At 46.4% G+C, this 115,343-nt stretch carries 95 protein-coding genes and 1 riboswitch (2 of these 96 cut by a window edge); of the genes, 54 read left to right on the forward strand and 41 right to left on the reverse strand.

What is annotated here, in order from left to right; genetic code table 11:
* On the forward strand, positions 1-990 hold the 3' portion of the coding sequence (locus tag IEW88_RS00260) for a serine hydrolase domain-containing protein (RefSeq protein ID WP_147905443.1). The gene continues 177 nt to the left of window position 1, outside the view; the window shows 990 of its 1,167 coding nt (coding positions 178-1,167); its start codon lies beyond the left edge, outside the window; its stop codon occupies positions 988-990.
* On the opposite strand, the gene IEW88_RS00265 is transcribed toward IEW88_RS00260, so the two are convergent.
* Positions 987-2,951: a putative bifunctional diguanylate cyclase/phosphodiesterase gene (locus IEW88_RS00265; protein ID WP_221411465.1), complete on the reverse strand. Its 1,965-nt coding sequence runs from the start codon at positions 2,949-2,951 to the stop codon at positions 987-989. The genes IEW88_RS00260 and IEW88_RS00265 overlap by 4 nt on opposite strands.
* 454 nt (positions 2,952-3,405) lie before the next feature.
* Here IEW88_RS00265 and IEW88_RS00270 point away from each other — a divergent pair, with 454 nt between their 5' ends.
* The 8 genes from IEW88_RS00270 (at position 3,406) to IEW88_RS00305 (ending at position 19,819) form a co-directional block, all read left to right on the forward strand.
* Entirely contained in the window at positions 3,406-4,461 is a 1,056-nt protein-coding gene (locus IEW88_RS00270) for a hypothetical protein (protein ID WP_147905444.1), read from the forward strand.
* A complete protein-coding gene (locus IEW88_RS00275) occupies positions 4,461-5,510 on the forward strand; it encodes a hypothetical protein (RefSeq protein WP_147905445.1) in 1,050 nt (349 codons plus the stop codon). Before IEW88_RS00270 ends, IEW88_RS00275 begins: the two co-directional genes overlap by 1 nt.
* 312 nt (positions 5,511-5,822) lie before the next feature.
* A complete protein-coding gene (locus tag IEW88_RS00280; RefSeq protein ID WP_188713500.1) occupies positions 5,823-15,002 on the forward strand; it encodes a SpvB/TcaC N-terminal domain-containing protein in 9,180 nt (3,059 codons plus the stop codon).
* A gap of 5 nt (positions 15,003-15,007) precedes the next feature.
* Entirely contained in the window at positions 15,008-15,298 is a 291-nt protein-coding gene (locus IEW88_RS00285; RefSeq protein ID WP_147905576.1) for a hypothetical protein, read from the forward strand.
* Between the two features lie 531 nt (positions 15,299-15,829).
* Positions 15,830-16,972 carry an RHS repeat domain-containing protein gene (locus IEW88_RS00290; RefSeq protein ID WP_188713501.1) on the forward strand — a complete coding sequence of 381 codons (1,143 nt, stop codon included), beginning with the start codon at positions 15,830-15,832 and terminating at the stop codon, positions 16,970-16,972.
* On the forward strand, positions 16,965-17,354 hold the full coding sequence (locus IEW88_RS00295) for a hypothetical protein (protein WP_147903186.1): 390 nt from the start codon (positions 16,965-16,967) through the stop codon (positions 17,352-17,354). Before IEW88_RS00290 ends, IEW88_RS00295 begins: the two co-directional genes overlap by 8 nt.
* Before the next feature lie 362 nt (positions 17,355-17,716).
* Complete coding sequence (locus IEW88_RS00300; protein ID WP_147903185.1) at positions 17,717-18,112, forward strand: rhodanese-like domain-containing protein; 396 nt, start codon at positions 17,717-17,719, stop codon at positions 18,110-18,112.
* A 162-nt stretch (positions 18,113-18,274) separates the two neighbouring features.
* Positions 18,275-19,819: a methyl-accepting chemotaxis protein gene (locus tag IEW88_RS00305; RefSeq protein ID WP_147903184.1), complete on the forward strand. Its 1,545-nt coding sequence runs from the start codon at positions 18,275-18,277 to the stop codon at positions 19,817-19,819.
* A gap of 72 nt (positions 19,820-19,891) precedes the next feature.
* On the opposite strand, the gene IEW88_RS00310 is transcribed toward IEW88_RS00305, so the two are convergent.
* Entirely contained in the window at positions 19,892-20,851 is a 960-nt protein-coding gene (locus IEW88_RS00310; protein ID WP_147903183.1) for a GlxA family transcriptional regulator, read from the reverse strand.
* Positions 20,852-21,067: 216 nt separating this feature from the next.
* On the opposite strand from IEW88_RS00310, the gene IEW88_RS00315 reads away from it, so the two are divergent.
* Positions 21,068-21,853, forward strand: coding sequence for an SDR family NAD(P)-dependent oxidoreductase (locus tag IEW88_RS00315; RefSeq protein WP_147903182.1), 786 nt, complete (start codon positions 21,068-21,070; stop codon positions 21,851-21,853).
* A gap of 70 nt (positions 21,854-21,923) precedes the next feature.
* Here IEW88_RS00315 and IEW88_RS00320 read toward each other — a convergent pair whose 3' ends face one another.
* From IEW88_RS00320 to thiC, 6 genes are read right to left on the reverse strand one after another with little or no spacing between them, the layout of a single operon-like run.
* On the reverse strand, positions 21,924-22,670 hold the full coding sequence (locus IEW88_RS00320) for a HesA/MoeB/ThiF family protein (protein ID WP_185148532.1): 747 nt from the start codon (positions 22,668-22,670) through the stop codon (positions 21,924-21,926).
* A complete protein-coding gene (thiE, locus tag IEW88_RS00325) occupies positions 22,655-24,211 on the reverse strand; it encodes a thiamine phosphate synthase (protein WP_147903180.1) in 1,557 nt (518 codons plus the stop codon). The genes IEW88_RS00320 and thiE overlap by 16 nt, the downstream gene beginning before the upstream one ends.
* Positions 24,208-25,002: a thiazole synthase gene (locus IEW88_RS00330; RefSeq protein WP_147903179.1), complete on the reverse strand. Its 795-nt coding sequence runs from the start codon at positions 25,000-25,002 to the stop codon at positions 24,208-24,210. Before IEW88_RS00330 ends, thiE begins: the two co-directional genes overlap by 4 nt.
* Positions 25,003-25,004: 2 nt before the next feature.
* Entirely contained in the window at positions 25,005-25,217 is a 213-nt protein-coding gene (thiS, locus tag IEW88_RS00335; protein WP_147903178.1) for a sulfur carrier protein ThiS, read from the reverse strand.
* A complete protein-coding gene (locus IEW88_RS00340) occupies positions 25,210-26,292 on the reverse strand; it encodes an FAD-dependent oxidoreductase (RefSeq protein WP_147903177.1) in 1,083 nt (360 codons plus the stop codon). The genes thiS and IEW88_RS00340 overlap by 8 nt, the downstream gene beginning before the upstream one ends.
* Positions 26,289-28,226, reverse strand: a complete 1,938-nt coding sequence (gene thiC, locus IEW88_RS00345) for a phosphomethylpyrimidine synthase ThiC (RefSeq protein WP_147903176.1) — start codon at positions 28,224-28,226, stop codon at positions 26,289-26,291. Before thiC ends, IEW88_RS00340 begins: the two co-directional genes overlap by 4 nt.
* A 115-nt stretch (positions 28,227-28,341) precedes the next feature.
* Positions 28,342-28,457: riboswitch (TPP riboswitch) on the reverse strand.
* A gap of 152 nt (positions 28,458-28,609) precedes the next feature.
* On the opposite strand from thiC, the gene IEW88_RS00350 reads away from it, so the two are divergent.
* Together IEW88_RS00350 and IEW88_RS00355 are read left to right on the forward strand one after the other, a co-directional pair.
* Positions 28,610-30,121, forward strand: a complete 1,512-nt coding sequence (locus IEW88_RS00350) for an FAD-binding oxidoreductase (RefSeq protein WP_185148531.1) — start codon at positions 28,610-28,612, stop codon at positions 30,119-30,121.
* A gap of 19 nt (positions 30,122-30,140) precedes the next feature.
* Positions 30,141-30,995, forward strand: coding sequence for an SMP-30/gluconolactonase/LRE family protein (locus IEW88_RS00355; protein ID WP_147903174.1), 855 nt, complete (start codon positions 30,141-30,143; stop codon positions 30,993-30,995).
* Between the two features lie 58 nt (positions 30,996-31,053).
* On the opposite strand, the gene IEW88_RS00360 is transcribed toward IEW88_RS00355, so the two are convergent.
* From IEW88_RS00360 to IEW88_RS00385, 5 genes are all read right to left on the reverse strand, one after another.
* Positions 31,054-31,326 (reverse strand): hypothetical protein, encoded by a 273-nt coding sequence (locus tag IEW88_RS00360; protein ID WP_147903173.1) that lies wholly within the window; start codon positions 31,324-31,326, stop codon positions 31,054-31,056.
* Positions 31,327-31,641: 315 nt separating this feature from the next.
* Positions 31,642-32,202, reverse strand: a complete 561-nt coding sequence (locus IEW88_RS00365; protein WP_053425054.1) for a CBS domain-containing protein — start codon at positions 32,200-32,202, stop codon at positions 31,642-31,644.
* 104 nt (positions 32,203-32,306) lie between these two features.
* The gene (locus IEW88_RS00370) at positions 32,307-32,624 is read right to left on the reverse strand and encodes a hypothetical protein (RefSeq protein WP_147903172.1); all 318 of its coding nucleotides are present in this window, start codon (positions 32,622-32,624) and stop codon (positions 32,307-32,309) included.
* A 303-nt stretch (positions 32,625-32,927) separates the two neighbouring features.
* Positions 32,928-33,971, reverse strand: a complete 1,044-nt coding sequence (gene cydB / locus IEW88_RS00380) for a cytochrome d ubiquinol oxidase subunit II (protein WP_185148530.1) — start codon at positions 33,969-33,971, stop codon at positions 32,928-32,930.
* Entirely contained in the window at positions 33,971-35,395 is a 1,425-nt protein-coding gene (locus IEW88_RS00385) for a cytochrome ubiquinol oxidase subunit I (RefSeq protein WP_147903170.1), read from the reverse strand. The genes cydB and IEW88_RS00385 overlap by 1 nt, the downstream gene beginning before the upstream one ends.
* Before the next feature lie 303 nt (positions 35,396-35,698).
* Between IEW88_RS00385 and IEW88_RS00390 the strand changes: the two genes are divergently transcribed.
* The 4 genes from IEW88_RS00390 to IEW88_RS00405 all read left to right on the forward strand — a co-directional run bounded on the left by IEW88_RS00390 (position 35,699) and on the right by IEW88_RS00405 (position 40,292).
* Positions 35,699-37,579, forward strand: coding sequence for a sensor histidine kinase (locus tag IEW88_RS00390; protein WP_229670205.1), 1,881 nt, complete (start codon positions 35,699-35,701; stop codon positions 37,577-37,579).
* Positions 37,572-38,975 (forward strand): sigma-54-dependent transcriptional regulator, encoded by a 1,404-nt coding sequence (locus IEW88_RS00395; protein WP_147903169.1) that lies wholly within the window; start codon positions 37,572-37,574, stop codon positions 38,973-38,975. The genes IEW88_RS00390 and IEW88_RS00395 overlap by 8 nt, the downstream gene beginning before the upstream one ends.
* Positions 38,976-39,017: 42 nt before the next feature.
* Positions 39,018-39,407 carry a hypothetical protein gene (locus IEW88_RS00400; protein WP_053425058.1) on the forward strand — a complete coding sequence of 130 codons (390 nt, stop codon included), beginning with the start codon at positions 39,018-39,020 and terminating at the stop codon, positions 39,405-39,407.
* A gap of 108 nt (positions 39,408-39,515) precedes the next feature.
* Positions 39,516-40,292, forward strand: coding sequence for a hypothetical protein (locus tag IEW88_RS00405; RefSeq protein WP_147903168.1), 777 nt, complete (start codon positions 39,516-39,518; stop codon positions 40,290-40,292).
* A gap of 24 nt (positions 40,293-40,316) precedes the next feature.
* Here IEW88_RS00405 and IEW88_RS00410 read toward each other — a convergent pair whose 3' ends face one another.
* From IEW88_RS00410 to IEW88_RS00430, 5 genes are all read right to left on the reverse strand, one after another.
* Positions 40,317-41,030, reverse strand: coding sequence for a hypothetical protein (locus tag IEW88_RS00410; protein WP_147903167.1), 714 nt, complete (start codon positions 41,028-41,030; stop codon positions 40,317-40,319).
* A 106-nt stretch (positions 41,031-41,136) separates the two neighbouring features.
* Entirely contained in the window at positions 41,137-41,727 is a 591-nt protein-coding gene (locus IEW88_RS00415) for a YkgJ family cysteine cluster protein (RefSeq protein ID WP_147903166.1), read from the reverse strand.
* Positions 41,728-41,852: 125 nt separating this feature from the next.
* Positions 41,853-44,735 (reverse strand): EAL domain-containing protein, encoded by a 2,883-nt coding sequence (locus tag IEW88_RS00420; protein WP_147903165.1) that lies wholly within the window; start codon positions 44,733-44,735, stop codon positions 41,853-41,855.
* Positions 44,732-45,043: a hypothetical protein gene (locus IEW88_RS00425; RefSeq protein WP_147903164.1), complete on the reverse strand. Its 312-nt coding sequence runs from the start codon at positions 45,041-45,043 to the stop codon at positions 44,732-44,734. The genes IEW88_RS00420 and IEW88_RS00425 overlap by 4 nt, the downstream gene beginning before the upstream one ends.
* A gap of 10 nt (positions 45,044-45,053) precedes the next feature.
* On the reverse strand, positions 45,054-46,502 hold the full coding sequence (locus IEW88_RS00430; protein ID WP_147903163.1) for a protein adenylyltransferase SelO: 1,449 nt from the start codon (positions 46,500-46,502) through the stop codon (positions 45,054-45,056).
* Between the two features lie 201 nt (positions 46,503-46,703).
* On the opposite strand from IEW88_RS00430, the gene IEW88_RS00435 reads away from it, so the two are divergent.
* On the forward strand, positions 46,704-47,000 hold the full coding sequence (locus tag IEW88_RS00435; protein ID WP_229670207.1) for a c-type cytochrome: 297 nt from the start codon (positions 46,704-46,706) through the stop codon (positions 46,998-47,000).
* Here the strand turns inward: IEW88_RS00435 and recQ are convergent.
* A complete protein-coding gene (recQ, locus tag IEW88_RS00440; protein ID WP_147903161.1) occupies positions 46,982-48,793 on the reverse strand; it encodes a DNA helicase RecQ in 1,812 nt (603 codons plus the stop codon). The genes IEW88_RS00435 and recQ overlap by 19 nt on opposite strands.
* A 78-nt stretch (positions 48,794-48,871) precedes the next feature.
* Here recQ and IEW88_RS00445 point away from each other — a divergent pair, with 78 nt between their 5' ends.
* From IEW88_RS00445 to rarD, 4 genes are all read left to right on the forward strand, one after another.
* Positions 48,872-49,360, forward strand: coding sequence for a thioesterase family protein (locus IEW88_RS00445; protein WP_343896690.1), 489 nt, complete (start codon positions 48,872-48,874; stop codon positions 49,358-49,360).
* Between the two features lie 308 nt (positions 49,361-49,668).
* Complete coding sequence (locus tag IEW88_RS00450) at positions 49,669-51,342, forward strand: methyl-accepting chemotaxis protein (protein WP_185148529.1); 1,674 nt, start codon at positions 49,669-49,671, stop codon at positions 51,340-51,342.
* A 62-nt stretch (positions 51,343-51,404) separates the two neighbouring features.
* A complete protein-coding gene (locus tag IEW88_RS00455; protein ID WP_185148528.1) occupies positions 51,405-52,148 on the forward strand; it encodes a carbonic anhydrase in 744 nt (247 codons plus the stop codon).
* 172 nt (positions 52,149-52,320) lie between these two features.
* On the forward strand, positions 52,321-53,229 hold the full coding sequence (gene rarD, locus IEW88_RS00460; RefSeq protein WP_147903159.1) for an EamA family transporter RarD: 909 nt from the start codon (positions 52,321-52,323) through the stop codon (positions 53,227-53,229).
* Here the strand turns inward: rarD and IEW88_RS00465 are convergent.
* The 9 genes from IEW88_RS00465 to IEW88_RS00505 form a co-directional block, all read right to left on the reverse strand.
* On the reverse strand, positions 53,214-53,627 hold the full coding sequence (locus IEW88_RS00465; RefSeq protein WP_053425767.1) for a VOC family protein: 414 nt from the start codon (positions 53,625-53,627) through the stop codon (positions 53,214-53,216). The two genes, rarD and IEW88_RS00465, sit on opposite strands and share 16 nt — an antisense overlap.
* A 38-nt stretch (positions 53,628-53,665) precedes the next feature.
* Positions 53,666-55,747 (reverse strand): ATP-dependent DNA helicase RecG, encoded by a 2,082-nt coding sequence (gene recG / locus IEW88_RS00470; protein WP_147903158.1) that lies wholly within the window; start codon positions 55,745-55,747, stop codon positions 53,666-53,668.
* 86 nt (positions 55,748-55,833) lie between these two features.
* A complete protein-coding gene (locus IEW88_RS00475; RefSeq protein ID WP_082335843.1) occupies positions 55,834-56,643 on the reverse strand; it encodes a substrate-binding periplasmic protein in 810 nt (269 codons plus the stop codon).
* 39 nt (positions 56,644-56,682) lie between these two features.
* Entirely contained in the window at positions 56,683-57,075 is a 393-nt protein-coding gene (gene ridA, locus IEW88_RS00480) for a deaminase RidA (protein WP_053425770.1), read from the reverse strand.
* A gap of 5 nt (positions 57,076-57,080) precedes the next feature.
* On the reverse strand, positions 57,081-59,204 hold the full coding sequence (gene spoT, locus IEW88_RS00485) for a bifunctional GTP diphosphokinase/guanosine-3',5'-bis pyrophosphate 3'-pyrophosphohydrolase (protein ID WP_147903157.1): 2,124 nt from the start codon (positions 59,202-59,204) through the stop codon (positions 57,081-57,083).
* 107 nt (positions 59,205-59,311) lie between these two features.
* Positions 59,312-59,587, reverse strand: a complete 276-nt coding sequence (rpoZ, locus tag IEW88_RS00490; protein ID WP_147903156.1) for a DNA-directed RNA polymerase subunit omega — start codon at positions 59,585-59,587, stop codon at positions 59,312-59,314.
* Between the two features lie 48 nt (positions 59,588-59,635).
* On the reverse strand, positions 59,636-60,268 hold the full coding sequence (gene gmk / locus IEW88_RS00495) for a guanylate kinase (RefSeq protein WP_147903155.1): 633 nt from the start codon (positions 60,266-60,268) through the stop codon (positions 59,636-59,638).
* 72 nt (positions 60,269-60,340) lie between these two features.
* The gene (locus IEW88_RS00500; RefSeq protein WP_147903154.1) at positions 60,341-60,820 is read right to left on the reverse strand and encodes a PaaI family thioesterase; all 480 of its coding nucleotides are present in this window, start codon (positions 60,818-60,820) and stop codon (positions 60,341-60,343) included.
* Positions 60,821-60,856: 36 nt separating this feature from the next.
* Positions 60,857-61,366, reverse strand: a complete 510-nt coding sequence (locus IEW88_RS00505) for a hypothetical protein (RefSeq protein WP_147903153.1) — start codon at positions 61,364-61,366, stop codon at positions 60,857-60,859.
* 282 nt (positions 61,367-61,648) lie between these two features.
* Between IEW88_RS00505 and IEW88_RS00510 the strand changes: the two genes are divergently transcribed.
* The 3 genes from IEW88_RS00510 (at position 61,649) to IEW88_RS00520 (ending at position 68,721) form a co-directional block, all read left to right on the forward strand.
* Complete coding sequence (locus tag IEW88_RS00510; protein WP_147903152.1) at positions 61,649-62,758, forward strand: efflux RND transporter periplasmic adaptor subunit; 1,110 nt, start codon at positions 61,649-61,651, stop codon at positions 62,756-62,758.
* Between the two features lie 2 nt (positions 62,759-62,760).
* On the forward strand, positions 62,761-65,814 hold the full coding sequence (locus IEW88_RS00515; protein WP_147903151.1) for a multidrug efflux RND transporter permease subunit: 3,054 nt from the start codon (positions 62,761-62,763) through the stop codon (positions 65,812-65,814).
* Between the two features lie 444 nt (positions 65,815-66,258).
* Positions 66,259-68,721 carry a TonB-dependent receptor gene (locus IEW88_RS00520; RefSeq protein ID WP_147903150.1) on the forward strand — a complete coding sequence of 821 codons (2,463 nt, stop codon included), beginning with the start codon at positions 66,259-66,261 and terminating at the stop codon, positions 68,719-68,721.
* A 274-nt stretch (positions 68,722-68,995) separates the two neighbouring features.
* On the opposite strand, the gene gntR is transcribed toward IEW88_RS00520, so the two are convergent.
* A complete protein-coding gene (gene gntR, locus IEW88_RS00525) occupies positions 68,996-69,997 on the reverse strand; it encodes an HTH-type transcriptional regulator GntR (protein WP_147903149.1) in 1,002 nt (333 codons plus the stop codon).
* Between the two features lie 125 nt (positions 69,998-70,122).
* Here gntR and IEW88_RS00530 point away from each other — a divergent pair, with 125 nt between their 5' ends.
* The 5 genes from IEW88_RS00530 (at position 70,123) to IEW88_RS00550 (ending at position 76,678) form a co-directional block, all read left to right on the forward strand.
* Positions 70,123-70,674 carry a gluconokinase gene (locus IEW88_RS00530; protein ID WP_147903148.1) on the forward strand — a complete coding sequence of 184 codons (552 nt, stop codon included), beginning with the start codon at positions 70,123-70,125 and terminating at the stop codon, positions 70,672-70,674.
* 77 nt (positions 70,675-70,751) lie between these two features.
* The gene (locus IEW88_RS00535) at positions 70,752-72,149 is read left to right on the forward strand and encodes an MFS transporter (RefSeq protein ID WP_147903147.1); all 1,398 of its coding nucleotides are present in this window, start codon (positions 70,752-70,754) and stop codon (positions 72,147-72,149) included.
* A gap of 2 nt (positions 72,150-72,151) precedes the next feature.
* The gene (locus tag IEW88_RS00540) at positions 72,152-74,548 is read left to right on the forward strand and encodes a GH36-type glycosyl hydrolase domain-containing protein (RefSeq protein ID WP_147903228.1); all 2,397 of its coding nucleotides are present in this window, start codon (positions 72,152-72,154) and stop codon (positions 74,546-74,548) included.
* Positions 74,545-75,549: a Gfo/Idh/MocA family protein gene (locus tag IEW88_RS00545; RefSeq protein WP_147903146.1), complete on the forward strand. Its 1,005-nt coding sequence runs from the start codon at positions 74,545-74,547 to the stop codon at positions 75,547-75,549. The genes IEW88_RS00540 and IEW88_RS00545 overlap by 4 nt, the downstream gene beginning before the upstream one ends.
* 172 nt (positions 75,550-75,721) lie before the next feature.
* A complete protein-coding gene (locus tag IEW88_RS00550) occupies positions 75,722-76,678 on the forward strand; it encodes a tetratricopeptide repeat protein (RefSeq protein ID WP_147903145.1) in 957 nt (318 codons plus the stop codon).
* 181 nt (positions 76,679-76,859) lie between these two features.
* On the opposite strand, the gene IEW88_RS00555 is transcribed toward IEW88_RS00550, so the two are convergent.
* From IEW88_RS00555 to IEW88_RS00565, 3 genes are all read right to left on the reverse strand, one after another.
* Positions 76,860-77,852 carry a nucleotidyl transferase AbiEii/AbiGii toxin family protein gene (locus IEW88_RS00555; RefSeq protein ID WP_147903144.1) on the reverse strand — a complete coding sequence of 331 codons (993 nt, stop codon included), beginning with the start codon at positions 77,850-77,852 and terminating at the stop codon, positions 76,860-76,862.
* Complete coding sequence (locus IEW88_RS00560) at positions 77,833-78,237, reverse strand: DUF6088 family protein (protein ID WP_147903143.1); 405 nt, start codon at positions 78,235-78,237, stop codon at positions 77,833-77,835. Before IEW88_RS00560 ends, IEW88_RS00555 begins: the two co-directional genes overlap by 20 nt.
* A gap of 365 nt (positions 78,238-78,602) precedes the next feature.
* Complete coding sequence (locus tag IEW88_RS00565) at positions 78,603-79,571, reverse strand: hypothetical protein (protein WP_147903142.1); 969 nt, start codon at positions 79,569-79,571, stop codon at positions 78,603-78,605.
* Between the two features lie 368 nt (positions 79,572-79,939).
* Here IEW88_RS00565 and IEW88_RS00570 point away from each other — a divergent pair, with 368 nt between their 5' ends.
* Positions 79,940-80,605, forward strand: a complete 666-nt coding sequence (locus IEW88_RS00570; protein WP_147903141.1) for an inovirus Gp2 family protein — start codon at positions 79,940-79,942, stop codon at positions 80,603-80,605.
* A 268-nt stretch (positions 80,606-80,873) separates the two neighbouring features.
* A complete protein-coding gene (locus IEW88_RS00575; RefSeq protein WP_147903140.1) occupies positions 80,874-81,956 on the forward strand; it encodes a hypothetical protein in 1,083 nt (360 codons plus the stop codon).
* A 57-nt stretch (positions 81,957-82,013) separates the two neighbouring features.
* On the opposite strand, the gene IEW88_RS00580 is transcribed toward IEW88_RS00575, so the two are convergent.
* Complete coding sequence (locus IEW88_RS00580) at positions 82,014-82,574, reverse strand: tyrosine-type recombinase/integrase (RefSeq protein ID WP_147903139.1); 561 nt, start codon at positions 82,572-82,574, stop codon at positions 82,014-82,016.
* A gap of 162 nt (positions 82,575-82,736) precedes the next feature.
* Positions 82,737-83,213 (reverse strand): RadC family protein, encoded by a 477-nt coding sequence (radC, locus tag IEW88_RS00585; protein ID WP_147903138.1) that lies wholly within the window; start codon positions 83,211-83,213, stop codon positions 82,737-82,739.
* Between the two features lie 155 nt (positions 83,214-83,368).
* On the opposite strand from radC (IEW88_RS00585), the gene IEW88_RS00590 reads away from it, so the two are divergent.
* From IEW88_RS00590 to IEW88_RS00655, 14 genes are all read left to right on the forward strand, one after another.
* On the forward strand, positions 83,369-83,563 hold the full coding sequence (locus IEW88_RS00590; RefSeq protein WP_147903137.1) for an AlpA family transcriptional regulator: 195 nt from the start codon (positions 83,369-83,371) through the stop codon (positions 83,561-83,563).
* Between the two features lie 86 nt (positions 83,564-83,649).
* Positions 83,650-84,765: a nucleoid-associated protein gene (locus tag IEW88_RS00595; RefSeq protein ID WP_147903136.1), complete on the forward strand. Its 1,116-nt coding sequence runs from the start codon at positions 83,650-83,652 to the stop codon at positions 84,763-84,765.
* 4 nt (positions 84,766-84,769) lie between these two features.
* Positions 84,770-86,062: a hypothetical protein gene (locus IEW88_RS00600; RefSeq protein ID WP_147903135.1), complete on the forward strand. Its 1,293-nt coding sequence runs from the start codon at positions 84,770-84,772 to the stop codon at positions 86,060-86,062.
* 57 nt (positions 86,063-86,119) lie between these two features.
* On the forward strand, positions 86,120-86,503 hold the full coding sequence (locus IEW88_RS00605; RefSeq protein WP_147903134.1) for a hypothetical protein: 384 nt from the start codon (positions 86,120-86,122) through the stop codon (positions 86,501-86,503).
* A gap of 81 nt (positions 86,504-86,584) precedes the next feature.
* The gene (locus IEW88_RS00610) at positions 86,585-88,732 is read left to right on the forward strand and encodes an HsdM family class I SAM-dependent methyltransferase (protein ID WP_147903133.1); all 2,148 of its coding nucleotides are present in this window, start codon (positions 86,585-86,587) and stop codon (positions 88,730-88,732) included.
* Positions 88,732-90,426: a restriction endonuclease subunit S gene (locus IEW88_RS00615; protein WP_147903132.1), complete on the forward strand. Its 1,695-nt coding sequence runs from the start codon at positions 88,732-88,734 to the stop codon at positions 90,424-90,426. The genes IEW88_RS00610 and IEW88_RS00615 overlap by 1 nt, the downstream gene beginning before the upstream one ends.
* A gap of 2 nt (positions 90,427-90,428) precedes the next feature.
* Entirely contained in the window at positions 90,429-91,748 is a 1,320-nt protein-coding gene (locus IEW88_RS00620) for a hypothetical protein (RefSeq protein ID WP_221411355.1), read from the forward strand.
* A 12-nt stretch (positions 91,749-91,760) separates the two neighbouring features.
* The gene (locus IEW88_RS00625) at positions 91,761-96,047 is read left to right on the forward strand and encodes a hypothetical protein (protein ID WP_147903131.1); all 4,287 of its coding nucleotides are present in this window, start codon (positions 91,761-91,763) and stop codon (positions 96,045-96,047) included.
* 10 nt (positions 96,048-96,057) lie between these two features.
* Entirely contained in the window at positions 96,058-96,906 is an 849-nt protein-coding gene (locus tag IEW88_RS00630; protein ID WP_147903130.1) for a hypothetical protein, read from the forward strand.
* A gap of 2 nt (positions 96,907-96,908) precedes the next feature.
* Complete coding sequence (locus IEW88_RS00635; RefSeq protein ID WP_147903129.1) at positions 96,909-98,069, forward strand: hypothetical protein; 1,161 nt, start codon at positions 96,909-96,911, stop codon at positions 98,067-98,069.
* Positions 98,059-99,744, forward strand: coding sequence for a helicase HerA domain-containing protein (locus IEW88_RS00640; protein WP_147903128.1), 1,686 nt, complete (start codon positions 98,059-98,061; stop codon positions 99,742-99,744). The genes IEW88_RS00635 and IEW88_RS00640 overlap by 11 nt, the downstream gene beginning before the upstream one ends.
* 7 nt (positions 99,745-99,751) lie before the next feature.
* Complete coding sequence (locus IEW88_RS00645) at positions 99,752-100,294, forward strand: hypothetical protein (protein ID WP_221411354.1); 543 nt, start codon at positions 99,752-99,754, stop codon at positions 100,292-100,294.
* Positions 100,291-101,757 (forward strand): serine/threonine-protein kinase, encoded by a 1,467-nt coding sequence (locus IEW88_RS00650; protein ID WP_147903127.1) that lies wholly within the window; start codon positions 100,291-100,293, stop codon positions 101,755-101,757. Before IEW88_RS00645 ends, IEW88_RS00650 begins: the two co-directional genes overlap by 4 nt.
* A gap of 80 nt (positions 101,758-101,837) precedes the next feature.
* The gene (locus IEW88_RS00655) at positions 101,838-102,755 is read left to right on the forward strand and encodes a hypothetical protein (protein ID WP_147903126.1); all 918 of its coding nucleotides are present in this window, start codon (positions 101,838-101,840) and stop codon (positions 102,753-102,755) included.
* A gap of 170 nt (positions 102,756-102,925) precedes the next feature.
* On the opposite strand, the gene IEW88_RS00660 is transcribed toward IEW88_RS00655, so the two are convergent.
* Together IEW88_RS00660 and IEW88_RS00665 are read right to left on the reverse strand one after the other, a co-directional pair.
* Positions 102,926-104,140, reverse strand: a complete 1,215-nt coding sequence (locus IEW88_RS00660; RefSeq protein WP_147903125.1) for a tyrosine-type recombinase/integrase — start codon at positions 104,138-104,140, stop codon at positions 102,926-102,928.
* Positions 104,141-104,339: 199 nt separating this feature from the next.
* Complete coding sequence (locus IEW88_RS00665; protein WP_147903124.1) at positions 104,340-105,200, reverse strand: YicC/YloC family endoribonuclease; 861 nt, start codon at positions 105,198-105,200, stop codon at positions 104,340-104,342.
* A gap of 185 nt (positions 105,201-105,385) precedes the next feature.
* Here IEW88_RS00665 and rph point away from each other — a divergent pair, with 185 nt between their 5' ends.
* The 3 genes from rph to IEW88_RS00680 are packed head-to-tail and all read left to right on the forward strand — an operon-like array spanning position 105,386 to position 107,179.
* A complete protein-coding gene (gene rph, locus IEW88_RS00670; RefSeq protein WP_008899994.1) occupies positions 105,386-106,099 on the forward strand; it encodes a ribonuclease PH in 714 nt (237 codons plus the stop codon).
* 33 nt (positions 106,100-106,132) lie between these two features.
* Positions 106,133-106,777 carry an orotate phosphoribosyltransferase gene (gene pyrE / locus IEW88_RS00675; RefSeq protein ID WP_147903123.1) on the forward strand — a complete coding sequence of 215 codons (645 nt, stop codon included), beginning with the start codon at positions 106,133-106,135 and terminating at the stop codon, positions 106,775-106,777.
* A 30-nt stretch (positions 106,778-106,807) separates the two neighbouring features.
* Positions 106,808-107,179, forward strand: a complete 372-nt coding sequence (locus IEW88_RS00680; RefSeq protein ID WP_147903122.1) for a diacylglycerol kinase — start codon at positions 106,808-106,810, stop codon at positions 107,177-107,179.
* Positions 107,180-107,233: 54 nt separating this feature from the next.
* Here IEW88_RS00680 and slmA read toward each other — a convergent pair whose 3' ends face one another.
* The 3 genes from slmA to coaBC all read right to left on the reverse strand — a co-directional run bounded on the left by slmA (position 107,234) and on the right by coaBC (position 109,746).
* Positions 107,234-107,827, reverse strand: a complete 594-nt coding sequence (gene slmA / locus IEW88_RS00685; RefSeq protein ID WP_147903121.1) for a nucleoid occlusion factor SlmA — start codon at positions 107,825-107,827, stop codon at positions 107,234-107,236.
* Positions 107,828-108,080: 253 nt separating this feature from the next.
* Positions 108,081-108,539 carry a dUTP diphosphatase gene (gene dut, locus IEW88_RS00690; RefSeq protein ID WP_147903120.1) on the reverse strand — a complete coding sequence of 153 codons (459 nt, stop codon included), beginning with the start codon at positions 108,537-108,539 and terminating at the stop codon, positions 108,081-108,083.
* Positions 108,523-109,746 (reverse strand): bifunctional phosphopantothenoylcysteine decarboxylase/phosphopantothenate--cysteine ligase CoaBC, encoded by a 1,224-nt coding sequence (coaBC, locus tag IEW88_RS00695; RefSeq protein ID WP_147903119.1) that lies wholly within the window; start codon positions 109,744-109,746, stop codon positions 108,523-108,525. The genes dut and coaBC overlap by 17 nt, the downstream gene beginning before the upstream one ends.
* Before the next feature lie 82 nt (positions 109,747-109,828).
* Here coaBC and radC (IEW88_RS00700) point away from each other — a divergent pair, with 82 nt between their 5' ends.
* From radC (IEW88_RS00700) to mutM, 6 genes are all read left to right on the forward strand, one after another.
* Entirely contained in the window at positions 109,829-110,503 is a 675-nt protein-coding gene (gene radC, locus IEW88_RS00700; RefSeq protein WP_147903118.1) for a RadC family protein, read from the forward strand.
* Between the two features lie 166 nt (positions 110,504-110,669).
* Entirely contained in the window at positions 110,670-110,906 is a 237-nt protein-coding gene (gene rpmB / locus IEW88_RS00705; RefSeq protein ID WP_008899984.1) for a 50S ribosomal protein L28, read from the forward strand.
* A gap of 11 nt (positions 110,907-110,917) precedes the next feature.
* The gene (rpmG, locus tag IEW88_RS00710; protein WP_008219722.1) at positions 110,918-111,073 is read left to right on the forward strand and encodes a 50S ribosomal protein L33; all 156 of its coding nucleotides are present in this window, start codon (positions 110,918-110,920) and stop codon (positions 111,071-111,073) included.
* 139 nt (positions 111,074-111,212) lie between these two features.
* Entirely contained in the window at positions 111,213-111,386 is a 174-nt protein-coding gene (locus tag IEW88_RS00715; RefSeq protein ID WP_185148527.1) for a hypothetical protein, read from the forward strand.
* Between the two features lie 46 nt (positions 111,387-111,432).
* Entirely contained in the window at positions 111,433-111,903 is a 471-nt protein-coding gene (locus IEW88_RS00720) for a hypothetical protein (protein ID WP_147903117.1), read from the forward strand.
* Between the two features lie 7 nt (positions 111,904-111,910).
* A complete protein-coding gene (gene mutM, locus IEW88_RS00725; protein WP_147903116.1) occupies positions 111,911-112,726 on the forward strand; it encodes a bifunctional DNA-formamidopyrimidine glycosylase/DNA-(apurinic or apyrimidinic site) lyase in 816 nt (271 codons plus the stop codon).
* A gap of 52 nt (positions 112,727-112,778) precedes the next feature.
* Here mutM and IEW88_RS00730 read toward each other — a convergent pair whose 3' ends face one another.
* The gene (locus IEW88_RS00730; RefSeq protein ID WP_185148526.1) at positions 112,779-114,434 is read right to left on the reverse strand and encodes a BamA/TamA family outer membrane protein; all 1,656 of its coding nucleotides are present in this window, start codon (positions 114,432-114,434) and stop codon (positions 112,779-112,781) included.
* Positions 114,435-114,523: 89 nt separating this feature from the next.
* Positions 114,524-115,343 carry the 3' portion of a mechanosensitive ion channel family protein gene (locus IEW88_RS00735; RefSeq protein WP_147903114.1) on the reverse strand. Its footprint extends 38 nt past the window's final position, so 820 of the gene's 858 nt are visible here — the last part of the coding sequence; the start codon falls outside the window, past its right edge — the gene reads right to left on this strand; it ends in the stop codon at positions 114,524-114,526.

Below are 115,343 nucleotides of genomic sequence, written 5' to 3' on the forward strand. Positions count from 1 at the left end.
GGTTTTAAAACCTATTCACCTGCAGCGGCTGTCACTACAACAGACACTGTGTTTGATTTAGCTTCGTTAACTAAGCCCTTAGTGACAACAACCTTAATAATGCAGCTGGTGGAGCAGGGCGAGTTAAGGCTTACCGACCCTGTAGGCAAGTACCTGAAGCAGCTTAACGATGCACAGGTGAAAAACATCACTATTGTGCAATTGCTGACTCATAGCTCAGGTTTAGCCGATGGTTTTGACCGGCGTGAATTCTGGCAGGGCAAAGCGGGTTTAGAGCAGCAACTGGCAAAGCTGAAGTTAAAAACCAGGCCGGATCAGCAGTTTGTTTATTCAGATATAGGTTTTATTTTGTTGGGGCTGGTGGTTGAACAAATCACAAATCAGCCACTGGATTTAGTCGCACAGCAACGCATTTTCCTGCCGTTGCAAATGAAAGACAGTCGTTACTTGCCTTTGGATAAACCTTTGCAAGATGCCGCTTATCTGCAACGTATTGCTCCAACTGAAAACCTGCAGGGGGATACAGATTATCAAAAGCTATTGCCAAACTATGCTCAAACTTATTTGCATGCGGTGGTGCATGACCCAACTGCTCTGCGTTTAAATGGGGTCGCAGGTCATGCCGGAGTTTTTGGCACAGCTAACGATTTAGCCTTGTTTGCCCAAATGTTGTTAAACGGCGGTGAGCATAAAGGCCAAAGCGTATTATCGCCTTTGGCGGTACAACGTGTATTAACTCCTGTAGTGATTGGTAACCAAAGCCGGGCTTTAGGCTGGGATATGCAAACAGCTTATTCAGCACCTAAAGGGGATCTATTACCCGCTGGTTCTTTTGGTCACACGGGGTTTACCGGTACCAGTCTCTGGATCGATCCGGCCAGCCGCACCTATATCATTTTGTTATCAAATCGTGTGCACCCCAACCGCAATACGTCCATCACAGACCTGCGCGCTAAGCTGGCAAATATAGTGGCAGCAGAGATTAATTAATGCGCCATTTGCTCGCGGTTTTTCTGGATAAAACCACTTACCTGATGCAGCTCCAGTGGTCGTTCATACAAATAACCTTGTAAATAGTGTACCCCGGCCTTGGTGAGTTTTTCGGCCTGTTCAGCAGTTTCAACCCCTTCAGCCACCACTTTGTAACCCATATTGGCGGAGATGCTCATCACTGCCGCCACTATCGTCATGCCATTCAAATCCAGTTTATCGATAAAAGACTTATCGATTTTGACAATATTTACATTTAAGTCCTGCATCACCGACAAAGATGAGTAACCAGTGCCGAAATCATCAATAGAGACTTTGATGCCCAGGCTTTGCAGATGTTTGATGGTAAAAAACAGGTTTTCTTTGTCGCCGGAGAAGACGGATTCCGTAATTTCGATATGAAGAAAACGGGCTTCAATACCGTAATAACGGATCATTTCTTCAATGGTGCTGGCAAAACTCAGATCCTGAAACTGCACTACAGACACGTTAACACAGACAGAAATGGAGCCATAAAGCTCAGTGAGCATTCTGATTTCCAAGCAGGATTTTTGTAATACCCAATACCCAATTTGCCGTATTCGCCCTGTTTGCTCTGCCAGACCAATAAATTCATGTGGCGCGATATTTTCACCGTCCAATTGCCAGCGCAACAAAGCCTCAAAAGCCACGACCGCAGTATCAGATGCTCGAACTATAGGGTGAAATACCAGCCGAAACTCTTCGTTTTCCAGGGCTGTATCCAGCCTGTTACGCAGGAAAATCTCTCTTTTCATTCTGCTGGCTAAATGATCATCAAAAAACGACCAGCGTTGGCTGATGCTGCTTTTCTGATGGTACATCGCCATATCTGCCAGCTGTATCAACTCTTGTTCGTCTTTACTGTGCTCAGGATAAAGGGCAATGCCAATAGTGGCACTGATACGTATTCTATGTCCTCTGATCTCCATAGTGCCGGAAATATGTTCAACCAACTGGCAGGATAAGCGCACCAGCACCTCGGTATTATTGCTTGGTACACAGATCAGAAATTCATCGCCGCCCCAGCGGCATAAGGTCATGGCTTCAGTGCAACAGGCTTTAATTCGTTGAGCTGTCAGTATTAATACTTCATCACCAACGCTGTGTCCTATACTGTCATTTACCCGTTTAAAGCCGTCCAGATCGACAAACAAAATAGAAAAGCCTTTCTTGTGCTGAATAGAACTCTGTTTTATTTCCCGTACATGGGACAAAAATGCAGTTCTGTTGAAGAGTCGGGTTAACACATCCAGATTGGATAAGTCGTAGATCTGCTTGGTTCTGGCAACCACCTGATCTTCCATACTTTCTAATAACAAGTTGTTTTGATGCCTCAGCTCAATAGACTTCAGGGTGAAATCAGCTGATTTCAGCGCTGAAACCACCATGACCAGTGAAAAAAACATCCCCAGTCCACCTAACAAATTCTGATAGTACTCAGGGGATAACAGCAACAAGAGAGAGAAAGGCATCAGTAAAATAATGGAGTAGGCGATGGATGTGGTTTTATCGCCGGACAAAATATTCACGGCCCCACCAGCCATGGCCGAAACAATAATAATGCAGGTGGTTAACTCACTTAAATCAAAGCCAGGATAAAAATACAGACAATAGAAGCACCAAAGCAAAGCTGTAGCGATGGCACCTGCTGAAAATCTGAGTAAATCTTTCTGTTGGCCTTTACCACCTTGCCGTACTTTACGGGTCCAGACTATCGCATCTGCCAGTCTGAACAGCAGTAAGGCATTCATCAGCACCCACCAGAATATTTTTTCAGTACGGTTTGCCTGTTGTAAAAAACCAAAAGCCAAAGTACCGGATGCGATCATTGAAATCAGCATTCCAGCATAACTGTTTGAATATAATAAGTTTATCTTGTCGTGCTGATGCAGTTTCTGCAGTTCATCTTCATTACCCATAAAGCGTCCTGTTTTCTTCATAGGGCGGTTGATACCTGTGCCGGGAAACAGCAGACAGGCGCTCCAGATCCTTCGAAACTCCGCCAGTTGAGCCCGAAGCTTAATTCAGTATGGCAGCAATTATTCAGGTCGACTGAGCAAAAGTTATAAGTTTTATTAGCGAAACTTTTTTTGCTGATAGTGCTGAAAAATAATTTGAGTAATCACTTTAAACACCTGACGACAGCTGTACTCTGTAGTGAAGCAGAGTACAAGATGCGCGACTGTGTGGCTTTGACTAATTGTTAACAAAAAAACAGATGTACATTCAAACAGAAGCAATGGAATTCATACTGCACATCATTGGTTTTACGACGAATACTGTATTGCATTGCCATTAAGCTGTTCTATCTTGTACTGGGATTTGTAACTTGGCATCACGGAAATGATGCAAATAAAACAATAAATTCACAAAGACAAGAACAAGGACAAACGAATGAAACTACTGAAAATGGCGGCTGCCGGTTTGGCGCTGCTGAGCTTACCTCTTTCTGCTGCGTTAAATGGTCATACTGTGGTGCTGGTGCATGGTTTTCAGCCTGCGAATTTAGCTGACCGACCAACAGGGGCAGATGTCACCAGCAATGGCGCTGACTATTGGGCTGGTTTTTGGTTAAGCCGCGCTGACGCGCGTATCGACTGGCCTTCGCAAGAACGTATAACAGGTAAAATTGCCACTGATTATGTCTGGCCTAAATTACAACAGCTGTCCCGCTCTGGCTCCTGTAACAATGGTTGTATTTTTGTCAGCCACTCCACTGGCGATTTAGTGACCCGTTATATCATCGACAATCAGGCTTTGTGGCTTAAAAACGCCGGTTTACAACCGCTGAATATCATTGCCAGTTTTGACTTCGCTGGCGCTGGTGGCGGAGTGGAGTTGGCTGATTTAGCCGTCAATGTAGCAGGAGGAGGAAGTTGGACAGATGCGGCTTTACGCGCAGCTTTATCTTTGTGGTTAGGTCAAATACCAACGCCTTCCAATATTGGGGTACTGAACGACTTAAGGGTGAATACAGCGCGTCAGTTGGCCAGTTTCCCCACCAGCCGCGTGCCACGTTTACGTTTTGCCGGTGCAGGTTCTGACTTCTTAAATGCCACAGGGCCATTTTTACCTGGCACAGACGACGGTGTAGTCGCCAGTCATTCCAGCTGCGGTGCTTCCGCTGTTGGTGCTTTTACCAGTTGCAGTGCGAACGTGGCTTTTGACGGCAAGCTGGCCAGTCAGAGCAGTGGCGTGAAAGGCTTTATGCCGTATCACTACCCTATGCTAATGGGCAATGATTACAGCCACAGTGGTCTGATTGAAGATAGTCGCGATGGCGAAGTGACAGCTGCTAACGCCAGAGCGACTTACTTAAATGCAGAGGCTTTGCAGTTCCAAACGTATCAGCAATCAAGAGGTTGGTGGGTTTTTGCTTCAAACTATGTGTTAGTGACAGGCTCAGATCGCCAGAGTATGTCGTCTTTAGTCAGTCAGGCCGCTGATTAATGCAAAAGAAAGTTTTATTTACTCTGCTGCTGGTGCTGCTGGCACTGGCGGCTTTTTGGTTTTGGCCCAAAAACGAAACTGCTACTGTAGCGGTGGATAAACCACAGCCTGAAGCTATGGCTGAGCCGCAACAAACGCCAGTGGTTCCGGCAGTAGCTCCGGTGCCAATTGATCAGTATCAGCAGGAGGAGTTAAAGCAAAGCTTTAGCCTGTTATCGCAAGCTTATGCGGCAGATCTAAGTTACCCATCTTATTCGCGGCCTTTAACTTCGGCTGATCATCAACTGCTGAATCCGAATTACTTCGACACAGTGGCCTTGCCGCTGGAAGGGGGCGCGAGCGCCAGTCTGGTGTTGCCCAAATACCGCTTTACGTATCCCGAACCGGTCGTCTTTAGCCTGGTGATGGAAAGTTTATCGCCACAACAGGTGAAAGCCGAATTACGTGAGCAACAAAGCGGCAAAGTGTTGGCGCAAGCCGATTTAACCGCTACGCCAGACTCCACCGAATGGCCGCATCAGTTTGATGGTAGTGAAAACTGGGATGGCGCTATGGAGTTGGTGGTGCTATTTGAAGCGCAAGGCAAAACTCAGCAATTACAAACAGGGCTGGACTACAGCTATCCGGTGGCCACTATCACGGGCATTGGCAGCAGCAGTTCGCGTGGGTCTGATTTAGTGATCCCAGTAAATCTTGATGTGAAAAAAGCTGGTATGTACCGCTTAAGAGCTAATTTATTTACTGAAAACAAACAGCCTTTGGCGGTGCTGACCGCTGAAGGGAAGCTGACTGAAGGTTCTGCAATTTTGGATCTAAAAGCTTTTAAACAGGTATTACAGCAACAAGCCGGGCCCTATTGGCTCGGAACCTTTGTGCTGGAATTACGCTCCGCCATGCCGGCTGAAGCGACCAGATACGGTGACAGCAAAGAGCCAGGTTTTGTGGTGGAGGCCATTAACTTTGACCAATTGAGTGACGAGCCTTTTGTGCTCAGTGATGAGGAAAAACAGCGCCTTGAGTTTTTAAAGCAGATGGCTGGGGAAAAGTGATGTTGTTCGTCTTACCACTGCTTTGAGTTGTGTATCGTCTATCAGTTATTCTAAGATCCTCAAGTGAACTACAAGAACATAGCTTAAAAACAATGGGTTATTGGTTGCATAACCTGTCTGCAATACTGCAAGGTTGATAAGCAGGTCTTTTTTATCATTGGATAAAAAGTTGCTCTACTATCTGAATAGATTGTCCCTTTTTATAGTTTTTGTGTAATTAATTTAATTCACTTGTGTGATTAGTGTGAATGAATTATAAAATTAATCTCTTCTATTCGAGGCATAGTCTTGGTTAATTTTCAGGGATGAATCATGCTGCGTTGCATATTGGCATTATTGTTTGTTTTTCCGTTGCTCGTTCAGGCCGTTAGTTTTACCCAATATCCGACGACGACCAATACAAGTGGTAGTTTTACATTGGCGTGGCAAAACCCAGGAGCTGTGCAAAGTTTCCAAGTTAGGGAGCTTAAAGGTGGTGTTGCTACACGGGTCGTTGCAAGCAGTGGAACATCTGTGGTTGTCACTGGTCTTAGCAGCGGCACTTATACATATGAATTATGGATCACGGTTCGCTATTACAATAATTTGATTGCTGAGTGGGTGAAGGAAACTACCAAACAGGCAAGTATTAATGTTGTTGTGTCTGTCACTATCCCCCCTCCAGCTAAACCCACAGTGCCATCACTCAGCAATACCGGAAGCTATAGTGTCAGTTGGGATGCTGTTGCAGGGACGACCAGCTACATTCTGGAAGAACAGGCAAACGCGAATGGTTGGCAGCAGGTACAGAACTCTGCAGGGCAGAGTAAAGCTTACGCTGGAAAAGCAGCAGGAAATTACTCGTACAGAGTAAAAGCATGTAATGGAGGTAATTGCTCAGGGTATAGCGCTACCGCAGAGATTCAGGTGGTGTATCCACCAACAGAGGTACCTGTAATAACGTCATCGTCTACCCAAAGTATATTTACTTTCACAGGTGCACTTGGAGTTGGCTGGGGGGCGGTACCTTTAGCGACGCGATATGAGCTGGAGGAATTGGTAGGATCTAACTGGACGAGGAGACTCAATGCAAATCAAACTTCCGTGTCCTTGTCAGGCTACGCATTAGGTAGCTATTCATTCCGGGTCAGAGCGTGTAATGCTGGTGGTTGCAGTGGCTGGTCAGCAACAAGAACACTGACACTGTCACAGATGCCGAATATTACCGGTGCTGCTACATCACGTGGGACTGTCAGCGTAACCTGGGCCCCACCTGGGCATTCAGATTATGTCAATTTGAGAGAAAATGGCGTATTGATCGCCACGTTCAGTCCGATGTTGGACGGAAGGACAGTCACACTGACCCGTGCTGATGGTAACTATACCTATACGATGCAGGGTTGTATTCATATTGATGGAGGCACAGATAACTGTCAGTCCTACGGCCAAGCCTTTGCCGTCCAGGTGCTGAATCCGCCTGGTCAACCCGACTCTATTACTGTCCCCGCAACCTCCAATACAGGGTCTCTGGCGGTATCCTGGGGGATCGCCTCAGGAGCAGTCCATCGTTATCAGTTAATGAAACAGTTAGGCAATGGTGCTTGGCAGGAGGTCTATAGTGGAGCCGAGAGAACTGCGGCCGTTTCGGGTTTAGCCGATGGTAGTTACCTGTTTCAGGTGCGCGCATGTAATACCCTGGCGGGCAATGAAGTGTGCAGTGGGTATCGAACTTCTGGTGTTGTATTGGCTGCTCTTAAGCCTACAGCACCTGCCGGTATTACGGTCCCGCAGAATAGTGCGGCTGGAAGTTTCAGCGTTAGTTGGGGAGGCGCCAGCGGCAATGTTGTTCGCTACGAGCTGGAGCAGCGGCATAACGATGGCAGCTGGGCCCGAGTCTACAGTGGCAATGCTTTGAGCACAAACATTAGCGTAAGCGAAGATGGTCGTTATTATTTCCGGCTCAGAGCTTGTAATGCTGTGCAAAGCTTTACTAGTTGCAGTGATTACAGCTCCTCCGTCAATACTGTGGTTGCTCTTGCTCCCAGTATGCCTGGAGAGTTTTCTGAATTTCCTGCAACAAGTACATCCGGATTATTTAACCTAAGCTGGAAAAAAGCCAGTGGCAATACTGATCGGTATGAGCTGGAGCAGCAAGAAGCTGCGGGAAGTTGGATAGCTGTATATAACGGTATCTCGCCAAGCCATATTGTTTCGATTAATTCGGACGGAAATTACAGGTTCAGGGTAAGGGCATGTAATGACGAGAATGGATTTTCAGGTTGTGGCCCGTATAGTGTTTCCTCAATCACCACAGTGGCCAAAATCCCGGCAACTCCTGATGCGCCGATCCATAGTCCTACTTCTCTTGGTGAGTTGGACATCAGTTGGCAGACGTTGACTGAGTCGGATCATTACTTATTACTGGAAAGTAGTGTCAACAATGGCAGTTGGAATGCAATTGGAGCGAATCACAATGGCAGCGGACCTACATCTTTAACTCTTACAGATGGGCAATGGCAATTCAGAATAAAGGTATGTAACGGTTATACCTGGGCTTGTAGTCAATACTCTCCCGTCAGCAGTGTATCAGTGCGCAATCCACCTCTGGTTCCAACTAATTTGCAAGTACCCGAGTCAAGTGACGGTGCTTTGACGATAAGTTGGCTGGCGGCTGATGATAAGTCTACCTACTTTCAGATATTTAAACGACAGAATGGAGGCGATTGGCGAGTTGCTACGTCAGATGTTGTCGCAGAATATGCGAATATCTCAAATCTTACCGAGGGTAACTGGGAAATAGCTGTCAAAGCCTGCAATGATTTCGCCTGGGCCTGTTCGCCTTATAGCAGCCCGGTGGCACACACTGTATTTGCTGTGCCTGATTGGGTAAAAAGTTCTTTTGAACAGCCAGATCAGACTAATGCCACCAATGATACCTATATGCCCTTACAACCGAATATTGGTGCCATTCAGGCTGAAGTCGGTGTGAGCGGTGGCCAGGCGAGCTATCAGCTTGGTGTACCGCTGCCACCGGGTCGTGCAGGTATGCAGCCTCAGATCAGCATCAACTATCAATCACAGCAGAGCAATGGCGTTGTAGGCGTTGGTTTTAGCCTTGCAGGCTCAGAAGCTATATCTCGCTGCGCAGCGACAGTTGCTCAGGATGGTTTTGTGGCTAACGTCAATTATGAGGCTACAGACCGCTTATGTCTGAATGGCCAGAGGTTGGTTGCAGTGAGCGGTCGCTATGGCGCGACGGGCACTCAATACCGTACCGAAATAGACCAATTCGTTTTAGTGAAACAGTTAGGTGGTAACCTGGAACAGAGCAGTGTCTACTTTGAGGTTAGTTATCCAAATGGTCGTACAGCGTATTTTGGTTCAACATCTGAACAAGCTAAAGTGATCCATGAAGGCCGTAATGAAGCATTCAGTTGGCTGCTTAATTATGTACTGGATGCTACCGGAAAAAATGCGATTCATTACAACTATAATAATCTGAGCAACGGAGAGGTGCTGTTAAGCAGTATTTATTACACGGGCGATTCGGCCACAGTACAGGGGAATCGCTCTGTTAGATTTAGTTATGAAAGCAGACCTGATGTCATTCAGTCGTATCTTTCTGCTGGCCTTTTCATGCAGACTCAGCGTCTGAAATCGATCAGCACTTATGTTGAAACCACTCTTACAAAGCAGTTTTTGCTGACCTATAAAGCGAGCGGAGCATCAAACCGCAGCCTACTTCAATCCATTCAACAATGTGGTAGCTCTTCAGCTGAGTGCTATAAACCAACTGAGTTCAGTTGGCAGGATGCGCCAGTCCAATATGTGTTGGAAAAGCTTGCATTTGACAATCAAGCTGTTTACCAGCAGCACCGTACTATTGATAAGCTTGTGCCGCATGGCGACATTAATGGCGATGGAGTCAGAGATTGGCCCAGCCATTTCGTGTCCGCTGAAGGAACTATAACTGATGGACATAATTTTCAGCTAAACAACTGCCAGAAAAATCCTTTTACACTAAGAATGGAATGTGTAGAAGGTGACTTTGACAACAACGGTCTTACTGATGGTTGGGAGGTGAGCGGTGGTAAGTTACAACTGTTGTTGACCCAGCCGTCAATACAACAAACGATACTTAACACTGATATCAACTTACAAAGTAAGCAAGTTTATGTCCATCAACAGGACCATGTGAGGCATATTGCTGATTTCAATGGTGATGGCTGGCAAGACCTTATCATTTACCGTTATAACAATGGCTATCCGATATTGGAGCTTTACAGGCATTCTGGCAATAACACAATGCCCTACAGCTCTGCTAACAAGATGTTGCTATACACCTATGAAACAGAGTTACGTAATAGTCGGCGTATTGAAACGTCCTCAGTGCAGTTCTTAGGTGATATTGATGGAAATGGTTTGCCGGATCTGGTTGAAGCGCAAACCTATAACTTTAGTGATGGCAACGCAGCTCCCCTGCCTTTAGTCAGAAAATTCCTGCTGAATTATTCTGCATTAAACTCCATACAGTTTAACCCTAAAACTTTTGTGCCTTTTGGCGATGTGCCTATGTCGAGATATTTTAGTTACTTTATCGACATAAACGGTGATGGTCTCCAAGATTGGTTAGGTTGGGCCGATAATAACTTCACTGTGCAGTTAAGACTAAATCAAGGAGACGGAGAGTTTTCAGGATTAATTGACCTGGGCGTGACTGTGGCGACACGGCGATATAACACTAATGATGATGGTGAAGTTTCGACCACTGTGTACCCCAAGTATTTGAGCAGTTTCCGGGTTATGGATATTGACAATGATGGTAAAACTGAACTGTTAATGCCTGGCCAACGTGTTGTCACCGCTTGTACTCAAGTGAGAGAAGCTACCAACAATGGTGTGCGGGACAAAGAAGTATGTGGTGATGAAATGTACCTGCCGGTCAGAATGACGACACAATCATTCAATACATCGCCTTTGCCGACGGATCGGTTCGATGACAGTATATACCGCTATAACGCGCTTCAATTTCATATAGATGATTCTGGGCAGATTAGCGCCACCCAAACGCCTACTGATATATACGGGTCTGCCACAGAGAACTTTGTAACCGACGCCTTGGGGAAAGGTTTAACCGATATGGTGTTTGCATACGGTCCCCGCTTCCCTGAAACCCATATCGACTCTATCAGTGGAGCTATGTCTCAGTTTGGTCATCAGTATGGTGTGTATATTAACCGCAATCGTGGTAGCGCTACAGGTGCAGTTCCTTATGCCCAACCTGATGTATTAAAAAGGGTGCAAGATGGCTTTAATGTGGTACATCAATGGGATTATTTACCACTTTCCACGGCCAAGGCGACACTTAGAAACACTTTGTTAGACCTGAACAGTGCAGATATTTCTGCTGATAATTCCGCATTAGCGTTTTATTTACCTGACCGTAGCTATGTCGAAGACGGGCAACATTTTCACTTTGCTTCCAGTATGTATGCCGTGGCCCAGTTCAGCAAAACTGATGGTGTAGGGGGGGTAAACCGTACCCGGTATGCTTATCGCGGTGCTATGTACCACACTCAGGGCCGAGGGTTCAGAGGGTTCCGCGCCATTGTTGCAGAAGACAATAATACCGGACTTATCAGTCATACCGATTTTAGGCAGAAGTTTCCATTTACTGGTCAGGTGCGTGGTCAGTTTACTTTTAGTGGTGTCGATTACCCTGATGTATATCCGGCTTTTGGCTACGATGGAACAGAAGCTACACAATTATCAAATGCGCTGTCGATACAGATATTTAACTGGCAACAGAACATAGCACACGCCGACGCTATGGGCTCCAGCAACTGTAGCAGCCGATACCAACCTAAAACAGATGAAACAGATCTGGAGTGTCCTGCAGGAACTATTATCAGCTTGTATCTGGCTGGAGCAGATAGCTATCAATATGATTTGCGTACCAAGCAGCAATACAGTCATGAGAGCAGCTTTGTAAGCGATATTGATGCCTTTGGCAATGTACTGCTAACCCGCAAGGTCATAACAGATGACAGCGGAGTCTACGCCTCAGAAACTGAAGCTATTTATATGCCGCAAGTTAGCCCATGGTGGCCGCATCGTTTACAAAGCCAAACTCTGCATAGTATTCCTGTTGATCAAAAAGGTACGATACTGAGCTACAGTGCTACTCTGGATAATGCTAGCTGGGTAAAGACTACGTATAGCGACTGGCATCTGTCCGGTGCCCCACAGAAAGTAGTAATAAGCAGCAGTGACAATAGCCGTAGTCAGAGTTCTGTAACCAGCTTTAATTCGTATGGTCTGCCTGTTACAGTAACCCGTACTGCAGAGATCATGAATGCTGATGGTGTGTGGAGTAACCAGAATCGGACAGAGAAAATCAGCTATAGCAAAAATGGCACCACAGAAGCAGGTGACGGCTACTTCCCATTCAAACTGACGAACCCATTAAACCATGTCAGCTACCTGCACACTGATAGTGCTACAGGTCAGCCAATCAGCGAAATTGATGCGAATAATCTGGCTACTCATACTGCGTACGATACCTTTGGTCGACCAGTTAGTGTACAGCGCCCCGGTCAGGCTAAACAACACATCTGGTACGACAGTGTTACCCATGACAATAATGCGCCCGCAGGTGCACTATGGATGCAGGTAGTTAGTCAGACTGGCGTGCCACAGCAGCGCAGCTATTATGATCAGCTAGGTCGCGTACTGCGCAAAAGTAGCAAAGGTTTTTCCGGCGAGTGGATTAATCAGGATACTAAATATAACAATCGTGGTTTAGTCATATCTCAGAGTGAGCCTTATCAGGTAGGGAGCTCTCGTGGTGAAACCCGGTTCGCCGATTATGATCTGTTAGGACGCGCTGGCACTAAGCAACTGCCCGGAGCTCTGAGTGTTGAATACGACTACAGTGGCCTGACTACAGATATTACCGCTAACAGCAGCCTGCATATGAGCCGAAGTTATAACAGCCTGAATAAGCTGTTGCATACAGAAGATGCCAGAGGGGGTGTAACTTACTACCGTTACAATGGTTTGGGGTTGCCAATCTTACTGCAGGATGCCAACGGTGTGCAGTTGATTGCCAGCTATAACGCATTGGGGCAAAAGTTACAGGTAACAGACCCTAATCAAGGGAGTAGCAGCTACCAGTACAACGGTTTTGGTGAGTTGGAGCAAGAAACCGATGCGAACGGTATTGTCATCCGATTTGATTATGACCAGTTGGGGCGACAGACCGGGCGTATCAGCTATGATGGCAGTAGCGTAAAAGACAGAGCGATTTTTCGCTACGATACCATATTGAAAGGGATGCCTTATCAGGAAATAGCTAATGGCATAACACGCACCTATGACTACAATGGCAGCGGCCAGCTTGTTAGCAATATGCTGGCATTGGATGGTAAGAGCTTTGTAACACGTCACTTTTACGATGACAGTACTGGACAACCAACAGGTCTGCGCTATCCGAATGGATTGACAGTGCAATACAGCTACACTCCAAGCGGTTATTTGCAACAGGTCAGCAATCTGTCCAGTGGCTACATCTATCGCACAATAACCAGTCAGGACGCTTTTGGTAACAGGCTTGGCGCCAGTTTGGGTAATGGCATACACGAAGACAACCAATACAACAGCGAAACAGGCTGGGTGGAGAGATTAATAGCCTCGTCAGGTGGTATGCAGATACATGACGTGGAGTACCAGCGGTATGACGAGTATGGCAATCTTATCCAGGCACAAAACCACGTCACAGGCGCGAGCGAAAGCTACGAATACGATGAGCTGCACCGTTTAACTCATAGTACCTACAGCAATATGGGCTTTACAGTACCCATCAGCTACAGCTATGACGCGGTAGGTAACCTGCAAAGCAAAACAGACTACGCTCATACCTATCACTACGGCAATGCGAACAAAAGCTTAGGGGGCAATGCTGGAGCGAACGCGGTACGTCAGGTGGTGAAGCTGAATAACAGCACGGTGAACTTCAGTTACGATAATCAGGGTAACCTGATAGCAGGAGATGGATTAACGATTAGCTACACCAGCTTTAAACAGCCGAGTCAGATAACCCGAGGGGGCAACAGGTTCAGTTTTAGCTATGGAGCGAAGCTGGAGCGGTTAAAAGAAGTTCGCAACGGCACGACCACCTATGAAATAGACAAGCTGTACGAAGAAGAAAGCAACGGCGAGTGGCGTATCTACCTGCAAGACATCGCTATTATTAAATACGATGCGACCAACCAACACCAGATACGTTATACGCATAAAGACCGCTTAGGCAGTACGTTAACCTATAGCGACCACAACGGGCAGGTGACGGACCGCAGAATGTTTGATGCCTTTGGTAAACCGAGGACAACAGAGGGTAATAGTCTGTTCCCGGCACGACTGCAGAGCGTGAGTTTAAGCCGTAACGGTTTTACTGAGCATCGTCATTTGGATGAAGTAGAGCTTATTCATATGAACGGTCGGGCGTATGATTACAATTTGGGTAGGTTCTTGAGTGTTGACCCGATAATTCAAAGCCCAGGCAACTCACAAAGTCTTAACCCTTATTCATACATTATGAATAATCCGCTGGCTGGGACGGACCCTACGGGGTATTGCGCAGCTGAAACCGGAACACGCATAAAAAGCTGCGTTAAGGTTGATGTAAAAGACAGTGATACCGGAAAGACACTGGGAAGTACCTCCTTAAATAGCCGAAGCAGTCATTTTGCCAGTGACGTGTCCAGCTTTGCAGCCGGTAAGCTGGGCAATGGGGCGCAGATTACGGGCGTTTCTGCCTCATTCTCAAATGGTAGTACTACGGATTTGATGGGGCAAAGCAATGGCAGCGGTGCTGTTGATCAGTTGGGTGCAGCTGAGGGTAAAAAAACTCACGATGGAACTTACTTCTTTGGTGGCGCAGGGATGGATGGTAACTATATCGATGGTATGGTCTCTGCTTTTGGCGAAGCAGGAATATCTGATGTGCATGCTGTAAACCGGGATGAGTGGTCAGGAACAACTGCGGCAGATGCTCTCCTGGGCGTGCTTGCCTTAAATGAAGAGGTTGATGTTAGCGACAAATTGGCGACCATGAGAGAAAAATTCCAAGGACAGGGTGATGGAAAAGGTCAGCTTAATTTGGTTGGTTATTCCTATGGTTCACTGGTCGCTGCCCACGTCGCAATGACTCGGACGTTGCTGGGCGGTACAGTAGATAATCTTGTTCTTATTGGCTCTCCTATCACATCGTCCTTCTTAGCGACGTTACGTGATAACCCTGGAATCAGAAATGTAATTGTGCGGGATCTTGCTGCACAAGGTGACCCCATTCGGGCCGGTATGAGCGGATTTAGGGTTGTAACATCAGCCCCTCAGTTGTTCTATCAGCAGGTCACTGGGACGGGACATTTTTATTACGCCGATGGCGGTGCTGATGGTCAGTCCCGACGAAGGGATCTAGCTAGAGACTTATATAATGCGGGATTGAGGTGAGAAAAATGTGCTTAAAAAATAAGATATCTTTAGCATTATATTGGTTTGCGATTGGCTTTAGTGCTCTGAACTTTTTGGCGATTGTAGTTATTGGTTGGGAGTTCATTGTTACTGGAAAGGGAATTGGTTCGTTTGCTTTTGCGTGGTTCATGGTTTACGGGGGGATATCTATCTCTGCATGGTTAATAGCCTTCTTTATATCTCGAAGAGCGAAGCTAGACCTGTTTTATTGGGTCACTATCGCAATGCCTATAGTTATGTTCTTTGTTTTGCCAGTGAAGTTTGTTATCGAATGAAGCAATTAAGTTAAGTAAAACAAAGCCCGCACTTGCGGGCTTTGTTATGTCTGGACCTAAGCCGCCAACTCGTTGTCGTTGGACTGTTCGGCCTGTTTCGTGGTTTCTGGCTCTGCCTGTTGTTCGGCGATGTACTCACTGGCCATGGCCTCCAAACTGAGCAAAATCACCAGCACGGTGCGCAGTATGGCCCAGTGCGGAAAAACTGTGACAGCTTTTGCTCTTTGCCTACTATTTTAAGTAGCCTAGAAAGCTCATCAGCTACAGTTGTGACGCGGTAGGTAGTATGCAAAGCTTAGCTATGGAGCGACGCTGGAGCGGTTAAAAGAAGTTCGCAACGGCACGACCACCTATGAAATAGACAAGCTGTACGAAGAAGAAAGCAACGGCGAGTGGCGTATCTACCTGCAAGATATCGCTATTATTAAATACGATGCGACCAACCAACACCAGATACGTTATACGCATAAAGACCGCTTAGGCAGTACGTTAACCTATAGCGACCACAACGGGCAGGTGACGGACCGCAGAATGTTTGATGCCTTTGGTAAACCGAGGACAACAGAGGGTAATAGTCTGTTCCCGGCACGACTGCAGAGCGTGAGTTTAAGCCGTAACGGTTTTACTGAGCATCGTCATTTGGATGAAGTAGAGCTTATTCATATGAACGGCCGGGGATATGATTACAACCTCGGCAGGTTCCTCTCTGTTGACCCGATAATTCAAAGTCCAGGTAACTCACAGAGCTTGAACCCTTATTCTTACATTATGAATAACCCGTTGGCGGGGACAGATCCGAGTGGGTATGCCAGTGTAACTGGCAGTAGGATAGACCGCGAAATTAAAAAGTCAGATATTATCGGCGACAACATTACTGGGGTGGGTGGTAATGTCACGTTTAGCGGCTCATTCCAAGGTGGTGGTAATGGTGGTTCGTCTTGTAATGGCGAAGCCCCGCAAGGCCGTGTAGCTAAGCAGAGTTCTCAGGCTGTAGATATCAATAATCAGTCAAATCAGGCTTTTGAGAATGCGCTAGCCAATGGAGCTGCGTCTGACTATTTTAATCAATCATACGGACTTGGAGGTGGTAGTGGTGCAGACTCGTTGGGCTTAGCTGGGCAGTTTGTTGGATGGCATGATTCAATAAATGGCGGTGATATTAGTTATGCTGCCTCATTGGCTGGTGGTGTGCTGGAGTCATCCAAAGGCTTGAACTTGGCGCATGGAAAAGGTGCATTTCTTGCTTTGCAGGCAATGGGGCATACCATGGGAGACTATAAGTTTTCGTTTGCACCAAATGCTAGTTCTATATCCCTAGATTTGTCTTCGGCTGGAAGGGTTTTGTCTCAGGTTGCAGGTTATGGTGGATTTGGTATTTCAGCACTGGCGGCTTATGTTTCTTATGAAAAAAGCTTAATAACAAGTAACGAACTTGTTGGGAAGATTGCTGTAGATCTCACAATGTTAAGGGTTGGTAGTTCGTCATTACCCGGTTTTGTTATGGCTGCAAGCTATGGTGCTGTGGATATTTATTATCCAGCTCCTAAAGGTGTTCCTGGAGCAATATCTTTAAAGCGTGATGTCATCAACGCTCCTCAAGGCTTATCTGAACAATCAAACAAATTTAAAGTAGAAATGATGAACTTTATTGTTACGAGAAGAGAGTATGACTAGTCTATTTAAACTTCCAGGTGAGTTATTCAAGATGTATGTTATAGGTACGGTCCTCCTTGCCGGTGATAAATGGGGGAGGTATTCCGATCATGTGGCAATGTCTCAAATCGGAGTTTTTTTTGGAGTGCTTACGCTTCCCATTTCAATATTTTTGAGTAAAGAATTTATGGGGACAGTGAGTTACATGCCAATATTTATGATTATCTTAAGTTGTGGGCTAACTTTTTTTTCGAGAAAAATTGTTTCTGATGTGTTTCTAATGAAAAAGTCTGGCTTTGTGGGGGTAAATAAAAAAACTGTATTATGGGTATCCCATATCATATATGCATCTGTTTCTATTATCTGTATTCTGGCTTCTGTGGAGATTATGGATTTGTATTGATATAACTGGTTGTTATTTTTAGATAGTAAGAAAGCAGAAATTTTTATGGGATAGGTAATATCCGATGTAATTAGAAACAAAAAGGACACCCATAACCCAGCGTCCTTTTTTCTATCCAAACCGAGCAAAACCACCAGCAGGGTGAGCAGACCAAACCGGTAGAACCAATCAAGGCAAATCGGAAGAGCGGGCAATCTGGGCCGGTGCCTGCACATATATATTCTTTAGTCCTCAGGCTACAAGGCTGCAAAGTGTCTAAGAAATTCTGGTCGATTCATTTCAAATCGTTGTGTTGCGACTGATTCCACCTGCGGCTTCTTTCGGTCTATAGTAAAACCAACTCACTACACAGGATTGCTTTTATGAAAACCGGAGCCCAACTGGTGGCTGAAGCCAAAGCTAAAATTCAGGAACTGACAGTACAGCAACTTGCTGCTTTATTACAAACCAGTCAGGTGCGAATTATTGATGTGCGTGAACCTGCCGAATTTGCCACAGGTCATATTCCGACTGCAGTGAATATGCCCAGGGGCGTGTTGGAAATGCAGTTGCCACAGCATCCAGCTGTTGCTGAGCATAAAGATGCGGTCGTGGCTTTGACCGAATTAGCCGCTCAGCCTTTGTATTTAATTTGCCGCTCTGGCGCTCGTTCCGCTTTGGCAGTGGAGTCTCTGCAGCGTATGGGCTTTCGTGATTTATACTCCATAGCTGGTGGTATGCAAGCCTGGACGGATTGCGGTTTTCCAGTCCGGCAATAACAGCATATAGACCAAAGCGACCTAGACTTTAGTCGCATTCCCTTGTGGATGGTTTGACAGTTGCTTGCATAACAGAAACACTGCAAAAACCAAAATGCTGTAGAGTTGTGAATTCTATAGTTTTTCTTCTGCCATGTTGCCTTTGTCGAATGGGAAGTCGTTATGGAAAATGTTCGTGCTGCAGTGGTGTTTGTTGTGCTCTGGCTGGTAGCCCAGGTCTTGTACCTGTGGTTGGATTTTAATAGCTGGCTGTTAGTGCTGTTCAATATATTGGCTGTAGGTGGTTTTCTGTTGTGGTCCGCTCGCAGACAGCCAGTAGCAGAGCCTGTACAAGAATCCAACGCGCTGGCCGATAGCGCTCATCACATTACCGAAGCCACCTCAAAAATGGCGATAGGGGCAGCAGAAGTTTCTTTTTATATCGATGGTTTAATTAAAGATATCAAACACAGCGGTGACGACTGCAGCCAGATTGGCAACGCGGCGACAGGCTTAACTGATACCAGTGGTCAACTCACAGATAATCTACAGCAAATCAGCCATAGCATCACTCATACCGCTAACGCCTGCAGTGCAGCTGATCAGCGTTTGCAAAAAAGTGTTGATAACATCAACCAGTTAGCTAACGCAGTCAGTGATGCAGCCGCAAGGCTGGAGCAACTCAAAGGCAGTGCCGACGATATCCAGCGTATTACTGAAGTGATCACTGGTGTTGCTAATCAAACTAACTTATTGGCGTTAAACGCCGCTATTGAAGCGGCGCGGGCTGGTGAACAAGGCCGTGGTTTTGCTGTAGTCGCAGATGAAGTGCGGGCTTTAGCGGGCAAAACCTCAGAAGCAACCAAAGACATTGCAAAAATGCTGGCTGATATTCGCAGTCAAAGTGAACAAACAGCGGGCGTCATGACGCAGCTGGTGCAGTTAAGTGGTGACGTGCAGCAGGAATTACAATCTGTGGCCGCAGGTTTTAACGGTATTAATACAGAGGTGGGCCAGGTATCGGCTGCGTTGGAGCAAATAGAGCAGGTTAGTACCGGGTTAGAAAACACCAGCCAGCAACTAGGCCAGTCGATTCAGAGTATTAATAAAGCTTTGTCAGCGATAGAACATAAAGGCAGCACAGTAGCAGAGCAAGCTATTGAGTTATCGGTAGAAACTGAAAGTATTTACCGTGAACTCAGCACTGTTACCGAGCAAAGTTTCTTTAACCCTGTACTGAAAGAAGCGCAGCAAGCAGCCGCTGCAATAGCTACTTTATTTGAAAAAGCGCTGAGTGATGGCAAGCTGACAGAGCAACAATTATTTGCCGAACAATATCAGGCTATAGCCAACACCAATCCGCAAAAATTTCATACCGCTTACGATAGCTTTACCGACCAGTTTTTCCCTTTAATTCAGGAACCTATTTTGGAGCGTCACAGCAATGTGTTGTACGCTGGCGGTGTCGATCGCAAGGGCTATTTCCCGACGCATAACAAGAAATACAGTCAGGCGTTAACAGGCAACTACGAAAAAGATTTACTGCAAAACCGTACTAAACGTGTCTTTAGCGACCGCACTGGTAGCCGCTGTGGCAGCAATACCCAGCCTATGCTGCTGCAAACCTATAAACGTGACACAGGTGAAATTCTGCATGATTTGTCGGTGCCTATCATGGTCAAAGGGCGGCATTGGGGTGGATTTAGGATCGGCTTTAAAAGGGTGTGATCAGAGCATAGCAACGCTACCCTTTATTGATTGTTGGCCCCGATCAGTTTCATCATTGATGTGATGATAAGCTCAGGATAAATACACATTATCCTGCTGTAATCTTGCTAAATGCACAAAGGCTTTGGGGGATTGGCCGTAGGTGCGTAAAAAAGCGCGGCGCATCCGTTCTTCGTCGCCAAAACCTGTCAGAGTTGCAATACGGCTGATGGAGGAATGACCTTGTTCTATCAAGGATTGGGCCGCTTCCAGCCTTAGTTTTTCTATAGCTTTGGCCGGTGCTATGCCGGTTTGGTTGTGAAAGACCCTGCTAAAATGACGTGGACTCCAGTGCACATGTTCAGCTAAATCCTCCACTGTTAAATCTTTTTGCAGGTTCTCTTTGGCAAATTTAAGCGCGTCTCTGACTCTGTCTGAACTGGGTTCCAGTTCTGCCATTGCTGAAAACTGCGACTGCCCACCGGTCCTTCTATGATGCACTACCATCAGGCGCGCTATGCTTTTTGTGACTTCAGCACCTAAGTCGGCCTCTACTAAAGCCAGAGCTAAGTCGATACAGGCGGTGGCTCCGGCTGATGTCCAGACCTGACCATCTTTGACATAAATTTTATCTTCATCCACCAAAACTGCGGGATGTTGCTGCTGCAAATCCCGGCCCCAGGCCCAGTGGGTGGTGGCTCTTTTGCCATCCAATAAACCTGAGTTCGCCAACACAAAAGCGCCACTACAAATACTGGCAATACGTTTTGTGTCAGAGGCCGCTTCTTTTAACTTTGCTTCTAAAGCCGGCATTGCTTTTGGGATCAGTAAAGCGCCTGCAATGATCAGAGTGTCATAGCTACCAAAGCCTATGGCTTGAGTCTCGATAACCACCCCGGTCGAACTTCTGACTGGGCCACCGTCCAGGGACAAAGACGCAAACTGGTACTGGATTTTTTGCTGCATGCTATTGGCGAATTCAAAAACGGTCAGTGCGGCCAAATCGAGAATTTGGAAATCATCATAAACAATGAGCCCGATACGCTTATTCATCCAATGTCCTTAAAGGTGGGTAATGATTGATAAAGTATAAATTTATGTTGCGCATTATTTGTAATTTGCAAGGCTTTTTCCAGCTGTTTTAAGTTTATTTCTCTTACTTTTCCTCAGTGGTGGGTTATGTCCTTAAATGCGTTTTTTGTGTCATTTATCTTATTTTCTGTTCTGCCACAATGAACCTGTCTTCAACACCTACTCAAGGAAAATAACATGAACACTAAAACTGCTTTGATTACTGGCGCTTCATCTGGCATAGGTGCTGTATATGCAGATCGCTTAGCCCGTCGTGGTTATGACCTCGTCCTGGTGGCCCGCAACAAAGAACGTCTGGAGGCTGTGGCATCGTCAATACGCAGCGAAACTGGTCGCACTGTGCAACTGATCCAGGCTGATTTAGCTAACCCGGCACAATCAGCTCAAGTGGAAGCTGTGCTGGCTAAAGGTGGTATTGAAGTGCTGGTGAATAACGCAGGTTTTGGTGCTGTAGCGCCTTTACTGCAAAGCGACATCAAAGATATGGTCAGCATGATTGATATCAATGTCACAGCTTTAACCCGCCTGACCTATGCCGCAGTACCTGCTTTCGTCAAACAAGGCAGCGGGACTTTAATTAATATCGCTTCTATAGTGGCTGTGGGGCCGGAAATTCTGAATGGAGTGTATGGCGCAACCAAAGCTTATGTGCTGGCACTGACTCAGTCACTGCAGCATGAACTTGCTTCGCAGGGCATTCGAATTCAGGCGGTATTGCCAGGTGCCACAGCGACAGATTTCTGGGGTGTGGCAGGCCTGCCGCATGAGCATTTGCCTGCTGAAATTGTGATGAACACAGCGGATATGGTGGATGCAGCTCTGGCTGGCCTGGATGCAGGTGAAGTGATCACTATCCCACCATTACAGGATGGCGCTGAATGGGATGCGTTTGAGGCTGCCCGTAAAGCATTATCACAACGGTTCGGCCATACAAAACCAGGCGCTCGTTACCAGGTTAAATAATTGATTGGTAAAGAGGTTTGTTAAAGCCACAGCCTTAATGCTGTGGTTTTAATTTGCCAAAAACCCTATTTCAGGTTGTTTTTTCAACCAGACAGCGGCAACCTTGAACTGGCATATCATAAGCAACGAACCGGAACCCCACCCCCTCAAATTGCCAGAATTTTGCCTGACGGTCTGGCTGAATAATTTGTTGAATGAGTAACATAGCTTGCATAGCGCCTATGATCCCAGGCAAAGGCGCTAATACGCCTAAGCTGCTGCAATTACCGGATTGATCGGTTAAATTCGGGAATAAACAGCTGTAACAGGGGCTTGGGTTATGCGCAAAAGGCCAAAGCATTAACTGGCCTTGCTGGGCTATAGCGGCGGCACTAATCAGGCTGATTTGATGCTGTTGGCAGAGTTTATTGATGAGCTTCCGGCTTAGGAAATTATCGGTGCAGTCTAATACCCAGTCAGTATTTGCCAATAAAGTTGCAGCATTGTCAGCGCCAAAATGCTGTTCTACAGCGCTTAGCTGTACATAAGGATTGAGCTGTTTAAGCTGGCGCGCCGCCATTTTGGCTTTGTTAAAGCCTCTGTCGCTGTCGCGAAATAATAGTTGCCGCTGCAGATTGGATAACTCCACTTTATCGCCGTCAACCAACGTCAGTTGGCCTATTCCCGAAGACACCAGATACTGGCTGGCGGCATGGCCTAAACCACCACAACCTATCAGCAGTACCTTAGTTTGTTTTAGTTTCAGCTGAGCTGCTTCGCCAAAATCCGGCAACATCAGTTGGCGGCTATAACGGATAAATTCTAAATCACTGAGCATGGCTTTTGCTCCAGTTGGGCCTCGCTGATTAACTGTTGCATCTGTTGCACCCATAGTTTTGGCTCTGTGGCTTGAGCAAATCCCTGTACCACAGCTAAGTGCCTGATGTCCGTCGCCAACACAGCTTTGGCATTGCTTTCATTGATGCCACCAATAGCCACCAACGGAATCTTTGGGAATAGGGCAGGATAGCGATTAAGCTTATACAAGCCCTGTAACTTGCCGCCCATCTCTTTGGTTTGGGTGGCAAAAATGGCACCTATCGCCAGATAACTGGGCTGAAGTTGTTGTGCCCGTAGCAGCTTATAAAAACCATGGCTGGATACACCCAACCGCAGTCCCGCTTGTTGCAAAGCTGCTAAGTTGGCGCTGTTGATATCTTCCTGACCTAAATGCACACCATAAGCACCAAGTTCCAGCGCCAGCTGCCAGTGATCGTTAATAAACAGCTGAATATCAGGCTGATGACAAAGCTGAATTGCTTCTTTGATCTGTTGGCGTAGCTGCTGATCTGTATTTTTTATCCGTAGTTGCAGGGTTTTTACTCCGGCTGCTAAGGCTCTTTTTAACTCTGTGACTGAAGGCACTATCACATACAAACCTAAAGCAGCTTTTAAAGGAGCAAAGGCTTTGGCCTGTGGCTGGAGATGCTCAGTCAGCAGCTCTGGTAAATAATTTGGATTACGTGGAAACCCCCAATGGCCTAAAGTACCGTGATTTTCAGTGACAGCAACTGGCTGGCTTAAGCCCTGATTGATATAAGTTTTAGCCACTACAAAAGCATCTTCCAGTGCATAACCTAAAGCCAAAGCTGCTGCCAAAGCACTACTAAAACTACAGCCTGTGCCGTGGTTCAAATGATGTGGTTGGCGTGGGCTGCGCAGGCTGACTTTATTGGTATAAGCCGGATAACCGCGGTAACGAAAATCTGCACTAATAAAAAGCTGATCGGTGCAAGCTGTTGCCTGTTGATGACCACCTTTAACCAGTACTGTTTTTACGCCAGCTTTGAACAGCAGCTCAACAGCCTGTTTCATATCGGAGTTTTGAGCTAAAGCGTCCAACTCCGGCAGGTTAGGCGTCAGCACGTCAATCTGTGGCAATAAATGCTGCATCACCGCCTGATATAAATCGGCTTCTGCCATTGTTGAGCCAGAACTGCTAATGGCGACAGGGTCGTAAATCACCAGTAAGTCAGGTTCGTTTTTTCTGAGCTGTTGTAAAAGATCAGTCAGCCACAGCACCTGTAGCTTATTCACCAGCAAACCAATTTTAATGACAGCAGGTTGCGCATCTTTTAGTAAAGCCAAAGCTTGTTGTTGAAGCAAATCAACAGAGACTGCCATGCAGGCATCGACTGCGGTGCTATGCTGGGCGGTAATGGCGGTGATTAAAGTACATAGATGCAAAGGCTGTTCTGGCCTAGAAAAACTTTGAATAGTTTTTAAGTCGGCCTGAATACCAGCGCCTGCGCTATTGTCTGACCCCGCGATACTCCAAATCACAGTGCTTTGATGTGCTCGATTTACTGAATAAGTCATGGCGCCTCCTGCAACCAAAACGGCATACCAAGCACAGGTGTAGAAGGGCTGGCAAAGTCCTGTTTCGGCATAGCACCCGCTACAAATGCAGAGCGGCCTGCGGATACAGCCTGAGAAAAAGCCTGAGCCATCAATACAGGATCTTTGGCCAAAGCCACCGCAGAATTTAACAATACGCCATCAAAACCCATTTCCATCACCTGACAGGCGTGACTGGGTACACCTAAACCTGCATCTACTATTAAAGTGGCGTCCGGTAAACGCTCTCGTAAAGTCCGCAGTGCATAAGGGTTGAGCACACCTAAGCCCGAACCTATAGGCGCAGCCCAGGGCATCAACACTTTGCAGCCGAGTTCATACAGTCTTTTGCAAAGCACCAAATCGTCAGTGCAATAAGGCAATACCTCAAAACCATCCGCCAGCAGTTGTTCGGCCGCTTGTAGCAATAAAATGGGGTCGGGCTGCAGGTTGTAGTCATCTCCTATCAGCTCCAGTTTTATCCAGTTAGTCTGGAAAATTTCCCGCGACATCTGCGCTAAGGTCAAAGCTTGTTGCACTGAATGGCAACCTGCGGTATTGGGCAACAGCTTCAGTTTTAAATCGCGGATCAATTGCCAGAACTGCTCGCCGCCTTGTTGTTCAGGCGCTTGACGGCGCAGGCTTAAAGTCACAGCTTCACAACCACTTTGTTGCAGGGCTTGTTGCATCAAAGCCGGGTTTGGATACAAGGCGCTGCCTAAAATCAGCCTGCTGCTAAGGGTTTGGCCGTAAATGTTAAATTCGGATTGCATGCTTAACCTCCGGCTATAGGGCTGACAATATCCAGCTGATCACCGGCTTTAAGCACTGTGTTTGGATACTGATTCGCCGCAATAAAGCAGCCATTTAATGCCACAGCAAAAGGGGCTTTAAAACGCGGCAATAGGTGGCTTAATTGGTTGGAGTTTAAGGTTTCGGTTTTGCCATTCAGCCAGATGTTTAGCTCTGTTTTCATATGCTCAGCCATAACACAGTTCCTTAGTTTCGCTAAACTGCAGCAAAGCCAGCTGGGCCACTTGTTCAGCCAAAGCCGGGCCTAATAAATAACCGTGACGGTATAAGCCATTGATTCGAATCAGGCCGTGCTGATGGGAAATAGCAGGTCTGTTATCTGGCAAAGCAGGGCGGGCCGAAGCCTGTACAGTTAAAATTTCAGCATCAGCAAAAGCAGGGTCGACTGAATACAAAGCCGAAAGCAGTTCCAGAGTAGAACGCACCGAAGGGCCGGATTGATCGGCCGATTCCAGCTCTGTAGCGCCGACCACAAAAATACCCTCGCCTTTGGGTGCTATATAAAGCGCATAACGGGGATGGAATAACCGCACAGGGCGGCTTAATTGCACTGCTGGAGCTTTGACCCGCAGTACTTCACCGCGCACTGGCCTAAGTTGGGACAACTCTGTTTGAGCGCCTAAACCACGGCAATCAATCACCAAATCAGCGGTTGCTAACTTGGCATTACACCACAGCTCGTCACCTTTAAATTCGGCAATAGAATGAGGCTCCAGCGACATACCTCTTTGCTGCAATAGCTGCAGGGAATGTTGTAAAAAAGCCTGATTATCCAGCTGACCTTCGCCTGGCAAATAACAACCATACTGAAAACGCCCGGCCAGCGAAGGCTCAAGCCTTGTCAGTTCGGTTTTTGTCAGCCATTTGGGTTGATAGTCTGGCTGGGCTTTAATTTGACCAACTAAATGTACTAACAAATGCTGTTGCTGTGGGTGGGCCAGCAGCAAAGCCCCTTGGTGTTGCAGGCCAAAATCCGGCAGTTGCTGTTGCAACTGTTGCCACAGCTGCATACTGCGATAGCCCATCTCCACTAAATCTTGCTCTAAAAGCACAGACTCAGCCAAAGGCGATAACATAGCGGCAGCAGCAAAAGCAGCTTTGGGTTGATACAGCTCTTGGGAAGGGCTAAAACTCCCCATTTCCAGCAGGCGTATATGGGCTGGCTTTGGCCAGAGTCCGGGTTCGGACAAAGCCAAAGCGCATAAACGTCCCATTAAACCGCCGCCCAGAATAAGCAGCGACTGATTCATAGCTGTGGTTCCTCCAGCTGTGAATCAGAGCCGTGATACAACTCTGCACCCGACTGACGGAACTGCTGCGCCTTTTTCTGCATTTCTGCCTGCTGTTGTGCTGCATCCAACTGCTTTACTTCAATACTGGCTGCGTAGTCGCGCACATCCTGACTGATTTTCATCGAACAAAACTTAGGGCCACACATAGAGCAAAAGTGCGCTACTTTGCCGGATTCCTGTGGCAGAGTTTGATCGTGATAAGAGCGGGCACGTTCGGGGTCTAAACTTAAATTAAACTGATCCTGCCAGCGGAACTCAAAACGGGCTTTGGATAACGCATCATCGCGAATTTGTGCACCAGGATGGCCTTTGGCTAAATCGGCAGCGTGGGCGGCAATTTTGTAGGCAATCATGCCTTCTTTCACATCGTTTTTATCAGGTAAACCCAAATGCTCCTTGGGTGTGACATAACACAGCATGGCGCAGCCATACCAGCCAATCTGAGCAGCACCTATGGCGGACGTCAGATGATCGTAACCCGGTGCTATGTCTGTGGTTAGTGGGCCTAAGGTATAAAAAGGCGCTTCGGCGCAGTACTCCAGCTGCAACTGCATATTTTCACGGATCAGCTGCATAGGCACATGGCCGGGGCCTTCCACCATCACCTGCACCTCTTTGGCCCAGGCGCGGTGGGTCAGTTCGCCTAAGGTTTTCAGCTCGGCAAATTGTGCTTCGTCATTAGCATCGGCAATAGAGCCAGGGCGCAGGCCATCACCCAAACTAAAGCTGATATCGTAAGCGCGCATAATGTCGCAGATAGCGTCAAAGTGTTGATATAAAAAGTTTTCTTTGTGATGCGCCAGGCACCATTTGGCCATAATAGAACCGCCACGGGACACTATGCCGGTCACGCGTTTAGCTGTCATTGGCACATAAGCTAAGCGTACTCCGGCGTGAATAGTAAAATAATCCACCCCTTGTTCGGCCTGCTCAATTAAGGTGTCGCGGAATAATTCCCAGCTTAAGTCTTCGGCTATGCCACCGACTTTTTCCAGCGCCTGATACAAAGGCACAGTACCAATAGGCACTGGGCTGTTGCGGATAATCCATTCGCGGGTTTGGTGAATATAACGGCCAGTGGATAAATCCATCACAGTATCAGCGCCCCAGCGCGTAGCCCACAATAGCTTTTCCACTTCTTCTTCGATGGACGAACTTACGGCTGAATTGCCGATATTGGCGTTCACTTTCACCAGAAAGTTACGGCCAATAATCATAGGTTCAATTTCAGGATGATTGATATTGGCCGGTAAAATGGCGCGACCTGCCGCTATTTCCTGCCGGACAAATTCGGCGGTAATTTGCTTAGGTAGGTTAGCACCAAAACTCTGGCCCGGATGCTGAGTTCGGGCTTCAGTGGCTGCGGCCATATTAGCGCGGCTTAAGTTTTCCCGTATCGCCACGTATTCCATTTCCGGCGTAATAATGCCACGACGGGCATACGCCAGTTGAGTCACTGCCACACCAGCTTTGGCTTTGCGTCTTTCTGTTAAAGACTCAAATCTTAAACTTTGCAGGCTTTCATCCAGCCACTGCTCTTTGCTGTAGACAGAGCCAAAGTCCGTCACCAGCTCCGTATCGCCACGCTGTTTTATCCAGTCGGTACGAAGGGCTGGCAAACCTTTGCGGATATCAATTTGAGCATCAGGACAGGAATAAGGGCCTGAAGTGTCGTAGACCCGAACCGGTGCATTGGGTGCAAATAAAGGATTGTCTTTGGTACCGCCAATTAAGCTGGGTTGCAGTTCAATTTCTCGCATGCCGACTTTCACGCCCGGCAATTCACCTTCGATATAGACCTTGCGGCTGGCGGGATAAGGCTGGCCCTGAAACTGCTGAATAAATTGTTCGGCGGCAGCGCGGGTGGCACGACGGTTTTGATTTTCTGACATATAAACTCCGATGAAATAATTAAATAGTTAATTTTCAACAGAGCTTGGGAAAAGCGTGGACAGCCATCAACAGATGAGCCGAATGAGTGCGCCAACAGGCAGACGGATCACCGCCGCTGTATGCGCTCTTGTTTCCCTCCGCAGGTATTATCCTGTTCAGGTTCCACGGATTCCGCCCAAGGGCGGTCTCAGCTGACAAACCAGGTTTGTGCAGCACTCCGACAAGCTAAGTGTGGCCAGCATAAACAGCTTTTTTTCAGGCGGCAAGAGGAAATTGGTTTGGCTTGCACAGAGTAGGGCATGGACAGTGCCATAAAAATCGAGCCGAATTCAGACAATTTATGCTAATTTGCCTGCGGTTCTCATTTTGAAAAGACTTGCTTTTGGACAGACGTCATTTTTTAGCTTTAAGTAGCACTATAGCTTTAGCCACTGCCGCTGGCTGCCAGTTTAGCCCGGCCACATCTTTGCCTGAAGCCTCTGACTGGCAGCAGCTAAAAGCGAACTTTTCCGGTCAGTTATTATTTCCTGCAGATGCAGGTTTTAGTCGTTTTTATAAAGCGGCCAACTCCCGTTATGACTCTATTGTTCCTGCCGTCATTGCCCGTTGTGTCAACACCACTGATGTGCAGTTGGTGTTAGCCTTCGCCAAAAAGTACCAATTACCTATTACAGGCCGCAGTGGTGGTCATAACTATGCTGGTTATTCCAGTACCAAAGGCATTTTGCTGGATTTAGCTTTAATGGCGGATATTCAGCTGGAGCCGGAAGACGACACAGCCTGGATAGGGGCTGGGGCAAAGCTCGGTGATATTTATGATCAGTTGAGTAAAAAAGGCCGCTCTATCCCTGGTGGTAGCTGTGTTGGCGTAGGTATTGCCGGTTTAACTCAGGGCGGTGGTTTTGGCATTGCAGACCGTTTGTATGGTTTAACCTGTGATGCCTTGCTGGAGGCCGAAGTTGTGACAGTGGACGGTGAGGTGCTGCGTTGTAATGAGCAGCAAAATGCTGAGTTATTCTGGGGCTTAAGAGGCGGTGGTGGCGGCCAGTTTGGCATAGTCACCCGCATGAAGTTTCAGACCTTTGCCACTACAGATATTTTAAGTTGCCATGCTTATTTTGCGTTAAAAGACGCATTGCCTGTATTGAATTTATGGCAACACTGGAGCCGTCAGTTACCCGAAGCTTTATGGTCTCAGGCGGCTTTGTGGTGGAGCGGCGAACCAGGCCATGAACCTCAATTACAAATACGGGTGACCAGTTTAGGCCAGATTAAGTTGTTGCAACAGCAATGGGTGAACTGGTTACGGCGTTTGCCAGTACAGCCTGTAGAGCAGGATGTGGTGCTGCATAATTATCGCGAATATATGTTGACCGACTGTGCTGGTTTGGAGATGCCAGAGTGCAAATTACCGCATCAATCAGAGCAAGCCAAACTAAAACGTGTGGCTATGGCGGGCAGCTCAGATTTTTTTAATCAAGCGATCAGCAGAGCCGGATTAGAGGCTTTATTGGGGCAGGTGCAGCAGCGCCAGCAACAAGGTTTATCCGGTGGTATTTTATTGACTCTGATGGGAGGCGCTATTAGTTCTGTACCAGCAGATCACACAGCTTTTGCTCACAGAGATGCACTTTTTAGTGCTCAGTATCTGGTGAGCCGCCCTGTCGGCGCTGATGAAAAGTTAATGCGGGGCGCTGCGCTTTGGGTCAATCATATGCGCACTGTAATGCAACCTTACAGTACAGGTGGGGCCTATTTAAACTACACCGATGCTTTGATTAAAAACTGGTCTGAAGCTTATTATGGTAAGCACTATGAAAAGTTACAGCAACTCAAGGGCCGTTACGACCCTGACCAGCTATTGCGGTTTGCTCAAGGCATAAAGCCAGCTTAAGAGACAAAGGATAGAACAGATGAAATATAAGTTACTGATTTTATTGTTATCTTGTGGCGCTTTAGTTGTGCAGGCTGAAACATCAATCGACAGCACAGATTTTGTGCCTGACGGCGTTTTTCACGCCACCATAGAAGGTCCTGCCACAGACAAAAACGGTTATTTGTATGCGGTGAATTATGGTGTCGAAGGCACTATTGGCAAAGTCAGCCCTCAAGGTGAGGTGAGTTTAGCCCTGACCTTGCCCAAAGGCAGTATTGGCAACGGTATTCGTTTTGACCAAAAAGGCCTGATGTATATAGCCGATTATACTGGCCATAATATCTGGCGTTACGACGGTAAACAGCTGCAACTGCATGCCCATCAACCTTTAATGTTTCAGCCCAACGATTTAACCATAGCGGCTAATGGCGTTATTTTTGCCAGTGATCCGGACTGGAAAAACCGCAAAGGTCAGTTATGGCGTATTGAAACCGATGGTAGCTCCAGTCTGGTCGAAACAGACATGGGAACAACAAACGGCGTGGAAATCAGCCCGGATCAACGCCGATTGTATGTTAATGAAAGCGCGCAGCGCAGAGTCTGGGTGTATGACCTGGATAAAAAGCTGCAGGCCAGCAATAAAAGACTGCTGATCCAGTTCCCGGATTTTGGTTTGGATGGCATGCGTACTGATACCAAAGGCAATTTATATATAGCCCGTTATGGCAAAGGTGTGGTTGCCAAAGTCAGTTCGGATGGCAAGTTGCTAAAGGAATACCAGCTAAAAGGTGAGTTTCCGACCAACGTTACTTTCTCGCAAAAAGACCCGACTTTGCTTTATGTTACGATGCAAAAACGTGGCGCTGTAGAGCTGATTAAGTTGTCGAAGTAGTATCCGTTTTAAAACGAAAAAGCTGCTTTTCAGCAGCTTTGATCACAAGACTATATGCTTAATGCACCTGATAATGCCGACAGAAAAAGTCGATCACTTTGTCCGGATCAGGACGGGTTTGCATATTATGTTTTAATGCCAGGCCTGCAGCTAGAGCGCGCAAGGTCACATCCAAAGGTGCACCTGCTGGTTTTTCAATTTGATAGTTCTGGAACAAAAAATTAATTGCTGCTCCGGCATAAGAGTTTACTGAATGTGAAGGCAGCAAACGTAGTTCCTGAAGACGTACTCCAAGTTCACGTATTCTTTGTAAGCGGCTGGCTTCGTTCATTTGTATCTCCTTATCAAAAGCAGTGAAAGCTGATGCTTTATGTATCTGCCGCGATCGAAAAAGCTTTAATGAAATCGGCTTGAGGAGTTTTTTTTGGGACTAAGTTGCAGCTAAATAACTGATTCTATTTAATTCTATTTAGTTGAGGAAAACGCCGCCATAAACCAGGAAACCAGGCAGAGTGGAGGTCTTTGGAGGTACCCGTGCTCTGTGGCGGCTTTCAAAAACCCCGTTCCGCGGGAATGACTACGAAACGGGGAAAACCAGGAAGAAAAGCATGCTGTCGGGTTGTATTATCTTCCCGACAAGGGGCTATCAGGCATACATACGGTCAAAAATATTCAAAAAAGTCGGAGCTTTTTCAATATGAACCGGAATATGCAGACGGTTGGCGATATCGCTTGCGGATATGACGCCGCGGATATGGTGTGATTCGGTATCTATCACCAAACAATGCTGCTCACCATTGTGTTGCAATGTGTTCAGTACATCGCCTATGGTGCAGTGTTTGATTTGCTCATAAGCTAAGGCTTTGATTTCAGAGCGCGGGCGCATTAAATCAGCCACTGTTAAATCAGTGCGATTCACACCTTTGCCTAAACGTTGCAATACATTCTGGATAGACAACTGTTCGTAGCTGATTAGACCAATCAATTCCTGATTGGCGTCTATCACCAGTTTTAATTTGGTATGTTCATGATTCATCATGTCCTCTGCTTCGACTGCACAGGTATTCGAATCAATCATCATAGGGCTGTTGGTTTTAAAATCAGACACAAAGTCCAGCGCTGCTGAGTTTAAATTGGCTTCAGCAAATTCGGCTGGCTGAACTAAATGGTCTATTACATCAACGTTGAATAAATTTAACTTTTTCATAGAAACCTCTCGTCAGTCCGCTCAGAGGCAGCGAAACTGAAATCAATACAATGGATGTGTCAGATAGTGACTAAAAAGCCGGAAACTCTGACAATTTCAATGATTTAGGAGAGGGCTACTGGTGGGGCGCGTGCTGCGTAACAGCGTTTTTGCACCTTGTTGAATTGATTTCGTGCCTGCTGATAAGAGCTTGCTGATGCTAACGGGAATTCAAAACTGTTCCAGTAAACAGGGCCCTTCTCATCATCACCTGAGGTTTCTGCTGAATCTACAGTGGAGTGTGTGACCGCGGCAACCAGTGCAAAGCTAAAGTTCTTATTCGGCTGTTGTAAATCTACCCAACTGCTGGACGCAGAATAGCCTGCTGCCGGAAACAGCAAACTCAGGTAAAACAACACTGCGATAAAACTTAAATACTTCATCTTTCGCGCCCGGTCAGAACCAAAACAACTTGGCCTTTTCCTGACTATAGCAGCAGTGTTTTTTAAAATGCAAATAAAAAAATGAAAAAAATGAAAACAACAGGTCTACGGATTGACGCTTTATTTGCGTCAGATCAATAAAAACCTGTTATTTTTTAAGCAGAAAAGCTTGATTTCTAATCGGTTATAAAAACTTCATCCCTTGTTTTAGTAGCCAGGCAATTAAAGTTAAAGTTAAAAAACCAGCCAGATATAAAACGACAAACCATTGGGTTTGAGACAACTTTTTGCCAACGAATTTCATCAGTAGCCCTCCTGATAATCTTCCACTTTACCGGCGAAAATTTTGTAGCCCCAGAGTGTATAGGCGCAAATCAGTGGCACAAAAATGAAGATGCCAGGCAACATAAAGATCAAACTGCTATCTGGCGCTGCGGCTTCCATATAGGTCAGTTGACGTGGCAGCAGGTAAGGGAATACGCTGACCAGTAAACCGATAAAAGCCAGCATGAATAAGCCAGAGGCCAGCCAGAAAGGCCGCTCTTCATGACGTTCATGCACCGCAGTTTCCGCTTTATGGCTACGGTTGACCCGGCCTAAATCGCGGAATAATAAACGGGCGGCAAGCACCGACAACAGAGGCAGTGGAATTAACCATAAAGCGTGCCAGCCGCCAAACCAACGAGCCCGAATTTCCGGCTCAATCCAGACTGTCCATAAGCTGACCAGCAGCATAGATAACATCACAATCAGTAATAAGCGTTGGCCATAACGCGCCGCTTTTTGTTGCAGTTCACCGCGACTTTTCATCACCAGATAACAACAGGCGAGCAGTGCATAGCCCGCCATTACCGCTAAACCACAAAACAGACTAAAAGGACTCAACCAATTGAAACTGGACTGATTGATAAAATCTGCCGGAACGCCTTGTACCAGGGTTCCCAGCATCAGGCCCTGGCAAAACGCTGCCAGACTGGAACCAACAGCAAAGGCCATATTCCAGTATCTTTTCGATGTATCTGATTTAAAACGATATTCAAAAGCCACACCGCGGAAAATCAAACCTATCAACATCAGCATAATCGGCAGATAAAAAGTCGAGGCGATGGAGGCATAAGCGGCCGGAAAAGCGCCAAATAAAATGACACCACCAAATACCAGCCAGGTTTCATTACCGTCCCAGACGTGCGCAATGGACCGCATTAAATGGTCGTGTTCTGCGTCTGTATTAAACCAGGGGTATAAAATACCTATGCCCAGATCAAAGCCATCCAGCAATACGTACATCAGGATTGCAAAGCCAAGTAGCAGCAGATAAAACAGGCCTAAACTCAGTTCCAGTTCCATTAGTTGGCTCCTTTGGTTGAAGTTGCATCAGCGTCAGTTGCTAAAGTTTTGGTAAATGACAAAGCATAACCTGAAGCTTTCACCCCAATACGTTGTTGTTCCAGTTGCTCTATCGGAGCCGGACCTTTTTTGATTAGCTTGCGCATAAAGTACAGATAAACACCAAACAGCAGGCTGTAGGTCAGGACAAACAGAGTTAAAGAGAACAGCACACGTTCTGCAGGCAGAGGGCTGACAATCTCACTGGTGCGCACCAGGCCATAAATAATCCAGGGCTGACGGCCGATTTCTACCACATACCAGCCCGCCAGTACCGCGATAACACCTGTTGGCGCCATAAAACTGACTGGCCAAAGGAACCAGTTACTCTGATACAAAGTACCACGCCAGCGCAGGTAAGCGCCCAGCAATGCAACACCTATCATCAGCATGCCAATACCGACCATAATGCGGAAGCTGAAAAACACCATATGCACGTTAGGTCTGTCTTCTGCTGGCACCGATTTTAAGCCTTGTAATTCACCCTGCCAGTCGTGGGTTAAAATCAGACTGGCAAGGCCAGGTATTGCCACTTCATAATGGTTTTCTTCAGCTTTCATATCCGGCACTGCAAACAGCAACAGCGGCACGTTGCTTTCTTTTTCGGCCCAAATTGCTTCCATCGCGGCCAGTTTCACTGGTTGATGCTCTTTCACATTTAAACCATGTAAGTCACCGACCCAGGCTTGCAGTGGAGTCAGCACTAAAGCAAACCACAACATCATCGACAGCCCTTTGCGGCCAAAGTCCTGATGCTGGCCTTTACGCAGATACCAGGCGTGAGTGGCCATCACGACAAAAGTCGCTGTGATAAAAGCCGCCAGCAGCATGTGGGTAAAACGGTAAGGCATAGAGGGATTAAAAATGACATCAAACCAACTGACGACCTCAAATTTACCATCAACAATTTGATGGCCCTGAGGGGTTTGCATCCAGGAGTTAGCCGCGATGATCCAGAAGGCAGAAATCCAGGTGCCTATAGCCACAGTGACTGTAGCGAAAAAGTGCATTTTGGCACTGACACGTTGCCAGCCAAATAACATCACGCCTAAAAAACCTGCTTCGAGGAAAAAGGCTGTCAGCACCTCATAAGCCATCAGAGGCCCAAGCACTGCGCCTGCGATTTCAGAGAATTTGGAAAAGTTGGTGCCAAACTCATACGACAGCACTATGCCGGATACGACGCCCATACCAAAGGTAATGGCAAACGGCTTGATCCAGAACTTGGCCAGTTGCAGATACTGGGGGTTACCGGTTTTCAGCCATAAGCCTTCCCAAATTGCTATCAGCGTGGCCAAACCTATGGTGATAGAAGGGAAAATAATATGGAAGCTCACAGTAAAAGCAAACTGGATACGTGAGAGGATACTGACATCAAGTTCCATAACTACCTCAGTTTTTAGACGTTTTTATCCGACTTAGCGCAGATGGCGCAAGCGCCACAGACAACAACAGCAACATGGTCAGCAGTTCGGCAGCGAGCATAGACAGGTCTGGCATAATGTTCTCTTTGTTGACAAGTTAGGCAGCAACAGCGCTGCGTATTCCTGTATTGCCAGAATCAGGCCATAATTTTAATTATTTGTAACTTTATGATTCTAAATCAATAAAATTATAAATTTGCAGCGGGTGTCAACTTGATTTACGATTTATAACCAAAGTGATGACAACAAAGTTGACGGTAAGCAGTGGATTTGATTTTAGCTTTTGAGCTGATGATGCTTGTCACCAGCGCGTGCGCCGGATTGATGTCAGGCTGGCTGTGGTGGCATTCGAGGTATCAGCAAAGCCTGGCTGGTTTGGCTGGCTTTGGTGCCATGATGGCGCTCTGGTGTTTAGGCCATGTGTTTGTGATCCATGACCAGCCGCAGCTGGGACGTTATCTGTTATTGGCCAATCCATTGATGCCAACATTTTTCCTGCATTTTGCCCTGAGATTTGTCGAGCAGGATAAGGTGAAAGCCCCCTGGTTAAGCTGGGCCCGACGTCATATTGGCTGGCTGTATTTTCTGACCGCTCTGGTCGTGCTGCTGAGCTGGAGTCTGGATGCCGGTGATGTGCTGCAAAGCATTGCTTTAGGCCAGGTTTTTGTCTTTCACTCCTATGGTTTTTTAAATCTGCTGTACACAGTCACCCTTGGTATTTTGGCTCATGCCGTGTTGTGGTTCGGCTGGCGTTATCATCAGGGCAATAAAAAACGTTCTATTGTTGCGATGTTTTTAGCGGGGGGTTGGGGTTTATTACTGGCGACCCCCGTGGTGTTTCCTTCTTTTGGTCTGGACTGGTTCCCTTATCCCATGTTGTTGTTGCCAAGCTATCCGGTTTTGCTGGTGTATGGCGTAGTGCGTTACCAGATGCTGGCGGTGAATGCGCTGGCGAACCGCGCTTTGCTCTGGTTAGTGATGTCCTTGTTATTGCTGCTGTTGATGGCGTTGGTCAGCTCTGTGTTTGGACAGTTAGGGATGCGGGCTTTGGCTAGTGTGCCGGGCTGGCAGTTATGGTTGTATTCCAGTCTGGTACTGCTGCTTACCGCAGCCTGCTACCGACCCGTTGCCCGATTGGCGGAACGTTTAATTTATCCCGGAGCTACTCTGGATCAGACGTTGATCAACACCTGGCGCCAGCAATTGAGCTTGTGCCAGAACTGGAGTGGGCTTAGCGAAAAAGCAGCGCAGCTACTATCTGCTGCACTGAAGCAAAAAGTACAGGTTGAATTGCCTCTCGCCTCAGGGGGGCCAGCTATCGATAGTCAGTTAAAAATTCGTTGTTATCCCCAAAGCGGACGTTGGCAGGTGGAATTGTTGGGCTGGGATGATATGACGCCTGGTATTCGTTTAGTGGCTCAGGTGTTTGGTTCTTTGCTTGGCAGTAGTTGTGAGTTATTGGCGCAGTCGCTGCAATTGGCTGAAGCGGAAAAACAGCAACTGGCGCAACAACACCTGGTTGAAATGGGCGCTTTGGCGGCTTCGATGGCGCATGAGTTACGTAATCCACTGAATATTATTTCGATGGCATCTGCTGGTGTTGATGCGGAGTTAAGAAGTCATATTCAGCTGCAATTGAAAAGAGCAGACCGGCTGATTTCCGATATGTTGGTGTACTCAGGTCGTCTGCAGTTGCAATACAACCAGATTGAGCTGGAGCCTTTGCTGCAAAGCCTGTTGCAGCAGTTTGACTGGCAGCAGGTCAAACTGGAATTGAACATCCCCTCAGGCCTGATGCTCCGAGTCGATCAACACAGAGTGCAGCAAGTATTTTTAAATCTGTTTGATAATGCCAATGCATTTTTACGCAATCAGGCCGATGCCACTTTGAGGGTTGAAGTCGCCATAAAAGGCGATTTCATCCGGGTGTGGGTGCATAATAATGGCCCGGCTTTGGATCCCAGTTTAACCACCGAACAATTATTCCGGCCTTTCATCAGTAAACGCAGTGGCGGCAGCGGTTTGGGGCTTGCCATAGTCAAACGTATTATGGATGCCCATCAGGGCCAGATCAGTTTCCGCACTGATTTGGGCTGGCCTGTCAGTTTTGAACTTTTGTTTCCGAAGGATATCCCAGATGTTTAATGCAACAACGCCAAACCCGGCGCGCATTTTGATTGTTGATGATGAACCCGCTTTTCGTTTACTAGCCGAACGTTTTTTACAGCAACAGGGTTATCAGGTGGCTGGAGCCGCCAATCTGGACGAAACCCGCACTAAGTTACAGCAATTTGATGCGGATTTGATTTTGCTCGACCTGGCCTTACCGCCAGCCTTTGACCCGGCTCATACCCTGACTGCTGTGCCAGAGTTCTCCACCCGGCCTGTGATTATTTTAACGGGCCATGCCGAACGTGAGCTGGCGCTGCAGGCGATAGCACAAGGCGCATGGGACTTTATTGCCAAGCCGATAGACCCGGAATTACTGGCCGTGGTGGTTAAACGCGCTATCACTAAACATCAGTTGGAAAAGGAGGTCCGGCAGTTAAAACAAGGTTTGCAGCAGCATAGCTTTTTGCCGAAGTTGGCTGGTCATTCGCGGCATATGGAAACAGTTCGTACCTTAGTGCAGCGTATAGCGCCGACCGAAGTGCGGGTCTTGGTGACAGGACCGTCCGGTACGGGCAAAGAGGTAATTTCGCGCGCTTTGCATGAGCTGAGCCCCCGCGCCGAAAAAGCTTTTGTCTCAGTGCATTGTGGCGCTATTCCGGCTGATTTATTAGAAAGTGAGCTGTTTGGTTACGTCAAAGGAGCTTTTACCGGTGCAGATAAAGACCGGCAGGGCTTATTAAAGCTGGCTGATGGTGGCACTTTGTTTCTTGATGAAATAGGTGAAATGCCGTTGGCGATGCAGGTGAAATTACTTCGGGTGTTACAGGAAGGTACTTTTTATCCTGTTGGTGGCCGCGAGCAGCAAAAAATTGATATGCGGTTAGTGTCTGCCACCAACGCCAATCTGCCGGATTTAGTCAAACAAGGTAAGTTTCGCGAAGATCTGTATTACCGCATCAAAGGCGTCACTATCGAAACCGTGGCTTTGGATGAGCGGCGTGAAGATATCCCGTTACTTATTCAATTTTTTCTGGAACAGCTCAGTGCACAGTATGGTCAGAAACTGCAGCTGGAATCTGCGGCAATCAGCTGGTTTTTGCAAAAGCACTGGCCTGGTAATGTGCGTGAATTAAAGAACACGCTGGAAAGTGTCGCTGCTATAGCTCAGCAAGGTGTGATCCGACTTGCTGATATTCAACTGCTGCATTTGGAGCACCAAAGCATCGAGGCTGATAACGATCTGGTATCAGGTTCTGCTTTAAGTAGTTTGGATGAGCAGGTGAAAGCTTTGGAGATCCGTTTAATTCAGCAGGCGATGGCCCAATATAACGGCAATAAGAGTCAGGCTTCCCGAGCTTTGGGTATTTCCCGTCAGGGTTTACTGAAAAAAATTGAGCGATATGCGCTGACTGATTTGGGTGACGACTAAAGCTGTCTATACTCAACTAGTTAGTGAACAGGAGCAGTACCAATGACCGATTCTATTACCCACGGTAAGTTCAGCGTCACCCCGCAGGGGGAGGTGTTATTGTGTGAAATTCAGGGCGCCTGGAATAAAGAAGGCTCAGAACAGCTGATAGAGGATTTAAAAGCTGTGGTACAAGGATTTGCCGGTAAAAAATGGGTCAGAGTGATGGATATGCAGGGCTGGGAGCTGGCGACCCCTGATGCCATCAGTATGATGACGAACTTTAGTTCGTGGGAAGACCAACACGGCTGCGTATTACGCTGTTTTATCGGCTTAAATCCTATTCAGCAACAGTTACTGGAAATGAAATACCAGCACTCACACAAGCCGCAGCATTTTAGCCATACCGATACAGCGCTAAGCTATGCTAAACAATTTTTGCAGCGGCTTTAAGTCATCTCATGAAAGGATACAGACCGTCAGCCTCTAGAAAATTTATCATTGCTCTGTGTTCAATGCTGCTTTAAAGTCATGTGATCATAATGTAAATAAGAGCTTGTCATGGATGAGTTAAAACAGATGAAGGACACTGCTGACTTGCCTGCTGAAGTTGCAGTCCCGCGTTATGGTCAGCAAATGGATCAGCAGACTGATGCCGAACTAAGAAACCTCGGTCGATTTTTTCTGAAACATCCAAGTTTAGTTTTAACCTGTGGCTATTTAATCGCCAGTGTGATGGGGCTTATTTTTACTCTTTCTCTGCTGGATGAGTTTGAGTTTCATGTTTTACCTTATCTGGAACTGACCGACTTTTTGCTGGCCGCCATTGCCCACCCTAAAACCATATTGAATCTAATCATAGGTATTGTTTCTGTGGTTTTTACGGTTTGGTTTGAGCGCAAGTGCAGAAAAAAATATCTCAAATACGCCTTGTGGATAGACAAATCTTACCGTTCGACGTCATTTTTACCCAATTGGATTTGGGGAGCTTTTGCTTTTGTGTTTTATCTGTATTTCGCCAGTACCGTTCAGGTTCCAAAAATCGCCCAGGCAATTAAAAATCATCAGACAGAGCACTATCAGCTTAGCCTGATTTATCCCATAGAGCCGGGTGGTAAAGAAATCCGGCAATTAAATGAAGTGCAGATGATCACCCGCACTGTCAGCTATTTATGGATTTATCATCAGGGTCAGGTCAAGTTAATTCCCCATGCGAATGTAGCGGCTTTAATTCCAGTGTTATTAAAAAAGTCTAATGAAAAACCTGACTTAAAAATTACAGAAAAAGCCGTGGATAAAGCTGATAAAGCCGCCACCACAGATAAAGCTAAGCATTAAAAGAGTTGAGTTAGAATTCTGTAGTTAGTCCGCTGAGGAATTTACCTCCGTGACTTTTGGCACTAAAAAGCAAAAAAGTACGAACAGGATCAGATTCATGTACGACAGGGCGGTAAGGTTGAGCATGGTGGCTGGCAAGAGACCGTCCTGCCAATAGTGAAGTAGGGAAGATAAGGTACAGACAGATGCCGCCAGAGCCAGATAATAACGCATTTTTCTGATAATATTCAGGTAATTATCTTTGTGCAGATAACGAAAAACAATGACATTACCAACACTGTAAAACGCAAAAAAAAGCATGGCCGAAGCCAGCTGCGAAAATGGGATTTCGATCCAGGCGGCAGACTGGAGGCGCTCCAGCATAAAGATGCCATAACAATAAATAAATGCTTCGTAAAAGTGCTCTTTACGAAAGACCAGGTAAAAGCTGTTAACGGTCAGCAGAATAATAAAAATAGTGACGAGCATCAGATGGTCCTTATCTTGTAGCTTTGATTGGGGAGGTTCATGCAAAAAAGTAGCCTCTACCTTAATTGCCGAGCAATGATCATGGTGAGGGTCTCCCTGAGAACTCTCTTGTCTTTTTGTTGATCTTTCCTGACTCAATAATGTACTTGCAATGTTGCAGTTGTAAATAAAAAGTTCAAAAAGGTGGGTGTTGTCGTGGCCGCAGACCATACTAGGTTTGACTCCCTCGCTCTGGCTGCCCTGCGTAACGCGGGCATCTGGTCGGAACAAGATTAAACATTGACGAGTTGAAAGGAGTGCAGGCGTTGCCTTCAGCAACAGGGGGAAATAGATGCGGCTTCAACCTGAGTGCTTTTACAGCATGGTGCTCGACAATTTAAACCAAACCGGCGTAATAAGCCTTGGTCAGCACTTTTTCTAAAGCAGCTGCTGTGGCTTGTTTAATCGGCATATTTTCTTTGCTGAGCTCGTAATCCAGCTGGGCGATTTGGGCTTTGTGATTACGCATCATAGGCGGAGTTTCACTACTCAGACTTTGTTCTGTTGCTATGACGGCTTCTGGTGCACCGGCTCGTATCACTTTGCAGACGGACAACAAGACTTCGCCTTCGCGGCCACGATACCCTGCAGCACCAAACATACGGCAAACGGCGGGACGGTAGGGGTAGACACCACACTGACCACTTTTGCGATCCTCTGATGTCGCCTGATAAAAAAAGCAACCAGCCTGGTCATGATCATGCTGTTGCAAGGCGTCCAATGTGCTTTCTGCAAGGCCAGTATCATACAAATGCAAAGCTAAAGGCAGCATTTCCAGCACTGAAGCTTCAATGCCCGGATGCAGGCAACATTGGCCACAACCACTGCGGCAAAACAACTTACGATCGTTTTGGTAACGACTATAAGTCTGGGCAATTTCGTCGTTGAGGATCATTAACTGAGAAGCGGTGTCGCGCAGCTGCTGCATAGGTTCTCCGAACAAACAGCATTACCCCAATGGGGCGGGGCGCTATTGTAATGACAGCTATTAAGACTCAGCAATAGGGGCAAACAAATATAGTTTTTGTGGCAAAAACAACAGCGAATAAGCTGCTAGTCCTGTTGATACAAAGGGCGGGGTTTGGCTATGCCGTAGCCTTGAGCGAAGTCGATTCCCATCTCGGTCAGCTTGTGACAAATCTCCATATTTTCAACATATTCGGCTACGGTTTGAATTTTCATAGCGCGGGCAATATCGTGAATAGACTGCACTATGGCGCAGTCAAAAGGATCGATCAGCAAGTCGCGGACAAAGCTGCCATCAATTTTGACAAAATCGACCGGGAAGTTTTTCAGATAGCCATAAGAGGAAAAACCACTGCCGAAGTCGTCCAAAGCAAACTTACAGCCCAGCTGTCTGAAGTGGGAAATAAAATCCAGCGTCTGGTGCACATTTAAAATCGCCATACTTTCGGTGATTTCAAAACACACCTTAGCAAAAGGAATTCGATACTCCCGGAATAACGAACTGACATAAGCTTTAAACAGCGGGTCTGTTAACGAAGCGCCGGATAAATTGATATTGGCTAAACTCAGCTCCGCCAGATGCGCAGGCTGTTGTGCCAGCCAGCGGAAGTAGTTGCGGATCACCCAGCGGTCTATTTGTGGCATCAGGCCATAACGTTCTGCTGAGCTTAAAAAATTGCCCGGCGCTACCAAGCCTTGTTCTGGCAAAGATAACCGCAGCAGCAATTCATAATGCAAGCCTGGCAGCTCTTTTTGGATAGCGCTGATAGGCTGCATAAACAGTACAAAGTTATCTTGTTCCAGCGCCTGTCTTAAGGTTTTTAACCACTGAATTTCTGACTGATGACGCTGCAATTCTTCATCGTCGGCATTAAACATATGAATACGGTTACGGCCCTTTTCTTTGGCGACAAAGCAGGCAGAGTCTGCTTGTTTCAGCCAATGTTCGGTGCTTTGATTGTCGTCCGTGTTTTCAGCCAGACCTATGCTGACACTGATACTAAATACGCTGTCCTGCCAGATAAAACGGAATTCTTTGACTGTATCCAGCAGTTGATGGGCAATAGCAAAAGCTTCGTTGCTGCTTAAATGCGGTAACAGCACCACAAATTCATCGCTCTCCAGTCGGGCTAAAGTTCCTCTGTTATTCAAAACCCGCTGCATCTGATTACTGATTTGACACAACAAAGCATCTCCTGCTCTGTGATCGCAGGTGGTGTTGATCAGTTTAAACTGGTCTATATCCAGATAAAGCAAGGTCGCCTGATGTCCAAACCGCAGTGTCTGTTCCAGTTGTTCAATAAAATAATGCCGATTGTATAAAGAGGTAAGCGTGTCGTGGGTCGCTAAGTAAGCCAGCTGTTCGGTATTTTGTTTATGCGCTGTGATATCCACTATAGAACCATGCACATAAGCCCCTGGTGCACCTTCACCTTCTGCCAGCCGGGCGGACATCAGAGCCCAAAAGGCTGAGCCGTCGGCGCGTAAGCCTCTGATTTCAAAATTCTTGTTATCACCCAGCTGCAGCTGTTTTAACATCTGAACTCTGTCTTCAGGGTTGGCGTAATAACGTGCCATGCCGGTCTTCGCTACATCTTGTTGCATTTGCTGTAGGTTTTGATAACCCAACATGTTCAGCAACGCTTGGTTGGCTGTGATCAACTGCCCCTGTAAGGTACTGGTAAACATACCTTCCACTGCATTGTGATAAATGTCGTAGTACTGCTGTAAGTGCGCATTGGCCTGGCGCTGATGGTCAATGTTTTGTTGCACTGTACCTCTGATGTTTTGTAACAGGCTAAAACTCATCAGCGCCATGCTGCCCATCACGGCCATCAGTAACAGGTATTGCCAGGCCTGTGCTGTAGGTAAATAACCTATTTGCGACAGGGCTAATATCACAATACAGCCAAAGAAAAAGGCCCAGCCTAGCGCAAAGGTTTTGGCTGCCCGGTCGCCTTTGATGGCATGCATCAATGCGAACAGAGTGTTGATACCTAAACATAAAGCGGTAATAACCAACAAACCCCAAAACCGCAATTGGTTATTGGCATAAAGTGGGCTGAACAATAATAACAAAGCACTGACCAGGCACAGGTAAAAACCAAAACGCCCCAAAATGCCACCTTGTTGTCTGCGGACATGCCAGTTAAATAGGGTCAGGCAGGCAAAAGTAGCACCAGCTGCGACATACAAAATGGCCTGATTGATTTCAGGGTAATCAGGCCAAAGCATCGCAAAAGCCAAGCCGTTTAGTATGGCCAGCACTAAAGCGCAGTTAATAAAAAAGCCTGAATAAAATAAATACAGTCGTTGTTGCAGTGAAAAATACAAAAACAGGTTGTAGATCGCCATCAGCAACAACACACCACACAACAGACCATCCAGAATGTTTTTATACAGCTGGTCCAACACAAAGTTATTGTGCTGCCATAACGTCAACTCTACCGGTGCTATAGCGGCATCCTGCACTTTGATAAACAGATCCAGTTCCTGATCAGGTTCAAAATTGAGTGGAAAGGCAAAGCTGCGGTAGGCCAGGGCGCGCTGGTAGAAAGGCACTGAAGCGCCAGTGCTGCTTAATAGCTGCAGATCGTTTTTTGATCTGTTGTAGCTATACACCTGCACGACGTCAGCCAGCGGGAAATCGTACTGCACTATGGTTTGAATTGGGGTCTGGCCTGTGTAATGCAAACGGGTAAATAACCAAAGTGACTGCTCGGTACTTTGCAGAGACTTTTTGTATTCGCTGACCAGCCGGAATGCATGATGCCGTTCTGGATCAAAAATCAGTTCCTCCAGCGGCAGGGCTTTGTGAGTCTGCTGAAAATATAAATTCTGCCCCAGTTCCAGCCGGGAGAGTTGTTTGTCAAAACTATTAATCTGGGCATGAAAAGCAAAGGCACTATGACAACAGATCAGCAGCAGAAACCACCATAGCTTTATTCCATGCTGCAGTTTTACTGTCATCTAATCTCCAAGCTACTGAATTCTTTTGCTAAATCTGACAGTAGCATAGCAGCGCCCACACTGTCAGCTGTGACCCAAAAACTTTCGCTGTAGTCTTCGTAACAAAAAGTAAATGATTCGTTGGCATAGCTTAACCCCAGCTCCACCCGGTCTGCGCCGTAAGCCAGAGTACCTGTTGTAATGGTGCTTGGGGTAAACCACTGCTTACAATTCAATACCTGTTCAAAGCGAATGGGCCATAGAGGTGTCAGTAGTAGCTGTTTCTGTTCAATTTGTACTATCAAACCATTGGTTGCTTCGGTGTTCATCAGGTGTCCGTTAACTGCTGCAGGATATAGTCATAGCTTTGCCCCAGTCTGGTGGTGGTGTTGCAAAGGCTTCTTTACCTGGCTGATACTGATAAGGGTGCTGCAGGACCTGCATCAGTTCATGTAAAGGGGCTGTATCCCCTTGTTCAGCTGCTGCAATAGCCTGCTGAGCCAGGTAATTACGTAAAATATATAAAGGATTGACGCCGTTCATCTGAGTTTTGCGTTCAGCGGCGCTGGTATTTTCCTGCGCCAGACGAGCACGGTACAGACTTGCCCACTGATCAAAAGCAGCGATATCCAACATATGATCACGGAGAGATGACCCCTGAGCGTCATCCGAAAAATCAGCCAGACGGCGGAAACTTAAGGTGTAATCCTGCTTCTGTTGCTGCAACAAGGCCAGCCATTGGCCTATCAGGGCCCGGTCTGTGGGCTGCTGAGTGGTAAGCCCCAGTTTTTTCCCCATTAAAGCCATGTAATGACTGACTAAGGTGGGTTCATACAAACCAAGCGCCGTACGTAAGTCCTCGACCTCAATCAAAGGCGATAAAGCATGAGCCAGCGCATTGAGGTTCCACAACCCTATACCAGGCTGTTCGTCAAAGGCATACTTGCCGCTATGATCGGAGTGATTGCAGATGTAACCAGGCTGATAGTCATCTAAAAAGGCATAAGGACCATAGTCAAAACTCAGGCCTAAAATTGACATATTGTCGGTGTTCATGACGCCATGATTAAAACCTACCGCCTGCCACTGGCTGATCAGTTCTGCGGTACTGATGACAATCTGTTGCAGCATAGCCAGCGTCGGGTTATCTGCGTTCAGACATTCGGGGAAATGCTGCTGCAGCGTAAAATCGACCAGCCGTTGTAATTGGTTTTTATCGCCTGTGTAAAAACAGTGCTCAAAATGACCAAAGCGGATATGGCTGGGACAAACCCTGATCACCATAGCGCCTTGCTCCATGGTTTCACGTTGCACTGGTTCGGTGCTGCCAACCAGACTTAAAGCTCTGCTGCTGGGAATGCCTAAATGATACATAGCTTCGGAGGCTAAAAATTCGCGGATGCTGGATCGTAATACAGCCCGACCATCACCAAAACGGGAATAAGGTGTGCGGCCAGCGCCTTTTAAATGCAGATCGTAGTTTTTGCCATCAGTGCCTTTTACATCTCCTAACAACAAACCCCTGCCATCACCCAATTGTGGATTGTATTGACCAAATTGATGGCCAGCATATTTTTGCGCTATCGGCTTGCTGCCCTCAAACAGTTTTTTACCACTAAGGTAGTCGGCTGCGTCAGCTTGTTGAAAGAATTCAGCGGGGATTTGTAATAGCGCGGCAGTCTCAGCGCTGTAGGCTAAAAGTTTGGGCTCTGCAAAAGGAGTCACGGCGACAAGGCTAACTAAGTCAGGTAAACCCGACGCATAAGTGGAACTTAAAAAAAGTGACATAACATCCCCCAAAACTGCAATGGCCCATTGTCGTCGCTGTGTTCAGTTAGCTCAAGCGCTTTCTGGAGCAGTGATTTGCCTGAATTTCAGCCTCTGACTTGTATAAACAAGTACTTAGGTCTTTAATGGAGAAAACATAAAAAATAAAACTCAGGTCCAGCGTCAGGGAGAATAACAATAATGCGATCCAGATTTTTTATAATGTTAGTTTTAGGCGGGTTATCTGCACCAGTTCTGGCGCAGGATGCGGCTGCCGGAAAAACTAAAGCTGCTGTCTGTTCGGCTTGTCATGGCGCTGAAGGCATTTCGGTATTACCGGATTATCCTAACCTTGCAGGGCAAAAACAGAAGTATCTGGAAACATCCATCAAAGCCTATCGTGATGGTCACCGTAAACATGCGGTGATGTCGCCTATGGCTGCAGGGTTGTCTGATACGGATATTCTGGATTTAGCCGCGTATTTTTCTGCTTTGCCGGCTCAGTCGCCTGCTAAATAGTCACTGATTAAATCGAGGAAATCAGCGCCATAACGCCCTAGTTTAGTTTGGCCTACTCCACTGATAGCCAAAAACTCCACGCTATTGGTGGGACAGGCTTGTGCCATTTCTATCAGAGTAGCGTCTGAAAACACCACAAAAGGCGGCACGTCGTCGCGTTCAGCTATGGCTTTGCGCAGCACTTTTAAACGGGCGAACAGCTTGCGGTCATAGTTTTGTGGAGCTGTAGTTTTACTGCTGCTGGTTTTGCTTTGTACTAAGCGCGGCACGGCCAGTTGCAAAGTTTGCTCCGCACGAAGTACGGCTCGGGCGGCTTCTTGCAACTTCAGCACTGAATGCTGACTGATGTCCTGTTGCAATAAACCACAATGCACTAACTGGCGCAAAATACTGAGCCAATAATCGTGTGATTGCTCTTTTCCTATGCCATAAGTAGATAACTTGTCATGCCCCAACTCCTGAATGCGGCTGGTCTGGCTACCCCGCAGTACATCAATGACATGGGTCATGCCAAAACTTTGATTCACTCTGTACACGCAAGACAGCGCTTTTCTGGCCAGTTCAGTGCCATCAAATTGCTTCGGCGGGTCTATGCAAATATCGCAGTTGCCACAAGGTTTCTGGCTGGATTCACCAAAGTAGTTCAGCAGTACTAAACGCCTGCAGGTTTGTGCCTGAGCAAAAGCCGCCATCTGGTTAAAACGCTGCAAGGCTACTTCGGTTCTGCTGTTGTTTTCGTCTTTTTCTATCCAGCTACGCATCCGGGCTATATCGGCAGGGTCCACCAGCATCAAGGCTTCAGCGGACACACCGTCACGGCCAGCCCGGCCTGTTTCCTGATAGTAAGCTTCAATAGTGCGCGGCAGTTCAAAGTGAATGACAAAACGTATATTGGATTTATTCACGCCCATGCCGAAAGCCACAGTGGCGATAATCAGCTGAATTTGGTCTTTTTTAAAGGCTTCCTGTACCGCATTGCGCTGCTCGTTGGTCAAGCCTGCATGATAAGCCGCTACCTGAAAACCTTTGCCAGCCAGTTGTTCGGTCAGCTCATCTACTTTACGGCGTGAAGCACAATAAATAATGCCACTTTGCTGCTCCTGCTGTTTCAGGTAGTTGACCACTTGCTCCAGCGGGCGGAATTTCTCTTGTACTGTGTAACGGATGTTAGGTCGGTCAAAACTGCCCACTGAGATATAAGGCTGCTGCAAATTCAGCTGGCGGCTAATGTCCTTTTGCGTAGCAGGGTCTGCTGTGGCCGTGAGTGCCATCATAGGCACATGCGGGAAGTAGTGTTTTAACTGTGCCAGTTCAGTGTAATGGGGTCTGAAGTCGTGGCCCCACTGTGAAATACAGTGCGCTTCGTCTATGGCAAATAAACTGACACCAACTTCTGCCAGGCGTGACATAAAGTCCGGTTGTAATAAACGCTCAGGCGCCAGATACAACAGTTTGAGCTGTTGATGGCGTAAACGCCGGATCACATCCTGAATTTCTTCTCTGCTTTGGCTGCTGTTAATAAATTCTGCCGCTATACCATTGGCCTGTAACGCATCGACCTGATCTTTCATCAGCGACATTAAAGGCGAAACAACCACAGTGACATAAGGCAATAACAAAGCAGGTAACTGATAACACAGCGATTTGCCGCCACCTGTAGGCATCAGCACAAAAGTGTCCTGACCGCTCAGGCAAGCCTGGATCACCTCCAGTTGTCCGTGACGGAACTGGCTGTAACCAAAAGCTTGTTTTAAGGTGTCGAACAATAGTTGTGGCAAAGGACAAGGCTGCATTATGAAAAATCTGGCGCATTGTAATCAAAACTACAGAGGCTGTCTTGGGCATTGTGTCATTGGCTTTGCTGGAGTAGATTGCGTACTGCTCCTACCAGTAAAGTTGAGAACCTTATGCATGCCGATCAGTTATTACCTTTTATCGCCAATACTTTTGACCAAATGCCTTTTAATCGTTTGTTAGGCTTAAAAGTCACCCGTTTTGATGAACAGCAAGCCGAAGTTCGTTTTGACTGGGCCGGGCAGCTGGTAGGAAACCCGGTACAGCAGATTTTACATGGTGGCGTCATAGCTTCAGTGCTGGATGTGGTTGGTGGATTAATGGCGGTGTCCAGTGCCTTAACCCGATTGGGCGATATTGCAGATGCTGAACTGGCCGAAAAACTGGGCAAAATGAGTACTATAGATATTCGCACCGATTACTTAAGGCCTGGCCGTGGCCAACAGTTCATTGCGACAGCTCAAGTGATCCGCACGGGCAATAAAGTTTGTGTCTGCCGGATGGAGCTACACAATGAGCAGGGCACTCATATTGCGTTAGGCACTGGTACTTATCTGGTGGGCTAAAGCTTATTTCGCGCCCATACAAGCATGATGCAATTATTTCCTTTCAGTTGTTTCTCTTTCAGCTATACCTGATCAGTAGCTTTATTTGTTTTATAAATGGAAGTTTTGTTTTTATCATATTTTGACTTTAACTTGTTGACAAAAAGGCTTAACTGATAACAATGAAACCATGTTTGATGCTGAAACTCTAGTTTCAGCAGACTTTCAGCCTGCTACAAAAACAATGTTGTCATCATTATTGAATCTCGGCTCGTTGTTAAAGTACCCAGCTTTAACTGATAAGGCTTCGAAAGAGGAAGGGGAGCACTATGCAACTGTCGATTAGACAAAGGCTTATGTTGTCTGTCACTGTGATCTGTCTAGGTCTGACGGCCATGACTGCTTTTGTATTTATACAACTGGCCAAGATAGAGACGCACTTAAGTGAAGTGGTCAACAGAGACAACCCTGCTATTGAGCAGTTGACCCAAGTACTTGAACAGCAGTACGAACAGGAGCTGCTGTTGCATAAAGAGTTACGTTATGTGCCAAAGCAGCATCAGCAGTCTGTGGATGAATTTCAGCGCACAAAAGCAGAGTTTATGCAGCATCAACAGCAACTCCAAGCAGCACTTCAGGCCGCAGAGCCCTTTTTACAACCTTCAACTGCTATGACAGAGTTGCAACTGAGCAAAGTTCGGGAAAACATGCAGCTGCTGCAGGGGATTGAAACACTGTCCTTGCAGTGGACTTCGATTGCAGAGCAGCTAATCCAAAAAGCTGGATCAGGGCAGCAAGCTGTTGAGCTGGAAAACAAGCTGGCTGCTGTTGATCAACAGTTGATGCAAGACGTAAAAACTCTGTTGCAAAATGTCGAAAATTTTACCTCAGCTGAGATCCAAAGTATTGACCGGCAAACCCGCTCTTTAGAACTACAGGTAGTCGTAGCCGCAGTCTTAGTGTTGCTATTGTCTGTGTTGGTCAGCCGCTCCACCCGCAAGGCCATCCAGAGAGGTTTGCACAAAGCTATGGCGGCGCTCAGAGAGTTACAGCGCGGTAACCTCAAGTCCGAAGTGCTGGCGGATGAGCCCGCAGAGATAGGTGAAATGCTGACATTGATGGAGCAGACCAGGCAGGATCTGGCTCAGTTGTTAGTGCTGGTGCAGCGCTCGACAATGGAGGTTTCTGGTGCTGCCACTGTATTGGCAGACAGTAGCCATGGTGTGCAGGACAATGTGCAGCAGCAAAGTCTGCAAATGGAACAAATTGCCGCAGCTATGCACGAAATGTCAGCGACTGCTCATGAGGTCGCACAGAGTGTGGCTACTACGCACACGGCTAGCGAAGAGGCAGCGCAGAACTCTACCTCCAGTCAAACTATCAATACTCAAGCGATGCAGAGCACTGAATCTCTGGTAAAAAGTCTAACTGAAAGTGCAGCCTCATTATCTGAGCTTGAGAAAAACAGTGAAAATATAGGTGCAGTGTTGGTGGTGATTAAAGCCATAGCGGATCAAACCAATTTATTAGCATTAAATGCGGCTATTGAAGCGGCACGAGCTGGGGAGCAAGGTCGGGGATTCTCCGTAGTGGCAGATGAAGTCCGGCATCTGGCGCAGCGCACGCAAACTTCAACCACCGAAATAGAAACTATGATCAGCACGTTCCGCCAGAGCGCGCATCAGGCGGTATTAAAAATGCGACAAAGCAGCGTGCTGGGTGGTCAGGCTATTGATTTTGCAGGTCAGTCCAGCGACTTGATGCAAAAAGTGAACGGCTCTATAGATAAAGTCCGTTGTATGAGTATGCAAATTGCCAGTGCTGCTGAACAGCAAAGCAGTGCTATTGAAGAAATTAACGTCAGCGTCAGTGTGGTACATCAGGCTGCTGAACAGAACGCTGAACTGGTAACCCAGGTCGCCACCGCCAGCCAGCAATTGACAGCTATGGCTGGCACTTTGGAAGGTGCAGTAAAAAGGTTTCAACTGCCAGAAGTGGCATGAATAACTCCTGTCTCAGCAATAAAGAACTCTGCCAGTCAAAGGTGTTAAACAGGTGTGGTGCCATGAAAAAAATTCTTTTATTGCTAGCTCTGGGGGTGGGGCTTCCTGCTTTGGCTGAGGATCTCTATCCCGACTGGGACTACGAAGGATATGCCGGGCCAGAACATTGGGGCAATCTGACCATGGATTTTGCAAGCTGTAAAAACGGCAAAGAACAATCACCTATTGATTTGACTGTGGCAGAGGACGCTAAATTTTCGGCACCCCAGCTACGTTACGCAGCTCAGCCATTACAATTGACCCATATGGGTCATACCTTAGTTGAAGAAGTCAGCGCTGCGCCACTTCACCTTAGTTTTGGCGGGCAGGACTACAACTTAAAGCAATTGCATTTTCACACACCAAGCGAGCATCAACTGAATGGCAAAAGCTTCCCGATGGAAGTACATTTTGTCCACAGCGATGCGGATGGTCAGTTGGCTATCGTAGGAGTGTTTGTGCAGCAGGGACAAACGAACGCTACGTTGCAGCAGTTGTTGCAAAAAGTCCCTTTACTTAAAGGCGAGACAGTCACAGATCAAAAAGCAGCTTTGGATCTGAACGCCCTCCTGCCAAAAACCAAACACTTTTACCACTATATGGGGTCGTTAACCACGCCGCCTTGCAGTGAGGGAGTGTACTGGCTAGTGTTAACTCATCCTATCGACGCCTCGGCAGAACAGTTAAAACAGCTAAGCCAGTTGATGGGGAAAAATGCCAGACCATTGCAGCAGTTAAATGGCCGAACTTTAACTTTGGTACGCTAAACCAACCAAGCGCTGCAGTAAATCGGGTGACCTGACGCTGATTTAGGCCAATTTGTTTTCAGATAAGGCCAAGTTTTTTATTCCTGCGTCAGATGTCATTACTTAATCAGTCTTCATCCAGTACAATGCGCGCCTCATACCGCAAGGATCCCTGCTGATCAAGGTGATACCCATGACATTAAGTCCTGCACAAAAACTAGGTGGTGCTTTTGCCGCTGGTGCTTATACCTTATGGGGTATAGCGCCGCTTTATTTTAAACAAATCGACTTTGTGCCGGCGCAGGAGATCCTGATCCACCGTGTGGTCTGGTCTTTTGTATTGCTGGTGCTAATCGTCTTTGCCATGCAGCAATGGAGCAAAGTACAGCAGATCCTAGTTCAGCCTAAATTAGTTTTGGCGCTTTTGGGCACCTCGCTGATTTTAGGAGGGAACTGGGGTTTGTTTATCTGGGCTGTGAATAACCATCATATGCTCGATGCCAGTTTAGGTTATTACATCAACCCTTTGCTCAACGTGCTGCTGGGCATGTTCTTCCTCGGTGAGCGTTTGCGTAAGTTTCAGTGGATTGCATTATCACTGGCGGTGACGGGAGTGGTGATCCAACTGGTGACTTTTGGCTCTGTGCCCTGGATAGCTTTAACCTTAGCCAGTACTTTTGCATTGTACGGCTTATTTCGTAAAAAGCTGGCGATAGATGCCATTACCGGACTTTTTATTGAATCTTTATTATTACTGCCTCTGGCCTTGTATTACTGGTGGCAGTTTGCCGACAGCAGTGCAGCTGATTTTAGCCAAAATAGCTGGAGCTTAAACTTATGGCTGATGGCGGCAGGTTTTGTTACTACTGTGCCTTTGTTGCTGTTTATCGCTGCAGCTAAGCGGTTACAACTGTCGACTATGGGCTTTTTCCAGTACATAGGCCCAAGTTTTATGTTTGTGTTTGGCGTTTGGCTCTACAACGAAGCTTTAACCACGGCTAAGCTGGTGACTTTTGGTTTTATATGGCTGGCGCTGATAGTGTATTCGGTAGACGCTTATCTGGCGTTACGGAAAAGACCTGTAGTTCAAGTGATTGAATAAGGCGGACCTTTTATTTCGATAGTATTGCCTTCAGGGTCCTGAATATAGATCGAAGGACCCTGACCTTCGGCACCATAACGAGATTCGACAGGCCCCGCCGTTACGCCTTGATGCTGAAAATACAACTGCAAAGCTTGTGGGTCAAAAGGCTCAATACGTAAACACAAATGGTCCATATTGTGACCCTCTATGCCTGGCGCTTCACCACCTTGTTGGCCCAGAGGTTGGTTGACTGGTACTAAGTCAATCAGGCTTAGACCTGCTCTTAATTGATATAAACCTAAGTCGGTTTCCTGCCGCTCCAGAGTGCAGCCCACTACCTGCTGATAAAAATCCAGCATCAACTGCAGGTTTTTCACCCTGAGCACCACATGGTCTATCTGCACAATACGAAACATAATCCGCTCCTTAATTGGCCTGGTCAGTATAAACAGGCTCAGGCTTGAGCATAGATCTCTTTAAAACCTAACCAACGACGTATAAGAGCAGCACAGTTCGGGTGATGCTGCTGCCATAATAGGGCGGCTGCTTGTTGGGCCGCAGGGATTAAATGAGCATCCCGGCTTAAATCGGCTATACGGTAGCTGACTTGTCCTGTTTGTTTGGTACCGAGTAGTTCACCCGGACCACGGATTTCTAAATCACGTTGTGCTATCACGAAACCATCATTGCTTTCCCTAAGCACTGATAAGCGGGCTTGAGCTGTGGCTGATAAAGGCGCGTGATACAGCAAAACACAATGGGAGACCGCGCTACCACGACCTACCCGGCCTCGTAGCTGGTGCAACTGAGCTAAACCTAAACGCTCGGGGTTTTCAATGATCATTAAACTGGCATTAGGCACGTCGACACCAACTTCAATCACAGTGGTCGCTACCAGTAAATCCAGCTCACCTGCTTTAAAATCAGCCATCACTTGCTGCTTTTCAGCGGCTTTTAGCCGGCCATGTACTAAGCCAATACGTAAGTCAGGCAGGGCGGCGGTCAGTTCCACTGCTGTCATTTCAGCAGCCTGGCATTGCAGTTGTTCCGACTCTTCAATCAAAGTACAAACCCAATAGGCCTGACGACCTTCATTTTGTACGGCCTGACGCACCCGTTCTGTCACCTCGGCACGCCGGCTATCAGGCAGCACCACAGTAGTGACAGGAGTGCGGCCCGGTGGCAGTTCATCTATCACAGAGGTATCTAAATCAGCATAAGCCGTCATGGCTAAAGTGCGGGGGATAGGAGTGGCGGTCATCACCAACTGGTGCGGATAAAAGCCGGTGTCTGCGCCTTTTTCCCTTAGCTCCAGCCGCTGATGTACACCAAATCTGTGTTGCTCATCGATGATGACTAAAGCCAGTTGCTGAAATTGCACGTGCTGCTGAAACAAGGCATGAGTGCCAATTACCATTTGAGCTTCGCCGCTCTGAATGACAGAGAGCTGAAGCTGTTTTTGTTTGGCAGAAGCTTTACCCGCCAGCCAGGCAATCTGATAACCCAGAGGCTCCAGCCAGGCTTTGAAAGTGTTGGCATGCTGTTCTGCCAGCAGCTCTGTCGGGGCCATTAAGGCGACTTGAGCGCCACGGCTCAATACAGTCAAAGCCGATAGAGCTGCCACCAGCGTTTTACCAGAGCCTACATCCCCCTGGACCAAACGTAACATGGGTTCGGTTTGGCTTAAATCGTGGCGGATTTCGTTAATGACCCGCTGCTGGGCACCTGTTGGCGCAAAAGGCAAAGCCGCTAAAAACTTTTGATTCTGGGTTTCATCTACCACAAAACTGCGGCCTTGTTGTACCCGGCATTGCTGGCGTAATTGCAGCATCGACAACTGCTGCGCTACCAATTCTTCAAAAATCAGCCGTTGCTGTGCTGGATGTTGGCCTTGTTCCAGCAACTGTAAAGAGGCATCCGGAGGAGGTCTGTGCAGATAAAATAGTGCATCAGATAAAGACCAGCTGTTCTGACCCAGCACTGGTGCTAAATATTCGGTGGGACTGCTGCGCTGTAATACCTGTAACGCCGCGTCAGTTAAATTGCGCCAGCTATTTTGTTTTAGTCCTTCAGTGCTGGGATAAACCGGCGTCAGAGTTTCGGCTACATCCTGATTCAAACCATCTTTTACTACTTTGTATTCAGGATGCATCATCTCAAAACCACGCATGCCACGTTTGACTTCACCAAAAACTCGCAAGGTGACACCTGGTGTAACGGCATTTTTCTGTGCGGCATTAAAATGGAAGAAACGTAAGGTTAGGTAACCTGAGCCATCCCGAATAGACACCAGCCAGCTACGTCTTTTACCAAAGGTAATTTCACTGCTGATCACTTCACCCTGCACTGTGGCTGTTTGTTGTGGCCATAAGTCGGCTATAGGATAGAGACGGGTGCGGTCTTCGTAACGCAAAGGCAAGTGAAACAATAAATCCTGCACACTCTGAATACCCAGCTTGTGCAGCAGTTCACTGACTTTGGCGCCAACACCTTTCAGTTGGCTGACGGATAGACTATCCAGTGCTGTTACTGTCAAGAGAAAGACCAAACTAAGTGACTGATAGCAGACAGTTTAACCTGTGATCGTCACAGGGCATAGCCAGAGTTGAACATCAACTGCATTTAAGGTTGCTTTTTAGGTCCGGACTCATCATCCGCCAGATAGGTAGGACCATGTTTGAGAGGATCGAAGGCATAGAGTTTTTTCACTGTACCATCCTGCACCATGGACTCAAGAGCTTGTTCGATACGGTCTTTTAATGCCAGATGTGGACTTTTTTTCGATAAGCCAATATTGATAAAACGTTTTTCTACCACTGAAAAATCAATAGGGGCGCGTTTGAACTGAAAATGCATCTCTTTGTGGTCTGCTATTACATCCAAAGAGCTTTGAGTGGGCACCACCAAGGCGTCGACCCGGCCACGTTGCAGCATTTCAAAACCAGTCTCTATGCTGTCAATCTCCACATGGCGTTTGGAGGTTTTAAGTACCAGCATCAGACCAGGGTGATAAGCGTAATTGCGTACAGTCGCCAAACTGAGTGATTCCAGCTGACCAAAACTGAGAATAAGCCTTCTGTCGCTACTTTTCAGATACAGGGATTCAGGAATACGTTCGTTGTATGGCAGAAGGTGCATATACTCTGCCCGTTCTTCGGTAAAGTTCAGGTTACTCATTAAATCCGCTTCACCCGTCTGCATTTGGCGGAAGCAGCGGGCCGAAGGGGTTTTTGGACTGAATTTGAGCTGGAACCCGGCACGCCTGGCCAGTTCCTGCATTAAATCTACGGAGGGGCCGTAAGGAGCCTTGCCTGTTTCATAGGCATGAAAACGTGAGAAATGATCCAGACACCAGGTTAAAACTGGTGTTTGTGCAGCGGTTGCCAGTCTGGGTAAAACCAACAACAAAATACAACACAGGATCTTTGTCACTCAGTTCGCCTTATAGGACAGAAGCGGCCATTTTCCCTGTTAGTTGGTCGATGGCACTTCCATCACACCATCAATTTCTATTTGAGCGCCACGAGGTAAAGCGCTGACTTGCACTGCCGCACGGGCTGGGTAAGGTGCGCTAAAATGCTTGCTCATAATCTCATTTACGGTAGCGAAGTTAGACAGATCAGTCAGGAAAATATTCACCTTCACCATATCATTTAAACTGCCTCCAGCGGCCTGACAAACAGCGGTCAGGTTTTCAAATACCTGCTGCGTTTGTTCGGCGAAGTTTTCAGACACCATTTGCATGGTGGCAGGTACTAAAGGGATCTGACCAGATAAATACACTGTAGTGCCAATTTTCACGGCCTGGCTATAAGTGCCAATTGCCGCAGGAGCTTTATCTGTACTGATGATCACTTTTGACATAATACTTATTTCCTTCTGTAAACTTTGAGCACTTCAGGCAATACGCGGATTTTGCGCATGACGTTGGCTAAATTAATACGGTCACGCACAGACAAGGTGATTTTAATCACGTATTCGCCTGTGTCTCTGTCGTCCGTCGACAGGTCCTGAATATTGGAATCCTGTGAGGCTATCACTGTCGTCAGTTTAGCCAGTACACCGGGTTGGTTAACTATGAAAACCCTGATATCACATAAAAACTGTTTATCGCCGGTTTTATCCCATTTCACCGGGAAGTATTTACCCGGCTCTTTTTCCCAGCCACGAATATTACGACACTCTACACGATGCACGTTCAACCCTTTACCTGGTGTGGCGTTGGCGGCAATTTCGTCACCCGGAATAGGGCGGCAACATTTGGCGAAGGTCAGTAACATACCTTCAGAGCCAATGATAAAAGCTTTGGTTTTTTGGTTGGCCGGATTTTCCGCTGGCAAAGCTTCTTCACCGGATTCAAAACCACCCAACAGGCGACGAGCTACGGCAATAGGTAACTGGTTACCTAAACCAATTTCGACCAGCAATTCGTCCAGCGACTTCTGGGTGGTACTTTGCAAGACCTGCTCAATACGCTCAGGTGGAATTGATTCGAGTTTGACGTCACCCAAAGCTGAGGTCAGTAAACGTCGACCTAAACCCACAGCTTCGCTGAGTTGTTGTTTTTTCAGATAGTTACGAATACCCAAAATAGCACGACTGGTGACAACATGGTTCAGCCAGTTGGCATTAGGTTTACCACCAGAGCTGGTGATTATTTCTACCGTCTGGCCAGTTTCCAGTGGTTTATTCAGTGGATAAGGTTTGCGATCGACTCGTGCGCCGACACAGGTATTACCTATATCAGTATGCACCGTATAGGCAAAATCTACCGCATTGGCACCAATAGGCAACTCCACAATCTTGCCTTTAGGGCTAAAGACATAAAGCTCGTCCGGATAGAGCTCAGATTTTACATTTTCGACAAATTCGTAGGTATTGCCCGAGCTTTGTTGTAGTTCCAGCAAGCTTTGCATCCAGCGCTGAGCACGGATTTGCGCTGTGGTATTTTTATTTTCGCCAGTACCTTTGTAGGACCAGTGTGCTGCAATCCCTTTGTCAGCCATTTCATCCATTTCACGGGTGCGCATCTGAATTTCCACCGGAATACCGTGTGGACCTATCAGGGATGTATGTAGGGACTGATAACCGTTTTGTTTGGGAATGGCGATATAGTCTTTAAAACGGCTTTCTATTGGCTTAAACAAGTTATGGACCACGCCAAGGACGCGATAACAGTTGTCTATGCTATTGATAATGACTCTAAAGCCGTAAATATCCATCACATCGTTAAACATCAGCTCTTTGCTTTTCATTTTACGATAGATGCTATACAGATGTTTTTCACGACCAGCGACTTCGGCTTCTATACCGGCGGCTTTAATACGCTGTTCGATTTCGGACTGGATTTTTTCAATAATTTCTTTACGGTTGCCACGGGCCTGTTTGACTGCAGTTTCTAAAGCGCGATAGCGCATTGGGTATAAAGCGCGGAAGCCCCAGTTTTCCAGCTCGTTTTTAATATTGTGGATACCTAACCTGTTGGCGATAGGAGCGTACAGCTCTAAAGTTTCTCTGGCAATACGACGGCGTTTTTCTGGTTTGAGTGCACCTATGGTGCGCATATTATGAGTGCGGTCGGCCAGTTTAATTAAAATAACGCGGATATCCTGCGTCATCGCCATAAACATTTTTTGCAGATTAGTAACTTCGAACTCTTTGATATCTTTGAATTTTACTTTATCGAGTTTACTGACGCCCTGTACCAGTTCGGCCACAGTTTCACCAAACATCCGGCTTAAATCGTCTTTGCTGACGGGGGTGTCTTCAATCACATCATGCAGTAAGGCCGCCATTAAGGTTTCGTAATCCATCCGCATTTCGGCGAGGATACTGGTGACTGCTACAGGATGAGTAATATAAGGTTCGCCACTGGAGCGAATTTGGGGCGCATGAGCGTCGCGGGCTACAATATAAGCCTGTTGTACCAGAGCAACCTGCTCAGGTGGCAGGTAAGCGCTGATTTGATTTTTCAGGCCTTCAAACAAATACATCCGAAACTCCCCAATACGCACAACGCTTTGGCGTGTTCCTTTGAATATACGTGGATTTCGAGCTATTGCCAACGGCCGGATACCGTTGGCACAGGAAGGAACTCAGATTATTCGTCAGAACCAATAATTGCAGCAACTGCAGCCATTTCTGAAGCTTCTTGCTGTAACTGTTCACGACGTTCCTGCTGGTCCAGAATGCTGTTGGTGATAAAACCTTTTTCTATTTCACGTAAAGCAACCACAGTAGACTTATCGTTTTCCGGGTCAACCATAGCTTCTTTGCCTTCAACAGCCAGTTGACGGGCACGACGTGAGGCCACCAGAATTAAATCAAAGCGGTTACCAATTTTATTTACTGCATCTTCAACTGTTACGCGAGCCATCTGCCACTCCGGTTAATCTGGGTCTGAATAAAGACCGCATAGTCTACTCTATTTCGTTTCGTTCGCCAACAGGCCAGAAAGTAACTTCTGTTGCCGTATCGCCTGCTTCTGCTGTTTTAAGCGCTGGCTCCGGATAATGCCGGAAAATTGCTGTACCGCCAGCTCCAGATCATCATTCACCACCCAATAGTCATATTCATTGGCATGGCTGATTTCGTCGCGGGCTTTGGCCATACGACCCGCTATCACTTCAGCGCTATCCTGACCACGTTGATTCAAGCGTTGCTCTAACGCCCCGACACTGGGTGGCAGAATAAAAATACTGGTGACAAAAGGCAGTTGCTGTTTGATCTGGCGGGCACCCTGCCAGTCGATATCCAGAAATACATCTATGCCTTGCGCCAGCTTATCGGCCAGGGCTGCTTTGGATGTACCGTAGTAATTGCCAAAAACTTCAGCCCACTCGATAAACTGATCCTCTGCAATCAATTGTTTAAAGCTGGATACGTCGGTGAAATGATACTGCACACCGTCAGTCTCGCCCGGACGCGGTGAGCGGGTGGTGTGGGAGACACTCAACTGCATATCGGCATCTTGCTTTAAAAGTGCATTAATCAGCGTGGATTTTCCCGCTCCGCTGGGTGCTGAAATAATAAATAAGTTACCTAATAAGTCCTGCATGCCGCTCACCTTCACAATCAAAAGGCGATTTTAGCCTTGTCAGCCTCTTGCTGCAAACAAGGCTAAGCAGAGTTAAGACTTCTTTTTCGCTTTGACGGACAAAGTTAAGGTGAATTTGGCCATTAATTCGTCACCATGCAAGGAAGGGCAGGTCACATCAATAGTGACGGCCTGGTTGATGCGCTCACCTGTATCCAAAGATTGCTGAATCATCTGATCGATCAGAGCACCGTCGTTACTGGTGAAATGCACTGCGGCCTCAGGTCGTTTTAAAAACTCACCCTGCACGTCTTTAAAAGCAAAATGAATATTCAGTTTTTTCTGTCGCGCCTTGTAAAAGACTAAAAAAGCACCGGCTAAATCGGCACCTATAGCCAGAGCACCAAAATAAATACTGCCTAAATGGTTTTTAGTATGACGATGGTGTGGCATACGGATCACAGTGCGCTCGTCTGTTAATTCCAGAATTTTTGGTTTGCAAAAACCTATCAGCGGAATATAACGACATCCAAACCACCAGAGTTGTAAGTTGGCTTTAGTTAAGGCGTTCATAAATAGAGGCTCCAGAATTCAACTGGTCGGAGCTTATCACTCTGGTTGCGATAGTGCGAGTTTTTGCTGCCATTGTCGCTCAAAATTCGCTTTCGCTTGTTGGCGCTGTTCCACGCACCAGACCATTTGTCTGCTGTCTCTTACACCAAAACATTGTTTAGGTTCGGAATAATACTCCAGCCAGGCTTGTAGTTTTTTACCCTGATAAGGAGCTTTCACTGAGACCGAGCTGACATAAAGCTCTGGGCCTTTGGCGATAGCAGCCAATGGATCTTTAGTCGTGTTCAGTGTGGCCGTCTTTTTCACTTTTGGCTTTTTTTGAGCTGAGGCTAAGACAGGTTGCTGGCAAAACTGGTCCAGCTGTTTTTCCAGCAGACGTTGCTCTTGGCTCAGTGGTTTTGCTTCTTTTACGCTATAACCTGAACTAATTTTTTGTTCGAGTTGTTGCAGTTTTTTTGCGGTTTTATCGCACTCTGTAACTTGCCATTGCTGTTGTGCCAGTATAGAAAAACTAGAACAGAGCAAAATAGTGAAAAGCGGTTTCATCCTGAACTCCGCCTGTTAATAAATGGTTAAATAACTATAGCGGATCTTTTTCTTTTTTACAGCGCAGACAAGACCGCTGTATAACAATCTTCTGCTGGTCTGTTTTTTTTTGCGCCTGAACGCATTGACTGATCCTTTGTAAAATCCAAATCGTTTAGTTGAGCAGAACTCAACAAAATCGTGATTTAACACCAGAAGCAGTGCTGTCATTTTAGCTGCTATTCGTTATGCTAAGTGGCCCAAACAGGCTGTTTTTACTTAAAAATACAACGGAGTTTTTGTATGAAACTGGCAAAGCTAGTGATGACATCTAGCCTTTGGCTGAGCTGTGCTGTGATGGCGCAACAGGGCCCGGCTGTGCCGGTGAAAACGACTTTAGTGCAACAGCAGGATGTGCCCGTCTGGATCCGGGGTATAGGGCAAGTGAAAGCTCAGCAAAGTGTTGAAATTCGCCCTCAGGTGGACGGCATATTACAGCGCATTTTGGTGGAAGAAGGCCAACTGGTGAAAGCAGGCGACTTGTTGGCAGTGATTGATGATCGCAGTATCAGAGCTGCATACGAGCAAGCCAAAGCTCAGCTGGCGGTCGTGCAAGCTCAGCTCGATGTAGCGCGATTAGACTTAAAACGTTATCAGAACTTACGTAAAGATCAGGCGGTATCGGCACAAATGGCCGACCAGCAACAGGCCACAGTACAGCAACTGGAAGCACAACTACGTAGCGTGCGGGCCACTATCAATGCGCAGCAGGTGGAGTTGTCTTATACCCAAATTCTGTCACCTATTTCAGGTCAGGTCGGCATACGCAATGTCGATGCAGGCAATTATGTCAGAACCAGCGATACCAATAGTTTGTTTTCGGTAGTGCAACTAGACCCTATCAGTATTGAAATTGCCTTGCCGCAGTCACGCTTACCTGAGTTACAGCTGTTGACACAGCAAATCCGCCAAAAACAAACAGTGCCTGTGCTGGCTTATGCAAAAGAAGGTGCCGATCCTTTGGCACAAGGTCAGCTTACAGTCGTAGATAACAGAGTGGCAGCTGCGACAGGTACTATCAGGGTGAAAGCAGATTTTGCCAATCCGGACGCAGCTTTATGGCCCAGTCAGTCCGTGGTTATAGCTTTGCAGAGTAAAGTGCTGGAACAGGCCTTCACTATTCCGGCCAAGGCCTTGCAGCAGGGGCCTGAAGGTGCTTTTGTCTGGCTGGAACAACAAGGTAAAGCCGCCACAGCCGCTGTAGATGTGGTATTGCAGGATAGAAATCAGGTGGTGGTGACAGGGGTTAGCGCTGGTCAACAGGTGATAGTGGATGGTCAGAGTCGTTTACGTAAAGGTGCTGAGCTGAAAATTTTGACTGACACGCCCCAAACTGCAGCTACGGAGCAATAAGCATGAAAAGCCGCAGCGTATTTGCCTGGTGTATGGACCATCCTATAGGCACAGTATTATTGACCTTTGCTTTGGTCGTGTTAGGTATGCTGGCGTTTCCGCGTTTATCCGTGGCGCCTTTACCTGAAGCTGACTTTCCGACCATTCAGGTCAATGCCCGTTTACCTGGTGCCAGTGCTGAAACTATGGCGTCCGCCGTCGCGACTCCTTTGGAAGTGGCATTAAGCTCAGTGCCCGGTATTACCGAAATGACCTCAAGCAGTGCTTTGGGTTCTGTTGAAATTACTCTGCAATTCGTGCTGGAAAAGGATATCGACAGTGCTGCACAGGAAGTTCAGGCGGCGCTGAATCAGGCGGCAGGTCGTTTACCCGATATGCCCAACTTGCCAACCTGGCGTAAGGTTAATCCGGCCGATAGTCCAATTTTAATTATTGGTGTGACCTCCGAAACTTTATCCCGCACTGAAATTAGCGATTTAGCTGAGACAGTGCTGGCACGTCAGATGACCCAAATTAATGGAGTCGGTGAAGTTTTTATTGGTGGTCAGCAAAAACCTGCTATTCGCATTCAGGCCAAACCTGAAGTTTTAGCTGCCGCAGGTTTAACTCTGGCAGATATTCGCTCTGCAGTGCAACGCGCCAGCGTCAACTTGCCTAAAGGTGCTTTGTTTGGGGACAACAGAGTATCCACTTTAGCGGTCAATGATCAGATTTTTTCTGCCGATGAATATGCCAACTTGATTGTTAGTTATAACGACGGCGCTCCTGTGTATCTGCGTGACGTCGCTAGTGTGAAACTGGGGGCAGAAAACGATTTTGTGCAAATTTGGCCGAATGGTGAATCTGGTGTCGCCTTAATTATCCGCCGTCAGCCTGGTGCCAACATAGTAGCCACAGCGGATCGAATCAGAGCCGCTTTACCTCAACTGACCGCTGCTTTACCTGCTGATGTCAAAGTTGAAGTCTTTAACGACAGAACCCGGACTATCCGCTCATCCTTAGCTGAAGTGGAACTGACTTTGGCTATAGCTGTAGTGCTGGTTATTGCTGTAATGGCGGCGTTTTTACGTCAGTGGTCTGCCACTTTAATCGTCTCAGCGGTGCTGGGGGTATCACTGGTCGGTACCTGTGCCTTTATGTATCTGGCTGGTTTTAGCCTGAATAACCTCACCCTGGTGGCTATTGTGATCGCTGTAGGTTTTATTGTCGACGACGCCATTGTCGTGATTGAAAATATTCACCGGCATTTAGAGGCGGGCGAGAGTAAACGAGTGGCAGCACTGAAAGGTGCGGAGGAAATAGGTTTTACTGTTATTTCCATCAGTGTGTCTTTAGTGGCGGCCTTTATTCCGCTGCTGTTTATGGGCGGTATTATTGGTAAGCTATTTTTAGAGTTTTCTTTAACGGCTACAGCTGCGATTTTAATTTCTGTGTTGGTGTGTTTAACCCTGGCTCCGACTTTAGCTTCACTTTTTATGGATAAAGCGCCTGCTCATGACCCAAATAAGCCGGGCTTTTTTGACCGTTTAGTCAAACGTTACGACAAGGTGCTGACTTGGGCTCTGGAACATCAGCGCATTATGCTTGGGGTGTTTTTTCTGACGGTAGCTGGCAGTGTTGCCAGTTTTATGGCGATCCCTAAAGGCTTTTTTCCATTGCAGGACACAGGTTTTGTCATAGGGATCACGCAAGCTGCGTCTGATATTCCGTATGAAGATATGATTGCCAAACACAAGCAACTGGAGCAGATCTTAAAAAATGATCCGGATATCACAGGTTTCAACCATGCGGTGGGTGGCAATAACTCCACTGGCTCAGGTCGGGTTTGGGTGGTGTTAAGCGACCCTGATGACAGGGACGCCAGTGCCAGTGAAATTATCGACAGATTAAGACCGCAGTTTGCGCAAATTCCTGGTCTGCAGGTGTTTTTACGGGCCGCTCAGGATATTAACCTGGGGGCTGGTCCTGGCCGTGCTCAATACAGTTATGTGCTCAAAGCCTTAAGCAGTGACGAGTTGGCGACCTGGACTCAGGCTCTAACGGCCAAGCTTAGACAAAATCCTATGTTTACCGACTTATCCAACGACTTGCAGTGGGACGCTAATATTATCAAGCTGGAGCTGGATCGGCAGGAAGCGGCTCGTTTAGGTTTTGCTGCTGCTGATTTGGATCAGGCTTTGTACGATGCTTTTGGTCAACGTCAAATCAACGAATATCAGACCGAAACTAACCAATACAATGTGATACTGGAATTGGATCCTGAACAGCGTGGCACAGCGGAAAGCTTAAACTACTTCCATTTACGTTCACCTACAACAGGGGAGATGGTGCCTTTACTGGCTTTTGCCAAAGTGTTACCTGCGACCAACGGCCCTGTGGTGATTGCACACAATGGTATGCAACCAGCAGCGAATTTGTCCTTTAACCTGGCGGCTGGAGTGGCTTTGGGGGATGCGGTAAAAGCTCTGGATCAGGCTCGTGGAGAGTTGCAAATGCCAGCTTCAGTGTCAGGTTCTTTCCAGGGCGCTGCGCAGGCTTTTCAGGATTCTTTGGCTACTCAACCTCTGCTGATCTTCACTGCCTTGTTGGCGGTTTACATCATTTTGGGCGTGTTGTACGAGAGTTTTGTTCATCCTCTGACTATTTTATCTACCTTACCTTCAGCTGCTATAGGCGCCATTTTATTACTTTGGGCCTGGCAACTGGACTTTTCCATCATGGCGCTGATAGGCATTATTTTGCTGATAGGTATAGTGAAGAAAAACGGTATTCTGATGGTCGACTTTGCCCTCCAAGCCCAGCGTGAACAAGGTATGTCCGCCAAAGATGCGATACATCAGGCCTGTCTGGTTCGGTTCCGCCCCATTATGATGACGACCTTGGCTGCTATTTTAGGCGCTGTGCCTCTCATGATGGGGTTTGGTACTGGTGCGGAGCTGCGGGTGCCTTTAGGTGTGGCCGTGGTTGGCGGGCTTGCTTTTAGTCAGGTGTTAACTCTATTGACGACTCCTGTTGTGTTCCTCGCATTAGATAAAGCCTTTTTACAGAAAAAATAAAGACTGAGGCCAGAGTGGATTCGCTCTGGCTTCTTTCTCCTTAAGGCGTAGAGCAGAGCTTTACTTATTGAAAAACAATAATTGGTAGCGCTATCATTTTTACAAGATCTGCATTTCTCTCATCATTCCGATTAAAATAAACACAAAAACTGCCTATTAATTCAGCTAGCCCTCGTGTTGCATCCTGTCGCAAAAGATCCGGATCTCAGCTTTTCTTTGTAAAAAAGATCTAAATAATGGTTGCGCAATCATTTATCTGAGGCTAATTTATCGCCCAGGCTCAGCCTTGGTATAAAAAATAAGCGAAATAAATCAATTAAACTGCAGGATACCTGCTAGTGACTCTGGATTTTATTTCGCCTGAATTGATACCAAATAAAAAAAATCAACAGGTGTTAGCGCTGTCATGCTGACAAAGACATCCAGACAGGATAGGGGATTAACGTGAAAGTCTTAAAATTAAAACCATCTTACTTACTCACCACTTTAGCACTGTGCAGTGCTTTTGGTGTTGCTGCGCAAGTGGCTGAAACAACCAAAACCAGCGATGGCAAAGATGACGAAGGCCGTGCTATTGAAGTCATTCAAATCAGTGCAACCAAAAGGGTCACTACCTTAAGGGAAACTCCACTGGCGGTAACAGCCTTTGACCAGAAAACTCTGGATGAAAACCATGTAGCGCAGCTGGATGACTTACAGGGCATAGTGCCGAGTTTACAAATAGCGCAAAACGGCACGCAAAATACGCCAATGGTGTATGTGCGTGGTATTGGTTCTTCTGACCAAACTGAAAGTGGTGACCCAGCAGTCGCTTTCCACATTGATGGTATTTATTCAGCCCGCTCTCAAGGCGCTTCTGCTTTGATGTTTGACTTAGAAGGTGCTGAAGTTTTACGTGGTCCACAAGGTACTTTATTTGGCCGTAACGCCACTGGTGGCGTGGTGAATTTACACACGGCCAAAGCCCGTCTGGACGGTTTTGATGCCAATGCTGAAATCACCTTAGGCAACTACGATCGCCGCGCGACCCGCGCTATGGTCAATATTCCATTAAGCGACACTTTAGCAGTACGTGTTGCTGCAGCTATGGACCAATCTGAAGGTGTGGTTGATTTCCTGCCAGGTTCAGCCATGGGCGAAAAATATGGTTCTACCGATCTGGCCGCTGCGCGTTTTAGCGCTTTTTACCAGCCGTCAGACAAGTTTGACTTCACTTTCTCCTATGAAAACTTTACCGATAATGGCACGGGCAATATCCCAACTATTACTGGTGGTTCGGATCGCAGCTCTTATGTACAGGAACCTGGTTTTAACGATGCGACCAGCGATAGCTTCCGTACCAGAATGAATTATAACTTCGACTCAGGTCAGCAATTGTCTTACATCGGTGGCTACACAGATACGTCCCGTGTTTCGGTATGGGACAGAACCTGGAGCCTGGAAAAATACGAGTGGGGCGGTTGTGTTGAATGTGATCACCAAGCCACTCAACACGAGTTACAGTTCAAAAATGATGACGCTGAACGCTTACAGTGGATGGTGGGTTACTTCTACTTCAAAGAAAACAACAAGACTATTTTTGACATAGTACACCCTGACGTGGATTACGAAGGTGGCACTACGCCAAACAAAAACTTATGGTCTACTTACCGTCAGCCTGACCGTGGTTTAGAGTCGAACAGTATCTATGCTCAGTCTACTTATAAACTGACTGACGACTGGCGCTTGAGTGCCGGCTTACGTTACACCAACGATAAACGTTGGGACAAAGGTGGTCGTAACATCATGTGTCCTGACGTAAAACGTACTGAAGTGATGGACCCTAACCAGGATCACGTCGGCTACATGGATCCGGAAGGTATCCTGAATGGTCTTGGCCCGAACAAGAACCTGGTGCAACCTGGTCAATGTTGGGTCGATACTTACAACGATACCAGCCCGGAGTGGAGCAAAACCACAGGTATGGCTCGTGTTGAATGGGATATGACGGATGACGTGATGTTCTACACCTCCTACGCCACTGGCTTTAAGTCCGGTACTATTCAGGATGGTAATAAATACACTGGTACTGGCCCATTCACGCAAGAAGCTCTGGATGCCATTATTGCTGCTAACAATAACGAAGCTGCAGGTACTGCTGCTTATGTAGCGCCGGAAGAAAACACCAGTATCGAATTGGGTATGAAAGGTTTATTCCTCGACGGCACTTTGCAGTTATTTGCTGCGCTGTTTAGCACTGAATACACTGACTTACAGGTGACCAGTAACGTAGTGACCAACACTGGTGCTGATTTACTGCGTAAAACCAACGCTGGTAAAGCCACTATCAATGGTCTGGAATTAGAAGCCCGTTGGTTGGTGATTGAAAATGGCGAGTTAAGTGGTTCTATGTCTGTGCTGGATGCAACCTACGATGAGTTCCTGACCACAGATTCTAAATATGGCCGTGATGGTTTAGCTTTTAACCCGTCTGCAGGTAACCCTGCATTGCCTAACCTGCTGGATTTCAGCGGTAACCATTTAGTGATGGCGCCGGAATTCTCAGCTTCTGTGAATTACGAGCATTTTGTCGGTTTGGAAAGCGGCGCTACGTTAAAGCCAAGAGTTCGTGTCGGTTACACCAGCGAAGTATGGTTTGACCCAGCCAACCGTGGTGACAGACCAGCAGGCTTCAAAAACTTGCCTTACGCTGCTGATATCGACCGTCAGGATGCCTATACCAAAGTGGATTTAAGCCTGACGTTCGAACCTTCAGAAGGAAACTGGTCCACCGAAGCTTTTGTCAATAACGTCACTGACCGCGATATTAAGAGCGATCAAGGCCGTACTCACGGTGACGCAGTACCTAACTTTATGTGGCAATCACCACGTACCTTTGGTGTGCGTTTTAACGTAGCTTTTGAATAATTGATGTTGTAACGGCGACCTTTAGGGTCGCCCGTTCCTGGCCTGAATTGATCTTGAGTTGTGTTAATAACGTCAACACTTTTGCAGCTTCAGGCACGAAGGGGACAGTAGTTTTACCCTTATCTCCCAGACTGTGCGAGTCTGGGTTCTCCCGGTAATTGAGGGTGTCAGTACCAGCTTCGGCTGGTACTTTTTTACATGCGTGAAGGCAGAAAACGCCTAAAAATATGTCTGAAACTATCTCTAAAATCATACCAGCAAACTAATTCGGCTATTAAGTCGAAGCTCGTTCCACTATGCGGTAGCCGATATCTACAGGCGGCTTATGGGTTTTGTCCTGGCCTGAAGCTGTCATCAGTAGTTCCACCGCTTGCTGGCCCATTTCAAAGCGCGGAGACGCAACGCTGGTAATAGCAGGCTCGACCAAAGCCGAAGCCTCTAAGTCGTTAAAACCACAAATGGCAATATCGGACGGAACTTTGAGGTTCATTCTCTTGGTTTCAAACAAAGCCCCTAAAGCTAAATCGTCATTACAGCAGAATATGGCATCACACTGGCCTTGCGATTCAGCCATCACAGCCTGCAATAACTGACCACCTAAACGTATCGACGAAGACTGAGTGGTGGTGACTACATAACTTTGACAAGGCTGTTTAAAATCAGCGATCGCCTTTTTAAAACCTGCTAAACGTTGCTGAGTACGGGTATCCATGCGGGCGCCCAAAAAGCCCAGTTTGCGATAGCCTTTTTGCAGCAAGTGGTTGGTGATATCCACACCGGCATTAAAGTGCGAAAAGCCGATATTCATATCAATAGGGCTGTCGCTGAGTTCCATCAACTGCACTATCGGAATACCGGATTGTTTCAGTAATTTGCGGGCGTAATCGGTTTGATCTGTGCCTGTTAAGATAAAACCCTCAGGCGACTGACTGAGTAAAGTGGCGATCAGTTTTTCTTCTTCGAGTGGCGAATAATGGCAATCCCCTAACACTACCTGCAGATGATGCTGTTTCACCGCGCTGTATATACCCTGCAGCACATCATTAAAAACTATGTTAGATAATGATGGAATGATAACCGCTATCACACCTGAGCGACGGGATGCCAAAGCGCTGGCGGCATGGTTGCGGATATAACCTATTTCATGCACGGCCTGTTCAACTTTTGCCCGCAGTTTCTCTGAGACTTTATCGGGATTGCTTAGCACGCGCGACACAGTAATGGCACTGACACCTGCTACTTTGGCCACATCTTTCAGGTTAGGTTTTTTATTCATCGCACCATTCTCATTATTTTTAAAAAACAATAACTGAAAGCTATGTTTGAGTCAAAATGGTTGCGCTATCATTTTATCTGAATTAAGCTGAAGTCACATTTTTATCGAAGGTGTGATCGTATCTGATGCAACAGGATCTAACAGCTCAGAAGCAGGCAAGCAAGGCAACAGAATGCCAAAGTCTAATCATTATGGGGGTGGCTGGCAGCGGTAAATCGACGCTGGCTTTACGCCTGGCTGAACAACTGGGTTGGCGTTATCTCGAAGGGGATGATTTTCACAGTGCTGAAGCCAAACAAATGATGGCATGCGGCACCCCTATTACCAGTGAGATGCGTGATCAGTGGGTGGGACTTTTATGTTCAGCCTTACAAGACTGTGCAGCCAAACAACAGCCGGTGGTATTAAGTTACTCAGGTTTGATCCGTAAACACCGCGAACGTATTCGCCAGGCCGCTGCAAGGCCGCAGTTTGTTTACTTACAGGGCAGTGTTGAACTGCTGGCGCAGCGGCTGGCACAGCGGAAAAACCACTTCATGCCTGTCTCTATGCTGCAAAGCCAATTGGCCACTATGGAACCTGTGGAGCAGGAAGCCGATGTGCTGTGTCTGGATATCAGCCAAAGCGTGAACGAGTTGATGCTACAGATCACACTAAAAATACAACAACGACTTTAAAACGCACACATCACCAGGTGGTGTGCGTTCCATCTATTTCACTAATTAAAACAACAGAACAACGACAGGGTGACAAAGTGACAACAGAAACTGCGGTACCTCAAGACCGGCTCAAGCTGAGTGAAAAACTCGGTTATGGCGTCGGCGACATGGGTTTTAACTTCTATTGGGCCAATATTTCGGCCTTTTTATTAATTTTCTACACCGACGTCTTCGGTATTTCAGCGGCCGCTGCCGGCACTATGATGCTGATCACCAAAATCATCGATGCTTTTACCGACCCTATGATGGGCGCCATCGCTGACAGAACCAAAACCCGGATGGGCAAATTCCGGCCTTATTTACTTTGGTTGGCTTTGCCTTTGGCTGGTGCTGGTGTGTTGACGTACAGCACACCGGACTTAGGTCCTGGCGGAAAACTGGTCTGGGCCTACTGCACTTACAGCTTACTGATGCTGACTTACACCGCCATCAATATTCCTTACTCTGCCTTGTCTGGCGTGATGACCCGCAATAGCCAGGACAGAACCACTTTAGTTAGCTTCCGTTTTATCGGCGGTTTTACCGGTGGTATTCTGGTGACTTATTTAACCCCTAAACTGGTGGTGTTATTAGGCCAGGGCGATGAAACTCTGGGTTGGCAGTTGACGATGGCTGTGTTTGGTATAGCGGCCGCCTTATTGTTTTTATTCACTTTTGCCAGCACCAAAGAGCGTATTCAACCCGTCAGCGAAAACAACAGCGCTGTGCTGCAGGATTTAAAGGATTTAAAAAACAACAAACCCTGGCTGGTGCTGTTTAGCCTGGCGCTGATCATTATGATCACCATCACCATGCGCGCCAGCAGCGGTACTTATTACTTTAAATACTATGTGATGCGCCCAGAGCTGGTTGGCGAGTTTTTATCCTCTTATATGTTTGCTTTGGCTTTAGGCGCGGCTTCTACACCTTTAATGACGAAATTTATGGATAAAAAGCCATTGATGATGCTGCTGATGAGTCTGGCCGGACTCTTTTCCATCAGCCTGTTTTTTGTACCAGCCGATCAGATAGGTTTAATTTTTGCCATCAACCTGGCTATAGGTTTTGTCTTGGGCCCTAAATCGCCTTTGGCTTTTTCTATGTACGCTGACACTGCAGATTACAACGAATGGCGCACTGGCCGTCGTGCTACCGCCATGACCTTTTCCGCCGCGACTTTTTCGCAAAAGCTCGGCGGAGCTATTGCCTCAGCTGTCATTGGCTGGTTGTTGGCGCTGATAGGTTATGTCGCCAATGCTGAACAAAGTGCAGGCTCACAGATGGGTATTTTATTGATGGTGTCAGTGATCCCGGGCTTAGTGGCTTTGCTGGCAGCTTTTGTCATGCGCTTTTACCATTTAGATGAAAAACAATTGCTGACTATTCAACAGGAACTGGACCAGCGTAAAGCAGCCCCCTTTGTAAAAAATGAAGCAGTCGGAGTGTCGGAGTAATGATGAAGAAGTTGATGCAAGCCACAGAAAACGGCCAGCGTTATGAATTATACAGCGCCACTGCGATGCCACAGGCGGCGGGCTTTTTATGGAACAAGGTAATGATGATCCAGCAAAACTGCCGTGGTTATGCCACAGCGCAGTTTATGCAGCCAGAACCAGCCAAGTATGCCCATGCGCCAAACTTAGAAGCTAAAACCTTTATGCAGCCGGAGCAGCCCTATTACGCGCATCATCCGGGCCGTTTTGTTTATATCAAAGATGAAACCAGCGGTGAAATCTGGTCTGTGCCTTACGAGCCTGTGCGCAAAGAAGCCCAAAACTTTGTGTTTTCAGCAGGCCAGTCGGATATCCGCTGGCAGCTGACGCTGGACTGTGGTTTAACAGTGGAATGGATGTTGACCTTAACACCAGATCAACCGCTGGAGTTATGGCAACTGACGGTACGCAATGATTCAGCAAAAAGCCGGAGCTTAAGTTTATATCCGTATTTCCCGGTCGGTTATATGTCCTGGATGAACCAGTCTGGCCGTTATGATGCCGATTTAAAAGCCATTATCTGCTCATCAGTCACGCCTTATCAAAAGTATCCGGATTACTTTAAAAACAAGTTCTTAAAAGACAAAACCTTCTTATTAGCCGAACGCACACCGGATTTCTGGGAAGTGAATCAGCAACAGTTTGAAGGGCAGGGCGGCTTGCATGCACCTTCTGCAGTGCAACAGCAGTGTTTAGCTTGTGGTGATTCAGACTACGAAACCCCAGCTTGTGTGATGCAATACAGACTGTCTTTAGCCACAGGCCAAACCGAGCAATACCGTTTTGTGTTTGGTCCTGCTTATGACAAAGCTGAGGTTGCGCAAATTCGTCAGCAGGTATTTGGTACACCAGAAAGTTTTACTCAAATTCAACAGGCTTATGCCGCTTATGTTGCGCAAGCTGTGCCTTGCTTAGAAATAGATACGCCGGACCAGGAGCTGAATAACTATGTGAACCACTGGCTGGCTCGTCAGGTGTATTACCATGGCGATGTCAACCGTTTAACCACAGATCCACAAACCCGTAATTATCTGCAGGATAATATGGGCATGAGCTATCTGGCTCCTGCGATAGCCCGCAAAGCGTTCTTAACAGCGCTGTCGCAGCAACATCTGTCGGGTGAAATGCCGGACGGTATCCTGCTGCACAAAGACGCCGAACTGAAATACATCAATCAGGTGCCACATACCGACCAATGTGTCTGGTTACCTGTTTGTATCAGTGCTTATCTGGCTGAAACCAATGATTACGCGCTATTAAGCGAAAAAGTAGCCTATAAAGACTCGGCCGAACAACACACAGTAGCCGAACATATCCACCGCGCTATGGGCTGGTTATGGCTGAAAAAAGACCAGCGCTGCTTAAGTTACATTGAGCAGGGCGACTGGTGTGACCCGATGAATATGGTGGGTTACAAAGGCAAAGGTGTATCGGGCTGGTTGAGCCTGGCTGCAGCTTATGCGCTGAAGGTGTGGGCGCAAATTTGCCGCGACGCCGGTCAGACAGAGCATGTGGCTTTGTATGAAGAGCAGGCGGCCGCCTTTAATGCCGCTGTGAACCAGTATTTATGGGACGGCAACTGGTATGGTCGTGGTATCACAGACGATAACGTGGTCTTTGGTATCAGCAAAGATACCGAAGGCCGTATTTACTTAAACCCACAAAGCTGGGCTTTATTAAGCGGTGCCGCTAACAGCGAACAACAGCAGCAGCTGTTAACAGCCGTCGAACAGCAACTACATACGCCTTATGGCCCGCAAATGCTGGCACCTGCTTATACCGCCATGCGGGAAGATGTAGGCCGTGTCACGCAAAAGTATCCGGGTTCAGCCGAAAACGGCTCTGTGTATAACCACGCCGCGGCTTTTTATCTGTTTGCTTTGTATCAGGTGAACCAAGCCGACAAGGCCTATCAGGTACTCAAACAAATGCTGCCGTCGGACGATCCACAAGATCAGTTACAACGGGGTCAGTTACCGGTATTTATTCCCAATTATTACCGTGGCGCTTACCAGACCTTACCGCGCACTGCAGGTCGCTCCAGCCAGTTATTTAATACAGGCACAGTGCACTGGGTATACCGCTGCCTGGTTGAAGGTTTGTTCGGTGTGAAAGGGGACCAACAAGGTTTAACTTTAGCGCCGCAACTGCCGGCCAGTTGGAACAAAGCCTCGGTGTTACGTCGTTTCCGTGGCGCAGACTTCCATATCCGGTTTGAACGGGTCGCTGGTGTCAAAGCTGCAACACTCTGGCTGGACGGTGTGCAGCAGGCGGAGTTGGCGGTACGTACTATCACAGCAGGCCAAAGTTATCAGTTGCTGGTGCAATTACCGCTTTCTGGCAGCGAGGGAACCGCATGATCCGTATAGGTTTGTTAGGTGCTGCACGCATTGCCGATCGTGCTATTATTCAGCCCGCCGCCAGGCGCTCTGATGTGGTGATAGCAGCAGTGGCTGCATCGAATCTTGAAAAAGCTCGGGCTTTTGCTCAGCAGTTTGATATAGAACTGGCGTTAGGCAGTTATGACGAGCTGTTGGCCCGTGCTGATATCGACTTAATTTACAACGCTTTACCACCTTCTATGCATGCCGAGTGGTCCATTAAAGCCTTGCAACAAGGCAAGCATGTATTGTGCGAAAAGCCCTTTGCTATGGACGCCGAAGAAGCCAAAGCTATGGTAGCGGCTGCAGAGGCCTGTGGCCGTTTGCTGATTGAAGGGTATCACTACCGCTTTCATCCGGTGTTTGCCGAAGTAGAGCGACTGGTAAAAAGCGGTGAACTGGGCACTATTCACACAGTACGCAGCAATTTTTCAGTGCGTATTGCCGAAACACCAGGTTCTTTGCGTCATAACGTGCCTCTGGGCGGCGGCGCTTTAATGGATTTAGGCTGCTACCCACTGCACTGGTTACGTACTTTATTTGCCAGTACCCCGCAAATTGTATGGGCCGGTGCCATTTGTCCTAAACCTCAACTCGATAGCAGCTTCGAGCTACGTTTACAGTTTCCGAATGGCCCTTTGGCCTATGTTGGCTGCGCCATGAGCGAACATTTAAGCCGCCATCACGATGCGTCTTTGTATCTTGAAGGTGACAAAGGCCAACTGGAAGTGCTGAACCTGGTCGCGCCGCATCAGGGCCACACCTTATGCCTGACCAAAAACGGCGAGGCTCATGAGTATCAAATCAAAGGTGATACCACCTACGACCACCAGCTTGAACACACGCTGAGCTGCATCAAAGGTGAAGCCAAACCGCTGACAGGTGGTCAGGATGCTATAGATCAGATGCAACTGATTGATGCAGCCTATAAAGCGGCCGGGTTGTTGCCGAGGGGCTTTGTAGCTGCTGGAACTGCTTAATCTGGTTTGACAGAGAGTAGATGAAATAGGGAACTTCACAGAAAAGTTGCTTGCGTATGCAAAAAATCTGATACTCCAGACTCCTGGCCAGTCCTGACATTAGCAGGCGGGCACAACCATGATGAAGGTACAGAGCCTGCCGTACAGGGCTTTGTAGCGAGCGGGTTATGAAGTGCAGCTGAAGTATCTGATCACTAGTGTTGTTTTAAGCAAAGCGCTGCTTTGCACTTTGCCGCTGCAGGCTTCAGAGCATTACAGCGATCATGAATTATTCTGTTTTAACCAGCCGAAAAACAGCGACTGTTTACTTGAGTTGCAGCGCCAGTTACAACAGCAGCCAGTGGGAAGTAAAGGCTGGTACAAACTTGAGTCATACCTGCTGGATTATTACTACGACAAAATCGACTTCACCAGCTTAAAGCTGCAGGCTGAGATGTTGTTGCAACGTCAGGATGTGCCTTCTGTTGTATTGGCTCAACTGTATTTTTACTACGCCAAAACCCTGATGCACCTTAAACAGCCAGAACTGGCTGCAGTCTATGGCCAAAAAGCAGCACAGCTGGTTACTGAGTTATACAAATCTTTTGGCAATCCGCTGAGATTGGTAGAACTGGCTAACTTACAAAAAGCGCTGGGCCAACATGACCTTGCCGTTCAGACTTTGTCTGAAGCTGAACACAGGGCAGGCAATAGCCAGGATCCTATTTTCTGGTTTGAGCTGAATAGCAATAAGGCTTTGATTACGGACAGCATTCAATCCTTTGAAGAATCCTTGCTGTATCGGCAGCGCGCAGTAACAGCTATTTTGCCGACAGAGCATCATGTAAAAATTGTGGTAGCTCTTGGTAATCTGGCTCGCACCGAGCAGTTGTTGGGGCACTATGCAGCCGCTTTAAGCCATTACCAGCAGTCATTGGCTTATATGTCCAAAAAAACAGACCCGCAAAACTGGAGCATCTACCATGTCCGGCTGGCAGAGATTGCGCTTCAGCTTAACAACCCCGAACTCTCCAGAGAATACATGCAGCAAATTGATAGCACACTGTTGGGGCAAACACACAGGCTTGTTTACCAACAACTGCAGCAGAAATTGGCGCAGTACCACAAGAAAAAACCAGCCGGGGTTTAGCCACAGCTGGTTGTTTATCTTTCTGGTATCAGATTGAGCTAGTTATTCAATATTCTGTATTTGTTAATTGATTTATTTTTATAAGTTATTTTAAATCAATTGCTTGCGCGTGAATTCGATATTAATTTTTGCGTTTTACTCACCACTTTACCCACCATTTCAGGTTTGCTTTAAATATGCATTAACTGCTTACTTTCGAAAGTGGGCCATCAAATTGTTGTTCTACATAATCCAATACGTTATGCGACAGTTTTATAAAAACCGCTAACGCGTCCTGCCACTGAGTGGGGATTTCAGCATACACCATAGGGTTAACATAGCTGTTGTATCGCTGCTCGAACTTAGGGTTGTCAGCTAAAAGCTGCAATCCAAAGCGCAACTCTTCAATAGGGGATCCAACCATCTGTGGATGTTGATTACCGTAGCGATCTATATCCGTGCGGATTGCTCTGGCTACCAGTGAGCCAAGTTGTTCGATATCTGAAGGTTGGGCAAGTTGGATATGGTAAGTATCGTAGATATGCCGAACTAAGGTCTCGTCATCATCCCGTTCGCTGTTGCGCTCTACACTAGCTGTTCTGCGCATCATAGAAAGCAGTTTTTCGGCTTGTGTCTCAATAATCGCAGCGCAGGATAACTGGTTAATCTCGACATCGCTTTTCAGCACACGCGAAAAAATAGACTGAATACTCCGTGGCTCAGAGGCGCTGAGTAAATCAGATTCGATAAACTCCAGTTTGATAAATGGACGTAAACAGGGGGCTTGCTGATACTCCTGTGGGTAACGGATGTCGAAGCTGAAATATCTATATTCATCCAACACTACAGGCTCAGTTTCAACAGAAAATATTACACTCTGTGCAATAACTGACTCAACCAACTGCTTAGCAGTCTTGCGTGCATTTCTTTTGGCATTGCGAGAGATGAGGCCGTAAAAAGCTAGCTTCGGGACCAGCTTTAGATCTACGTCTTCAGACATGCGATAGGTTTTGATTGCAGATTTCGCCAGTGCTGTTCCACCAGAGAACACAATGTGGTGATATTCGAGTTCAAGTGCAGATATCTGCTGCAGCAATTGCACTACGTAATAGTCTTTCTCAACAATGGCAGGGTTGCCAAGCCCTAAAGCATTCGCAACATCGACAAAGAGTGAACTATCGAACTTCGTTGACACGCTGTTTCCCTACCGCAATCTTGCGGGTAAAGCGTGAACTCTTAGGGATAATTTTCACGTTTGCTGGAATTTGAGTGCTTTCGCCTGACAAATTTTTCAGAGACAAGTCATCAAGTTGATAATCAACACCTAACCTTTCCATAGCCTCTATCATTACCCCGTCATTACCGGCAGGGTTGTCTGGCATTAGCTGACCAGTAATGCGGTTTATTCTGGCGCGCACATACAGGCCATAGCCAATTTTCAAAAGTAAGCCTTCGCGTACCAGACCTCTGAGCCCACGGCCAACCTGATCATACTCAGCGATATCAGTAAAATCAGAACGTAGGAAAACAGAACGCTTAGAGCGCTTCACTCTGGTTTGTATTCTGTCTTGTATCGTCATCTGATACCTCCCGTTTATCATGGTTGTAGCATAAGCAAAAATACGACAATGATCAAATGCAAAAATACGACAGTTAAATAGTGGTTTAGCCAGCATTGCCGGGTGATTTTTTGAGGTGTTCACTTCCTATAGTTTAGCAATTCTTGGTTAGTAAAATTGATGTACAAATCGCTGGAGGAAGAGTGATTGGTAAGACGAATCGGGGCTTCAGAGTAAACCAACCCAAAGCCTCCTGATACACTTATATGCAAGTATTGTTTGATCGACTTGTTTTTTGCCGTACGACCCCGATATTTACAGTCTGCTGACTGTTTCTGTAACACTGTGTTTGAGTTTGTGTTCCATGGGCGACATCCTGTTTGGAACTAGTGTTCGATTTTATCACGGTGAGCATCAGCAATCAGATTTTCAACGAACTCGCTCTTTGACAACCCATTGTCAGCTATAAGATTATCAAGCATTTTTGAAACTTTTTTGCTCATTACAAAGCTGAATGGCTTTTTTCCTACCTGCTTATCGCGTGATTTCTTCGTGCTCCAAGCACGCTTCATTTCGAATAAAAATAGTTTTTTGGCTTCGTAACTTGTTGTCCAGAGATCAAAAGACACAACAATCGAATCTAAAAGAGAGCGTCCAGGCTCGATAGGAAAGGATTCTTGATATATGCCACGAAATTTCATGTAGTTGGCAGCCCAGTTACACTGGTATGTATCAGATTCGACTAGCCAATCGAAAGCTGATTTGAACTTTGCGATATCTGGAATTAGTTCGCGAAACTTTGAGATATAGTTTGTCTTGAACTCTGAAGAAGCTTCACAGATTTGCAGAAACTGAATGATTGCCTTTGTATGCTCTTCCACAGTCAACGGATAACTGTTGATTGCATATCTAGGATAGAGAGGTCCTTTCGGTAGATATTGGTAAAGCTTGAACCTCAGCTCGAACAACCTGACATTTAGTCCATCATGTTTGATTTCTGGGTCTATTTCTAACTGACGGATATGCATCCATAACGCGAATTTTAGTCTAGAAGAAAGCTTTTTGATAAACGCATAATCACTATTTTGTATAACTGACGCGTTATAAAGCAAGTTAATTTCATTGAAAGCAGTCTCTGGAGCATTACGTGATGGACCAAATGCTATCGATTTGACGTTTATATTCTCGAGTGAACGTAAGACCTCGGTTTTGACATTTAACTCTGAAAATGATCTAAGGGGAGTGCTTGGGTTATTTAGCCAGCCCCTCACCAATAGGAAATTGTAAAACCAAAGAGTCTGCTGCTCGTCTTTAAGATCTTCTATCGATATCTTTTTTTGCGAATAAGTATGCATCTATTATCGCCCACTAAGAATAACATGTAATATAAACAGTAACATAAATAGACTAAAAAATAGTAATATTCTAAGTTAAATTACATGTAATAAAACATCATGCTTATAGCTTGTTAGATGTGTAAATTTCTGCTTTTTTAATGCTTTAGTTAATTTTAAAACATCTATGTAGAATCATATTAGATCTTAATGCTCATATCGCAGTTGAGGGGAGTGTTTTTTGGTGTGACTAGTGCCACAACAGTGTCGGTATATGGTTAATATTTATAAGAGTATTAATCCGGTGAGTATTTCGATCGTTTGATGGGATACGTAAATTAATACGCAGCTTGCTCATGTGTTGAACAAACAACACAGGAGTAACACACATGTACGCATCAACTTTTCAAACCCCAAGTTATCTCGTTAACGGTTATTGGTATGAGCCAACCTATAGCGGGCTTCCAGTTAACTTAAGTCGTGGTCCACTGATCGCAAACAATCTTGCAGCGATCAGTAGAACAATCGTAAACGCATTGGCTGATACGCCACGAGCATATGCAGTTAGATTCGATCTCAGGCTCCCACCTGAATTTGATGTTACTGACTCTGAAGTGATTACCCGTTTCTTTAATGCTTTGAAGCGACTGCTTGAGGCTGCTGATCAGCAAAAATTAAAGGAAGGTAAGCGTGTGCATCCTCACCGTTTGCGTTACTGCTGGACCAGAGAATGGGGTGTCGAAGGACGACCGCACTATCATGTGTTAATTATTCTGAACCATGATAGATATCGAACTCTGGGTTTGTTTAAAAACTCTGAAGGTAACTTGTCGGCTCGTATTAAGACAGCTTGGGCAATTGCAATAAATCGACATGTTGAAGATGCATCCAGATTGGTGCACTTTCCTGTAAATGCGGAATACAGGCTCAATCGCAACTTGCCTGAATACCAATCTCAAATACAGAGTTTATTCTATCGAGTGAGCTACTTTGCAAAAGTGGAGACCAAGATGTTTGGTATAGGACAAAGATCCTTTGGCACATCGATAGGCTAAAACGGCTTTTTACAGGCAATGTAGAATTAAAATTTAGACGGTATTACCGGCTGGAAAATTTACCTTGCAAGCTGCTAAATTGCGGGTTAGCCTTCTAAAAAGGCGCCCGCCTCACTTACATGCGAGTGAAAACAGGCAGCAATCGCTTAAGCGTATCTATGTTATGTGCAAACAAAGCCTATTAATTTAATTCCAGGTTGAGTGACCTGGCCTTAAACGCATGCGGTCATGGTTAATTGCTCACGGCACTCAGCCACCGGAGTTAATTATGTATAACTTATCCGCTATTTCCCATGCAGTTCTGCAACAACTTAAACAGCACCACATAGTTACGCCCACCCGCTCTCAGATATTGGAGTTAATGGCTGCGTATTTGGGTTATAAAACATACGCATCATTCAAAGCAGATAAAGTCATCAGTAAAGAAAAGCTTAATTCTGCACTTGCAGATCAAGTAGCTGCCTTTACTCGGTTTGATGCAAGATTGGCCGATTTAAACATCCCTATATCTTTAGCCAACCAACTTAAGCAAAGTGTTATACAGCATTTTGATATCAATGAATTAGCTCCTAAAATCAGTCTTATCAGAATTGCTCAACATTTGGGTATCGCAGCTAGTCAAGCCAAACTCCGGCCTTCAGAGGTCAAAGCTTCCTATGAGCAGATACAGACTAGCCATGACTCAGAGATTTCGCTGCTTAGGTATGTTTGGTGTTGCCGCGAGCAAGATCAACATTCAGAGGATGAACACTATTCTGATGGCAGTTCCTACTGGTATGAACAACGTCAAGCAGGTGTAAAACTATCTGCAACAGCAGAAGAGTGGGCTAATACTTACGAACGACAATTAGCTGCAGATGAGCGTCAACGAGCTCTCTCTAATACCGAAACGGAATCTTCTACTGAACTGGCGAGCCCTTGCTTTGCAGAAGTGATTCATGGTGAGTGCACTCCCAACTTGTGCTGGCAGCTTGATGCTTCCTATCTGCTAGAGCTATTCGAAGACAATATGTTTGCTGGTATTACCGATGAATTTTTGGATGATTGGGAGCGTTTGGCTGTACTTCAAAATCCAACTCATCAGAATTTAGTGCGATTAGCTGAGAGCCTGATAGACGAAGTTGAACTATGGGCTTGGTATCTGTTCGGCCTCAGCCAGCAAATAGATATAACGACTGACAACTATAGTTTAATAAACTCTGACACAGGCGATGCATGGGATGAATACGGTCCTGCAACACCTGCTGGATACGATGGTATTGCTTTACCGGTTATTTCAAAAAGCCAGAGGCGTAAATCCCAGCTATTAGCTGAACGTATGCAAATCTTAATTAGTTCGGTGAAGAAATAAGCAAAAAATAAGATAACAGCATAAGGCTACCGCATCCGCGGTAGCCTTATGCTTGAATCAGATTTCCAGTTCAACAAAGTCTTTATCAATATCCTCTTGGGTAATACCTATATAACGCAAAGTCACACCTTCAGAGCTATGTCGTAGCATTTTCATCACTCTGGCAATGTCCTTGGTGCTTTTATACAAGTGGTAACCGCGAGTTTTTCGCATGGAGTGTGTGCCAAGGTCGATCCCTACATCTTCACCTATCAGGGCAAAAGCCCGGCTGACATAACGGCGCGAAAGTGGCGCAGGTGGAACATTGCCTGCACGTTGATTTCTGTATGACTGAAATAGATAGAAATGAGTGGGATGTTCCACTCTGATCCGATGGATAATCTCAATGGTTTTTTGGTTTAGTTTAATATTGGCAAGTTTGCCTGTTTTACCCTCCTTTAAAAGTAGCCGCTCAGCCTGAATGTCTGAAAAACGAATTGATAGTAAATCTGTGATCCGCAGAGCCAGGTTTAACCCTACATTCCAAATATCCGCCATTTGTTGGCCGTAGTGCCTGTCCAGTAAGTGACTAATCAGTTTCACCGTATCCAGGCTTTTGACCGCTTGTACCTCAGCCATAGTCAACTTCCTCTTTTCGATTAAAACGCATTTTTGAGAACTTCAGCACTTTCCAAAAAGTAAAAGTGCTGATTTATAAGGCTTTGCAAGTTCCCAAAAGGACAATTTGGGAACTTGGTTTTTATGCCGTTTGGTACATATTCGATAAACGATAATTTGAACTTAAAGCAGCCCACGTTCAGCAAAAGAAACCGCGGTTTCACCAACAACGATATGGTCCAGCACTTTTACATCAATTAGCGCCAGTGCGTCGGTTAGTCGTTTAGTGATCCGTTTATCCGCCTCCGATGGTTCAGCTACACCAGATGGATGGTTATGAGCGAAGATGACAGCACCAGCATTATGCTCTAGCACCAGCTTTACCACTTCACGTGGGTAAATCGGTGCGGCATCGATAGTGCCGTAGAACAACTCACAGAAGTGTATTAATCGGTGTTGGTTGTCTAGCAGCATTACTGCAAATACCTCTCGCTCATGATGAGCCATGCGGTATTTCAAATAATCCTTCGTTGCTTCTGGATTGGTAAAAGCGTTTTTGCGGGCATATTTTTTGGCAATCAGGGTTGCAGCTTTATCTAGTACTTCTAAGGCAGCGACTGACCATTTTACAACGTCTGCAGTAGAGGGTTTTGGTGCCATAGGTATATTTCCTTAATCAACATTTATTTGCTTATGCATTGAGGTGATATAGGTCTGAATTTTTTTCGATTCGTTAGCAGTAGGTGCTTGGTGGCCGCTTAAAGTTAAAAAATACACAACGCGCTCATGGTCTGGATAAATAAGAGGACCTGACCATGAAACTGATTAAGTTAAAGGCTGTGATGGATTGCACCGGCCTGGCGCGCTCTACCGTTTATAAATTTATTGCAGAAGGGCGCTTTCCAAAGCCAGTAAAGCTTGGTGTGAGGATGGTGGCGTGGGTTGAAAGCGAAATACAGCAGTGGATACTTGATAAAATCGAGCATAGGGAGCAAGTGGTAGAAAAATAGTGAAAGACTACAGCGCTCTAAAAATTTCGTTGCCATTAACTAATATCCATGTAAAGTGAGGTGCATAGCTATATCAGGGACGAGTTATGGGCATAACGATTCAAAAAGTAATTATTCACGAGCTAATAAAAGAGCAGCACAAGCCGTTTGAAGCTGTAGATAAAAAAACGGTTGTGTTACCCACAGATAATGCAGTGGTGCTGAAGTTAGTGCAAGGTGTTGCGGATCTCTATGGTAGAAGAAATAACAGTGCGCACTACGGTACTTTTATGACTGGCATCGCTGCAGGTAAATTCCCGCCATCGTTTTATAACTATTTTGATTTAGTAGCGCCAAAAGATAACGATTTTATCGCTGTTTCACATTCGGCTATGGATGAGCTTGAACGCTCAGCCAGGAATATTGCCGCAGCGTCTGGTGGTTATATCTTAGCGGCCGATTACGAGAGTGAGCAGGGGCGTTTCTTTTTAATCGCAATGTTGAAGAAAAAAGCTGGCATAAAGCTTTCAGACCAGTTGGTCCCTGAAACAGTGCAAGAGCTGGATTTAAACAGCTTACACCAAGCTGCCAGAATAAACTTTGATCGCTTTGGTCAGTACAAAACAGCAAATGACGAAGAAAAGTCTGAAATTAATTACTTAAGCTTTGTTAGCCCATCAACTAATAAATCAACTGCAGGTTACTTTATCAAAGCTTTAGGCTGTGCCAAAGGCACTGCATCAGCAAAAGCGACCAGCTTGGTACTAACAGAGTCGGTCGATTTTTTCAGAGGCAACCCAGAGCTAAAGCCGGCCCGCTTAAAGTTTAAAGAAGATCTCACGGCCTATTTGTCTGACTGTGCCAATTCGCGAAAGTCGGCAACTTTAAGCCGGGTAGAAGCTATTGCGAGAAAGTATTTTCCACAGGATGATCATCAGAAAGCTGAGGAATTAGCAGAACAGCTTTATGCCCGCTTAAACGGTGAAAAAAATGCCATCCCCAATGAATTCCCGGTTAGTAAAACTGTTTTAAATAAACACATCAGCATAAAACACAAAACAGAAAAGTGGGATATTAGCTTTGAGGTCAGTGCGTTAGGTGTTACTTCAAATGCAGATATTCAATATGATCAGAAAGAGGCTAGGTTAGTCATCAGACGGTTACCAGCTGAGATGAGAGAAAAGATCGAGCAAGCGTTATGTGACCGAAATCAAGAGAGCTAAGGCCATGCTTGAACAACTGATTGATTTTTATCGCAGCGTAAACAGGCCGGAACTCAATAATAGTCTGCAGTTTGAAATCACGATAATTTTCAGCGAAACACTTTTTCAGCAGCTTAAACATCTTAGTAAGCAAGGCTTTGTTCAATTAGATGAAATGCTGATTAGTGATCTCGACACCGCTTTGTCAGATATTCAGTCCGAGCATTTCGGCGAATCAGCCACGCTTAGCGGTAAAATCAGCACGGGTGACTGTCAATTTTACCTTGATATTCAGGACCTGTTGCAGCGCAATACTGGCTTGAGTAAGGGGCAATTAACCACGGCATTTTACGTTGCTTCAGACGACTATTATTCCGCAGGCAAAATTGCAGAAACTAGCTCACAGATATATCAACAATTGCATGCATTGATGCTGTTGATCTACGAACTTAAAGATCTGGCGCATTACCATGATGCAAAAGTAGGTGAAGAGACATTAAATCTGGTTTTTGTGCGCGAAATTGAAGGCTCGAATGCAAAGTCTTTGCAAATTACACCTAAGTTGACGATGCAGCTGCTCGAAGCCCCAGTAATTGATATCGCAACGCTGGTGGAAATTGGCCAACAAGCCGGAGTTAACCCGCATATAGGCAGAGAGAAATCAGTTTTCCGCTCAACACTCGTTGAATTCTTAAGTAATTCAGTAAGTAACTCGCAGGATAAATTTGCATACTTGGTATTGCACTGGTCTGAATTTATTCAGCTTTTTAAGAAAAACTTTGATACGTATATCAGCGGCTTTGCGTTTCACAAAGCACGTAAAGAAGTGGCCGATGCAGAAGTTGCAGCAGCCGACCAACTCGCCAAAGTATTAAATGACATATCAGGCAAAGCTCTGGGTATACCCTTGTCGTTGGCATCCCTGGTGTTAATTGCCAAAACGGATAGCACATTTGAACGTTTAGTATTGGTCTGTGCGGCCTTGCTTGCATCCTGGTTGCTGGCGCAACTGATGTACAACCAGCAATTACAATTAGCCCGGATCAAAGATGCGCGCGCCTTGCTATTTGATGAGATAAAGGTAAGGGCGGCAGATTATCCAGAAGAGCTCAGCAGCCGGATCCTTGATACGTCCAGGAATCTGGAAACCAACGAAAAAAAGGTGGGGCGTTTACTGTGTTCTTTGCGCATAATCAGTTGGTTACCTGCGTTAACTGCCACGGCATTGCTGTGGCATTTAAACGCTGAAAATGTGCGTTACAGTGTTAGTATACTTAACACTTTTTTAATGCAATTTGTCGCTTGGTTTGGTTATTAACCGCATAAGTAGCATAGCGTTTAGAAAATGACTTTTTGGAGTGCAGTGGTACACAGCATGGAATACGCAAAACAAGAACAGCATTTAAACCAACTCATTGTGAAACTTGGCGATAACCCAGTAAATGCGGACTTGCTTTACATAGAGCAGCGTGAACTTTGGCAAAGCCTGGCGTTTAGTAAAGCGCAAGTTGCGCTTTGGCTCGCCTCTTTGCCTTTAGCCAATGTTGGTAGTAATACGCAGGCACAATACAAGGTTACACCAGATTTGACGCAACACCTGCTGGCGTTATTGCAACAAGCTGGCGGGCGTATACCATTGGCTCAAGTATTAAAAAAGCTGCCGGCAGGCATTACCACCAGTGAACAGCAAATACGTAAATTGGCGCAGCAACACGCGCAATTAGACATTAAAGGGCCTTTGCTAGTTTTAGTTAATTAATTACGCTGGCCAACGAATTACTCAGATGTGAGGGTGTATATCACGCTATCACAATACAATGATAAAAAATAAGAAAACATCATGGCAAAAGAAACGAAGAAACAAGACGCACAGCTACAACTTGAACTGTTATTTAATCGACTGGTACAGCAACACTCAGAGTTTACTCAGCCGTTATTAGACTTACCGACGCATGAGTTTGTTAAAGCCGGTCTTATTCAAGGTTTGGTCGAAGGTAACCTAACGCCACCGGTTATGTTGGTTGCACTTACTGAAGGCCATTGGGAATATGCCGCTGATACTGCCAAGTTTGATGAGTTGGCTTACCAGCTACTAAGTGACATCGACGATGACTGGCCGGTGTTTGCCGTGGTAGCCGATGGCAGCAATCAGCGTATTTTGGCGCTATTTGGTGCCGATGGCTCTGACGGTACTCATGGCGTGGATAGCTTACCAAGCCTTGATGAGCTGCGCAGCTTTGACCGCTTAGAACGCGACCCAACTTTCCGTTGGTCGATGCGTATTTACACCCGGTTAATGCAGCGCTTCGATGCTTTTCATGAAAACGTGTATCGCGTGACTAAAGATAAGGTTAACGACAAAAACGACATTATCGAAGAAGTAGCAAAGTTGCTTTTTTTAGAGAGCTTCCGTGTTCATCATGATGAAAACCTCACGTTTATAGATGCCGAGGGGAACACTTTACGTTTTCGTGATGTGTACGACTGGCAATATGTCGCCAAACACGGTGATAAAGCCGTAGAGCAAATTAAAGCCGCCTTTGAAGAGTTTAAAAGCCATGAAGACTATGTGGTGATTTCGGATGATGGTTCGCGCAACGCCATTTTTGATAAAGACACCCATTTACGTTTGTCAGTAGCCAAAAACTACCAGGATTTGCTTGAAGCCATACAAAACTTAGGTCCGGTTAAAACCAATGATGGTAAAACCTTAAAAGAACAGGGTAACCTGGGTGATGTATCGGGCGACTTACTAGGCCGGGTGTTTGATGTGTTTTTACGCGCCAACTTTGAATCTAAAGGGGGCCTGGGTGTTTACTTAACGCCAAACCCGGTAAAGCAAGCTATGCTAGAAATCGCCATGCACGACATCGATGATGACGATGAGATGCGCTCGCGCCTGGCCAATGGTGATTTCCGGTTTTGCGACCCAACTTGTGGCTCTTTTGGTTTTGGCTCAGTGGCGTTAAGCCAAATTGATAAATGGATCGACTTTAAACTGGTACTGGCTGACGACAAAAAGGCCGCGCTTAAGCAAAAGCTGCGCGAAAGCGCCTTTACCGGTGCCGATGCTGCACCGCGTATGGTAATGCTGGCGCGTGTGAATATGGCGCTGCAAAACGCCCCCAAGGCGCAAATTTTCTATACCGATAACTCGCTTACTACACAGGCGCTTAAACCCAATAGCTTTGATCTTATTTGCACTAACCCGCCATTTGGTACACCTAACTTTGGTAAAGATAAAAAAGGCCAGGAATCGAAAAAGAACTACGAAGCCAATATGGAGCAAGTGCTGGGGGGCTTTCGCCCTGCTGAAAAAGTAGTCGATAGCTATAACACCTATTATGACCACTTAAAAATGAAGTGGCAGGATACTGGTGATTTAGCGCTGGATGAAAACGGCAACCCCAAATGGGCAGGCTATCGTACCGATTTACGTCGCACCGGCGGTACCGACAAAAAGCCTGTTTATAGCTATTTCCCATCAGCTTCGGGCTTAGCGTTGGGCAGTAAGCCTGATAGCAAAGGCAGCTGGCAGCCAGTCGGTGCTTCAATCGACCCAGCCGTGCTGTTTATCGACCGCTGCCTGCAATTGCTTAAACCTGGCGGCCGCCTAATGATAGTGTTGCCCGATGGCATTTTATGTAACTCAGGCGACCGTTATGTGCGCGAGTACATTATGGGCAAAAAGGATGAGAAAAGTGGTGACTTTGTGGGCGGTAAAGCTATTGTTAAAGCGGTTATTTCCCTGCCCAGTGACTGCTTTAAGCTTTCCGGTACAGGTGCAAAAACATCAATTCTGTACGTACAAAAACGTCATGCTAATCCTAACCAACCCGAACAATTTTTGCCCGAGCCACAAACCGACGTGTTTATGGCGGTGGCTGAAACATTGGGATATGTCGTTAAAAACAATATCGAAGACTATAACGCTGGTGTGGCAAACGATCTGGATAAGATTGTCTCGGCTTATAAGCGGGGTGAGTGATGTTTATCAATCGCATTAGTAGTCGAACATTAAATGACCGACTTCAGGCTGAGTTTTATAATCCAAAACTAATATTGCTCACTGAGAAATTATGTAAACATGGAAGTAATAGTTTATATGCTTATTCAAATGATTTTCTCCGTGACCCATACTGTTATGGATTTGAACAAGCTAATAACAGTGCGAACAGATGCACAGTTCCTTATGTAAAAGGGGAGGATCTGCAGCAGTTTGTGGTTACAGAAACCAAGTCCTGGATAGAAGAAAGCTCATTAAATAAACACTCAAAAGTAGCCTTAAAAAAGGGAGATTTGATTATCTCTGTACGAGGATATATCGGTCACGTTGCAGTGTTCAGCTGTAATGTCGGACTACCTAGTCCAAATGTACTTGCTATTCGGCCTAACACTACCTTAGTTGCCCCCTATTTTCTGAGTGCCTACTTCAATTCAAACACAGGCCATTCTCTTGTTAGGAGGTATGTAAGTGGTTCTGTTCAAGAAACCATTACAGTTGAGGATATTGGTAAAATTCAGTGCTTTGTGCCTGACTTTATTTCGCAAAAATACATCGGAGACAAAGTTCGCCAAGCCGAGCAACTGCGCACTTGGGCGAAGGTGCTATATCGGATTCCCGCTTTCATCGATGCTTTGATTCAAGGGGTTTTGCCTTTACCGCTCACCAATGCTCTCACTACCTTATTAATGGGTGATAAAAAAGAAGCAACTAAGGAATTGACGAAATTTTTGTCACTAAATATTGCAGACTCTGATACCAAACAGGTTTTTCAATCCTTTATCGCAAAGAACAAAATGGGATCAGTGGATATTGAAAGAGAGTTTTTTCATATCAACACCGTTGTAACCGATGCTATTGAAGACTTTTTATCAGCACAAACGTATCGACCAGCAATTACTGAAGCCTTCGACATCATAACTTCGACAAAGCATACCTGCTTGCAAGCGATGAGTTTGGAGCCAATTCGACAAGGAGCAACGCCAAAGTTTTCAACGATAGGAAAGAAATGTATTAAATCAAAGCAAACAAGGGATTTGTTTTTAGATGAGACTGGTTACGAAACGGTTGACCCCGATGATGAGCAAAACAAACGTGTTGTTCGACTGAAAAGAAATGACATTCTGATAACAAGGCAAGGTGCCGGAACGGTAGGCCGAGCGTCGATTTTTCTGGACGATGAAGAGACATATATAACAGATTCTTTGTTCTTAGTTCGTATTGATTCAGACAAAGCCCATCCAGCATTTATTGCCGGTTTTCTCAGATCTTACACAGGGCAGCGATTGATAGAGAAAGGCGTTTATGGTTCAACAGGTCAGTTGAATTTATCAAGTGGCGCTTTACGAAATATTCCTGTACCAGATGTTGATTTGGATTTTCAGAACTTCCTTGGCGAAGCACTATGCACAGCTGATACCTTATTTAAGCTATCGACCAGACTCACGCAAGCAGCCAAAACCCTAGTCGAAGCCCTTATCGAAGGCCAGCTTAATGAGCAGCAGCTTATTCAAGCTCAACAAACTTTGGAGGATGGCGACAATACCCTAGATCAAGCGATTTTAAGCGAACTGAGCAGTGAGGGTTATGCCATTGAAGGGGCAACTCCGCTGTTTAGCGATATTGATGAGCTATACCGTTTGCTAGAAAGTGCCGTCCAAGCTGAGGTTGAGGAGTAGGCATGGCTTTCGTTGATGAGCTTGGCAACATGGACCGCCGCACCTCCGCAAGTAGTCTTTTAGCACTTGAGGCAGCACAAGGCTTTTGCCAGCAGCTGGGCGCGCTTTGGTTCAATGGCGGTTTGGAGGCAAACAAAGCTGCGTCGTTATTGACTGCCACTCCGTTGCTGAAAAAGCTGTTACAGCCGATAGCGGGTAGCGATTCAGAAATTGAGGTTAGTGCGTACTGCCTAAGCACACCTTTGCTTAATGCTTATAGTGAACTTAGCCAATTAGGCGAATGGCAATTGGCGCTCTTGGGGTTAAACCCGGAAGTACGAGAGCATTGGCTTAACTTGGCTGCTGCCCGCTGCCGTGAAGCTGGGGCGATGAGTGCCCCACAGGTGTTGGTAAAACTGATCCAACAACTAGGTAACGCCAGTGGATGGGTATTAGCGGAGCTGGAGAACACAGCGGTTACGCCACAAATTATCGCTGGGCCGCTGGCGCAACTTGAGCGTGACCTGCTGGGCCATAGTTTAAACGAAAACGCTGCTATACCTGCCTTATGCCGCATATTACGCGCCTGTTTTATGCTGTATAACTTAAGCGAGCAAGCTGAAGCGCTGGCGCCGATTCAACCTGTAGATGTAACCACTAAACAGCTCGCCAACAACTGGTGCCGTGGCCGTTTACTGGCACTGCCAGAAAGCCTATTAAACGAATATAACCTTAAGGGTGCCATAAATCCAAATACAGACTGGTTATTGGTGCCGCATCCGGCGTCTGGCGCTAAGAATACAAATATACAATTAATGGGCTTATTGGCAGAGCAGCCATGGTTATTTTTATTAAGTCTGCTGAGCTTTGTACAAGATGCCTGGGCGGCTGAACAACGTGGTGGTTTATTGCTGACCTTGCCTGCCGGGCAAAACGCCTTTGCGCCCAGCCAAGTTAATGTGGCTGTTCAAGGTATTGATGGTGACGAAGTTAGCCTTGGCAGTTTGGCCACTTTTTTAGTGCAGCTGCTTAGTGAGCTTAATATTGCCCTTTATCCGGTGCGAACAAATAGCCCAGAGAATATTCAGCGATTAAACCGTGCTTTAATCCCATTAATTGCCGAATTACTGCTGAAAAAAATCTGGCAATTTACTGAAGTTGGCTGCGGCGAACCCAGCCATTACCGAATACACCCTGATTTTAGTGATGCCTGTTACAGCCTGCCATTAGCGCCGTTGTTTGGTTACAAAAGCCAGCATTTACAACAGGCCATTAAGCAGTTAGCACAAACAAGCTATGCCAACGCCAGAAGCGTCAGTGCGGCGAACAGAATAAACAGATAAAGGATTTTCGTGATGAGTTTTGAATTAGATGATGCCGTAGTGCATAAACTCGCTAAACAACATCGCTGGGCGGCTACCGGTGTGTCGGACTACCCTCCGCGTGATCCCTTGGTTGGCCAAAGCCGCTTTTTTAAGCGCTTTCAAACCTTTTTACACACTGTTGATCATGACGACGACCGCTTTGCCCATGTATTTGCGGTTGAGGCTGAATGGGGCCGCGGTAAATCGCGTTTAGGCCATGAGCTGGTGGCGCAAATAAACGACTGCTCCAAAGGTTGGTTTGTGCGAGATGAGCAAGGCCAATTGAATGATCAGCAATTGTTTAACGGTGAAGCACAGGACAAGTATCTGGCGCTGTATATCCGTTACTCGCAAGTCGCATCAGATTATCAAAACTCCGACAACTGGTTTGCTTTTGGGTTGTATCAGGCCTTGTTTCCACTGGCGACACAATCATTTGATGGCTCTATTCAAAGCGAAATTGCCAAGCAAGCCTATGAGCGATTAATGCCGTTTGGCTTTAAGGCTGGACTTTTGTCTGATGCGTTGCAGATAGATAAACATCACAGCGAAGAAGAACTTTATACCAACCAAACCCTGGTGGTTGAGTTGGTGCAAGCCGCCTATCAGGTGCTAAAGCACTTTGGTGTGCAATATGTCTTAGTGGTGTTGGATGAGCTGGAAACGGTTGCTGAAGCGGCAACCTTTGGGTTGGAAGATGAGCAAGACAAACGCCTTGATGGCCAGGCTATTCGTTTAATTGGTAAAGCCATTAAAGAAGAAGACCCTCGCCGTAAACTGCCGTGGTTACGTTATGTGGCGTTGTGTTCGCCACTGCTAGGCCAGCAACTACGGGAGATCCAGTCGGTAGCGCGTCGTTTTGAATTAGTCGAGCTGGAGCACAACGCCTTTGCCGATGTATCCGACTATGTTGTCAGCCTCTCAAAAGACGGCAAGCTGGCATTTGATTATCCTGCAGGCCTTGTTGAAGCTGCCTACGCCATGAGTGGTGCTAACTTTGGTTGGTTTAACGTGGTAATGGCCAATGTTGATGCTGTGCTTAGCCAATATCAACAAGCGGGCAGGAGTATTAAGGATGTCGGCGATTTGTTCGAGGCCGTATTGGCGGGCTCTGGCCGTGTGGCCAAACATGTGCTGGACAAAGGTGCGATAGAAGGTATTCAAACCCGCGACCAAGCCTTATTGACCCAGTGCCGCAGTTTACTATACGGCCAGTTACCGGTGCGCCTGGCAGACATTAGTCAGGAAACTGATCTACTGGCACTGAAAAACGAAGATCAGGAGCCAATTGCAGCTTATTACCGGAAGCTGAACTTTGACCGTTTACAATGCCGCCAAGCGTTAGAGCAGGCCAAATTTCGCCGCGATAAAGATGAATGGTATTACCCTGCTGTGGACCAGGCGTTAAGCCTGGATACCTTGTTGGATAATCTGCGTACCTTTTCCATTAAAGAGCTGGCGGCCAGTGGCGATAAAAGCGCGGTGTTGTTGCCTCTGTCTAAAGGTGAGTTTAAATATTTATTGAGCTTGCTATATGATCACCCTGCTATTGAGTTTGCCGCCGATGCCTTGTGGCATAAGTTAGTGGGTGATACCGCCGAGCTGGACGCCAGCGAAGCGACACATATTGGCCCCAGTGTTGCCATGTTACTGCGTTTAGATTTGCGCTATCGCAGTACGCAGCAAAACTCGTTGATTTTTAAAGAACCCAGCATGGGCGATGGCCATGAGCAGGCTATGGCTGAGCTTGGTAAACAAAGTAGCCAAAAGCCCATTGTTAAAAACTTAACCCGTGTTACCGGTTTTGTGCGTCTGTTAGATAACAATTGGCGTTACGACGAAAACTTACTGGAGAACAAAGCCGGTACCGATGACGTACCACTGGCAATGCTAACCGAGCCAAAAGGTCGCCAAGGCGGCTTAATAACGTTGCAAGGTTTTAAGTTGCACCCAGATGGTAAAGCTCTGTTTGCCTGGGTTAGCAACTTTAATGAGCTGAATAAGTTACACACCTTTGCTGCTGAACACGGTCGCCAATATGGACGTACACCAGTGTTGGCACTGACAGCCTCTGCCCACTTAATGGAACAGTACAGCCGCTTGGATGATACCCATGAGTTGCGCGATGCAGTGCTGCTGCATTATGTAAACCCAAGCGAGGCGGACCAGCTAGAACGTATTGGTTTAAGTTTGGCGACTTGCCAGCAACATGGCGTGACATTAAGTATGGAGAGCTTTACTGCCAAGTTTAAAAACAAGCTGAATGCGTTAAGCACTTTTGCAAACGACGCCATTCAAAAATGGCGCCAGCGTTTGCAACAGCGCGGCTTAATTGCCTGGCCGTTAAAAATAGATGGTAAGTTATCACCGGTCGATCGCGACTTATTGTTTAAAGGCTGGTATCAGCTGGCTATTGCCTATTCAGAGCTAAACGGCGTGCTGGATTTGCAGCAACAACATGGCGTGCCTGTAGATGAACTCAGCTGCTTGTTAGATAAACTCAAAGTACCCGGCAGTTATATCGCCAAAGGCTATACCGCTGATGAGCACGCCGGCTTATTTACTGAACTTAATAATGTTCAGCGCAGCCAAGCGCAGATCCCACTGTTTTTAGCCCGTATTGCGCACCCCAATAAACAACACAAATGGCATTATGAACGCTTTAAGCAGCAGTTTTATTTTGCCTATGTCGCCGAAACCAGCATAACCGCCAGAGGTGTGTTTAATGACTGGATGTGGTGGTGTGGTGAGCTGAATTTGCTTACCCTAACCAATCCAACCGAAAAACAAGCGATGTGGGAGAGCTACCCGCGCTCCCGTTTAGAAAATGCAATTACCGAAGCGCAAAACTGGTTTAGTGGCAACGGCATGGACAGCTACAAAGCCAGTGTAGAGGTGATGAGCCGGGTGTATGGCTATGGCCGCATTAACGATGTATTTGCACCGCTGGGTACCAACCAACTGGGCTATGCCACAGTAGAAGCCAAAGAGCAGCTGGAAAAAGCACAGACGTTGTTTAGTGCGCTAAAGCAGCAAGAAGAACAGCTGGCAGATATTACCGATGCAAGTGACGCTAACATCTTAGCCGGTCTGATTAACAAGCGTGCTGAAGTGTTGGCATTAGTAGCTAAAGTTAAACCCCTGAATAGTAGCAAACCTACACTTAAAGATGCGCATATTCTTGATTTAGAGGATAAAACGACTTCGTTATACCAACGGGTTGAGCAAGCCTGTTTATTTGCAGAATTTGTGGAGCACAGCGCGGCGCGTATTAATAACCGACTTAACGATTTAATCAAGGAGGTTGAAACGGACTGTGCTGCGCTTACAGCTTTTCCAAAAAGTCTTTACATCAATACATTGCGCACTATTGGACACATTTTAGCGGGGGCGTTAAAAGGCGATGCCGAGAGTGCAACAGGGAAGAAAGAGCAACAAGCGGGTAGTGATACCTTATTGCACTATCTGCGCAAACTCGATTTAGGCAAAGCGCAGGACAAACTGGCGGCCCTTGCTTTAGAAGTGGGTTTAAACCTGCATACTGAGCAGCAGTTATCCATGGAGGAAATCCAGGGGTATATCCTGGCCAGTTACCGTAATTGCAAAGATCGCTTTGAAAAGCTGGTAACTAACCTGGAGGTGCAAAACCAACGTGCTCAACAATTACAACAATTACTCATCAGTGCTACACCTGATTATGAGTATGCCGGTGACATAACAGAACTGCCAAAACTGGTGATGAAGTTGCAACTTATTGAAGATGCTATTGCTGATTTACCTAATGAAGCTGAAAGCAAACGACAAAGCATACAAAATAGTTTGCGTAATGGTCAGTTCTCCGGGTTGCGTGATTTACCGGAGGAGCTGATGAAGTCGGCACGCGGCCAGGTTGCGCCAATTCAAGGCCAGCTTAATAACATCGAGAGCAATCTGTCAAAAGTGAAGCGTAAGGCCATCGAGCAGGTAAACAGCTTGTTACCTTTGTTGCAGCCATTACTTGAATCGCAGCAACAGCATATACCAGAAGCACTAACGCAAGATGATGTTACCAGGCTGGGTGTTAGTGAGCTTAATATGCTGTGTGACAAAACACTGGCCGATTGGCAAAAGCAAGGTGAAAACCTGTTGCAGGGTACCAGTTTAACATTAGCGCAGTGGCAACAGGTATATGACGCAATTAGCCAAAATCAAGAGCCGGTGTTAACACCTGAGCAGCAGCAAGCTTTAGTCGACAAAGGCATTGTAAAGATGCGCTTAACGTTTGCTAAAGGCTTGTAGAGGTTACGCGATGAATTTTTATTTGTCAGCGGCGCTGGCGCGTAATCGTAAAGGTCGATTTTTACAAACAGTTATAGGCGCAAGACCTCTGGAGGCTGAATGGCCGCATTCGCTGCCTACCAGCGGTTTGCTATTGGTACAAGCTGAAGAGCTGACCCATAGCGAAGCGTTGCGAGCGCTCTATCAATGGGCTATGCAAGCAGGCTGTGCTGTTTTGGTTATTGACCCGCTAGCAGCTAACCTAGCCCTACTAGCTAAGTTATCCACGCCATTGGATTGGCGTTTAGCGCCAGCACATATAAATGCTAACGAATCTGGTGTGGCGTTGATATTGGCAGGCGAGACAAACCAAGCGCTTACTGGTTTTTCAGGGAGTGCCGATCGCCAGCAGCATATGGTGGGCGATATTGTGCATACGCGCTACATTCGCAAACATAGCAACAGCGGTGTATTTGCTGTGACGACTTTGCCTTTGTGGTCATTAAATTTGCTAGATCATGCAGAAGTTTTAAAAAGCTGGTTAAACTGGTTTGTCGACCATGCAGGCCAAGCGACTCTTATTACTGAGAAACAACCAGAGTTAGCGGTGTATTCGCCCGATAAGTACGACTTGGTCGTTTTGTTATTGCTATACGCTAGCAATGGTAAAAGCTTGGATAAGCTTGTTGGTAGTGAGCCGGTAAAACTGGTGTTTGATGTTAATAGCCTTGATATCACAAAGCGCTGTGAGGTATTGCAAATGCATGGTTTTATTAACGCAGCAGGCTTGACTGAGTCAGGTAGAGCTAGCTTGCAAGCCTCGCAGTATTGGGCTTATGCACCGCTACTTATTCAGCAACTAAGCACAGGAGCGCGGTAGGCGTGAATGAGAACAAAACGATGAATTTAGCACAGTCTCTTGCCATTGATAGCCAGCTTCGCTTGCCAGGTAGTGCAGGCAGGTTACTTAAACAAATTCGTGATATAGAGCAGGTAGCGCCGCTGTTTCGTGATGCTGGATTAGTAAAGGCCGTGCCAAAACCTACGGTTGTAAATCTGCGTGTGGCAGGTATTGCTTCAAAGTCCTGCCTAGATAAAGCACTGGGTGGGTTTATTTATGCCAGTGCTGCTGTGCGAACTGATTTACTGATTGAAGATAACAAAGTTAGTACTGTGGGCAGTGATTCGGTATCAGAATTAGATGATATTGATTTTGAAGCACAACGTAAGCGGCTCGACTTGATTGAAATTCGCCAGGCCTATCTGCTGTTAGAAAAACAACTGTTAAGCCAAGAGCCGTGCGATTTAATTTTATTGGATACACCACTGTTTCTTGCGCGAGAAATGATACCCCTGGACAGAAATGCAAAGCATGTTGAAGAGTTTAATAAAACCAAACAGGTTATCGAAGATTTTTGGGACAAGTATAGAGCGTCACTTTTTCCATGGAATAACGAAGGTCCTGTCCTGGCGGGTATTCTTGCTGAGCGGTTCAGTGCAATTGTAAGTATTGCCAGACAAGATTTAAGGACAGAAGAGGGTAGAAAGCACTTACTTATTTCTGACGGCTTTAACGAAAGCAATTGCCGCGATGAGCTGGGTTCTCTTGAGGAGTCTTTGTCTGGCGTGGGTGATACTAGATTTATCAATGGTATTTTAGGTAATTACTCCCGCACTATCGCGTTTCGTATGACAGAAAATCGCGCGCGGATGGAGCCTGCTAAGCAAGCCGAACTTGGCATTGTGGGTTTTCATTTTAGGAGTGCTCGGGGCGGCCAAATAAAAATGGTGCAACTAGCGGGGGACGAACCCGAATGGCAAAGCGCTGATTTCGATTTAGTAGCATCGCGCTTAATGGTGTTGGATATGCAAAGCAAGGGCAATGCGATGCCGTTACCGCAATTACTGGGTTATCAGCAGCTTGGCATTTTGCCCAAGTTTGCTAGGTTTTATCGCCAAGGTTTGCACGGTGCACTTAAAAACAATGATATTGAAGCTGGCTGGTTAGCTGGCTTGGATGAGGGAATCAATAATGGCATATAAAGTTTTAGGTAAGTTGGTAGGGAATACCGGTGACTCCAGTCAGCTAACGATGGTGGTGCAAGATTCGTTCTCAGTACGACGCGGTGAGTTTGTGCGTATTATGCACCAAGAGCGTAAAGATGAGGGACAAGTTGCAGTACTTGGCCGCGTCACGAAAATCAGCCGCACGAATATGCTTTATAACGCAGGTTTTGGCGATGGAGTGACTGAGCTTGAGTTGTTACCAGGCGCGAATGTGACTGGTGAGAATATGTTTGCACAGGTCGAGCTTGTGGGTTATCGCGACCCTGTATCGCGGCAGATTAAGATCCCGCGTCGACCGTTAAATCCTGGTACCGCTGTTGAAACCGTCGATTTTCAGTTTTTAAGTGATTTTTACGAATTTAATGAGCACTCCAGCTTGCACCTTGGTAATTTGGTCGGTTACGACAAGGGTGAAAATACTGTCCCAGTTTTTATTGATGTCAATAAGCTAGTGACAGAGCATATGGCTGTGTTAGCGATGACAGGCTCAGGCAAGTCATACACCGTTGGCCGTATTATTGAACGCTTGGTGGCTGTGAATAACGGCACTGTCGTGGTGTTTGATCCACACGGTGAATATGGGAAAGCGCTCGCCGGTGGCACTCTGCAATTCTCAAGTTTACTGGATGCGACCGACGATAAGCGCGATCAGGAGGCGCTCCCGCTTATTAAACAGACCTTTGAAAAGCTGCAGGCTGCTGGTGCGGGTATTCAGGTTTATTCGCCTCAGCATGAATCGTTTAAACATAAATATGCCAGTAAAAATATACCGTTAGCGTTACAGTTCGACCATTTTGAAATGGATGATATTACTGAGATTTTACCTGGACTAACAGAGCCGCAACAGCGGGTATTGGATGTAGCCATTCGTTACTGGCGTTCGGTGGATAGGATAGAGCCGCGCGATATTAATCGCCTACGTTACTTTTTAGGGGATGGTATTGAGGAGCTAAAAGAGTGGGACGACCTCTCTGAAGCAGAGGCGAAGGCGCTATCGGGCCGCAGTGCTGCGGTTGCTTCAATGAAGCTGTCTCGGGTGTTGAATGAGGCGCAAAGCTTTTACAGTGCTACCATGTCTGAGCCAACAGACATCTATAAGATGGTCGGGCGGCCAAGTAATCAACAAGGCCGCTTGGTGGTTATAGATTTACAAGGTCTGAGTGATACTGCTAAGCAGGTAGTTTGTGCACTGCTATCAAGTGAGATTTTAAAAGCGGCCTCAAGTAAAACCGACCCACTTCGTCCTTGCTTTATCGTGTACGAAGAGGGCCATAACTTCGCTCCTGCTGGTGGAAATGCCGTTAGTCACCGTATCATCAAAAAGATTGCCGGAGAGGGGCGTAAGTTTGGTGTTGGATTTGGTATTGTGAGTCAACGGCCATCTAAACTGGACTCGGATGTGACCTCTCAGTGTAATACACTCATCACCATGCGTTTGAAGAACCCGGATGATCAGCGGTTTATTGCCAAAGCATCAGATATGGTCAGCAAAGCAGACTTAGATGAGCTTCCAAGTTTATCGACAGGCGAAGCCTTGGTGTGTGGCCGATCTATACCTGCTCCACTGCTTGTTAAAGTGGGCAGTAAGGCACTTGTTCATGGTGGTGAATCTCCAGAAGTATTGCGTGTTTGGGGCTCTTTTAATGGCTAGGTTGCCTATGCCTGACGTTGCCTGGGTAAATAAGGTATTCCCACTGATGACCAGCGGCAAATTATTGGATCAGGATGTGTTGGTGCATAGTTTGGGGTGCAGTGTCTGGAATACCTTTGGGCATGAACAGTCGTTTATGGCAATGGTAGAGTGCCCCGCACCAGGCACCTTTGGTGCAGATATACGCTCAGACTCCGGATGGTTTGATAAAGCTGCAGCATCACCTTTATGTTTAATTGAATTTGAGCGTTTTGATGGTTCTATGCGTGGCCAGCAAAAATTAGAAGAGAAACTAAAGAACTTATTAGAGGCCGCGCAACGCTGGGGAAATACTCCAAAAACAATGATACTAAGTGCATGGAGCCAGGGTTTAGTGAGTACACCTGATACCCAGAAATTAAAAGATATCTGTCGCTCAGGCTTTACATCCTCCACTGGTACCTTTGTACAGCCAAATCCTGAGGCTGAGGTGTTATTTAGTCGTTTCTTGTTTATAAAAAACTTAAGCTCAATTGCTTTAGATAGAATTCATTATGAGGTGTTGATGTGAATGTTAAATCAGCACATTTTTTACCTGGGACCAATAAGCGTCTTGGTGATAAGTATTTATTACTTGAATGCTTGGGTGATGGCAGTCATGGTTGGGTGTGGCGTGCAGAGCGCTTGCAAGATGGGAAAATTGTCGCGGTAAAAATACCTAAAGATATTACACGCGAGGATCGCCAACTTGCCGAAGGGAAAGAACTTTTAGATGTTGAACCGCACGACAACATTGTACAAATCTTTGATATGGGCCGGATTGATAATGAGTGGTTCTATATTGAAATGGAGTATTTTCCTAGCCAAACGCTAGCGCAAAAGCTTGATGATAGGCAGCGGAACTTTGGCCAAACCTATGAGCGGCTATTTAAGATTTATCGCCAAGTACTTTGTGCTGTGCAATACCTGGCGGAACTAACGGTGCCTATCTCGCATGGTGACATAAAACCGCACAATATTTTGGTGGGTGAACGGGACCTAGTAAAGCTTACTGACTTTGGCAGCTCAGCTTTACCAGAAGAGATTTATGTCCGTACCAGGGAAAATGGCGGCACTGTATTGTATTCAGCGCCTGAGTTTTCCAATGTAGATAGCCGAAAAGGTAGCTTGGATGAGCTTCTCTTGGGCGACATCTATAGCTTGGGCGTTTTGTTATATCAGCTGTTAACTGGGAAGCTCCCGCATGACACGCCAGCCCAAGTGCAACGTCACGCCCCGTTTAAGAGACCTACCGAGATCAACAGTTCTGTTCATACTGACTTGGAGCGCGTCGTGCTGACTTGTTTGCAAAAGCAGCCAGAGCATCGTTATTCAACTGTTTCAGCACTTATACAAGCGTTTGACTCTGCTAGTACTAAACAACTTAAAGTTGGAACGACGCCAGTATTTCAGGTTAAGCTTGACCAAGACTGGTCGAGTGCTGTACTAGCGGCAATGTCAGAGCAGTCTTACCAAAAAGCGGCTCAATTAGCATCTCAAGAGTACAGTCGCAGTAAAAATCTGCAGGCGTTGCATCAGCAATTTATTGCTTTGTATCGGGCTAATCGGCTATTCGATTTTGAGAAAGCTGTAGAGAGCAATCGACTAAGTTTGCTTGATGGAGATCTAGTTCAGTCGGTTGAACTATATGAGCTAATTGTTAAAGCTTACTTGCAGCTACGGAATATCAATCAAGCTAAGTTCTGGCTGCAGCAACGAAAGCAAGTTGCAGAGGAAAATGCGACAACGCTATATCTTGAATCCTCCATTCTTGGTCTGGAAGCTAAGTATCCAGAGGCAAGAGCACTGCTGGAAAAAGTAAACCAAGCGACTCCAATGAAATTTCATGTATTGAGCCAACTTGTCTTAGTTTGTGAGCAGATGCGCGATTACTCCGGCGCCGCAGCTTATTTGAAGGCGGCTCTGAGAGTGGGACCTGATGACCAAAGTTTGAAAGATAAAAAAGCGCTTTATAGTCGGTTAGGGGTTATTTGATTTCAGCCAGTATAACTTTAGCTAACTTTGGAAAATTAGTCTGAAATTTTTTAACTAGAAATGATTTAGAAGGAACTTAAATGACACTTATTGTTGCCGGGTACAGGCAGGACAATCTTTTATTGGGGGATGAAACTGATTTTCTACCCGACAGAAAACATGGGATCTTTATTGTCGCAGATAGTCTTGTAAGTACATTAACTTCTATTGGAAGACAGCCTTTGCTCTCTGAGTTCAGGAAAGTAATCGAAGTACCTATCCAACTGTGGGAGCCTCACTTTGTCGGTGAACATTTCTCCGGCTATAAGAAAGTATTTTTCACTTACAAATGCTTAATAGCTTTTGCCGGAAGTACTCTGGTAGCGCAACACGTTGTAAATAACATAAGTGGTCATCTTGCTAAGTTACGAATTGATTATACTGACGAAGTTGAGTTTAAATGTGTAGTACGAAAAAGCTGCGATGAAAACAATCTTATTAAAGCGGGTTTTAGCTCCATCTACGATGATGATATTTTTGTTTCGGAAAATGATTACAGGAATTTGCTATCGGCAGAGTTTGTCGCTGATGTGGTTGAGCATTCGATTAATAAAGCTTTCGAATCAAAGATGAAGCATGTTATCGATGAACAGGCCTTGAACGCTATGAAAACTGAAATAATCCTGGCTTTAACTTGCCCCACTAAGGGAAGAGATTTTTTGTACAAGTTTCATTTCAAAACAAAAGATCTACCAGAGGGTGGAGTTATTGCTTACTGTGAGAAGGAATTAATTTTAGCAGACAGTATCGCAGTGATTGGTATGGAGCGAGTGTATGGTGCTAACGCTTTAAAAACTGCTAAAAAAGCAATACAAGAGGGTCCTGATTTTCAAAAGACAATGAGAGAGTTTGTGGTCGAATGTGTAAGAGGGGACCGTTCGTTCGAGATTGGCTTTCCAGTATCAGTGAAAACAATAAGAGATAATAAGGTTGACCTGGACGCGATAATTAAATCCTGACAAACTTTTAGGCACATTTATTTTCAAATCGAAACAGAGTGGATGTTGAAGCAAATAGAATATGCTGTAGTGCAAAATGGTGGTTATATACTAGGCGTAATCTACTTAGACTAAATTAATGCATAGTAATCACGCCAATACCTCAGCATAGACGCTGAAGTATTGGCGACTCACTTTATTATTGGAGCAATGTGCTCAGATAACCTGGCCAGTGCCTCTTTCCGCTCCTCAAAATAATCATGCTTGTTATAAATCCCTTCTACACCTTTAAGCTTATGGTTTAAACAGCGCTCTGCTATATGACCAGGTACGCCTATTTGCGCAAGCATGGTGCGACATGTGCGGCGTAGGTCATGTACTGAGAAGTGCTGGATATCGCCCATTTTATTCGGTGGTTGTATCTTTTTGCCCGCTTCATGGCCAAATAGCTTGGTGATGGCCCGGTTAAGGGTGTCAGGCCCCATATGTGGGTTTTTACTACTGCGTCTATTGGGGAATACGTAAGGCGAGCCAGCTGCGCGTATTTCCAACTCTTTAAACCAGGTGATGCAAAGCTCAGGCAGAGGGATAGTGAGCCCTACACCTGATTTACTTCGCTCCTTCGGTAATTCCCAAATTCCTGCCTCTAAGTTGATCTCTTGCCAACTAGCTTCTATTAACTCGCCTTTGCGCACGCCTAACGTGACTAAGAGAGCGCAAGCTAGGTAGTTCTCTCTGGCAAAACTATCTCTATTTTCCCGAAAAACTTCAAAAACGCGTGTCAGTTCTTCAAAAGTGAGAGCTCGATCTTTACTTTGCTCTACGCCACCAGCATCGCTTACATTAAAAGCACTGGCAGGATTTGCACCCACCACATCCAGCTTTATGCCGTGGTTAAATAACTGCTTTAAATACAGCAGTGCGTCATTGGCAATAGTAGGGCGGCCTGATTCAGTGATGCTTTCTATGATGTACTGAATATCGCGAGCCATTACCTTGTTAGGCGGTGCCGAGCCAATATGCGGAGCTATGTCTTTACGGTATACCCGTTCAGGAATGTTGTGGTGCTTAAGCCGTTTAATGTTGCCTTTATGCCAGTCAGCAAAAAGATCGTCTACGGTTTGCAGTTTGTGCTGCTTGGCACGCTGCTTTAGAAAAAGTGGATCTACCTTTTCAACCACTAAATGCTTTTTCTGCATCACGGCTTCGGCGCGTGCTTCTGACAATGACATATTGGCGCACTGGCCTAAAGTCATCTCCCGACGTTTACCATTAGCTGTATAGCGAAGAAACCAAAATGATTTTCCTGAATTGGGAACTGCTAGATACAGCCCCTCACCATCTGCGTACTTACCAGGTTCGCCCTTTATTAGGGATTCAACTTTCTTTGCGGTGAGGCTGCCCATATTTTCCTCTCAGATCAGTAAGTTATGTAAAAGTGATTTTACTCGCCACTAGCTGTCTGAGTTAGTCTAACATACCCACCACCTTACTCACCACTTTTGATTGGCTTTCGGTGGATGGTGGTGGATTGCTATGGACTGTGCTTCAGTTTAAGTTATTGATTTTAAATGGTTAAAAAGTTAAGGTGGATGTCTGTGAACTTTATTCAATATTCTGGATCTGTTCCCGCATCTGTTCGATTAAAACCTTGAGCTCCACCGCTGTATTGGTGATCTCGGTTGAGATGGCTTTAGAGGACAAGGTGTTCGCTTCGCGGTTGAATTCCTGCATCATAAAATCGAGGCGGCGGCCTATGGCTCCGCCTTGTTTTAGGCTATGGCGGGTTTCTTTGATATGAGCGTCTAAACGGTCCAGCTCTTCTGCCACGTCAGATTTTTGGGCTAAAAAGGCCATTTCCTGCTCGAGGCGGTTTTGGTCCAGTTCGGCTTTTACTTCCTGCAGGCGGTTGAGCATTTTGTCGCGTTGCCATTGCAGTGCTTGTGGTAAATGGGTGCGCAAGGTGCTGACATGAGTGGAGATTTGATCCAAACGGTCGCGGATCATTTGCTCTATGGCGACACCTTCACGGCCACGGCCTGCAACAAAGTCGACTAAGGCGGCGTCAAAAGCGGCCATCAGTTCGGCTTGTAAGCTGTCGATGTCTTCTTCCTGAGTTTCCATCACGCCAGGCCAACGCAGAATATCAACCACGTTCAGCTGTGCTTTGCCGCTTTGCTCGGCGAGGCTACTTGCGCTTTGCATCAGTTGTTTGGCCAAAGCTTCGTTAATTTTTAACTCGCCAGCTGTGTTTGACGCGCTGTATTTCAGGTTGATTTCCAGTTTGCCGCGGTGCAGTTTCTGCCGCAGTTTGTCGCGTAATAAACCTTCTAAGCAACGAAACTGTTCTGGCAGGCGGAAATAGCTTTCCAGATAACGTTGGTTAACGGAGCGGATTTCCCAAACGGCATTGCCCCAGCTGGCACGAATTTCGTGGCGGGCATAAGCGGTCATACTGTGGATCATAATGAAGTCCTGAAATACAAAATAATGCCGAGTATACCCGTCTTAATTGAAGCTGCAACTTTGTTGGCCGCAGCTAGCTGGTGCAGAGTTCAAACGCCTTGCCGTAATTACTTAGCGTATAGATGGCACAGCAAGGCCTAAATCCCTATAATGAAGCACTTTTAATATCAGGTTGAGGCTTCACCATGCGTCCTAGCGGCAGAACAGCGAGTCAAATTCGTCCTATTACTTTCACCCGTCAATTTACGGCTCATGCTGAAGGTTCAGTATTGGTTGAGTTTGGTAACACCAAAGTTATTTGTACTGCCAGCGTGATTGAAGGTGTGCCACGTTTTATGAAAGGCCAGGGCAAAGGCTGGATCACAGCTGAATATGGCATGTTGCCACGCGCAACTCATACCCGTAACGACCGTGAAGCGGCTCGTGGTAAGCAGGGTGGCCGTACTATGGAAATTCAGCGCCTGATTGGCCGTGCTTTGCGTACTGCTGTGGATTTAAAGCTGTTGGGTGAAAACACTATTACTATCGACTGTGACGTGATCCAGGCCGATGGTGGCACCCGCACTGCCTCTATCACTGGTGCTTGTGTGGCTTTAGTGGATGCGCTGAATTTTATGCGCGCTAAAGGTTTGATCAAAACCAACCCGTTGAATTTTATGGTCGCTGCGGTTTCTGTGGGTGTTTATAAAGGTACTGCTGTTGCCGATTTAGACTACGCCGAAGATTCTAACGCTGAAACCGATATGAACATCGTCATGACTGAAACCGGCAAAATCATCGAAATTCAGGGCACGGCTGAAGAAGCGCCATTTAGCTTTGAAGAAATGCAGCAGATGATGGAATTAGGCAAACACGCCATCCGCGAAATTATCGACGAACAAAAACGCGTTTTAGCTTAAGTTTTGCTTAAGGTTTTGAGGTCACACTAAGTTATGAAACAGTTTCAAATAGACTTTATTGAGTTTGCATTGTCGCGTCAGGTACTGAAGTTTGGCAGTTTTACGCTGAAGTCCGGCCGTACCAGCCCGTACTTTTTTAACGCAGGTTTATTTAATACAGGCGGCGATTTAGCTCGTTTAGGCCGGTTTTATGCTGCGGCTTTAGAAGACGCCGGCGTAGAGTTTGACCTGCTGTTTGGTCCTGCCTACAAGGGTATTCCTATAGCAACTACGACGGCTGTGGCTTTGTTTGATCAGTACGGTAAAGATGTGCCTTATTGCTTCAACCGCAAAGAAGCCAAAACCCATGGTGAAGGTGGCAACTTAGTCGGCTCGCCTTTACAGGGCAAAGTGATGCTGGTGGATGATGTGATCACGGCCGGTACTGCGATTCGTGAATCGATGCAGCTGATCCAGGCACAGGGCGCCAGTTTAAGTGGTGTGCTGATTGCGCTTGATCGTCAGGAAAAAGGTCAAGGCGAACTTTCAGCTATTCAGGAAGTCGAACGCGACTTTGGCACTCAAGTAGTTTCTATCATTTGTTTAAACGACTTAATCAACTACCTGCAAGGCAAACCAGAGCTGGCTCAGTATTTAGAAGCTGTGTCTGCCTACCGTGCCCAATATGGTGTGAGCTAAGGTCTAAGTTAGATCCAGTAAGGACAAGCGATGAGCAAGCCAAACGGCACAGGTTTTGGACGTATTATGAAAGCTGCGGATTGTAGCCGGAAAGGTTTTACTGCAGCCTGGGTGAACGAAGCCGCCTTTCGTCAGGAAGCTGGCCTTACTTTAGCTGCTATTCCTTTTGCCTGGTATTTGGCTGCTGATTTTGGTCATTTTGCGATTTTGATGGGCGTCTGGTTACTGGTGATTATTGTGGAGTTATTAAACTCAGCCATTGAAGCCTTAACCGACCGTGTCAGTTTAGAGCGACATGAATTATCAGGCCGGGCTAAAGATATGGGTTCAGCTGCGGTAACTTCAGCGCTTGTTTTTGTCGCCTTAGTTTGGGCTGCTGCCATATGGCAAAAGTTTAACTAAGCGAATTTACACTATAAAAAAACCGGTCAGCTGACCGGTTTTTTTATCTCTGGCTTAAACCGCAAACAGTGTTCTTTGCAGCAAAGCCCATTGGTTCGGCCACTGAGCTGTTGGCAAACGGGCAAAACCTGAACGGACAAATTGCTGCATTTTGCCTTCACAAATACCCAGCAACAGGTTGGCTAAATCACCTTCATCCACAGAAAAACTTTTACCTTCACGTAACTTACGTTCGCGCAGGCATTGTTTTAATTGAGTTTCCAGCTTTTCATACAAGGCGCTGATGCGCTCCTGCAAACGCTCCTGTTCACCCTGTAAGGCATCACCGGTCAGAATGCGGCAGATACCAGGGTTACGCTCGGCGAAGATCAGCAATAACTGCATAATCAGCTCGATACGCTGCTCGGTTTGTTTGTGCTCCTGCACTATCGCATTAATACGCGACAACAAGGTGTCTTCAATAAAGTCGATCAAGCCCTCAAACATCCGGGCTTTGCTAGGGAAGTGCCGGTACAAAGCCGCTTCGGATACACCCACCTGAGCCGCCAAAGCTGCTGTAGTGATACGCTGGCCCGCATGGCTTTGCAGCATAGCGGCCAGAGCCTGCAAAATATCTTCTTTGCGGTTGGGACGTTTAGTTGTTGCCATGGATATCCTTGTCACTAATTAACCTGAACTGGGGATAATGAGTGTCGAAATTTATTTATTTTTACTTCCTAAATCAATTAGATAGGGAAATGCATTTAAGACAAAAAACTCTTTCCTTACTGAATACGCAGATTTTTGTGGATCTCAAGGCGCTTTGTTGTACGCCATAGCAGTCTATGGCTAGACAAAGCAACGCCGAGAGGCGCGAAAAGATGCTCGTTCAGTGGCACTGCTTATCCCTAGTTCAGGTTAATCAAGCCCGGCCTGAGTGACCAAATCCACCTTCGCCTCTGTCTGAAGCGTCAAAATCTGAAACTATGTTAAATTCTGCCTGTACCACCGGCATAAACACCAACTGAGCAATACGATCGCCTGGCTGGATAGTGAAATCTTCCTGCGAACGGTTCCACATAGACACCATCAGCTGGCCCTGATAATCCGAGTCGATTAAACCCACTAAGTTACCCAACACTATGCCGTGTTTATGACCTAAACCAGAGCGTGGCAGTATAGTGGCGCATAAATTTGCGTCACCAATATGAATAGCTAAGCCAGTAGGGATCAAGGTCGTTTGGCCCGGAGCCAGTTGTACTTCTGCATCCAGACAAGCCCGTAAATCTAAACCAGCGCTGCCCGGTGTGGCATAAGCCGGTAATGGGAATTCAGTGCCGATACGTGGGTCGAGAATTTTTAAATCAATGGCTTTTTTCATGCAGATAACGCTCGTTAATCAATAAAAGAAGTTGGTGTGCCAGCTCTGATTTGGCTTGTAAGCCAAACTGCTGTTCGCCGTCTGCCCAAAATACAGTGAGAGCATTTTGTTCGCTGTTAAAGCCCTGGTTCGATAGAGATACGTCGTTGGCGCAAATCAGATCCAGTTTTTTCTTCGCCAGTTTCTGGCGGGCATAATTGGCGACATCCTGAGTTTCAGCGGCAAAACCTACAGTAAAAGGCCGTTGTGAGGTTAATGCGGCCACAGCGGCAATAATGTCCGGGTTTTTCACTAAGGTAAGATTGGTGCTGTCGTCGCTGGTTTTTTTCAGCTTCTGTGTCGCAACCTGCGCCACTTTATAATCAGCTACAGCGGCGCAGCCAATAAAGATGCTTGCGCTGACTGCCTGCTCTAATGCGACCTGATACATTTCATCAGCTGTGACCACGTCAATACGTTTTACGCCTGTTGGTGTCGCCAACTGCACTGGTCCTGCAATTAAAGTGACCTGTGCACCCAATTGCACAGCGGCTTCAGCTAATGCAAAACCCATCTTGCCTGAACTGTGGTTAGAGATATAACGCACCGGGTCTATTGGCTCGCGGGTAGGGCCAGCGGTAATCACCAGCGATACACCTTTTAGTGGCAGAACCTTAGGCGCAAAGTGTTCAAGCACTAAATCCACCAGCTGCAAAGGTTCTAACATCCGGCCCATACCGACATCACCGCATGCTTGTTCGCCTGCTGCCGGGCCCCAGATGTAAAAATTACGTGTCTTTAATGTATCTATATTGTGTTTGGTGGCTATATTTTTATACATCTGCTGATTCATGGCAGGAGCCACAGCCACTGGGGCATCAGTTGCCAGCACACAAGTGCTCAACAAGTCGTTGGCCAGACCATGGGCTAAGCGGGCAATCAAATCAGCTGAAGCTGGTGCTATCAGTAATAAATCGGCCCATTTGGCCAGCTCAATATGGCCCATAGCCGCTTCTGCAGCTGGGTCGAGCAAGCTGTTGGCGACAGGATTCCCTGATAAGGCCTGCAAAGTTAAAGGCGTAATAAATTCGCGCGCTGCGTCGGTTTGAATGACCTGTACTTCAGCGCCACGTTCTTTCAGACGGCGAATTAAGTCGGCACTTTTGTATGCGGCAATACCGCCGCTAATGCCTAATAAAATGCGTTTTCCTGAGAGTAATAGTGCCATGTCTGTCGCAGCAAAAAGTGGTTAAGTTGGCGTTAAGATAACACGGAAAGATGAAGGAAAACAAAAACTCAAGGAGGCTAAGATGAGTATCAAAAGCTGGCCTGAAGGTGAAAGGCCAAGAGAAAAACTGCTGGCGCATGGTGCTGAGCATCTGTCGGACGGCGAATTGCTGGCTATTTTTTTACGTACTGGTGTGGCTGGTATGGATGCGGTGGAATTGTCCCGTACTTTATTGCATCAGTTTGGTGGCCTGCGGCCTTTATTGGCTGCCAGCCAGGCGGATTTTTGCAAAGGCCATGGTTTGGGCCAGGCTAAATATGTGCAATTACAAGCAGTTATGGAACTAAGCAGGCGCTATCTGGTACAAAGTATGCAGCGCGATACTGTCTTTACCGAACCTGCTTTGGTGAAGCGTTATCTGCAACAAAGTTTAGCTTCGCAAAAACGCGAAGTCTTTATGTTGTTGTATTTGGACAGCCAACACCGGCTGATTTGCGCTGAACCGTTATTTTTCGGCACTATTGATGCATCTCCTGTATATCCGCGTATTGTAGTTCAGAGTGCTTTAGCGCATAATGCCGCCGCCGTTATTTTGGCTCACAATCATCCATCCGGAGTTGCAGAGCCGAGCCGTGCCGATCGGATGATAACGGAACGCCTGACTCAAGCCATGTCTCTTGTCGACATTAAGTTGCTGGATCATTTTGTGGTAGGTGATGCAGAGGTTATTTCCTTTGCCGAACGCGGCTGGCTATAAAGGTCTGAAGTTTGGATGTGCAAACGATCGCCTGAACCATACAGATTTGCTTGAATTTGATCAGGCTTTCGTGTATAAATTGCGCCCTTTCAGAAATCCGGGGCATTCTTCTTGGCCAGAAGGATGAACGAAGCTCGAGCTGAAGTAATTTTGGAGAAACATTGACATGTCTAGAGTGTGCCAAATCACTGGTAAGGGTCCGATGGTAGGTAACCGTCGTTCACACGCCAACAACGCAACTAAGCGCCGTTTCCTGCCTAACCTGCAAACTCACCGTTTCTGGGTTGAAAGCGAAAACCGTTTTGTGACTTTACGTATTTCTACTCGTGGTATGCGTATTATCGACAAAAATGGCATCGATACTGTTTTAGCCGATCTGCGTGCTAAAGGTCAGAAGGTTTAAGGAATTAAATTATGCGCGATAAAATTCGTTTAGTTTCTTCTGCTGGTACTGGCTTCTTCTATACAACGACGAAGAACAAACGCACCATGCCAGAAAAAATGGAAATCAAAAAGTTCGATCCTAAAGTGCGTAAGCACGTGATTTTCAAAGAAGCGAAAATCAAGTAATTGAACTTAAAAAACCCGACGCAAGTCGGGTTTTTGTTTTTATATCTGTATAAAACGCCTTGAGAAACATCAAGTAAAATTGTTCACAAAATAGCAGGACAGCTATTTTGCACAGCGTAAGCTGCCGAAGGCGAACATCATGGACGATGTGAGTGAAAAATATATCCCGATATTTTTGTATTCGCCGCCATCCATGGCGCTCACCCTGTCGGGCCATCGTCGCTTCGCTCCAATGTTCAAAATCGTTCCTTACGATTTTGTTATATCTACAGTAAGTTCTTTCCTGTTACGTTTTTCTGGTTGTTCCGGCTGACTCTGGTTTACACTGCTGTTTTTCTTCTGTCTCGGTTTTTATCTTTATGATCCGTTTAAGTCAAAAAGGCTGGAATAACGTCATGATTTACACAGTGGTGATTTTAGTCGCCCTGTTTGTGGGTTTACCCGAATACTTAAAACAAGCGCGTAATGAACCTCAGCCACAACTTATTTCAGCAACTCAGACGTTGTTAGCTTTGCATTTCCCACAACATCAGATTGAGCGGGCCGGGCCCAATTGGCGTTCGCAGCCTGCTGCGCTGACGGAAGAGCAATTAACGGTTTTACTGCTGCATTGGCAACAGGCTGCTTTACCGGAAAAGTCGCCTCTTGATCCTATGAACCCAGTGCTTGTGACTGAAGTTTCCGTCTGGCTGACCGGCAAACCGGCTCAGCAACAATGGCAGTTGTATCGGGCGGGGGAGTTTTATTGGTTAAAAGCTGTAGATACGGATCTGTGGTACCGTTTGCCAGAAGGTCAGGCCGATTTATTATTTCCAGTCGTGTTACGTTGAGGGTGTTATGCCGGAATTACCAGAAGTTGAAGTGTCCCGTTTAGGTATTAGCCCTCATTTACAGCAGCAACGTATCGAAAAAGTAGTAGTGCGGCAACGTCAGCTGCGCTGGCTGATACCAGATGAAGTACTACAGATTAGCCAGCAGCCTGTGCTTGATGTAACACGACGAGCGAAATACCTGCTGATCCATTTACCTGACGGCGAATTGATTATCCATCTTGGCATGTCAGGCCATTTAAAAGTCGTGCCGCAGCATACTGCAGCTGGTAAACATGATCATGTCGATATCTATTTAAGCAATGACTTCATGTTGCGCTTAAACGACACCAGACGTTTTGGTGCCGTATTGTGGCAGCCAAAAGATACGCTACACACGCTGATGGCACACTTAGGGCCTGAGCCTTTGTTAGGGGATTTCCATGCTGAGATGTTACTGGCTGCTTGCCAAAAACGCAGCAGCGCCATCAAACTGGTGTTAATGGATAATCATGTGGTGGTTGGGGTCGGGAATATTTATGCCAATGAAGCTTTGTTTCAGGCGGGTATTCATCCCAAAATGCCAGCGAATCAACTGACCGCAGAAAAAGCTGAACTACTGGTGCAGGTAGTGAAACAAATTTTGGCCAAAGCCATCACTCAGGGCGGCACGACTTTAAAAGACTTTAGTCAAACCGATGGCAAGCCGGGCTATTTTGCCCAGCAGTTGTTGGTGTATGGTCGTGGCGGTGAGGAGTGTTTCAGCTGTCAGACTGAACTCAAAGAAATACGTTTAGGCCAGCGCAGTACTGTCTATTGCCCGGCCTGTCAGGGGGAATACTAAAGACTTTGTTTAGCCCCAATACCTGTGTATTGCCCATAATGAAAGGCGAGCACTAAAAACTCTGTTTGGCCAGTATGCGCCATTCGACACCAGATAAATCATCGTCACCACCAAAGGCTTTGGTCAGGTCGATATGGATCATGGTGCCACGGCTGCTGTGGCTTGACAGCAGTCGTATACCTGCCCCGACACCATATAAAGTTTGATCGCCTGAGCTGCCCGGTAAATCCGGGTTGTCCCCCCAGGTGCGGCCCATGTCGGCAAAAGTGGCGTAACCCACATCAAAAATCTGCGCTATGGATAAGTTGCTGTAATAGCGGTATTCCATAGTGGCCAGCGCCAGACGTTCACCGGTTTGATAATACAAAGGGAAAGCCCGTAGGCCAGTGTCGCCGCCTAAACTCAGGCGCTCGTCACGAAACAAGTCATTGCCGTATTGGTACGTCAGCTGACCGACCAGACTATGCTGCGGGTCAAACTTATGAATTAACATCAGATGGGTTTTGAGTAAGCTTTGGCTGATGTCAGCCTGTTCCAACTGGCTGACTGAGGCTGAGGTCAGCAGATAGTTATCCACTGTCAGTTCTGTGGCTTTAGTCGCCGCAGCTGTGACTTGCCAGCCTTTATTGTCAGCTCCCAGCATAGGTGCCAGATAGGCGAGTTTCACATCAGCCTGCCAACCTAGGTTGATATCTTCAACTCTGTTGAACTGGTAGATATTAAACATCTGGCGATAATCTGATTCTACGTATTGCCAGGCCAGCCACCACTGGGATAAGTCACGTTTGACCGGGATGCCAAACAAGGTATCCGATGTTTGTTCAAATTGCACTTCATTGTGAGTAGCACCAACCAAAACACGTTGTACCCAGTTGTCAGCAGCTAACACCTTTAAACCACCCTGAAGATCAAAAAATCTTTTTTGTTTTTGAAATTCGTTGGCTTCATCGCCTAGCAGGTACTCGTTAATGTCCTGGCTATCCTGCTCCAACGTTAAGGCAAAAGACCAGGGGGCATTCAGACGATAAAAAGGTTTTTCGACCGCAACTAAATAGGATTCACCATCAGATTTATCAGCATAGCGGGTGTTTAATCCCCAGTGACTGCCAAACATATTGGGTGAACGGAAATTCAGTAAGTAACTGGTACGCTCGCTATCATGTTCATAATCCAGATTGATTTGATTACCCGAGCCAAACAGGTTGTCTTCAGCTAACCCAAAGGTAGAACGACTTTCTCCACCCTCACGGCTGGCAGAAATTTTAGGGAGTAAAGACCAGTTGTCCCAGCTACTGATAGTCACGACGACTTGCCGATCCGGACATTGATGACTGACACGCACTTCCACTTTACGCAGATAGCGCCTTGTTCTTAATAAACGTTCGGTTTCTGCCAGACTATCGGCGTCCAGCACATCACCAGCCTTAAACAATACATCTTCTTTTAACGTGGCTTCTGTGGTGATCTTATGAGTACGGTTGGCAAAGCGGTGAAACCAGTAAGTATTGGGCTGTTCTAAATCAAATACATCGTTACGGATAAAACGTACTTCGGCGATAGTTTGTCCCTGATAGGCACTAAAATCAGCTGTGTTCTCCACCGAAGAACACAAGTCTGAGGCCTGAGTTGGGCTACTTAGACTAAGCAATACTACTGTTACAGCTGCTGTCAGCGGCTTCAGTAAACTAAGGCTATACATCTTAGGCATTCTCAACACTACAACATCCATTCTTGTTGATTGAGTTTTATCATGACACAGTTTTTCGCAGAAGATAGGAAAAAGCCTGAGATCATCTTTTAATCCTTGTCTGCTGCGCTTTGGTTCCTGTTATTTTGTGCTGAACCTAACAAAGCTAAAGCACTGGGGCTCAGACTCAGCTCTCGCTGTGGAAAAGGCAAATCAATATTGTGTTTATCAAAGGCCAGTTTAATTTCTTCGAGTAAACAAGTGCGCAATTCTCTGTAGTTTTCTTTTTTGGTCCAGACGGAAAATTGCAAATCCAGTGATGACTCGGCAAAACTTAAAAACTGAAATACAGGAACAGGTTCATCCAGACTTAGAGGGTTTTGCTCTGCAACCTGAAGTAATACGTGCCGAACCTGACTGATATTTTCTTTATAGGCCACGCCAATTTTTAAATCCAGTCGGCGGATAGGAAAGCGGGTTAGGTTGGTGACTTCTGTTTTAATCAGGCTTTCATTGGGAATACGAACAAAAAGGTTATCGAAGGTCCGTAGTTTAATAGACAGCAAGTCAATCGACAGAATTTCCCCTGTGGTACCGCCCACCTGGATAGTATCGCCAATCTGAAAAGGCCGCTCGCCTATTAAGAATAAGCCACTAATAAGGTTGGATACTGAGGTTTGAGAGGCAAAGCCGATAGCCACAGACAACACCCCGGCAGCGCCCAATAACACGCCTAAATTGAAGCCTAACTGTTTTAAACCGCTGGCAATAAATAAGGCCAATACCAGCCAGTAGACTAAACGGCGACTTAAAGTGGCATGATGAGGACTAAAACGTTTTAAGCAGACTTTATAGGTAGTGCGGGCCAACAAACTTGCCGCTAAGAAGCCGACAATAAATAACATGCCTGCCTGCAGTAAAGAGAAAAAC

This window comes from Rheinheimera tangshanensis, from assembly GCF_014645135.1.
In the GTDB taxonomy this organism is placed as follows: Bacteria; Pseudomonadota; Gammaproteobacteria; order Enterobacterales; family Alteromonadaceae; genus Pararheinheimera; species Pararheinheimera tangshanensis.

Bases quoted from the DNA above. Each gene is read 5' to 3' on its own strand.
- IEW88_RS00265 (WP_221411465.1), bottom strand. From the start codon at position 2,951: ATGAAGAAAACAGGACGCTTTATGGGTAATGAAGATGAACTGCAGAAA.
- IEW88_RS00270 (WP_147905444.1), top strand. From the start codon at position 3,406: ATGAAACTACTGAAAATGGCGGCTGCCGGTTTGGCGCTGCTGAGCTTA.
- IEW88_RS00275 (WP_147905445.1), top strand. From the start codon at position 4,461: ATGCAAAAGAAAGTTTTATTTACTCTGCTGCTGGTGCTGCTGGCACTG.
- IEW88_RS00280 (WP_188713500.1), top strand. From the start codon at position 5,823: ATGCTGCGTTGCATATTGGCATTATTGTTTGTTTTTCCGTTGCTCGTT.
- IEW88_RS00285 (WP_147905576.1), top strand. From the start codon at position 15,008: ATGTGCTTAAAAAATAAGATATCTTTAGCATTATATTGGTTTGCGATT.
- IEW88_RS00290 (WP_188713501.1), top strand. From the start codon at position 15,830: ATGTTTGATGCCTTTGGTAAACCGAGGACAACAGAGGGTAATAGTCTG.
- IEW88_RS00295 (WP_147903186.1), top strand. From the start codon at position 16,965: ATGACTAGTCTATTTAAACTTCCAGGTGAGTTATTCAAGATGTATGTT.
- IEW88_RS00300 (WP_147903185.1), top strand. From the start codon at position 17,717: ATGAAAACCGGAGCCCAACTGGTGGCTGAAGCCAAAGCTAAAATTCAG.
- IEW88_RS00305 (WP_147903184.1), top strand. From the start codon at position 18,275: ATGGAAAATGTTCGTGCTGCAGTGGTGTTTGTTGTGCTCTGGCTGGTA.
- IEW88_RS00310 (WP_147903183.1), bottom strand. From the start codon at position 20,851: ATGAATAAGCGTATCGGGCTCATTGTTTATGATGATTTCCAAATTCTC.
- IEW88_RS00315 (WP_147903182.1), top strand. From the start codon at position 21,068: ATGAACACTAAAACTGCTTTGATTACTGGCGCTTCATCTGGCATAGGT.
- IEW88_RS00320 (WP_185148532.1), bottom strand. From the start codon at position 22,670: ATGCTCAGTGATTTAGAATTTATCCGTTATAGCCGCCAACTGATGTTG.
- thiE (WP_147903180.1), bottom strand. From the start codon at position 24,211: ATGACTTATTCAGTAAATCGAGCACATCAAAGCACTGTGATTTGGAGT.
- IEW88_RS00330 (WP_147903179.1), bottom strand. From the start codon at position 25,002: ATGCAATCCGAATTTAACATTTACGGCCAAACCCTTAGCAGCAGGCTG.
- thiS (WP_147903178.1), bottom strand. From the start codon at position 25,217: ATGGCTGAGCATATGAAAACAGAGCTAAACATCTGGCTGAATGGCAAA.
- IEW88_RS00340 (WP_147903177.1), bottom strand. From the start codon at position 26,292: ATGAATCAGTCGCTGCTTATTCTGGGCGGCGGTTTAATGGGACGTTTA.
- thiC (WP_147903176.1), bottom strand. From the start codon at position 28,226: ATGTCAGAAAATCAAAACCGTCGTGCCACCCGCGCTGCCGCCGAACAA.
- IEW88_RS00355 (WP_147903174.1), top strand. From the start codon at position 30,141: ATGAAATATAAGTTACTGATTTTATTGTTATCTTGTGGCGCTTTAGTT.
- IEW88_RS00360 (WP_147903173.1), bottom strand. From the start codon at position 31,326: ATGAACGAAGCCAGCCGCTTACAAAGAATACGTGAACTTGGAGTACGT.
- IEW88_RS00365 (WP_053425054.1), bottom strand. From the start codon at position 32,202: ATGAAAAAGTTAAATTTATTCAACGTTGATGTAATAGACCATTTAGTT.
- IEW88_RS00370 (WP_147903172.1), bottom strand. From the start codon at position 32,624: ATGAAGTATTTAAGTTTTATCGCAGTGTTGTTTTACCTGAGTTTGCTG.
- cydB (WP_185148530.1), bottom strand. From the start codon at position 33,971: ATGGAACTGGAACTGAGTTTAGGCCTGTTTTATCTGCTGCTACTTGGC.
- IEW88_RS00385 (WP_147903170.1), bottom strand. From the start codon at position 35,395: ATGGAACTTGATGTCAGTATCCTCTCACGTATCCAGTTTGCTTTTACT.
- IEW88_RS00395 (WP_147903169.1), top strand. From the start codon at position 37,572: ATGTTTAATGCAACAACGCCAAACCCGGCGCGCATTTTGATTGTTGAT.
- IEW88_RS00400 (WP_053425058.1), top strand. From the start codon at position 39,018: ATGACCGATTCTATTACCCACGGTAAGTTCAGCGTCACCCCGCAGGGG.
- IEW88_RS00405 (WP_147903168.1), top strand. From the start codon at position 39,516: ATGGATGAGTTAAAACAGATGAAGGACACTGCTGACTTGCCTGCTGAA.
- IEW88_RS00415 (WP_147903166.1), bottom strand. From the start codon at position 41,727: ATGCAGCAGCTGCGCGACACCGCTTCTCAGTTAATGATCCTCAACGAC.
- IEW88_RS00420 (WP_147903165.1), bottom strand. From the start codon at position 44,735: ATGACAGTAAAACTGCAGCATGGAATAAAGCTATGGTGGTTTCTGCTG.
- IEW88_RS00425 (WP_147903164.1), bottom strand. From the start codon at position 45,043: ATGAACACCGAAGCAACCAATGGTTTGATAGTACAAATTGAACAGAAA.
- IEW88_RS00430 (WP_147903163.1), bottom strand. From the start codon at position 46,502: ATGTCACTTTTTTTAAGTTCCACTTATGCGTCGGGTTTACCTGACTTA.
- IEW88_RS00435 (WP_229670207.1), top strand. From the start codon at position 46,704: ATGTTAGTTTTAGGCGGGTTATCTGCACCAGTTCTGGCGCAGGATGCG.
- recQ (WP_147903161.1), bottom strand. From the start codon at position 48,793: ATGCAGCCTTGTCCTTTGCCACAACTATTGTTCGACACCTTAAAACAA.
- IEW88_RS00450 (WP_185148529.1), top strand. From the start codon at position 49,669: ATGCAACTGTCGATTAGACAAAGGCTTATGTTGTCTGTCACTGTGATC.
- IEW88_RS00455 (WP_185148528.1), top strand. From the start codon at position 51,405: ATGAAAAAAATTCTTTTATTGCTAGCTCTGGGGGTGGGGCTTCCTGCT.
- rarD (WP_147903159.1), top strand. From the start codon at position 52,321: ATGACATTAAGTCCTGCACAAAAACTAGGTGGTGCTTTTGCCGCTGGT.
- IEW88_RS00465 (WP_053425767.1), bottom strand. From the start codon at position 53,627: ATGTTTCGTATTGTGCAGATAGACCATGTGGTGCTCAGGGTGAAAAAC.
- ridA (WP_053425770.1), bottom strand. From the start codon at position 57,075: ATGTCAAAAGTGATCATCAGTACAGATAAAGCTCCTGCGGCAATTGGC.
- spoT (WP_147903157.1), bottom strand. From the start codon at position 59,204: ATGTATTTGTTTGAAGGCCTGAAAAATCAAATCAGCGCTTACCTGCCA.
- rpoZ (WP_147903156.1), bottom strand. From the start codon at position 59,587: ATGGCTCGCGTAACAGTTGAAGATGCAGTAAATAAAATTGGTAACCGC.
- gmk (WP_147903155.1), bottom strand. From the start codon at position 60,268: ATGCAGGACTTATTAGGTAACTTATTTATTATTTCAGCACCCAGCGGA.
- IEW88_RS00500 (WP_147903154.1), bottom strand. From the start codon at position 60,820: ATGAACGCCTTAACTAAAGCCAACTTACAACTCTGGTGGTTTGGATGT.
- IEW88_RS00505 (WP_147903153.1), bottom strand. From the start codon at position 61,366: ATGAAACCGCTTTTCACTATTTTGCTCTGTTCTAGTTTTTCTATACTG.
- IEW88_RS00510 (WP_147903152.1), top strand. From the start codon at position 61,649: ATGAAACTGGCAAAGCTAGTGATGACATCTAGCCTTTGGCTGAGCTGT.
- IEW88_RS00515 (WP_147903151.1), top strand. From the start codon at position 62,761: ATGAAAAGCCGCAGCGTATTTGCCTGGTGTATGGACCATCCTATAGGC.
- gntR (WP_147903149.1), bottom strand. From the start codon at position 69,997: ATGAATAAAAAACCTAACCTGAAAGATGTGGCCAAAGTAGCAGGTGTC.
- IEW88_RS00530 (WP_147903148.1), top strand. From the start codon at position 70,123: ATGCAACAGGATCTAACAGCTCAGAAGCAGGCAAGCAAGGCAACAGAA.
- IEW88_RS00540 (WP_147903228.1), top strand. From the start codon at position 72,152: ATGAAGAAGTTGATGCAAGCCACAGAAAACGGCCAGCGTTATGAATTA.
- IEW88_RS00545 (WP_147903146.1), top strand. From the start codon at position 74,545: ATGATCCGTATAGGTTTGTTAGGTGCTGCACGCATTGCCGATCGTGCT.
- IEW88_RS00560 (WP_147903143.1), bottom strand. From the start codon at position 78,237: ATGACGATACAAGACAGAATACAAACCAGAGTGAAGCGCTCTAAGCGT.
- IEW88_RS00565 (WP_147903142.1), bottom strand. From the start codon at position 79,571: ATGCATACTTATTCGCAAAAAAAGATATCGATAGAAGATCTTAAAGAC.
- IEW88_RS00570 (WP_147903141.1), top strand. From the start codon at position 79,940: ATGTACGCATCAACTTTTCAAACCCCAAGTTATCTCGTTAACGGTTAT.
- IEW88_RS00575 (WP_147903140.1), top strand. From the start codon at position 80,874: ATGTATAACTTATCCGCTATTTCCCATGCAGTTCTGCAACAACTTAAA.
- IEW88_RS00580 (WP_147903139.1), bottom strand. From the start codon at position 82,574: ATGGCTGAGGTACAAGCGGTCAAAAGCCTGGATACGGTGAAACTGATT.
- radC (WP_147903138.1), bottom strand. From the start codon at position 83,213: ATGGCACCAAAACCCTCTACTGCAGACGTTGTAAAATGGTCAGTCGCT.
- IEW88_RS00590 (WP_147903137.1), top strand. From the start codon at position 83,369: ATGAAACTGATTAAGTTAAAGGCTGTGATGGATTGCACCGGCCTGGCG.
- IEW88_RS00595 (WP_147903136.1), top strand. From the start codon at position 83,650: ATGGGCATAACGATTCAAAAAGTAATTATTCACGAGCTAATAAAAGAG.
- IEW88_RS00600 (WP_147903135.1), top strand. From the start codon at position 84,770: ATGCTTGAACAACTGATTGATTTTTATCGCAGCGTAAACAGGCCGGAA.
- IEW88_RS00605 (WP_147903134.1), top strand. From the start codon at position 86,120: ATGGAATACGCAAAACAAGAACAGCATTTAAACCAACTCATTGTGAAA.
- IEW88_RS00610 (WP_147903133.1), top strand. From the start codon at position 86,585: ATGGCAAAAGAAACGAAGAAACAAGACGCACAGCTACAACTTGAACTG.
- IEW88_RS00615 (WP_147903132.1), top strand. From the start codon at position 88,732: ATGTTTATCAATCGCATTAGTAGTCGAACATTAAATGACCGACTTCAG.
- IEW88_RS00620 (WP_221411355.1), top strand. From the start codon at position 90,429: ATGGCTTTCGTTGATGAGCTTGGCAACATGGACCGCCGCACCTCCGCA.
- IEW88_RS00625 (WP_147903131.1), top strand. From the start codon at position 91,761: ATGAGTTTTGAATTAGATGATGCCGTAGTGCATAAACTCGCTAAACAA.
- IEW88_RS00630 (WP_147903130.1), top strand. From the start codon at position 96,058: ATGAATTTTTATTTGTCAGCGGCGCTGGCGCGTAATCGTAAAGGTCGA.
- IEW88_RS00640 (WP_147903128.1), top strand. From the start codon at position 98,059: ATGGCATATAAAGTTTTAGGTAAGTTGGTAGGGAATACCGGTGACTCC.
- IEW88_RS00645 (WP_221411354.1), top strand. From the start codon at position 99,752: ATGCCTGACGTTGCCTGGGTAAATAAGGTATTCCCACTGATGACCAGC.
- IEW88_RS00655 (WP_147903126.1), top strand. From the start codon at position 101,838: ATGACACTTATTGTTGCCGGGTACAGGCAGGACAATCTTTTATTGGGG.
- IEW88_RS00660 (WP_147903125.1), bottom strand. From the start codon at position 104,140: ATGGGCAGCCTCACCGCAAAGAAAGTTGAATCCCTAATAAAGGGCGAA.
- IEW88_RS00665 (WP_147903124.1), bottom strand. From the start codon at position 105,200: ATGATCCACAGTATGACCGCTTATGCCCGCCACGAAATTCGTGCCAGC.
- rph (WP_008899994.1), top strand. From the start codon at position 105,386: ATGCGTCCTAGCGGCAGAACAGCGAGTCAAATTCGTCCTATTACTTTC.
- pyrE (WP_147903123.1), top strand. From the start codon at position 106,133: ATGAAACAGTTTCAAATAGACTTTATTGAGTTTGCATTGTCGCGTCAG.
- IEW88_RS00680 (WP_147903122.1), top strand. From the start codon at position 106,808: ATGAGCAAGCCAAACGGCACAGGTTTTGGACGTATTATGAAAGCTGCG.
- slmA (WP_147903121.1), bottom strand. From the start codon at position 107,827: ATGGCAACAACTAAACGTCCCAACCGCAAAGAAGATATTTTGCAGGCT.
- dut (WP_147903120.1), bottom strand. From the start codon at position 108,539: ATGAAAAAAGCCATTGATTTAAAAATTCTCGACCCACGTATCGGCACT.
- coaBC (WP_147903119.1), bottom strand. From the start codon at position 109,746: ATGGCACTATTACTCTCAGGAAAACGCATTTTATTAGGCATTAGCGGC.
- radC (WP_147903118.1), top strand. From the start codon at position 109,829: ATGAGTATCAAAAGCTGGCCTGAAGGTGAAAGGCCAAGAGAAAAACTG.
- rpmB (WP_008899984.1), top strand. From the start codon at position 110,670: ATGTCTAGAGTGTGCCAAATCACTGGTAAGGGTCCGATGGTAGGTAAC.
- rpmG (WP_008219722.1), top strand. From the start codon at position 110,918: ATGCGCGATAAAATTCGTTTAGTTTCTTCTGCTGGTACTGGCTTCTTC.
- IEW88_RS00715 (WP_185148527.1), top strand. From the start codon at position 111,213: ATGGACGATGTGAGTGAAAAATATATCCCGATATTTTTGTATTCGCCG.
- IEW88_RS00720 (WP_147903117.1), top strand. From the start codon at position 111,433: ATGATCCGTTTAAGTCAAAAAGGCTGGAATAACGTCATGATTTACACA.
- mutM (WP_147903116.1), top strand. From the start codon at position 111,911: ATGCCGGAATTACCAGAAGTTGAAGTGTCCCGTTTAGGTATTAGCCCT.
- IEW88_RS00730 (WP_185148526.1), bottom strand. From the start codon at position 114,434: ATGCCTAAGATGTATAGCCTTAGTTTACTGAAGCCGCTGACAGCAGCT.